Genomic DNA, 109,362 nt, shown 5'->3' on the forward strand with positions numbered 1-109,362 from the left:
TGGGCGCAGATCGCGTTCGCGTTCTGGTCGCGCACCTCGGAGCCGAGGAACACGATGCGCTCGCGCAGCAGCCGCTGGTAGATGTGGTCGTCGAGCACGTTGAGTCCTGCCCCGCCGTTCATCTGCGGGAGGCCCTCGCCAGGTCGGGTCTCGTAGTCGTTCACCCGGCCGACACTAGCCCGCGTCGGGCCCCGAACCACGGGTGGTCGGGCCCTGTTCGCCAACAGCGGACGCGGACGCCGCGGCGGCCATCCGCTCGACCGTGCGGGCCATGCCGGCCTCGAGCTCGTCGGCGTGGGCGTCGGTGCCGCCGAGCAGCAGCGGCGCCGCCAGCCGGCTGAGCCCGGTGAGCCCCCGGGGCACCGGCCGGCGGTGCACGACCCTGGTCCGCCCGTCGCCGGTCGGCTCCAGCTCCCAGATCCAGCGGGCGCCGCTGGTGCGCGTGTCCCACGACAGCAGCCGGCCGGGCTCGAGCTCGGCCACCACGGAGCGGGTGGGCCAGACCACGACCCCGCGCCGGTTGATCCCGAGGTACTGCTGCCCGACCCGCAGCCCGCCCGGCAGCAGCGGGCGCATGGTCACCAGCTCGGGGCTCCACTCCCCCATCCGCGCGACGTCGGCCAGCGTCGCCCAGACCGCGGCGGGCGGCGCGTCGACCACCTGCTCCGCGCGCAGCTCACGAGCGGCGGACGACGACGACGCGGACGACGCTGGAGAGGGGTCTCGGTCGGAGGTCACCGCGCGATCATCCCCGCCCGACCTCGGCGGCGTCGAGCCACCGGCCCAGGGCGGCGTGGACGTCGGGGTGGTTGAGCAGGCCGAAGTGGTCGGTGCCGCCGACGTGGAGCACGTCCGCGCCCGGGAACAGCTCGGCCCCGCGACGGTCCCGGCCGTACGCCGAGCGCGGCCGGACCAGGACGTCGCCGACCAGGTCCCCCACCGGGTGCCGCTGCTCGCGGGTCAGGGTGGCCGCCACCAGGTGGTACCGGGCGTGCGGCCACGGCGGCACGTCGGAGGTCAGCCCGGCCACCAGGTCGTGCACGCCCTGGGAGCGCCAGTCGAGGATGCGGCCGAACGCCGCGGTCTCCGGCAGCAGCCCGAGGCCGCGCGAGCCGTGCCCGACCCCCCAGGCCACCGGGGCGCCCAGGTGGGGCGTGCCGAGGGTGACGACGTCGCTGACCAGCTCCGCCCAGGCCCGCCCGGAGTCCGGGGGTGCGGGGGCCACGGCGCCGGCGGCGCGCACCACCAGGCCGCCCATGGAGTGGCCGACCAGGACGACCCGGCGCACCGGGACCGGCCAGGCGTCGACGACCCGCTGCATCAGGGCGGCGAGCGCGACGCCGTTCTCGCGCAGCGGCAGCCCCGAGTTGAGCCGGAGGAAGACCGGGGTCCAGCCGCGGGCGGTCACCGCCTCGCCGTAGGTCGTGCCCACGCTGGCGCGGTGCAGGCCCCAGGCCTCCTCGCTCTCGCAGAGCCCGTGCAGGAAGAACACGAGGTCGCCGGTGGCCTCCGGGAACGCCGCGGCCAGCGGCACCGGGTCGGGCTCGACGTCGCGGTGGTGCACGCGCACCGCCAGCGGGATCGCCAGCTGCGGGCGCTCCTGCAGCAGCCGGTCCCCGATCAGGCCGTTGACGGCCGAGGACACGAAGCGGCCCCGGGGGTGGTCCTCCAGCCGCGGCCCGGCGCCCGTGGCCGCGAGCCGGTCCAGGCCGACCGAGGTCGCCCGGAGACCGGCCCCGAGGCCGGCGTACACCGCGGAGGCGATGCCGCGGTGGGCCACCTCGGGCACGGCGGAGACGCCGAAGGTCGCCCTGCGGGTCACCCGGTGCGCCCGGTCGGCGATCGCCAGGTGCGTGTCCCGGGCGCTGCGCACGACCAGCTCGTCGGCGACCTGCGCCAGCAGCGACAGCGCATCCAGCACGGACGCGCCGGGGGCGGGGGCGACGGAGGTCATCCCCCCACGCTAACCGATCCGGTGCACAGGCGTGCACCGGATCGGCCGGGCGTCACTCCTTGGTGGTGTCGTCCTCGGCGGTCTCGCCCTCGGCGCCCTCGGCGCCCTGGACGTCCTCGGCGGACCCGTCCGCGTCGTCCTCGACCGACTCGTCCCCGGCGTCGGCAGCCTCGGCCGCAGCGACCTCCTCGGCGGAGGCGATGCTGCCGTCGGGGCGCAGGTTGCGCATCTCGACCACGTTGCCGGACGCGTCGGTGACGGTGGCGGACTCGACGATGGAGGCCAGCGCCTTGCCCCGCAGGATCTCCTGGACCAGGTCGGGGATGTGGTTGTGCGCGAACATGTGGTTCGCGAACTCCTGCGGGTCCTGGCCGGACTGCTGGGCGCGACGCACGAGGTGCTGGGAGAGCTCGTTCTGGTCGACGCCGAGCTCCTCCTTCTTGGCGATCTCGTCCAGGATGAACTGGGCGGCGACCGCGTCGCGGACCCGCTTCTCCAGGTCGGCCTCGAACTCGTCGACCGTCTGGCCCTCGTCGTCGAGGTAGGCCTGCATGGTCATCCCGGCCTGCGCGAGCTGCTGCTCGACGCTCTGGCGACGGGCGGTGAGCTCCTCGGCCACGACCGACTCCGGCAGCGGCACGTCGACCTTCTCGAGGAGGACCTCGAGGACGGCGTCGCGGGCGGCGGCGGCCTGCTCGAGGCGCTTGCCGTTGCGCAGCCGGTCGCGCACGTCCTCGGTGAGCTCCTCGTAGGTGTCGAACTCCGAGGCCTCCTGGGCGAAGTCGTCGTCGAGCTCGGGCAGCTCCTGCTCCTGCACCTGGCTGACGCGCACGCTGACCTCGACGTCCTCGCCGACCAGGTCGCCACCGACGAGCTGGGTGGTGAAGACCTTGTCCTCGCCGGCCGACAGGCCGAGCAGGGCCTCGTCGAGGCCCTCGATCATCCCGCCGCGGCCGACCTGGTAGCTCATCTGGCTGACCTCGGCGCCCTCGACGGGCTCGCCGCCCTGGGTGGCGAGGAGGTCGATGACCACGAAGTCGCCGTCGGCGGCGGGGCGCTCGACGTCGGAGAGGGTGCCGAAGCGCTCGCGCAGCGCGGCGACCTGCTCCTCGACGTCGGCGTCGGTGACCTCGAGGTCGTCGACGCCGGCCTCGATGCCGTCGTACTCCGGCAGCTCGATGGTCGGCTTGACGTCGACCTCGGCGGTGAACTCGAGCTGCTCGTCCGGGGCGAGGTTGGTGACCTCGATCTCGGGCTGGGCGAGCGGCTGCAGGTCGTTCTCCTGGAGCGCCTCCATGTACTTCTGCGGCACGAGGTCCTGCACGGCCTCCTGGAGGACGACCTCGCGGCCGACCTGCCGGTCGATGATCGCGGCGGGGACCTTGCCGCGGCGGAAGCCGGGGACGTTGATCTGCTGGGCGATCTTCTTGTAGGCCGCGTCGAGGCTCGGCTTGAGCTCCTCGAAGGGCACCTCGACGGTCAGCTTGGCCCGGGTCGGGGTCAAGGTCTCGACGGCGCTCTTCACAGGTTGTCTCCTCGGTGTTCAGGTGTGCTCGGGTGGGTGGTGCTGGGACGGTGGTCGGGGCGACAGGACTCGAACCTGCGGTCTCCTGCTCCCAAAGCAGGCGCGCTAGCCACTACGCTACGCCCCGCCAAGAGGCCCTGGCCGCCCGCGCGATCACCCGCGCAGGACGTCCGGCGGCTCCTTGGAGCGGATGACGGGAATCGAACCCGCGTAGCCAGTTTGGAAGACTGGGGCTCTACCATTGAGCTACATCCGCCGGCGCGGGATCGGGCCCCGTACACCCCGGGAATCCTCGCACAACGCCCGGACGGCGCCCAATCGGGCCCGGCTCGGCCCGGCCCGGATCGGGGCTCAGGTGCGGTGGACCACGATCATCGCGCGGTCGTCGTCCGGGGAGCCCAGCGCGGTCACCAGCCGGGTCGCGGCCCCGCCCACGCTGCCCCGCAGCAGCTGCTCCGCGGCGCCCAGCAGCCGGTCGATCCCCAGGTCGATGTCGCGCCGGGGCTCCTCGACCATGCCGTCGGTGTAGAGCAGCAGGGTGTCGCCGTGGCCGACCACGCCGCGCGCCGCGACGAAGTCGGGCCCCTCGATCAGCCCGAGCACGGGCCCCTCGCTGTCCAGCACGCGCCACCGGCCGGAGCCGGCCGAGCGGTGCAGGGCCGGCGGGTGACCGGCCGAGCGGACCTCGTAGGCCCCCGTGCCGAGGTCGACGGAGAGGTGCACGGCGGTCGCGAAGCCCTCGTCCCAGTCCTGGCGCACCATGTAGTCGTTGGCCGCGGGCAGGAAGCCGTCGGGACGCGTGGCCCCCAGCAGGCCGCCGAAGGCGCCGGAGAGCAGCAGCGCGCGGGTGCCGGCGTCCGCGCCCTTGCCCGACACGTCGACGACCACCACCTCCAGGCGGCCCGGGTCGTCGACCCGGGTGGCCACCACGAAGTCCCCCGCGAAGGGCGTGCCCCCCGCGGAGTGGATCGCGGAGTCGACCTGCCACCCCTCGGGCAGCGCGGGGATGCCGCCCTGGGTGAGGATCCGGTCGCGCAGGTCGACCAGCATCGACTCGCCCCGCAGCCCGCCGACGCCGAGCTGGGAGCGGCGGAACGAGGTGAAGAGCACGATCAGCCCCATCGTGAACTGCACCGTGGTCGGGCCGACGATGCGGCCTCCGGAGTCCCCGACGAGCGCCACCTGCGCGGTCAGCAGCAGCATCAGGTAGATCACGAACCACGGCAGCGTGCGCGGGCCGAGGAAGATGCTGCCGACCAGCAGCGGGACCATCAGGCTGGTGAACGGCATGATGCCGTCGAAGGCCACGACGAGCAGGGCCACCACGGTCGACACGGCACCGAGGCCGACCGAGAGGCGCGTCTCCGCGCTCACGCCGTGCCGGCGCAGCGACCGGAGTCCTCTCCGGGGCGCGAGCACGCGCTCCGGGCGCACGTCCCGGGTCGGGGTGCTCATCGCGGCACCGCCTCCGCTCGCTCGCTGGGAGCGCTCACCCTACGGCGCGGGAGCGGAACACGGGCTGGCAACGCGGGCACCAGAACAGGTTCCGGGCGGCCAGCTCCCTGGTCCGCACCGTCGCCCCGCAGACCAGGCACTCCTGCCCGTCGCGGCGGTAGACGTAGTGCTGGCCCGTACGCCGCCGCGCCGGCCGCTGGCGGGCCGCCGCGCGGTCCTCGGGGCGCAGCGTCTCGATCCTGCCGCTGCGCACGCCCGCCGCCATCAGCTCGACGAGGTCGTCCCACACCGCCTGCCACTGGCTGACCCGCAGGGTGCGTCCGGGACGCATCGGGTCGAGCCGCTGCCGGAAGAGCACCTCTGCCCGGTAGACATTGCCCACGCCGGCCAGCACGGACTGGTCCATCAGCAGCCCGCCGATCGGGGCCCGGCTGCGGCGGATCCGCTGCCAGGCCCGGTCCGGGTCGGCGTCGGGCTTCAGCGGGTCCGGCCCGATCCGGTCGAGCACGGCCTCGCGCTCGGCCGGGGTGACCAGGGCGCACTGCGTGGCGCCGCGCAGGTCTCCGTACGCCGTGCCGGCGCCGTGACCGTCGGCACCGTCGGCGACCAGCCGCATCCGGACCGCCCCGACCGGGGCCGGCACCGCGTCCACGCCGGGGAGGCCCGCGTGGACCGGCAGCTTGCCGTACAGCCCGAGGTGGACGTGCACGACGTCCTCCTGGTCGAAGTCGAGGAACAGGTGCTTGCCGGTGGCCTCGGCGGCGCGCAGCACCCGGCCGTCCAGGATCGCCGCGGACTCCTCGAAGCGGCCCTGCGGGCTGGTGACCCGGACGTGGCGCCCGCCGAAGGCGGCGTCGAGGTCGAGCGCGAGCCGCAGCAGGGTGTGGCCCTCGGGCACGTCCTCAGGCCTGCTCTGCGGCGGGACGCGCGGAGTCCGGCAGCGGCGGCAGCCCGCCCCCGGTCTCGTACGTCGACAGCTGCTCGATGCGGCGCACGTGGCGCTCGTCGCCGCTGAACGGCTCGGCGAGGAACACCTCCACGAAGCGGGTCATGTCCTCGAGCGGGTGCAGCCGCCCGCCCACGGAGACCACGGTCGCGTCGTTGTGCTGGCGGGCCAGGCGGGCGGTCTCCTCCGACCACGCCAGCGCGCACCGCACGCCGCGCACCTTGTTGGCGGCGATCTGCTCGCCGTTGCCCGAGCCCCCGACGACCACACCCAGGCTGTCGCGGCCCTCGGCGCGCTCGGCGGCGACGGCCTCGGCCGCCCGCAGGCAGAAGACCGGGTAGTCGTCGAGCGCGTCGTAGCGGAAGGGACCGTGGTCGACCGGCTCGTAGCCGTGCTCGCCGAGCCAGGCCAGCAGGTGGTCCTTGAGCTCGAGCCCGGCGTGGTCGGATCCGACGTGGACGCGCATGGCGCGATCCTCTCAGGCCCCCGGGTCCGGACGGGTGGTGGGCAGGTGGTGGGCCACGAAGGCGCCGACCTGCTGGATCGCGGTGCTCGCGGCGTCGTAGGCACCCGGGTGGCGCCAGAACCCGTGCAGCATGCCGAGGTAGCGGGTGCCGGTCACCTCGACGCCGGCCTCGGCCAGCAGCGCGACCAGGTGCTCGCCCTCGTCGAGCAGCGGGTCGTGCTCGGCGGTGAGCACCAGCGTCGGCGGCAGCGTCGCGAGGTGCTCCGAGAGCAGCGGCGCGAGGTCGGGGTCGGCGAGGTCGGCCGACGAGGCGGCGTACTGCTCCCAGTACCAGGTGGCGTCGCGGGGGTCGAAGCCGTGCGTCTCGCGCCGGAAGGAGGGGAAGGAGCCGGTGGGGTCGAGGAAGGGGTAGATCAGCACGGTCGCGGCGAAGCGGCCGGGGTGGCGCAGCGCGGCGACCAGGGCGAGGTTGGCGCCGGCGCTGTCGCCGTGTGCCACCACCGGCACGTCGAGCCCGCGCCCGGGTCCCTCGGCAGCCAGCCAGGCCAGCACCGTGTCGACGTCGTCGGGCGCGGCCGGGAACCGGTGCTCCGGCGGGCGGCGGTAGTCGACGCTGAGCACCGCGTGCCCGCTGGAGACCACGAGGCGGCGGCAGGCGGCGTCGTGGACCTCGACGTCGTTGAGCACGAAGCCCCCGCCGTGCAGGTGCAGCACCAGCCCGGTCACGGAAGCGTCCGCCGGGTCGACGGGCAGGTAGACCCGGCACGGCACCCCGTGCGCGTCGACGTCCTCGACGTGGGCGACGCGCTCCCGGGGCTCGGCCGCCGCGGCGACCCGGGACTCCGCCCGGGCCCGGGCGACGTCGAAGGCCGGGTCGCTGACCGGGACGTCGCCCGCGGCAGCCTCGAGGGCGGCGCGGGCCTGGGGGTGCAGGGCCATCGTGGTCCGCCCGCTCAGCGCGCCATCAGGGCGTCCAGCGCCACCGCGACCGCCGCGGCGACGCGGAAGTCGATCTCGGGGTGCGGCACCGTCACCGTGTACTTGTCGCGCACCGAGCCCTGGCGGGAGACCGAGAGCAGCGGAGCCCCGTCGGGGGCCACGAAGTCGAAGTGGATCGGCAGGAAGGGGATGTCGGCCACCCGGCGCACGATCGCGACCAGCTGGCTGCGCTCCCGCCCGGTCCCGGCGTACCCCGGGCCCTCGAGGTGGAAGGTCGAGCGGAGCAGGCTCGCGCCGAAGTCCTTGCGGAAGAAGCCCAGCGGTGCGCCGGCCTCGTCGGTGACGTCGTAGCCGGCGTTGAGGTCCATCCGCTGCCGGGCCTTGAAGGCGAAGACCGGGCGCGCCTTGGAGGAGTCCTCGAAGAAGGTGACCTGCTCCTTGAACGCCAGCCGCTTCTGCTCGGCCAGCCCCATCATCGCGCCGGTCGAGCCGTCCGGGTTCGCGGCGTAGAGCTCGTAGCGGTTGGTCGTCAGCGCGACCTTCTGCTTGACGAAGAACGAGGGCAGGTACATCGAGGCGGTCACGGCGGCGATCCTAGGCCGGTTCAGCCCTCGGGCGTGGCCAGACGCTCCCGCTCCTGCTCGACGACCGACGGGTCGAGCTTGGTGAAGACCGGCGTCGGCTTGGCCACCGGGGTCCCGGCCACGACCGGGCGGGACTCCCAGCGCGGCGTGCCGCGGTAGTCGCCCGTGATCACCGGGTACGGCCCGAGGCCGGCGCCGGCGCCGGGGTCGAGGTCCTCGACCTGCTCGATGCGCGGCATCGGCACCAGCTCGCCCTCGCCCCCGTAGACCGCCCACACCCGGTTGGCGGCGTGCGGCAGGAACGGGGCCAGCAGCAGGTTGCAGTCCAGGACGCACTGCGCGGCGACGTTGAGGACGGTGCCGAGCCGCTCGCGCTGCGCCTCGTCCTTCATCTTGTAGGGCTCGGTGACGGTGAGGTACTTGTTCACCTCGCCGACGCAGCGCATCGCCTCCGCGATCGCGGCGCGCTGGCGGTGCCGGGAGATCAGCCCGCCGACCGCGTCGAACCCGGCGCGCACGGTGGCGAGCACGTCCTCGTCGACCTGCTGCAGCGGGCCGCGGGGCGGGACCTCGCCGAAGCTCTTGGCGATCATCGTCGCCGTGCGGTTCACCAGGTTGCCCCAGCCGGCCACCAGCTCGGAGTTGGTGCGCTGCACGAACTCGGCCCAGGTGAAGTCGGAGTCGGAGGTCTCGGGGCCGGCCGCGCAGATGAAGTAGCGCAGCGCGTCGGGCTGGTAGCGCGTCAGCATGTCGCCGACCAGGATCACGTGACCGCGGCTGGTCGAGAACTGCTTGCTCTCCATGGTCATGAACTCCGAGGAGACGACCTCGGTGGGCAGCACGAGGTCCCCGTACGTCCCCGGCTCGCCGCCGCGGTCGCCGCGGCCGTCGTAGGCCAGCAGCTCCGCCGGCCAGATCTGGCTGTGGAAGACGATGTTGTCCTTGCCCATGAAGTAGTAGGCCAGGGTCTGCGGGTCGTTCCACCAGTCGCGCCAGGCCTCGGGCGTGCCCTGGCGGCGGGCCCACTCGATCGAGGCCGAGAGGTAGCCGATCACCGCGTCGAACCAGACGTAGAGGCGCTTGGTGGGCTGGTCCTCCCAGCCCGGCACGGGGATGCCCCAGTCGATGTCGCGCGTCATCGCGCGGGGGCGGATCTCCTTGAGGATGTTCTGGCTGAACCGGATCACGTTGGGCCGCCACAGCCCGGTGGCCTCGCGCTCGTCGAGCCACTCCCCCAGCGCACCGGCCAGCGCGGGGAGGTCCAGGAAGTAGTGCTGGGTGTCGACGAACGACGGGGTCTCGCCGTTGATCTTGGAGCGGGGCGCGACCAGGTCGGTGGCGTCCAGCTGGTTGCCGCAGTTGTCGCACTGGTCCCCGCGGGCCTCGGTGTAGCCGCAGATCGGGCAGGTGCCCTCGATGTAGCGGTCGGGCAGGGTGCGACCGGTCGAGGGGCTGATCGCCGACTGGGTGGTCTGCTCGACCAGGTAGCCGTTGCGGTGCACGGTGCGGAACATCTCTTGCACCGTGAGGTAGTGGTTGCCGGTCGTGGTGCGGGTGAACAGGTCGTAGGACAGCCCGAGGTCGTGCAGGTCCTGCACGATCACCGCGTTGTTGCGGTCGGCGAGGTCCCGGGCGCTGACGCCCTCGGCGTCGGCGGCGACCAGGATCGGCGTGCCGTGCTCGTCGGTGCCGGAGACCATGAGGACGTCGTGGCCGGCCATCCGCATGTAGCGGCTGAAGACGTCGGAGGGCACCCCGAAGCCCGCGACGTGGCCGATGTGGCGGGGGCCGTTGGCGTAGGGCCAGGCGACGGCGGACAGGACGTGGCTCATGCCCCGATCCTAGGGACCCGCCTGCTCACGCCAACCGTTGGATCCGCGCCGCCGCCCGCCGGCGCACCCAGGTGAGGCGGCCGTAGAGCCTGCTGCCCGGGCAGGCGGTCTCGTTGGTGTCGCGGTGACCGTCGATCACGCGCAGCCGGACGCGCTGCCCGGACCGGTACCGGTCGCTTCCCGAGGAGGTGACCCGGACGCTCGCCCGCGGCCGACGTCCGTGCTTGTGGAGCTTCCAGGCGGCGATCTTGGCCAGGCCCCGGATGATCCGGCGGTTCGCTGCCCCGGCCTCGAAGTTCCCGATCACCGCCACCCCGAAGGAGTTGCTGTTGAACCCCAGCGTGTGCGCGCCGCGCACCGGGCGCTCCACCCCTCCGGCCCGACCGGCCCAGATCCGGCCGAAGCGGTCCACCAGGAAGTTGTAGCCGATGTCGGACCAGCCGAGGTTCTGGGTGTGGTACCGGTACATGCCCCGGATCAGGCCGGGCACGTCGCCGCGCGCGTACCCGTTGGAGTTCACCGTGTGGTGGACGTGCATCTGCCGGATGGTGCTGTCGATGGTCGGCGACCCGGTGCGCAGCCGTTCGTCGGCCCCCCAGTCCCGACGGGAGCGGATGGCCGGTCGCAGCCCCTTGTCGCGCGTGGAGGAGCGGGGCAGCACGCGCGCGGGCAGCACCTCCGGCTCGATCAGGGCCAGGGCGGGATCGCCGGCCGCGCCGCTGGTGCGGACCTGGAGGGCGTCGCTCGGGCCGACCCACGTCAGCTCGGTCGAGCGCAGCGTGGGGTCGCCCTCGCCGCTGTCGAGGTCGGGCCCGTCGTGCTGGAAGCGCAGCGTGCTCCAGGGACGCCAGGTGCCGGAGCCGACCGGGCGGGTCCGCACCTCGACGGTGGTCTCACCGCCGCGCCAGGTCACCCCGACCATCGAGAACGGGTCGGTCTCGACCGTGCTGGTCTCGAGGCCGGCGGCGCCGGTGCTGCGTCGGGCCGACCCCGCGGCCAGCGACGCCAGCGGGACGTCGGCGGCGCGGACCCCGCCGGGCCGGGAGGCCAGGGCGACGCCGGTGCGCCCGCCGGACAGGCGGGCGCGGGTCACGCCGTCCCCGGTCCCGGGCTCGTCACCCCCGCCGGAGAGGGCGTCGATGACGGGCACGGCGACGACGGCACCCACGGCGGCCGTCGCGACCACGGTGACGGTGCGCCGACTGGGAGACGGGAGGCTCATGGACATTGATCATGCGTCACATCAGCAACATCCGTCCAACCCGTCACACCCCGGCGCGGCGCGCCGACGGGGTCAGCTGAAGTCCAGCGCCTCGTTGCGGGAGCGCTTGAGCTCGAAGAAGTGCGGGTAGGAGGCCATCGCCACCGCGCCGTCCCAGATCGCGCCGGCCTGCTCGCCGCGCGGGATCCGGGTCATCACCGGACCGAAGAACGCGACGCCGTCGATGGCGATCGTCGGCGTGCCGACGTCCTCACCGACCTGGTCCATGCCCTCGTGGTGGGAGGAGATGATCGCCTCGTCGTAGGAGGTGTCCTCGAAGGCCTCGGCCAGCTCGGCAGGGAGCCCGACCTCGGCCAGCGCCTCGGCCATGACCTGCTGGTCGCGGCCGCGGTCCTGGTCGTGGATGCGGGTGCCCATCGCGGTGTAGAGCGGCAGCAGGTGCTCGCGCCCGTGCTGCTGCTGCACCGCCATCGCCACGCGGACCGGGCCCCAGGCACCCTCGAGCGCCTTGCGGTACTCCTCGGGGATCTCCTTGTCCTGGTTGAGGTAGCCCAGGCTCATGATGTGCCAGGTGACGTCGACGTCACGGACCTTCTCCACCTCCAGCATCCAGCGCGAGGTGATCCAGGCGAACGGGCAGAGCGGGTCGAACCAGAAGTCGGCTTTCGTCATGCCGGTGCAGCGGTCGCCGGGCGCGCGCTATTCCCGCGCGCCCGGCGACCCGGGCCGCTCAGCCGGCCGGCAGCACCGTGACCGGCACCTCCACCGAGACCGGTGCGATCAGGTCCGAGCCGAGGAAGTCGACCCGGACCACGCGCTCGCCGGCCTTCAGCGGGGCCACGACGACACGGGCGACCCCGGCCTCCACGGTCACCGGCACCTCGCGGCCACGGATGGTGACCAGGGCCTGACCGGTCGGCACCTCCACCCCCGGGGCGCTCAGGGCCAGGGTGACGACGGCCTCGCGGGCCCTGCCGGTCGCGACCACCTCGAGCGAGGGCGTGGCGCGCACGGCGCGCTCGACCTCGACCAGCTGCGTGGTCGGGCGGTACCCCGCCCGCACCAGCTCGACCTCGACGGAGAGCCATGCCCCGACGTCGCGGGCCCGGACCGGGTAGGTCGCCGCCGCACCCCGGACACCCTTGATCCGGGCGCCGTCGCGCAGCCACCGGTAGCGCACCTCGGCCTGGGCCGGGGCGAACGACCCGGGATCGACCGCGAGCTCCTCGCCGACCTGCGGCGTGCCCTCGACGCGGGCCGGCTCGACGACCTCGACCGACGGCGCCGTCACCGGCGCCGTGGCGACGGACCGGGTGCGGGCGGGCACGTGGCCCCGACCGAACCCGTCCACCCCGGCGACCACGCGGGCGCCCTCCAGGTCCTCGGTCAGCACCAGGCGAGCACCAGTGGCGCCCTCCACGAGCTCGCCGTCGGCGAACCACGAGAACCGGGTGCTGCCGGGCTCCGGCGTCATCGTGCCGGGGGTCGAGGTCAGCACCTGGCCGACCTCGGGCGTCCCGGTGACGACCGGGGGTGTGGTGGTGAAGCGGCCGCGCCTGACCGCGGCGGTGCGCTGCGAGACGACCGTGGCGGCCTCGTAGCCCGCCTTGCGGGCCGTCACCTGCAGCGTGATGGTCTTGCCCACGTCGCGCGGGCGCGGGGTGAACCGGTTGCCGGTCGCACCCTCGACGGCCCGTCCCTCGACCAGCCACTGCCGCTCGGCACCCTCCACCCGGGGGGTCCAGCTGCCGCGGTCGCTGGTGAGCGCCCGGCCCACGGTGGCGGTGCCGCCGACCCGCGGCAGCGTCTTGTTCGCCAGCTCCGGGGTGCTGTCGACGAAGTGCACGAAGCCGTCGGGCCAGGTGCCGGCCGCCACGCTGTAGCGGCGCCAGTGGAAGTCGCCGCCCCAGCTGTCCTCGCTGACGATGATCTCCGTCGGGCTGACGACCCGCTCCACGTAGGCCACGTGACCGGCGGACCCGGAGACGCCGGACCGGTACGCCCGGAACCAGGCCACCGCCCCCACCTCGGGCGTGCGGTCGGTCTTCGAGGCGTTCGAGGTGCCCCAGAACATCGCGTTGCCGCTGCCGGACCACGGACGCACGTTGGGCATCCCCGCCTGCACCATCCGGTAGGCCACGTAGTTGGTGCAGTTGTGGCCGGAGTACATGTTCCAGTACATCGTCCCGCCGCGCTCCTTGTAGCCCGCGTGGCCGTAGCCGGCGCGGGCGCAGGCGTCGTACCCGGTGCAGAGGTAGGAGCTGCTGCTGCTGGTGACGGCCTCCTTCGCCGCGGCGGTGCCGGCGACCGGCAGCAGGGTCGAGGCACCGAGCGCGAGGGCGAGCGCGCCCGCGACGAGCAGCCGGAGCAGGGCGTCGGGACGGGTGCGAGAGGTGCTGGGCGCAGAGGTCACACCGGGGAGGCAACCACATGTCAAGCACCGACACGCCGACACGCGACAAATTTCTCAACTTTCCCACGCATCACACCGGCCCCATCCTCCCCGCGTCCGACGCCGCCCGGTCGACCACCCCGAACGGGTGGCAGGATCGCGGCCATGCCTGGAACCAACCTGACCCGGGACGAGGCCGCCACCCGCGCCGGCCTCCTCACCGTGGGGTCCTACCTCGTCGAGCTCGACCTCACGACCGGCGAGCACACGTTCGCCTCGACCACGACGATCGAGTTCACCTGCGCCTCACCCGGCGCCTCCACCTTCGCCGACCTGGTCGGCGCCGAGGTGCACGAGATCACCCTCAACGGCCGTGCGCTCGACCCCGCGACGGCCTACGTCGACAGCCGGATCGCGCTCGACGACCTCGCCGCGGCCAACACGCTCGTGGTCCGCGCCGACTGCACCTACTCCCGCTCCGGGGAGGGCCTGCACCGCTTCGTGGACCCGGTCGACGACCGCGTCTACCTCTACACGCAGTTCGAGGTGCCCGACGCCCGCCGCGTCTACACGACCTTCGAGCAGCCCGACCTCAAGTCGGTCTTCACCTTCCGGGTGACCGCGCCCGAGGACTGGAAGGTGGTCTCCAACTCCCCCAGCCCGGACCCCGTCCACCTCGGGGCCGGCCGCGCCCGCTGGGACTTCGCGCCGACCAAGCCGATGTCGACCTACATCACCGCCGTGGTCGCCGGGGAGTACCACGAGGTGCAGGACGTCTACGTCGGCGCGCACGGCGAGATCCCGCTCGGCCACTACTGCCGCCAGTCGCTGGTCGAGCACCTGGACGTCGAGGAGCTGCTCACGATCACCCGGCAGGGCTTCGAGTTCTTCGAGGAGGCCTTCGACTTCCCCTACCCCTTCGGCAAGTACGACCAGCTCTACGTGCCGGAGTACAACATGGGCGCGATGGAGAACGCCGGCTGCGTGACCCTGCGCGACGAGTACCTGCCGCGCAGCCGCCAGGACGGCGCCTTCTACGAGTTCCGCGCCTCCGTGGTCCTGCACGAGATGGCCCACATGTGGTTCGGCGACCTGGTGACCATGCGGTGGTGGGACGACCTGTGGCTGAACGAGTCCTTCGCGGAGTGGGCCTGCTACCACGCGGCGGTCGAGAACACCGCGTTCACCGAGTCCTGGACCGGCTTCACCAACGCCCGCAAGGTCACCGGCTACCGCCAGGACCAGATGCCCTCCACGCACCCGATCGCGGCCGACAACCACGACCTCGAGGCCGTCGAGGTCAACTTCGACATGATCACCTACGCCAAGGGCGCCTCGGTGCTCAAGCAGCTGGTGGCCTGGGTCGGGCTCGACCCCTTCCTGGTCGGCCTGCGGCAGTACTTCCGCGACCACGCCTACGGCAGCTCGGAGTTCGCCGACCTGCTCGCCGCCCTCGAGCGCTCCTCGGGCCGCGAGCTCCAGGGCTGGGCCCGGGAGTGGCTGCAGACCGCAGGCGTCAACACGCTGACCCCGGCCTCGGCCGTCGACGCCGAGGGCCGCTACACCTCGGTGACCGTGCAGCAGAGCGCGGTCCCGGAGTGGCCCACGCTGCGCCGCCACCGCCTCGGCGTCGGCCTCTACGACGAGGTCGACGGGCGCCTCGAGCTGCGCCGCCACCTCGAGATCGACGTCGAGGGTGCCACCACCGAGGTGCCCGAGCTGGTCGGCGAGCCCCGGCCCGACCTGCTGCTGCTCAACGACCACGACCTCGCCTACGCCAAGATCCGCCTCGACGAGCGGTCCCTGGCCACCGTCGTGCGGGGCCTGGCCACGCTGGACGACTCGCTGGCCCGCGCCCTGTGCTGGGGCGCCGCGTGGGACATGGTCCGCGACGGCGAGCTGGCCGCCACGGCGTACGTCGACCTCGTCCTCGGGGCGATCGGCTCGGAGACCGACGCCTTCGGCGGCAGCGTCATCCCGCGGTTCGCCGCCACGGCCGCGAACCTCTACGCCGCCCCGACCACCGCGCCGGCCTGGTCGCGCGCTGGGAGCAGGGCGTACGGCGGCTGCTGCACGAGGCCGCTCCCGGCAGCGACCTGCAGCTGACCTTCGCCCGCGCCCTGGCCGGCGCGGCGCGCAGCGACGACGCCCTCGACGAGCTCGAGGGCCTGCTGGCCGGCACGACGGGCGTACCGGGCCTCGAGGTCGACACGGACCTGCGCTGGGTCCTGGTCACCGCGCTCGCGGCACGCGGTCGCCTCGGCGAGGACCGGATCGCCGCGGAGGAGGCGCGCGACGCCACCATCTCGGGCCGCGAGCACGCCGCGGGCGCCCGGGCCGCGCTGCCGACGCCGGAGGCCAAGGAGGCGGCCTGGCAGCAGGCCTTCGTGGACCCGGAGACCCCGAACGAGACGCAGCGCTCGATCGTGACCTCGTTCTTCCAGCACGGCCAGGACGACGTCCTGGCGCCGTACGTCGGGCGCTTCCTGGACGTGGCCGGCACCGCCTACGAGCGGCTGGGCACCCAGCGTGCCTCGACGGCGCTGCGCTTCGGTTTCCCGACGGTGCTGGCCTCGCCGGGCCTGCTCGCCGACGTCGACGCGTGGCTGGCCACGACCCAGGCGAACGCCAACGCCGTCCGCTACGTCACCGAGGGCCGCTCCGAGGTCGCCCGGGCGCTGGCGGCGCGCACGGCGGACGCGGACGCGGCACGGTAGCGGCCGGCCGGGACGTCCCGGGTGCTCAGTCCTCGGTGGAGGAGTGCAGCGTCCGGGGCGCCCGGGCGTGCTCGCCCAGCATCGTGACGCCACGACGGAGGCCACCGACGAGGTCGCCCTCAGCGAAGGCGCTCTGCATCGTGAGGGCCACCAGCTCGACCTGCTTGTCGCTCAGGTGACGACGCACCCAGCCGCCGGTCACGATCTCCAGCGCGCGGGCGGTGGGGTCGACCATCACCAGGATGCTGCGGGACGGCGCGACCAGGGAGTTGTGCAACGACGTCGCGAAGGCGCGGGCACCGCCCTCGGCGGTCCCGACGAACACCGAGATCTCGGCCCGGCAGGCCTGCTCGGCGCGCCGGATGGTGTCGTCGAGCAGGGTCCGGTCGGCGCCGGTCAGGTGGGAGGAGCGGTCACCAGCGGGCACCGGCACCCCCGGCCTCGGAGCCTTCGCCGTCGGGGCCGGCGAGCTCGCCGGCCGCCTTGCGGGGACCGCCGATCCACTGGTTCTCGACGGCCGGGACACCCGGGTTGATCCGTTCGCCCCGGGCCAGCGCCGGGCCGACGGTGAGCACCGTGACGACGAGGATCACCGCGAGCGCCACCCCGCCGATCAGCAGCAGCGCGTCGAGCACGTTGACCGGCTCGTTCTGCGGCCAGCCCTGGGCGGGCACGTCGGCCGCGGCCGGGGCGGCCAGGGCCACCCCCAGGACGAGGGCGGCCGTCACCGCCGTCGTCGCGGTCAGCACCGCGGCGCGCACCGTCGGCACGGCGCGACGGCGCGGGGTCTCCCGGGGCGGGCGGGCGGCGGGGGTGGCGTGCTGCGTCACACCGCCAGGGTATCGGTCCCCACCCCGACCGCCTCCCCCGGAGGCCACCGGGACCCCCGGGCGTCGTCGCCTTGGTCACACCGGGCCCGTGCATCGGCGACAGGCCAGCCGTCGGGTCGAGATCGGGACCGGTCGGCTGCTACACACGGGGGATGCCTGCCGCTCTCCCCCTCGCCGTGGCCGTCCCCGGCCTCGACACCTTCCTCGACCTCGTCGTCGGTCCCCGCGGGACCGGCGCCGCCGACCCCTGCGCCGAGGGCCAGCAGGTCTGCACCACCGTGCTGGACTGGTCCGGCAACTCCCGCCTGGCCGCGGCCGCCGACCTGATCATCGGGACCCCGCTCCAGCTCGTGGGCTACCTCGTGCTGGCCCTGGTCGTCCGGTGGGTCGTCCACCGGCTCATCGGCCGGGTGGTGCTGCGGGCCGAGAAGGGCCCGGCCGCCGCGCCCGGCCACCAGCACCGCAGCACCCGCCGCACGCAGCGCGCACAGACCGTCGGCAGCCTGCTGAAGAGCGTCAGCACCGGGGTCATCACCGCCGTCGTGGGCACGATGATGCTGAGCGAGATCGGCGTCAACATCGCGCCGATCATCGCCTCCGCCGGGATCATCGGCGTCGCGGTCGGCTTCGGCGCCCAGTCCCTCGTGGCCGACTTCCTCTCGGGCATCTTCATGATCGTCGAGGACCAGTACGGCGTGGGCGACGTCGTCGACCTCGGGGAGGCCATCGGCACGGTCGAGGCGGTGACCCTGCGGATCACCCGGGTCCGCGACATCAACGGCACGGTCTGGTACGTCCCCAACGGCTCGATCACCCGGGTCGGCAACCAGAGCCAGAACTGGGCGCAGACCGTGCTCGACGTCGCGGTCGGCTACCACGAGGACCTCGGCCGCGTGCGCACCGTGCTGGAGTCGGTGGCCCACGACCTCTGGGAGGACGAGACCTTCGAGGGCAAGATCATCGAGGAGCCGTCCGTCTGGGGCGTGCAGAATCTCGGCCCCGACGGTGTCGACGTCCGGGTCGTGCTGAAGACCGCCCCGCTGGAGCAGTGGGCGGTCGCCCGCGAGATGCGCCAACGGATCAAGGCCCGCTTCGACGCCGAGGGCATCGAGATCCCGTTCCCCCAGCGCGTGATCTGGCACCGGGGTGACGAGGGCGACCAGCCGGCCGGGGCGCAGGCGCCCGCCGGTGGCGCCTGAGAGCGGCAGGCGATGATGGAGTCGTGAGCACCTACTACGACGAGATCGGCGGCGAGCCGGTCATCCGGGCCATCGTCCACCGCTTCTACGAGGGCGTGGCCGACGACGAGGTGCTGCGCCCGCTCTACCCCGAGCAGGACCTCGGCCCGGCCGAGGAGCGCTTCGCGACCTTCCTGATGCAGTACTGGGGCGGCCCCACGACGTACTCCGACGCCCGCGGCCACCCGCGGCTGCGGATGCGGCACGCGCCGTTCAAGGTCGACCCGGTCGCCAAGGACCACTGGCTGCTGCACTTCCGCGCCGGCCTGGACTCGGTCGACCTGACCCCCGAGCAGGACGAGAAGTTCTGGGACTACGTCACCCACGCCGCGCAGTTCATGGTCAACACCTTCGACCAGCAGGATCAGTAGGCGCGTCCCCTCGCCAGGGCCTCCTCCAGGCGTGCGCGCAGCCGGGCCGACGGCTCGACGGAGCGGCCGTGCTCGCGGTCGAAGAAGACCATCACCACCCGCCCCCGGGCGCAGACCTCGTCGCCGTCGCGGATCTCCGAGGACAGGTCCATCGACCTCGTCCCGAGCCGGGAGACGGTGGTCAGCACGGTGTAGTGCTCGGGACGCAGCACCATCGGGCGGTGGTAGTCGACCTCGGCGCGGCCGACGACCACCCCGGTGGCGTCGGTGTCGGGGTCGCGCCACAGCGCGTCGCCGATCGCGATCCGCGCCTCCTGGAGGTACTCGACGTACTTGACGTTGTTCACGTGGCGGTAGACGTCGACGTCGGAGAAGCGCACCCGCAGCTCGTAGGCCGTGGCCCGCTCGGCGTCGACGGCGCCGGGTCGCGGCCCCGCCGGTCGGTCGTCGGGCTCGAGGAACCCGGCGAGCACCTCGCGCTCGGCCGGGGTCAGCCGGCGCGGTCGCCCGCTGGCGAAGACGTACGGCGTGAGCAGGGTCGTCGCCCGGGCGTAGACGCGCCGCGCCCCGTCCGCCCCGTCCGGCTCGGGGTGGAACAGCTCGTAGCGCAGCGTGAAGCTGGCCGCGCGCACCTCGCTCACCCAGACCTCGATGTGCAGCGGGCCGCGGTCGAGGACGAGCGGGGTGAGGTAGTCGATGTCGTGGCGGACCACCAGCGCGGCCTCGCCCTGCGCCGCCTCGTCGGGAGAGCCCGGCACGACACCGGGACGCAGCAGGCGGAGCAGCTCGACCCGGGCCTCCTGGAGGTAGTCGACGTAGACGACGTTGTTGACGTGACCGAGCTCGTCGAGGTCGGCCCATCGCAGAGGGCACAAGTACGTGTGGCGCACGGACCGATGCTGTCAGAAGGCGGCTCCTCTAGGGTGGCCGGAGGCGTCGGAGCCGACGCCGCCCCCGGCAGATCGGAGCCTCACCCATGCCCGAAGCAGTCATCGTCGCCGCGACGCGCTCGCCCATCGGACGCGCCAACAAGGGCTCGCTGAAGGACCTGCGCCCCGACGACCTGGCGGCGACGATCGTCCGGGCCGCCCTGGACAAGGTGCCCGGGCTGGACCCGGCCAGCGTCGACGACCTCTACCTCGGCTGCGGCCTCCCCGGCGGGGAGTCCGGCAGCAACATGGGACGGGTGGTGAACGTGCTCAACGGCATGGACAGCGTCCCCGGCGCCACCGTGACCCGCTACTGCGCCTCGTCGGTGCAGACCACCCGGATGGCCTTCCACGCCATCAAGGCCGGCGAGGGCGACGTGTTCGTCTCCGCCGGCGTCGAGATGGTCTCCCGCTTCTTCAAGGGCACCTCCGACCACCTGCCCGACACCGTGAACCACGCCTTCGACGACGCGCAGTCGCGGACGAAGGCCACCGCGGAGAGCAACGCCGCGTGGCACGACCCCCGCCAGGACGGGGCGCTGCCCGACGTCTACATCGCGATGGGTCAGACCGCGGAGAACCTCGCCACCAGCCGGGGTCTGAGCCGGCAGGAGCTCGACGAGTTCGGCGTCCGGTCGCAGAACCTCGCCGAGAAGGCGATCGCCAACGGCTTCTGGCAGCGCGAGATCACCCCGGTGACGACTCCCGACGGCACGGTCGTGACCGCCGACGACGGCCCCCGGGCCGGCGTCACCTACGACGCGATCAAGGACCTCAAGCCGGTCTTCCGCGCCGACGGCGTCGTCACCGCCGCCAACTGCTGCCCGCTCAACGACGGCGCCGCGGCCGTGGTGATCATGTCCGACACGAAGGCCGCCGAGCTCGGCCTGACCCCGCTGGCACGGATCGTGTCCACCGGCGTGTCCGGCCTCTCGCCCGAGATCATGGGCCTCGGCCCGGTCGAGGCGACCCAGCGCGCCCTGGCCCTGGCCGGGATGAGCATCGGCGACATCGACCTCGTCGAGATCAACGAGGCGTTCGCGGCCCAGGTGGTCCCGTCCTACCAGGACCTCGGCATCGACCTCGACCGGCTCAACGTCAACGGCGGTGCGATCGCCGTGGGCCACCCGTTCGGGATGACCGGCGCCCGCCTGCAGAACACGATGCTGAACTCGCTGGACTTCCACGACAAGTCGACCGGCCTGATCACCATGTGCGTCGGCGGCGGCCAGGGCATGGCCCTCATCCTGGAGCGGGTCTGACCACCGGGCCCGGGGTCGGGGACGAGGTGCCCGGCGACGCCGGTGACGCCGGTCGTGCCCCGACCCCGTGGCTCGACGACGACGAGCAGCACGCCTGGCGCGCGCTGGTCCTCGGCTCCGAGCTCCTCTTCGGCCGCCTCAACGACGAGCTGGAGCGTCGGCACGGGCTGACCTTCACCGAGTACTCCATCCTGGTCCGGCTCTCCGAGCGGGACGGCCGGATGCGGATGGCGCAGCTCGCCGACGCGCTGGCGCACAGCCGGAGCCGCGTCACCCACACCATCAAGCGGATGGAGGGGCGGCGCCTGGTCCGCCGGGAGGACTCCCCCGAGGACGGTCGCGGCGTCGACGCGGTGATGACCGACGAGGGGCTGGCCGTGCTCGAGAAGACCGCGCCCACCCACGTGCTCGGGGTGCGCCGCCACCTGCTCGACCTCGCCGGGCCCGGCGAGGTGGCGGCGCTCGGCCGCGTCATGGACGCGGTCTGCGACCACCTGATCGCCGGGCACCCGGAGATGGAGATCCGGGAGGCCTGAGCCGCCTCAGTCGCGGGTCAGGCGCCGGTGGGTGACCCGGTGCGGGCGGGCGGCGTCGGCGCCGAGGCGCTCGATCTTGTTCTCCTCGTACGACGCGAAGTTGCCCTCGAACCAGAACCAGCGGCCGGGCTCGTCCCCCTCGCCCTCCCACGCCAGGATGTGGGTGGCGACGCGGTCCAGGAACCACCGGTCGTGCGAGGTGACGACGGCGCAGCCGGGGAACTCCAGCAGGGCGTCCTCCAGCGACGAGAGCGTCTCGACGTCGAGGTCGTTGGTGGGCTCGTCGAGCAGCAGCAGGTTGCCGCCCATCTTCAGGGTGAGCGCCAGGTTGAGCCGGTTGCGCTCCCCGCCGGAGAGCACCCCGGACTTCTTCTGCTGGTCGGGGCCCTTGAAGCCGAACGAGGCCACGTAGGCACGTGAGTTCATCTCGAAGTTCGCGACCTTGATGTAGTCCAGGCCGTCCGAGACGACCTCCCACACGTTCTTGGTGCCGTCGAGGCCACCGCGACTCTGGTCGACGTAGGAGATCTTGACGGTCTGGCCGACGTCGAGGCTGCCCGCGTCGGGCTGCTCCTGGTCGGTGATCATCCGGAACAGCGTCGTCTTGCCGACGCCGTTGGGCCCGATCACGCCGACGATCCCGGCGCGGGGCAGGGAGAAGGACAGGTCGCCGATCAGCACCCGGTCGTCGAAGCCCTTGGTGAGGTCGCGCGCCTCGAGCACCACGTCGCCCAGGCGGGGCCCGGCGGGGATGTTGATCTCGGAGGTGTCGATCTTGCGCGCCCGGTCGGCCTCGGCGGCCATCTCCTCGTAGCGCGCGAGGCGCGAGCGGCTCTTGGTCTGGCGGGCCTTGGCGTTCGAGCGCACCCACTCCAGCTCGCGCTCGAGCATCCGGGCGCGCTTGACGTCCTTCTGGCCCTCGATCTTGAGCCGGTCCTTCTTGGTCTCCAGGTAGGTGGAGTAGTTGCCCTCGTAGCCGTGGATCTGACCTCGGTCGACCTCGGCGATCCACTCGGCGACGTTGTCGAGGAAGTACCGGTCGTGGGTCACGGCCAGCACGGCGCCCGGGTAGTTCTTCAGGTGCCCCTCCAGCCACTGCACCGACTCGGCGTCGAGGTGGTTGGTGGGCTCGTCGAGCAGCAGCAGGTCGGGCTGCTGGAGCAGCAGCTTGCACAGCGCGACGCGGCGGCGCTCACCACCGGAGAGGTGGTCCACCAGGCTGTCGGCCGGGGGGCAGCGCAGGGCGTCCATGGCCTGGTCCAGGCGGGAGTCGAGGTCCCAGGCGCCGGCGTTGTCGAGGTCGGTCTGCAGGTCGCCCATCTCGGCGAGGAGCTTGTCGAAGTCGGCCTCCGGGTCGGCCATCGCCTCGGAGATCTCGTTGTAGCGGTCCAGCTTGCCCTTGACCTCGCCGACGGCCTCCTGGACGTTCTCCAGCACCGTGCGACCCTCGGTCAGGGGCGGCTCCTGCTGCAGCATGCCCACCGTGGCGTCGGGGTCCTTGACGGCCTCGCCGTTGTTGGCGTGGTCCAGCCCGGCCATGATCTTCAGCAGGGTCGACTTGCCGGCCCCGTTGGGTCCGACGACGCCGATCTTCGCTCCGTGCAGGAACGACATCGTGACGTTGTCGAGGACGACCTTCTCGCCGTGGGCCTTCCGCACCTTGTGCAGGGTGAACACATACTCCGCCATGCTCACGAGCCTACGCAGCGACGTGCTCCCCCGGCTCCGCGGGGGTGGCCGCCGCGGTCCGGGTGAAGACGGTGCTGCCGCGGGCCAGGTCGTGGCCCACGAGGACCGCCTCCACCTCGTGGGTGGTGACCGCCACGCCGTCCTTGCCCGTCCAGGTGCGGGCCGCCAGCCGACCGTGGACCACGACCGGCTGACCCTTGTGGAGCGAGGCGGCGCAGTTCTCGGCCAGGCCGCGCCAGGCGTTCACCGTGTACCACTGCGTCTCGGCGTCGCCCCAGGTCTCGGTGCGTCGGTTCCAGCGGCGCGGGGTGCAGCCCACCCGGAAGCTGGTCACCGGGACGTCGCCGGCCAGGCGCAGCGCGACCTCCCCGCCGATCCAGCCCTGCAGCGTCACCAGGGTCTCGTTGCTCATCGGTCCGTCCTCCCCGCCCGCCGGCGACGGGCACGGCACCAGCCTGCGGCCGGTGCCCGCGCCGGGGCGACCGGCGCGGCGGCGCTGGTGGACGGGCGTGCCGCCCGGGCCGCTGTGGAGGGTTCCCGACCCCACCCGACCCCACCCGACCCGGGCCGGGGGCGGGACGGTGAGGTCAGCCGCGCCGGATCGTCGCGAGCGCCTCGCGCACCTGGGCGTGCGCGGCCAGCTCGGCGGAGACCGGTGCCACCACCAGCTCGGTGGCCACCTCGGCCACCGCTCTGCGCAGCCGCTTGTCCGCCGTCCTGGCCCGCGAGCGGGCGGTGGCCCGGACCAGGACGCGACCGGCCAGGCCGAGCAGGATGCCCAGCAGCACCCCGCCGAGCAGCATCACCGTGGGCGCCGGGAGGCCACCGGCCGACGGCGTGGCCACCTCGGGGAGACCGAGGAACCCGAGCACGGCGAGGACCAGCAGCCAGGCCAGCCCGGCGGCGCCGGTCACCAGCAGCAGCCACTGCAGTCCCCGGACGGCGCGGGTCCACCACGGCAGGCGGTCGACCTGCAGGTCGGTCGAGGCCATCGCCGCGTCGAGCCGGTCGCCGAGGTCGTCGAGCCGTGAGGTCGAGGCGCGCCGCACCGAGGCCGCCCAGGGCCGGCCGAGACCGGCGGCGGCCTCGTCGGCCAGGGCCCGCACCTCGGTGTCGACCCGCGCCCGCTGGACCGGGGTCGTGGCCGGCAGGGAGGTGCGGGAGAGCCCGGTGAGCTGGCGCCCGGCGTCACCGAGGTCGAGGTGGAGCCGCTTGAGCGGGTCCGGGCGGAGCCGGGCGACCCAGCTGACGACCGGCCAGCCGGTGGCCTGACCCCCGCGCACCCGGGTGGACCGCTCGACCGCCTCGACCACCGTGGGGACGCCGGCCGCGTCGGCCAGGGCGCCCTCCAGCTCGCGCACCCGCTGCTCGGACAGGCTGCGGGCCTGCCCCTCGCCGCTCTGCTCGGCCATCCGTTCGGCCACCGCGCGCAGGTCGGCCTCGAGCCGCAGCCGGGTGGAGGCCTTGTCGCGCACCCGTCCGGCGATCTCGCCGCGCAGGTCCTCGATGCCGATCCCGTGCCGGGCGCTGACGGCGTAGACCGGCACGGCGGACAGCCCGTCGGCCGCGAGCAGCCGGCGGACGTCGGCGACCATCGCCTCGCGCTGGTCCTCGGGCACGGTGTCGATGTGGTTGAGCACCACCACCATCACGTCGCGGTGCGACTGCAGCGGAGCGAGGTAGCGGTCGTGGATCGCGGCGTCGGCGTACTTCTGGGGGTCGAGGACCCAGACGAGCAGGTCGGTGAGCTGCACGAGCCGGTCGACCTCGAGGTGGTGGCTGACCTCGGTCGAGTCGTGGTCCGGGAGGTCCAGCAGGACGACCCCGTCGAGCTGGCGGTCGTCACGGCGCTCGTCGAGCATCGAGTCGCGGGCGGTCCGGTGGCGCGGCGGGATGCCGAGCCACTCCAGCAGCTCCTCGGCGTCCTCGTGCCCCCACACGCAGGCCGAGGCCCACGAGGTGGTCGGGCGGCGGACCCCGACGGCGGAGAGCTCGAGGCCGGTCAGCGCGTTGTAGGTCGAGGACTTGCCCGACCCCGTCGCGCCGGCGATCCCGACCACGGTGTGCCGGGCGGAGAGCCGCATCCGCGACGCCGCGCGGTGCGCGGCGGCGGCGGCCTCGTCGACGACGCCGTCGTCGAGCCGTCCGCGCGCGCCCTGCGCGGCGAGCTCCAGCGCCTCGATGCGGGTCCCGAGCTCGGTGCCCCGGGTGACCAGCTTGCGGGCCCCCTCCAGCAGCGTCGTCACGTGGTCCTCTCCTGGGTGGTCTGCGGGGGCGCGGCCACGCCGCCGTGGCGGCGGGCCGCGAAGCGCTGGTCGTCGACCTTGCGGGCGGCCTCGCGCAGCCGCTCGGCCGCGCCGGGCGCGAGCCCCTGCTCGTCGAGCAGGTCGGTGAAGCGGGCGCGCTCGCCCTCGAGCAGCGCACGCAGCCGCTGGTCCAGCGAGCGCTTGGCGCGCTCGGCGAGGCGGCGTACGGCCTGGTCGCCGAAGACGGCCTCGAGCAGCTTCTGGCCGAGCACCGCCGAGCCGCCGGCGATGCCGACCTCGGTCCCGGTGACCCCGGCGGTGCTGGCGAAGACGACCACCATCAGCGCGACCGAGAGGCCGTTGACGCCGAAGGCCAGGAAACGGGCCGTGCTGCGCTTGTCGGCGCCCTCGGTGCGGACCATCTCGAGCACGTCGGACTGCCACTCGCGCACCGCTCGCTCGGTCTGGCGGCGCAGGTCGCGGGAGGCGCGGCCGAGGTCGCGGTCGCCGCGCTCGAGCAGCGCGCGGCCGGCCGGGCTCTGCCGCCACGCGGACTCGGCCCGCTCGGCGGCGGCCTCGGCGTGCTCGAGGATGAGGGTCTCCAGGCCGGACTCGACGGCCACCGTGACCTGCTCGGCCTGCCGGGGCTTGCCCTTGACCGCGCTGACCACGCGGTCGCGCAGCCAGCCGACCTTGGTCTCCAGCGAGCGCAGCAGGTCGCCGGTGCCCACGAACTCCTGCCAGCGGGCGAGCACCTCGCCCCGCAGCAGGGTGCCGTCGGCGCAGGCGCGGTTGACGGCGTCGACGGCCTCGTCGTGAGCACGGTCCACGTCGTCGTGCAGCGTCCCGGTGGCGCGTGCCTGCTCGGCCACCGCGTCGGCGACGGGGTGGGACCGTCGGGCGACGTCGCGCACGGCGCCCTCGAGCGTCTGCTGGACCACCGCGGCGCGCGCGGCCGTGTCCCCGGCGAGGTTCTCCAGCCACGCCCGCACCGGTGCGACGTGGGCCGGCGGCAGCAGGCCCTCCTCGTCGACGGGGCCCTCGGCCACGGTGAAGAGCGGGGAGTCCTTGAGCCCGCGGCTGGCGAGCATCCGGGCGAGGTGGGAGGAGACGGTGGCGACGGCGTCCTCGGGCGTGCGGTCGAGGACCACGGCCACGGCCGTCGAGCGCTCCGCGGCCTGCTTGAGGAAGCCCCACGGCACCTGGTCGGCGTAGCGGGCCGCCGAGGTGACGAAGAGCCAGAGGTCGGCGGCGGCGAGCAGCTGGGCGGCCAGCTGGCGGTTGCGCTCCTCGACCGAGTCGACGTCGGGGGCGTCGAGCACGGCCAGGCCGGCGGGGACGGCCGTGGTCGCGACCAGCTGGAGCGCGGCCGGGTCGTTCGTCGAGTGGGTCACGCGGGCCAGGTCCGGCAGCAGCCGGTCCTGGCCGAACCACGCCGCGTCGTCGGGGTGGTGCACCAGCACCGGCGAGCGGGTGGTCGGGCGGAGCACGCCCGGCGTGGTCACCCGGTGCCCGACCAGGGAGTTGACCAGCGTGGACTTGCCGGCGCCGGTGGAGCCGCCGACCACGGTGAGCAGCGGTGCGTCGAGCGTCATCAGGCGGGGGATGACGTAGTCCTCGAGCTGGTCGATCATGGCGCGCCGGGAGTCGCGCGCCGCCTCGACCCCGGCGAGGTCGAGGGGCAGCTCGGCCGCCTGGAGCGCGCTGCGGAGCCGCACGAGCGCGGTCACCATCTGGGTCATCGGGTCGGTACCACCTGTCCGGGGAAGGCTACGGCAGGTCGCACCGCTCGGATGCGGAGGACGTGGGCCTGCCCCCGAGCCTGCCAGTCGTCGGGTGCGGTGCCACGCAGCAGGCGGTGGTGGAGGAAGCCGAGCTCGATCACGGCCTGCTGGTAGTCGCGCATCGCCCGCTCCGCCGCGCGGCCCCCGGTCTCGCGGGCGTGGAGTCGTGCGGCGCGACGCGCCGGCAGGTCGACGACCCACCCGATGTCGGTCGCGGGCACCAGGCCGCGCTGGGCGGCGTCACCCAGCGCGGCGAGCAGCATCACCCGCTCGGAGCGACGCGCCCAGACCGCCAGGGCGACGATCCCGGCCAGCGCGGGCAGCATCAGCACGACGTAGACGCCGACGAAGCCCCCCAGCCCGGCCACCGTCGAGCCGTTCCACAGCCCGTGGGCCAGCACCGCGGCGAGGTAGCCGAGCAGCGGCGCGCCGACGCGCACCGACCGAGACCGGCTGGACACGGCGAGCCCGACGCCGATGCCGATGAAGGCGGTGAACAGCGGGTGGGCGAAGGGGCTGAGCACGCAGCGCACCACGAACAGCGTGGTCAGCCCGGCCACTCCCCCGGGGCCGGCGCCGTCGGTGCCGTTGTAGGCGGCGGCGAGGTAGAGGATGTTCTCGGTGAAGGCGAACCCGATGCCGACCATGCCCGCGTAGACGAGGCCGTCGAGCAGCCCGTCGAGCTCGGCGCGGCGCCACCACAGCAGCAGGAGCAGGAAGACGCCCTTGCTGGCCTCCTCGGTCACCGGGGCCACCACGGCCAGCGAGGCGGTCTCGTCGTAGCCGATCACCAGCCCGCCGATCCCGCCGAGCACCACGGCCGCGACGGTGGCCACGAAGGCGCCCCAGGCCAGGCCGGCCAGCAGCAGCCCGCGAGGCTCCGGCTCGTAGCGGTCGAGCCACAGGTAGCAGGCCACGAGCGGGACCACCGGCACCGCGGCGGCCACCGCGGCGACCAGGGTGATCCGGGGTGCGCCCGAGAGCGCGAGGAGCAGCAGGACAGCGAGGGCCCCGAGCGCCACCAGGACGGCGACGGTGACCGTGAAGGCGACGCTGTCGCGGCGGGGGGCCGGCATGGGCGAAGCGTAACGAAGGCCGACCCCGGCCCCGCCCGTCGTGACCGGTCGTAGGCTGCCGGGGTGAGCAAGGACGAGCACGACATCGCTGACCCCACCGCCCCGACCGCCGCCGAGCCCGAGGTCGGCACCGAGTCGCACGACCCGGCCGTCCCGCGGGCCTACCGCGACTTCATGCGCACCGGCTGGGGCGAGCGCGAGCTCGACCTGCCCGCCCACCCGGTCGCGCCGTACGCCGCCGCGCGTCGCCGACGCCTGGCCGAGGCGTTCCCCGGCGAGCGGCTGGTGCTGCCGGCGGGCACCTTCAAGGTGCGCTCGAACGACACCGACTACCGGTTCCGTCCCGACACCGCGCACACGTACTTCTCCGGGAACCAGACCACCGACGCGGTCCTGGTCGTGGAGGACGGCGCCGAGGTCCTCTACGCGCGCCCGCGCTCCTCGCGCGACACCGACGAGTTCTTCCGCGACCGGCAGTACGGCGAGCTGTGGGCGGGGCGCCGGCCCTCGATCCACGAGATGTCGTCGTCCCTCGGTCTCGAGGTGCGCCACCTGGACACCCTCGAGGACGACCTGCAGCGTCGCGGCGCCGCCAAGACCCGGGTGCTGCGCGGGCTCTCGTCGGCGGTCGACCGGATCGTGGCCCCCGACGCCGGGCTCGACGACGAGCTCGGGCGGGTGGCCTCGGAGATGCGTCTGGTGAAGGACGACTGGGAGGTCGGCGAGCTGCGGGAGGCCTGCGACGTCACCGCGCTCGGGTTCGAGGACTCGGTCCGGGAGTGGGACCGCGTGCTGGAGCACGGCGAGCGCTGGATCGAGGGCACCTTCTTCCGCCGGGCCCGGGCGATGGGCAACGACATCGGCTACGACTCGATCGTGGGCGGCGGCAAGCACGCCACGACGCTGCACTGGATCGAGAACTCCGGGTCGATCACGCCCGGGGAGCTGGTCCTGCTCGACATGGGCGTCGAGGGCCGCAACCTCTACACCGCCGACGTGACCCGCACCCTGCCGGTCGACGGCCGGTGGACCGCGCGCCAGCGCGAGCTGTACGACGTCGTCCTCGCCGCCCAGCAGGCCGGCATCGACGCCGTACGGCCCGGGGCGCGGTTCGCGTCGGTCCACGAGGCCTCGATGGAGGTGCTGGCGCACGCGCTGGCCGACCTGGGTCTGCTGCCGGTCAGCGCCGAGGAGGCGCTGGACCCCGAGTCCAAGGTGTACGCGCGCTGGACCCTGCACGGCACGAGCCACATGCTCGGGATGGACGTCCACGACTGCGGCCGGGCGGCACCGGAGGCGTACGCCAAGGGTGTGCTCGCCGAGGGCATGGTGCTCACGGTCGAGCCGGGGCTGTACTTCCAGGAGGACGACCTGCTGGTGCCCGAGGAGCTGCGCGGCACCGGGATCAGGATCGAGGACGACGTGCTGGTGACGGCCGACGGCAGCGAGAACCTGTCGGCGTCGCTGCCCCGCGGCGCCGACGAGGTCGAGGCCTGGATGGCGCGCCTGCGGGGCTGAGGCCTGCGGGGTCCTAGTGCTCCTCGGCCCGCTCGGGCGTGGCCGCGGCCGGCATCAGGCGGGACAGCAGGTCGGCCAGCGTCACCACGGTCGACCCGCCGTCCGCGCGGTGCACGACCGCGATCTGGGTGCCGGCGGCGCGCAGGGTGGACATCGCGTCCAGCACGGTCGTGGCGCCGTCCAGCTCGTGCAGGTCGCGCACGTAGGCCGCGACCGGCTCCTGTGCGGCGGCGGTGAGGGTGTCGCGCACGTGCACGACCCCGGACGGCTCCTCGGCCGGACCGACCAGGATCCTCAGGTGCCCGGACTCGCGGGCCTGCTGCTGCGCGTCCCCGACGGTCGCCCCGACCGGCACGCCGACCAACCGGGAGCTGCTGGTCAGGTCGTCCAGGGTGGCCTGCGACATCTCGAGCGCGCCGGAGAGCTGCGCGGACGACCGGGCGTCCAGGTCCCCCGTCTCGACGGAGTGCTGGACCAGCTGGCGCAGGTCGTCGGGGTTCTGCTCGATGGCCACCTCGTCGACCGGCTCGACCCCGACCCGGCGGACGAGGCCGTTCGCGGCGTTGTTGAGCAGGGCCAGCACGGGACGGAAGAGCCACATGAAGCCGCGCATCGGGATCGCGAACAACGTGGCCGACCTCTCGGGGTGGCTGATCGCCCAGGACTTCGGGGCCATCTCCCCGACGACGAGGTGCAGGAACGTGGTGACCACCAGCGCGAGGCCGAAGGCGACCGCGTAGGACAGCCACCCCGGGAGCCCGACCTGCTCGAGCAGCGGCTCGAGGGCGTGCTCGATGGCCGGTTCGGTGATGGCGCCGAGCGCCAGGGTGCAGGCGGTGATGCCCAGCTGGCAGCCGGCCAGGAGGACGGAGACCTCCGAGGCGCTGCGCAGGGCGGCGCGCGAGGCCTTGCTGTGGGTGGCGGCCTCCTCGAGCCGGGTGCGGCGCGAGGCGATGCTGGCGAACTCGACGGAGACGAAGAAGGCGCTCAGCACGATGATCGCGACGGTCGCGGGGATGGCGGCGAACCCGGTCATCGGCTGACCTCCTCGGTCTGGTCGGTGTGGTTCTGGTCGGTGTGGTCCTGGTCGGTGTCGTCCTCGCCCGGCAGCGGCGCGCCGACCAGCTCCAGGCGCAGGTGGGTGGGCACGTGGTGCTCGACCTCGAGGACCTCCGCACGCAGCGTGCGCTCGGGCGGGTGCTCGGAGTGGGCGAGCTCGAGCGGGTCCGGTGGCAGGTGGACCTCGACGGTGTCGCCCTCGGCCGGCAGCGCGCCGTGCTCGGCGATGACCATGCCGGCGACGGTCTCGAAGTCACCGCGCGGGAGCACCGCGCCGACCTCGCGCTCGACCTCGTCGAGGGGGGCGTCGCCGCGCACGGTCCAGGCCCGGGCGGAGGCGTCGGGCACCAGGTGCGGCTCCTCGTCGCCGTCGTGCTCGTCGGTGATCTCCCCGACGACCTCCTCGACGAGGTCCTCGAGGGTGATGATGCCGGCGAACCCGCCGTACTCGTCGACGACGCAGGCCAGCTGGTCGCCGGCCTCGGTCATCGCGGCCAGGGCGTCGGGCAGGCGCATCAGGGTCGGCAGCACGGTCGCCTCGCGGCTGACCTCGCCCACGGTCACCGTCGGGCCCTCGGGGGCGTGGTCCTCGCACGGCCGCAGCGCCTCGATGACGTCGACGAGGTGGACCACCCCGACGACCTCGCCGTGGGCGTCGAGCACGGGGTAGCGGGAGTGGCCGCCCTCCATCACCTGCAGCACCTCGCGCAGGTCGGTGCCGGCGTCGAAGACGTCGACGCGGGAGCGCGGGACGAGTGCGTGGTCGACGTCGCGCTCGGGGAAGTCGATCATCCGGTCCAGGACCAGGCTGAGCTCGGGCGGCAGCTCGCCGGCGTCCTTCGACGCGCTGACGATGCGCTGGAGGTCGTGCAGGTTGGCCGAGTGGGCGACGTCGTGGACGGGCTCGATCCGCAGCAGCCGGAGCAGGCCGTTGGAGGCCGCGTCGAAGAAGCGGATCACCCACCCGAAGGCACGCATGTAGACCAGGGTCGAGCCGGAGAGCCGCTGGGCCACGGCGTACGGCCGGGCGATCGAGAGGTTCTTGGGGAACAGCTCCCCGAAGAGCATCTGCGCGAACGTCGCCACCACCAGCGTGCCGACGGTGCCGATCGCGATGCCGGTCCCGGTCGGCACCCCGACCCCGCCCAGCAGCTCGCCGACGGCAGAGCCGATCAGCGGCTCGGCGGCGTACCCGACCATCAGGCCCGTGACGGTGATGCCGAGCTGAGCCCCGGAGAGCATGAAGGACGTGCGGTCGGTGATCTGCAGGGTCCGCTTGGCCGACCTGTCGCCCTGGGCCGCCAGCGCGTTGAGGCGCGAGCGGTCGACGGCCATGTAGGAGAACTCCTGGGCCACGAAGTAGCCGTTGGCCGCGATGATCAGGCCGATCAGGAGCACACCACCGACCAGGGACAACGCGATGCTCATGGTCGTCATGGTGTCAGTGACGTGGGCGGTCCCCAGGGGTGTGCGACGCCGACCTGCGGCGGGCCCGACGCTTCTGCAGGGTGTGGGTCCAGGCCAGGGCGCCCGGCACGCCTGCCAGCAGCGTGAACACAGGGAACGCGACGAACCCGGCCTTGGTGTCGTCCGGACCGGGCACCTGGATCCCCTCGCCCGGGTCGTAGTGGACGAGAGCGTTCTCCTCCAGGCCCCCGCAGGTGCCGAACCGCCCGCCGCTGGCCTCCTGGACGGTCTCGACCGGCGGCCCGTCAGGACGGTCGGCGATGACCAGCACGCACTCCGGCGAGCTCGACACGACGTAGCCGGAGGGATCGTCCGCGGTGAGGCGCTCGTGCATGATGAAGCCGCCGGAGACGCCGATCACGACGGCGCAGACCGGGCACAGCCACAGCAGCACGAACCTGCGCCACGCGGTGCTGTCCCAGGGCTTGCCACCCGTGCCGAACCCCTTGTCGAGCATCGTCTCGATGGTGGGCATCCCTGGTCACCCGCCGTTCGCGGCAGGCCGGCGGCGGGCCCGGCGCTTCTGCACCGTGGCGGTCCAGGCGAGGGCACCCGGCACCGCGCCCAACAACGCCATGACCGGGAACACCACGAACCCCACCTCGGTGTCGTCGTCGCCGAAGACCTGGATCCCGCGGCCCGGGTCGTAGAAGACCTCCTGGTCGACGTCCAGTCCTCCGCACGTGCCCAGGCGCCCGCCACTGTTCTGCTCGACGGTCTCGACCGGGGGGCCGCCCGGCGTCGCGGCGACGACCAGCGTGCAGTCGGCGTCGTTCGACACGACGTAGCCGAGCGAGTAGTCCGCGGCCAGCCTGTCGCGGACGAGGAACGCACCGGACACACCGATGACCAGGGCGCCGATCGGGCACGCCCAGAGCAGGAGCGCCTTCCGCCACCACGTGCGGTCCCACGGCTGCCCGTTGCTGAAGCCCCGGTCGAGGAGGTCCTCGGCGGTCGCCACGACAGTCAGGAGGCCGGCAGGGTCGGCACGTCGGCACCGACGCGGTCGGCCAGCCAGGCCCGGACCTGGGCCGGGTCGGGGCTGACGGTGTCGCTGATGACGTGCGGGACCACCCGGCTGTAGTAGTCGGTGACGAGGCCGTCGGACTCGCGCACGAGCATGCCGGCGGCCTCACCGCCGACGACCCAGGACCCGATGACGACGCGGTTGCCCTCGTAGCTCGGCAGCTCGGCGTACCCCTGGTAGACGAAGCCCTCGGCGCCGTACGCACCCGGCATCTGCACGTCCTCGCTGCCGTCCGCGAGGTGGACGCGGACGTTGTCGCCCTCCCGGCCGTGGAGCGGCTTGGCCACCCACTGCAGCAGGTCGCGCGGCTCGTCGAAGTACGCCGGCAGGAGGTGCCGGTGGCCCGGGTTCCGCTCCCACAGCACCGGGAGGATCGCCTTGGTCGACAGCAGGGCCTTCCAGGCCGGCTCGAACCAGGTGACCGGCCTGGCCTCGCGACCCTCCAGGATCATCTGCCCGAACCTCTCCCCCAGCATGTCCTCCCACGGGTACAGCTTGAAGACGTTGCGCAGGGGGAGGTCGTGGGCGTCGCGGAACTCGCGGTGGTCGGGGTTCCAGCCGACCTCGGACACGGGGTGCGCCATCACCGTCAGACCGGCCTGGATGGCGGTGTCCATCATGTAGTGGATGGTCATCTCGAGCTCGCCGTCGTCGTACTCCGCGCCGCCGCCGAGGTGGTAGACGAAGTGGACGTGGTCGCCCTCGATGGCCCCGGAGGTCCGCAGCTCGGCCCACCGGGCGACCAGCCGGTCGTGCACGGAGTTCCACTGGTCGGCGTCGGGGAGGACGTCCTCGAGCCAGCGCCACTGGGCGACCGCGGTCTCGACGAGCCCGGTGGGGGTGTCACCGTTGATCTCGAGCATCTTGAGGGAGCCGTCGGCGCCGTAGACGAGGTCGAAACGGGCGTAGACGGACTTGTGCCCGGCCTCGACCGACCGGCGGACCAGGTCCAGGCTGCCGGCCGGCAGGCCGAGCCGGGCGTCGGTCATCCCGGACCCGGGCGAGACCATGTGGGCGACGGCATCGATGCACAACGCCCACAGCTCCTCCGTGGCCGACTCCAGGCGCTCGACCTCGTCCATGGTGACCTCGTACCAGGCCGACTCGTTCCAGTAGGGCACGGTGGTGCCGTCGTCCTTCGTGGTGACGGGGAAGATCAGGCCCTGCTCGGTGACGATCCGTTCCCAGTCCTTGCGGGGCCGGATCCGGTGGCGCCACATCAGGCGATGCTCGCGCTCACGATGGCCGCCACCGAGACCGCCGTCGCCGCGGCGACGTAGGCGAGGGGCCGGACCGGGCCCGGCTCGCACACGATCTTGCGCAGGTTGCCCGGGGTGATCGCCTCGATGGCGAAGAACATCACCGTGTTCAGCAGGATGCCGAGCGCACCGAACGACACGGTCCAGAGCAGCGCCCACCCGAGGTCCGTCTCCCCGTTGGTCCAGATGGCGGTGAAGAGGACCAGCGCGTTCGAGACCAGCCAGGCCGAGGTGACCAGGCCCGCGGAGCGGGACTGGGCGTGCACGGACTCGGTGCCGGTCTCGTCGACGCCGCGCAGGTGCGAACCCAGGTGGCCGGGGGTGACCAGGTCGAGCACGTAGTAGGACACCACGAGCATCGCGCCGGCGATAACGGCGTACACGACGGCGTGGTAGAGCGCGACGAAGAGGTCGAGGAAGGTCATCTTGGTTCGGTCCTTTGTCGGTGCGGGCTGGTCAGGAGGAGATGCCGCGACTGATGCCGCCGAACCCGCCCTTGGTCGTCGATGACTTCACGGTGCTGCCGCCCGTAGTGGGCAGCCCGCCGCGCTGGACGGTCCCGGACAGCGAGGACCCGTTGAACGTGCCTCCCGAGACCCCGGAGCCGAGCGCGGGCACCGTCCGGCTCGCCGCCAGGTAGTACCAGAAGAAGCCGGACCCGGTGCCGTTGTAGTCGTCCTGCTCGTCGTCGCAGGAGTCGTCGTCGACGCGCTCCTCGGTCTCGGGGTCGACGCAGACCGCGGCGTAGTCGGCGGAGGACGAGCAGCCGGTCAGGCCGCTGGCCATCACGGCGGTCACGCCGATCGCGACGGTGGTCGATCGCATCCTGCGACGGGTGGGGGTGTCCATGGTCGTCCTCTGTCGGTCCTCGGTGGTGCCGTGGACGCTACTGCCCCGCCCGGGTCCCGACGGGCACGACGTCCCGCGGGTCGGCCCGGTCGCCTGTCGTCAGGCGGCTGATCGCCCGCGCGCGCGCCGCTTCTGCAGCGTGTGCGTCCACGCGAGGGCCCCGGGCACCGCGACGAGCAGGACCACGACGGGCAGGACGACCATCCCGACCACGTTGTTGTCGGGGCCGAACGCCTGGACCCCGCGCCCGAGGTCGTAGTAGACCTCCTGGTTCTCGTCCAGCCCGCCGCACGTCCCCAGGCGACCACCGCTGCTCTGCTGGACGGTGGCGACCGGTGGTCCGTCGGGGCGCTCGGCGACGACGAGCGTGCAGTCCTCCGAGCTCGACACGACATAGCCCACGGGGTAGTCCGCCGTGACGTCGTCGTAGATGATCGCGGCACCTGCCACGGCGATGACCAGTGCGGCCAGGGGCAGGACCAGCAGCATCACCGCCTTGCGCAGCGGCGTCCGGTCCCAGGGCTGCCCGTTGCTGAAGCCCCGGTTCATGATCGTCTCGACCGTCGGCACCGTCAGCCGCCCGCCCCGCCCGGCCGCCGCCGGGCCTCGCGCTTCTGCAACGTGGCGGTCCACGCCAGGGCGCCCGGGACACCGGCCAGCGCTGCGGCGACGAGGGACGCGACGATACCGACGACGTTGCTCTCGGTACCGAAGGTCTGCTGCCCTGTGCCGGGGTCGTAGTAGACCGCCTGGTTCTCGTCCAGGCCGCCGCACGAGCCGAGCCTGCCCCCACTGTTCTGCCGCACGGTCTCCACCGGGGGTCCGTCCGGGCGCTCGGCGAGGACGAGGGTGCAGTCGCTGTCGTTGGATACGACGTAGCCCACCGGGTAGTCGGCCACGGCCTCGCCACGGTAGTAGGTGTAACCGGCCACGGCGATGACGACCGCACAGACCGGGAGCAACCAGAGCATCATGGCCCTCCGGACCGCCGTGCGGTCCCAGGGTTGGCCGTTGCTGAAACCCTTGTTCAGGATCGTCTCGACCGTCGGCACCGTCAGTTCAACCCCATCGCGGCGTTCTCCTGGATGTCGATCCACTGCTGCTGCCGCCGTGCAGGTCCATGTCTCGTCCTCAGCATCCGGGCCCGGTGTCACCGCCGCGGAGCGTAACCCGTCGCGGTCACACCTGATGGTCCAACGTTCCAGGTGGGAAGGTCCATCTCGCGGCAACCTCGCGGCCGTCGGCTGCGTCCAGGTGCGCGGAAGACCGCGCCCGTGCTGACCCTCCTGACCCGGGTCGACCGCCGCGACGAGCCCCGCGAGTCGCTGACCCTCACCGACCTCCACGGGACCCCGGATCAGGCATGATGACGATGCCCGCCCCCGTAGCTCAGCTGGATAGAGCAGCGGCCTTCTAATCCGCCGGTCGCAGGTTCGAGTCCTGCCGGGGGCGCCACCTGGTCACCGATGCGTCAGTGCCGCGGATCGCTGCGAACAGTTCGCAGCGATCCGCGGCATTCCTGCCTCGCGCCGCGATCAGTGCCGGAACGCGCGCCCCGCGTCCTCGCCCGTGCCGTCGCAGCGGCCCACGGCCCGGCCGAGCTCCATCAGGAACATCTGCGCCAGGTCGCGGCTGAAGGCGTTGCGGACCACGATCCGGATGATCTCCAGGTTCTCCCGGTCGGCGCAGAAGTTGTACGCCGGGACGGCCCAGCCGCCCTGCTTCATCCAGTCGGCGACGTCGTTCAGCGTGTACTGCACGTTCGCGGCGTAGCTGTCCTTCTTCGGCTTCCCGGACGTGGTGTTGGCGCCCTTGAAGCAGAACGCGACCACCGGCAGGTCGCTGCCGTCGGCGATCACCTCGAACTCGTCCATGCCGTCGATGGCCGCGGCCATCATCTGGGCGATGTCGCGGCTGTGCTGGTGGACCCGCTTGAAGCCCTCGTAGCCCAGGCGCACGAACTGGTAGTACTGCGCGACGACGCCGGAGCCGGGCTTGGTGAAGTTCAGCGACATCGTGGGGTGGTCGCCGCCGAGGTAGTCGACGCGGAACACCAGGCCCTCGGGCCGGGCCTCCTCGTTGCGCCACAGCACCCAGCCGACGCCGGGGTAGACCAGTCCGTACTTGTGGCCGGAGGCGTTGATCGACTGCACGCGCTCGATGCGGAAGTCCCACACCAGCTCGGGGTCGACGAAGGGGGCGAAGAGCCCGCCGGACGCGGCGTCGACGTGGATCGGGACGTACGTTCCGGTCTCGATCTCGAGCTTGTCGAGCGCCTTGGCCATCCCGGCGATGTCCTCGTAGGCACCGTCGAAGGTGGAACCGAGGATGCCGATGACGCCGATCGTGTCCTCGTCGCACGCAGCGGCGACGTCCTCGGGGTGCAGGGTGGTCTCGCCCGGGCGGATCGGCACCTCGACCGGCTCGACCTCCCAGTAGCGGCAGAACTTGTGCCAGCAGACCTGCACGTTCGCGCCGACGATCAGCTTCGGGTTGGCGGTGGACTTCCCGGCCTTCTCCTGGCGCTCCTTCCAGCGCCACTTCAGCGCCATGCCCGCGAGCATGCAGCCCTCGGAGGAGCCGATGGTCGAGCAGCCGATGGGGTTGTCGGGCTCGGGGGCGTTCCAGAAGTCGGCGATGATGTCGAGGCAGCGGTCCTCGAGCTGCGCGGTCTGCGGGTACTCGTCGCGGTCGACCAGGTTCTTGTCCGCGGCCTCGGCCATCAGCTTCTCGGCCTGCGGCTCCATCCAGGTCGTGCCGAACGTCGCCACGTTGAGGCGGGCGTGGCCGTCGAGCATCAGCTCGTCCGCGATCACGTGGTAGGCCGTCTCGGGGTCGACCGAGCTCTCCGCCATCCGTCGGCGCGGGATGTCGACGACCGCGCCGTCCCGGCTGAACTGGGGTCGGACGTCCAGGCCGTCCTGCAGGCTCTGGGCGGACGAGTACTTCGGCATGGGCGGGCCTCCGAGATGGCGCGACGGCCCTCGCGAGCCGGCCGGTGATCGACCGACCGCCCATAGATACCGGAGTTGCCGACCGCCGTCCACCGCCCCCTGGACCCCCCTCCACCCCCGAACTTGACCGTACGTACGGTATAGTTTGATTCATGAGGCCCAGCCATCGCACCGCCGTGCTCGACGCCGCCCTGCGGCTGCTCGACCGGGAGGGCGGCGCCGAGATCTCGTACGACGCCACCGCCCGGGAGGCCGGCCTGACCAAGGCCGGCGTGATGTACCACTTCGCCACCCGCGAGGAGCTCGTCCTCGGGGTGGTCGGCCACGCCGCCCGTCGGTGCGTGGCCGCGATGCGCGCCGTGGCCGGCGGCGGTCCGGAGGGCCTCTCCCCCGCGGAGCGCACCCGGGCCTACGTCGAGGTCGCCGTCGGCGGGGACCTCAGCACCGCCGACGTGTCCGTCTTCGCCGACGCGCTCTACCGACCGCACCACGCCGGTCCCTGGCGCGAGGTGTTCGCGCCCTGGTTCGACCTGTCCGACTGCCCCGACCCGGACCTGCGCGCGCGGCTCTGCGCGGCCCGCCTCGCAGCCGACGGCCTCTGGCTGGCCCGCGCCACCGGCCTCTTCGCCCCGGGCGCCGACGGCCAGCCCGGGATGGACGACGTCGTCGCCGAGGTCCGCCGCCTGTTGGAGCCGGCCCCGTGACCCGCCACCACCACCGCCGGGGCCCGGGCCGCCTGGCCGGACCCCGGCTGCCGCTGGCCGCAGCCATCGTCAGCGAGGTCACCGCGACCCTCGCGCTCCGGGCCGCCGTCGACCAGCCGGCCTGGTACGCCCTGACGGTCGTCGGCTACCTCACCGCCTTCGGCCTGCTGGCCCGCACCCTCGAGGCCGGGATGCCGGTCGGGGTGGCCTACGCCGTGTGGGCCGCCACCGGCGTCGCCGCCACCGCGGTGCTCGCCGCGCCGCTCTTCGGCGAGGCGCTGACCCCCCTCGTGGGCATCGGCATCGCGCTGATCGTCGTCGGCGTCGTCGTGGTCGAGCTCGGCGCGCACCGCGCCACGATCGCCCGGGCCGCCTCGCACCAGGACGGGGCCGACCGGTGACCGCGGCGCTGCTGGTGCTCGCCGTGGTCGCCGAGGTCTCCGGCACGCTGTCCCTGCGCCAGTCCCGCGGGCTGCGCCGGCCGGCCTGGGTGGCGGCGACCGCGACCGCGTACCTGCTGGCCCTCGGACTGCTCGCCGTGGTGCTGCAGCGCGGCATGCCGGTGGGGGTGGCCTACGGCGTCTGGGCCGCGCTCGGCATCGTGCTCACCGCGGTCGCCGGTCGCGTGCTGTTCCGCGACCCGCTCACCCCGCAGATGGTCGCCGGGATGGCGGTCGTGCTGGCCGGGGTCGCCCTCGTCGAGCTGGGCTGAGGCCGCCGGCGCCGATCCACCCGGCGGGAGGTTTCCTCCCGCGCCCGAGGGGCCTAAAGTCCCGGGGATGAGCGCGGAGCAGGTGGGGGACTCCAGGACCACCCCCGGTGGGGGCGGCTCCCCGACCTCGGCCTCGACGACCGGTACGACCGGCTCGTCGTGGTCGCGGCCCACCCCGACGACGAGAGCATCGGCGCGGGAGGGCTCATCGCCCGGGCGCACGACCGCGGCATGCAGGTCTACGTCGCCCTGCTCACCGCGGGCGAGGCCGCCGACCCCGCCGTCACCGACGGCAGCCGCCACGCCCTGGCCCGGATGCGCCTGGCCGAGATGGAGGCGGCCGTCGACCTGCTCGCCCCCGGCGCCCCCGTGGTCTTCCTCGGCGCCCAGGACGGTCACCTCGACGAGTGCGAGCCCCAGATCTCGGCCTACCTCACCGAGACCCTCGGGCAGGGCGGACGCACGCTGGTCGCCGCGCCCTGGCGCGAGGACCCGCACCCGGACCACCGCTCCGCGGGCCGTGCCGCCGCTACCGCCGCGGCCGCCGCCGGCGCCCGTCTCGTCGAGTTCCCCGTCCGGCTCTGGCTGGACGCCGACCCCGGCGAGGCGCCGTGGGACCGGATGGTGCAGCTCTCCCTGAGCGACGCCGAGCGCGACCGCAAGGTCGCGGCGATCGGCGCGCACGCCAGCCAGGTCCGCTCCCCCGACGTGCTGCGCTCCCGGCTCGCGCACCTGGCCGGGACGGTGGAGCACCACGTCCTGGAGCCGGCGCCCGTTCCGGACCCGGTCTCGGACCCGGTCTCGGCGCCGGTGTCGGACCCGGTCTCGGCGGAGTCCTAGCTGTGATGCCCAGGCACGTTGGTCGAGATCCTGCGACGACACGATCTGACCTGTAGATGGACGAAGGCCTCCCCGGTGTGGAGTGGAGCTGTCTAGGAACCGCTCCGCCACCGAAGGAGGCCTTCGTGTCCCACGCTACCCATGCAAACGCTGCCCTGACCCCCGCGCACGACTACGACTCGCGCGACTGATCGTCGACCAGGGATGGCCGCCCGTTCGTGCTGCTGAGCGCTACGACGTTTCCTGGCGCACGGCGAAGAAGTGGGCCGACCGCTACCGCGACGAGGGACCCGACGGCATGCACGACCGGTCCTCGGCACCACACCGCCAACCGAACCGGACGCCGGCACCGGTGGTCCGCAAGATCGTGCACCTGCGCTGGAAGCAACGCCTCGGACCAGTCGAGATCGCTGACCGACTCGGCATGGCGTCCTCGACCGTCCACGCCGTCCTGGTCCGCTGCCGCCTCAATCGGCTCACCCACATCGACCGTGCCACCGGGGAGCCGATCCGTCGCTACGAGCACGAGCAGCCCGGAGACCTGCTCCACGTCGACGTCAAGAAGCTCGGCAAGGTCCCCGACGGCGGCGGATGGCGCTACGTCGGCCGCCAGCAAGGCCAGAAGAACCGGTCAACAACTGTGGCGCGCACCGGCACACCACGCAGCAAGCACCGCGACCCAGTCATCGGGACCTGCTACCTGCACACCGTGATCGACGACCACTCCCGCGTCGCCTACGTCGAGGCCCACGACGACGAGACCAAGGAAACCGCGGTCCTGGTGCTGCGCAACGCGGTCGCCTGGTTCGCCCAGCGCGGCGTCACCGTCCAACGGGTCCTCAGCGACAACGGCAGCTGCTACAGGTCCCACTTGTGGCGCGAGACCTGCGCCGAACTCAGCATCACACCGAAGAAGACCCGGCCCTACCGACCTCAAACCAACGGCAAGATCGAGCGCTTCCACCGCACCCTGGCCGAGGACTGGGCATTCAAGAAGTTCTACAACTCCGAGTCAGCCCGGCTCGCCGCTCTGCCAGCATGGGTCCACCAGTACAACCACCACCGACCCCACTCAGCAATCGGGAAGGCCGCACCCATCACCAGGTTGAACAACCTGGCTGGGCATCACACCTAGCCCGACGTCGGTCGGTGGGTCCGCTCGTAGGCGTCGATCTCGCCGAGCACGCGCCGGCGCACGTCCTCCGGCGCGAAGGACGCACGGACGCCCTCGCGCGCCAGCTCGGCGAGGCCGGCCTGGTCCAGGCCCAGGAGGTCGGCCGCGATCTCGTGCTCGCGGTTCAGGGTGGTGGCGAACATCGGCGGGTCGTCGGAGCCGATCGTGACCCGGACGCCCGCCGCGACGAACGCCGGCAGGGGGTGCTCGGCCAGGGACGCGACCGCGCGGGTCGCCACGTTCGAGGACGGGCACACCTCCAGGGCGATCCCCCGCTCGGCCAGGTGGGCCAGCAGCGCCGGGTCCTGCGCGGCCGACGTGCCGTGGCCGATCCGCTCCGCCCCGAGGTGCTCCAGGGCGTCCCACACCGTCTGCGGGCCGGTGGTCTCCCCGGCGTGCGGGACGCTGCGCAGCCCGGCCGCGCGGGCGCGGTCGAAGTGGGGCGCGAACTGGGGCCGCGGCACGCCCACCTCCGGGCCGCCCAGCCCGAAGCCGATCAGGCCCTCGGGGCGGTGGCGCAGGGCGTACTCGAGGGTGGCGTCGGCCGCCGGGATCCCGGACTCGCCCGGGATGTCGTAGACGAACCGCAGCACGACGCCGAGCTCGCGCTCGGCCGCGAGGCGGGCGTCCTCCAGGGCCTCGGTGTAGCCCTCGATCGGCACGCCGACCGCCACCGAGGTGAAGGGCGTGCAGGTCAGCTCGGCGTAGCGCACCTGCTGCCCGGCCAGGTCGCGGGCGACCTCGTAGGTCAGCGTGCGGACGTCCTCGGGCGTGCGGACGAGGTCGACGACGCTGAGGTAGACCTCGATGAAGTGTGCGAAGTCGCGGAAGTCGAAGAACGCGCGCAGCTCGTCGAGGTCCGCCGGCACCCGGCCCGGGTGCCGCGCCGCCAGCTCGGCGACGATCCGCGGCGAGGCCGACCCGACGTGGTGGACGTGGAGCTCGGCCTTGGGGAGCCCGGCGACGAACCCCGCGAGGTCCGCTGCTGCGGCGGGCGTCGCGCCCACCGGCTCAGCCCTGCTCGATGGTGCTGATCAGGTTGGCGGAGAGCTCCTCGACGGTCTGGCCGTCGGTGAAGGGCTCGCCGTCGACCAGGATCGTCGGCGTCGCAGAGACGCCGGCCTCGGAGGCCTCCTGGGTGGCCTGGTCGACCCAGTCCTCGAACGCGAGGTCCTCGATCGCGGGGCGTACGGACTCCTCGTCCGCGCCGGACTCCACCGCGAGCTGGACGAGCGCGTCGTCGTCGGGGAACGGGCCGGACTCGCTCGGCTGGTTGGCGAACAGCGCGTCGTGGAAGGTCTTCGCGACCTCCGGTCCCTCGGAGTCCAGCACGGCGGCGAAGGCGTTGGTGGCGCGCTCGGAGTAGTCGCCGATGCGGGACAGGAAGTTCAGCGGGCGGTACTCGACGTAGACCTGGCCGTCGTCGGCGAGACGCTGCAGCTCGTCGCCGCTGGCGGCCTCGAACTGGCCGCAGAACGGGCAGAGGAAGTCCTCGTAGACCACGACCTCGGTCGGGGCCTCGGGGTCGCCCACGCCCAGGGAGTACTCGCTGGCGCCGGCCGGCGCGGCGTCCACGTCGCTGCTGTCGTTGCTGGGCCAGAAGACGTAGAGCGCACCCACGACCAGCACCACCACGAGGACCACGGCCCCCACCGAGGCCAGCTGGCGGTTGCGGTTGCGGCGGCGCTCGGCCTCCAGCGCGGCGGCGGTGCGCTGGGTGCGCGCGGCCCGGGACTCCTGATCAGAACTCTTCGACACGGGCACCACCGTAGTGAGCGGTGCTGAACGCGTCCTGAGAAGGGCCACCCCGCCCTCGCGCGTAGGGTGCCCGCCATGAGTGAGCGACTGGTGTGGATCGACTGCGAGATGACCGGGCTGGACCTGGAGAAGGACGCCCTGATCGAGGTCGCCGCGCTGGTCACGGACTCCGACCTGAACGTGCTGGGCGAGGGCGTCGACGTGGTCGTGAAGCCGCCGCCGGGCGCGCTGGAGCAGATGATCCCGCTGGTGCGCGAGATGCACGAGAAGTCCGGGCTGCTCGAGGAGCTGGACGCCGGGACGACCCTGGCCGACGCCGAGAAGCAGGTCCTGGACTACATCACCGCGCAGTGCCCCTCGGGCTCGCGCCCGCCCCTGGCCGGCAACACCGTCTCCACCGACCGGATGTTCCTGGCCCGCGACATGGCCGACCTCGACGGCTACCTGCACTACCGGATCGTCGACGTCTCCTCGATCAAGGAGCTGGCCAAGCGCTGGTTCCCGAAGTCCTACTACGCCGCCCCGGCCAAGCGCGGCAACCACCGGGCGCTGGCCGACATCCAGGAGAGCATCGAGGAGCTGCGCTACTACCGCGAGGCCGTCTTCGTGCCGGCCCCCGGGCCCGACTCGAGCACGGCCCAGGAGGTCGCCGCCCGCCACGGCGGCGCCGTGACCGGCCTCGGCCGCGACGAGGCGGCGCCGTCCCCCGATGCGGCCGAGCCGGCCTGAATGTCCTATAGTCGCCTCCGGTCTGCGGTGCACCCGCGGACCGCGCGGTGGGTATAGCTCAGCTGGTAGAGCGCCGCCTTGTGGTGGCGGATGTCGCGGGTTCAAGTCCCGTTACTCACCCCAGTCGTCAGAGCCCCCGACCCGGTCCCGGGTCGGGGGCTCGACGCGTCTCAGCGGGTGCGGTAGATCGCGACCTCGGAGGCCTTGACCACGAAGTAGCCCCGCGTGCCCGGGGCGAGGTCGAGCTCGCTGACGGCCCGGACGGAGACGTCGGCGCTCAGGGTGCCGGCGCGCACCCGCACCTGGCCGCCGTGCGGCTCGAGGTCGGACAGGGTGACCTCGACCGCGTTCCGGGGGCTGCCGTGGGGCGCCTCGAGGAAGACCGAGACCGCCGACGGGCCGAAGACCGCCACCGCCTCCTCCCCCTCGCCCGGCACGGGGTCGGCCGCGATCCCCTCGACCCGCATCGAGCGACCGCCGTACGCGACCTCGACCGCCCCGTCGCGCCAGGCGCCGCGCAGCATGTTGAGCCCGGCGATCCGGGCCGCGAAGGAGCTGCGGGGGCGGGAGAGCACCTCGGCGCACGGGCCATGCTCGACGACGGCACCGTCCTCGAGCACCACGACCCGGTCGGCGAGCAGCAGCGCGTCGAGCACGTCGTGGGTGACCAGCAGGACGGTGCGGTCGGCCAGCACCCGGCGCAGGGTCTGCCGCAGCTGGGGCGCAACGTCGACGTCGAGGGCCGCCATCGGCTCGTCGAGGAGCATCAACGACGGCGTCGCGGCCAGGGCACGAGCGACCGCCGCCCGCTGGGCCTGCCCGCCGGAGATCTCGGCGGGTCGGCGCCCGGCGAGGTCGGCGACCCCCACCTCTTCCAGCCACTGCCGGGCCGTCTCCCGCGCCGCCGCGCGGCCGGCGCCGGTGCTGCGCGGACCGAACGCCACGTTGTCGAGGACGCTGAGGTGCGGGAAGAGCAGCGGCTCCTGCGCGAGCAGGGAGACGCGCCGGTCGTGCGGCGGTATCTGCGTCCGACGCTCGCCCGGGCGTCCCTGGGAGGTCAGGACGCGGCCGTCGAGGACCACCCGACCTCGGTCGGGGACGAGGTGGCCGGCCAGCACCGACAGCACGGTGGACTTGCCGGCGCCGTTCGGGCCGAGCAGGGCGACGGTCTCGCCCTTCGCCACCTCGAGGGCGACCTCGACGCCGCGCTCGTCGACGGAGGCCTCGACGATCAGGCTCACACCGCGCTCCTGCTCTGCCGGGCGAACCCGATCACGACGACCGCGACGACCACCAGCACCAGCGACAGCGCCACGGCGGCCTCGGCGTCGGTCTCGCGGCGCAGGTAGATCTCCAGGGGAAGGGTCCGCGTGATGCCCTGCAGGCTGCCGGCGAAGGTGATGGTCGCGCCGAACTCACCCAGGGAGCGGGCGAAGGCCAGCACGGCGCCCGAGGCGAGCCCGGGCAGCACCAGCGGCAGGGTGACCCGACGGAACACCGTGGTCGGTCGGGCTCCCAGGGAGGCCGCCACGGCCTCGTACCGTCGTCCGGCGCTGCGCAGCGCGCCCTCGAGGCTGACCACGAGGAACGGCATCGCCACGAAGGTCTGGGCCAGCACGACCGCGGTGGTGGAGAAGGCGACCTGGATCCCCAGCACGTCGAAGGTCTCACCGAGCAGGCCGCGGCGGCCGAAGGTGTAGAGCAGCGCGATCCCGCCGACGACCGGGGGCAGCACCAGGGGCAGCAGGACCAGCGAGCGCAGGATCCCCTGGCCGCGGAAGCTGGTCCGGGCCAGGACGACGGCCATCGGGACGCCGAGCAGCACGCAGATCGCCGTGCTGGTCGCCGACGTCCGCAGGCTGAGGGCCAGCGCCTGCTGCGACGACTCGGAGGTGATCAGCTCGAGGAACCTGCTCCACGGCGTGCGGGCGACGATCGCCACCAGCGGCAGCAGGACGAAGGCCGCGCCCAGCAGGGCGGGGACGAAGAGCCAGCGGGGTACGCCCACCTGGTCCCGCTGGGGACGGGGTCGTGCCACGTCAGGGCGCCGGGGCGAACCCGGCGTCGGCGAGCACGTCCTGACCGGTCCGGGCGAGCACCAGGTCGACGAACCCCTGGGCGAGCTCGGCCTCCTCGCTGTCGGCGACCGTCGCGATCGGGTAGAGGTTGACGGCGTTCACGTCCTCGGGGATCTCGACGCCCTCGACGTCGTCACCGGCGGCGATGACGTCGGTGACGTAGACCAGCCCCGCGTCGGCCTCCCCGGTGCTGACCTTGGCCAGGACGTCGGTCACCGACTGCTCCTCGCTGACCGGGGAGAGGTCGAGGTCGGCGGCCTCGGCGACGGCCTCGGCGGCCGCGCCGCACGGGACCTCGGGGGCGCAGAGGACGAGGTTGAGCCCGTCGGCGGCCAGGTCGTCGACCGACGTGACGCCGGCGGGGTTGCCCGGCGGCACGGCGATCGCGAGCGTGTTGGAGGCGAACAGGGCCGGGGCGTCCACCAGGTCGTCGGCGGTCGCCTTGTCCATGTTGGCCTCGTCGGCGGACGCGAACACGTCGGCGGGGGCGCCCTCCTGGATCTGGGCGACGAGGTCGGAGGACCCGGCGAAGTTGAGCTGCACGTCGACGCCGTCGTTCTCGGCCTCGAAGTCCGCGGCGACCTGCTCGAAGGACGAGGTCAGCGAGGCCGCGGCGAACACGGTGATCGTCGCGGTCCCGCCGTCCCCGGCCCCGGCCTCCTCGCCGCCGCCGGTCCCGCAGGCGCCGGCCGCCAGGGCGACCAGGGTGGTGACGACGAGGGCGCTGGCCTTCTTCACGACTGTCCTTGAGGGGTCTCGACGATGACGGTGGTGGACTTGATGACGGCGACCGCGACGGACCCGAGCTCGATCCCGAGGTCACGCACCGCCTCGCTGCTCATCAACGACACCACGCGGAACGGACCGCACTGCAGCTCGACCTGGGCCATCACGGCGTCGACCTCGATGTTCGTGACCAGGCCGACGAAGCGGTTGCGGGCCGAGCTGATCACCCCGTCCGGCGGTCCGGGCGGCGAGGAGTGCTGGCGGGCGACGAGGGCCACGTCGTAGCCGTCGACGACCTTGCGACCGGACTCGTCGGTGGTGGCGGCGAGCAGGCCGCGGTCGACCCAGCGGCGGACGGTGTCGTCGCTGACGCCGAGGTAGGCGGCGGCGTCGCGGATCCTCATGTGCGGCATCGCTGCGGACACTACCCCGTAGATGCGTCCTTGCCCCGCGTCTTCATTCTCGTCCGCGGAACGCGAACGCGGCCAGGGCCGTGGTCAGCGGGACCGCTGCCACCAGGCCCAGCGTGGCGACCACGCTCCGGACGATCTCCTGGGCGATCACCTGGTCGGTCAGCACGCCACCGAGGGAGTCGTCGTTCGCGACGATCAGGATGAGCAGCGGCAGGGCCGAGCCGGCGTAGGCCAGGACGATCGTGTTGACCACCGACGCGATGTGGGAGCGCCCGACCCGGCTGCCGGCCCGGTAGAGCTGGCCGACGCCGTACGCCGGGTTGGCCCTCGCGAGCTCGGTCACGGTCGCGGACTGGGTCACGGTGACGTCGTCCAGCACCCCGAGCGAGCCGATCACGATGCCCGCGAGCAGCAGGCCCTGGGTGTTGATCCCCTGGGAGGTGCCGACGGAGGCCGAGAGGTCGTCGGTGACGCCGGTCAGGTGCAGCGCCCCCACCGCGAGGGACGACAGCAGGCCGGTGAGCGTCAGGCTGGCCAGGGTGCCGAGCACGGCCACGGTGGTCGAGAGACCGAACCCGTGGGTCAGGTAGAGCACCGTCAGCATGATCGCGGCGGAGCCCACGATCGCGACCAGCAGCGGCGGCTCCCCGGCCAGGATGGCCGGCACGACGAAGAGCAGCAGCAGCGCGAACGTCACCCCCAGCCCCGCGAGGGCGGCCAGTCCGCGCCACCGGCCGAAGGCGACCAGGGCCAGGGCGAAGGCGGCCACGAGCACGACCAGGCCGGTGCCGCGCTGCTGGTCCACGATCGAGTACGTCTCGCCGTCCGGGCCGGTCCGGACCAGCACCACGTCGTCGCCCTCGGCGACCTCGGGGGCGCCGGTGCCGTTCGGCAGCGGCACCTCGAGGTCGTCGCCGTCCTCGGCACCCCCGGCCACGCGCACCGTCGCGGTGCCGCACCCGTTGACGTCGTCGGGGAGCTCCTCGACGCACTCCTCGGACTGGATCGCGGTCACCTGACCGGCGAGCTCCTCGGCACCGCCCTGCTGCTCCGGGGCCGGGACCCCCTCGGTCGGCCACAGCCAGACCATGGCGGCCAGGGTCAGGACCGCGATCGGCACGATCACCGCCAGGACCAGCCGGCGCATCCGGCCGGTCTCCGGCGCGTCGTGCCGCGGGTGGTGCGCGTCCATCGTCGAGGCTCCTCAGCGGGTTCGGGTACGGGGTCCGCGGCTGCGGACCATCGGGCGTCGATGCTACGGCGCCGCGTCCTTGTGAAAACATTCACAAGAATGCCGGAAGGCCCCTCCCCGGTCGTACCGTCCGAGGTGTGGAACCCGTGCTGACCACCCTCGCCCCCTTCCTCACGACGCTGGCTGCCGACGTCGCCGAGCCCGCCGGCCTGCTGCCCGCCCGGCAACAGATGGCCCTCTCGCTGGGCTGGCACATCGTGCTCGCCTGCTTCGGCGTCGCCCTGCCCACGATCATCGCGGTCGTCCACTGGCGCGGCGCCTTCCGGGGCGACCAGGGTGCGCTGCTGCTGGCCAAGCGGTGGGGCAAGGTATCGGCCGTCCTGTTCGCGATCGGCGCGGTCTCCGGCACGGTGCTGGGCTTCGAGATGGGGCTGCTCTGGCCCGGGCTGATGGGCACCTTCGGCGACGTGGTCGGCCTGGCGTTCGCCTTCGAGGGCCTCTCCTTCTTCGTCGAGGCGATCTTCCTCGGCATGTACCTCTACGCCTGGGGGCGGATGGACCCCCGGCACCAGTTCTGGATGCTCGTGCCGATGGCCGTCTCGGGCATCTCCGGCACGTTCTTCATCCTCAGCGTGAACGCCTGGATGAACGCACCCGTCGGCTTCGACATCGTCGACGGCGAGGTCGTCAACATCGACCCGTGGGCGGTCTTCACCAACGACCAGGTGTGGATGCAGTTCCTGCACATGTGGCTGGCGGCCTTCATGGTCGCCGGGTTCGCCGTGGCCGCGGTGTACGCCGCCGGGATGCTCAAGGGCCGCCGCGACCGCCACCACCGGCTCGGGTTCATGGTCCCCTTCGCCTTCGCCACCGTCGCCGCCCTGATGCAGCCCTTCGTCGGGCACCTGCTCGGCCTGCGGGTCGCCGAGACGCAGCCGGCCAAGCTCGCCGCCTTCGAGCTGGCGCTGGAGACCGAGAGCCCCTCACCGCTGCGTCTCGGTGGCATCGTCGTGGACGGGGAGGTCGTCGGGTCGATCGACATACCGGTGCTCGGCTCGGTGATCGCCCGCAACTCCTTCACCGAGCCGGTGCAGGGCCTGGACACCATCCCGGTCGAGGACCAGCCGCCGGTGAACGTGGTGCACCTCGCCTTCCAGACGATGATCGGGATCGGCAGCCTCTTCGTGCTGGTCGTGCTCGCCTACTGGGGTGCCCGCTGGCGCGGCCGCGACCTGCTGGAGAACCGGTGGTTCCTGCGAGCGGTCGTGGCCTGCGCACCGCTGTCCGTCGTCGCGCTGCAGGCCGGGTGGATCGCCACCGAGGTCGGACGCCAGCCCTGGGTCGTCTACGGGGTGATGCGGACGAACGAGGCCGCGGGCGACAACCCCGGGCTGTGGTGGCTGCTGGGTGCGACCACCGTGGTCTACACCGGACTGACCATCGGTGCGGTCCTGGTGCTCCGCTCGATGGCGCGCCGGTGGCGCGACGGCGAGGAGGACCTGCCCAGCCCGTACGGCCCCGAGCCCGGTGACGCCGAGGTCGAGCCGGCCGGTACGGGGGCCGCCCGATGAGCCTCGAGCTCGTGGTCGCGGCGGTGATGTTCACCGGCGTGCTGGCCTACGCCGTGCTCGGCGGCGCCGACTTCGGCTCCGGGTTCTTCGACCTCACCGCCGGCGGCGACCGGGAGGGGGCGGCGTTGCGCACCCGGATCGACCACAGCATCGGGCCGGTCTGGGAGGCCAACCACGTGTGGCTGATCTTCGTGCTGGTGACCTGGTGGTCGGCCTTCCCCAGGGCCTTCGCCGCCGCGATGGACACCCTGATCCTGCCGCTGCTGCTGGCCCTGCTCGGCATCGTGCTCCGCGGCTCGGCGTTCGCCTTCCGCAAGTACGCCGCCACGCTCGGCCAGGCGCGCTTCTTCGGTGTCGTCTTCGCCGGGTCGTCGCTGGTCACCCCGTTCTTCCTCGGCGCCACCGCGGGGGCGATCGCGTCCGGGCGGGTGCCGCTCGACGGCCGGGACGGCGTGTGGTCGTCGTGGCTGACGCCCACCTCGGTCATCGGTGGGCTCGTCGCGGTCGGGACGTGCATCTTCCTGGCCGGCTGCTTCCTGGTCGCCGACGCCCGTCGAGGGGGTGAGGACGAGCTCGCGGAGACGCTGCGCCGACGCACGCTCGTCGTCGGCCTGGTCACCGGGCTGGTCGTGTTCGCCGGGCTGCTGCCGCTGAGGGCGGACGCCCCCACGCTGTGGGACGGCCTCACCGGCCGGGCGCTGCCGCTGGTGCTGGTCGCCTTCGTGGCCGGACTGGCCACCCTCGGGCTGCTGCTGGTGCGGCGCTACGCCCTGGCCCGCCTGACCGCCGTGGTCGCCGTGGCCTCCGTGGTCAGCGGCTGGGGCGTCGGCCAGCTGCCGTGGCTGCTGGTCGACGAGGTCACGGTCGCCGACGCCGCCGGCGCGACGGCCACCCTGCAGGGCCTGCTGGTCGCCTTCGGCCTCGCCGCCGTCCTGGTGCTGCCCCCGCTGGTCTACCTGCTCCGGCTGACCCAGACCGAGCAGTGGTCGCGCCCCTCCCACTGAACCCGTCGACCCGTCCGCGCGGCCCGGGCGTCCCCGGGCGGGCGGATAGCATCGGGCCCCGCCCACCCCGGAGGAGCCGCCGTGTCCCTGCCCGACGCCGTCAGGAGCGTGCTGCGCCAGTACGCCGGGTTCTCCGGCCGCGCGCCCCGCTCCGAGTTCTGGTGGTGGTTCCTCGTCACCCTCGTCCTCGGTCTGCTCGCCGGGACCGTCGACCTCGCCGTGGCCGCCGTGGTCGGCGTCTCGCCGTTCAACCTGCTGCTCGTCCTGGCGCTGTTCCTGCCGACCCTGGCCGTGACCGTGCGACGCCTGCACGACAGCGGGCTCAGCGGGTGGTGGGTGCTGCTGTTCTACGGCCTCGGGCTGGCCTCGGCCGTCGTGTCGGTCGTCGCCGTGGTGACCCTGGTCGTCGGCGCGGTGCAGGGCTCCGACCTGGCCCCGGACGGCTCGGACGGCGGGGCGGCGCTGACCGTCGGGCTGGTCCTGCTGGGCGTGGCCGCGGTGGCCGGTCTCGCCTCGGCGCTCACCTGGCTGGTGATGATGCTGCGGTCCTCGACGCCGGGCGTGAACCGGTACGGCCCCCCGCACGGTGCGCCGGTGCCGGCTCCGTGGGCCCCGCCGCAGGTCCCGCCGTACGGGATGGACGACACCCAGCCGTTCGGCCGGCCGTACGCGTGAGCGCGGGGCAGCCGCCCGCACGACGTGGTCGGCCGGGCTACGACCAGGAGACCGTCCTGCGGCGTGCGGTCGAGCTGTTCAACCGCCAGGGCTACGACGCGACCAGCATCGGCGACCTCGCCCGCGAGCTCGGGCTGAGCAAGTCGGCGATCTACCACCACGTCGACAGCAAGGAGCAGCTGCTCTCCGCGGCGCTCGACGAGGCGCTGGACGCGCTGACCTCGGCGGTCGACGCGGCCCTCGACCGGAGCAGCGGGGCGACGGCCGACGCGCGCCTCCAGCAGGTCGTGCAGCGCTCGGTACGGATCCTGGTCGAGCACCGGCCGGCGGTGACGCTGCTGCTGCGGGTGCACGGCAACAGCGAGGTCGAGGTCGCTGCGCTGCGCCGCCGACGGCGGCTCGACGAGCGGCTCGCGGGCCTGGTCGCCGAGGCGGCGGCCGAGGGCGCGGTGCGCTCCGACGTCGCGCCGGAGCTGATCAGCCGGCTGCTGTTCGGCCTCGTCAACTCCCTGGTCGAGTGGTACCGGCCCGAGGGGCCGGTGGACGTGGACACCCTGGCGAGGTCGATCGCCGTGCTGGCCTTCGACGGGCTGCGCGTCCCGCCGAGCGGCTAGCCCGGGCCGGGGAGGGCGGGCTCGGGGAGGGCGGGCTCGAGGAGGGCGGGGTTGCGCCGCCCGGTGCTGCGGCTGCGGCCCCGGAACTCCGCGATCGCCACCCCGTCGGTGGCGCGGGCGACGGTGACGTCGAAGATCCCGGACCTCCCGCGGAGCGCGACCTCGCGCGCGGTCGCGACCAGCTCGTCGCCGAGCCGTCCGGGCTCGAGGAACGAGACGTCGAACCCGGCCGCGACCGTCACGGTGCCGCGGGAGTTGCAGGCCACGGCGAAGGCGCTGTCGGCCAGGGTGGCCAGCAGGCCGCCGTGGCAGGTCCCCCACCCGTTGACCATGTCGTCGCGCACCGTCATCGTCACGCTCGCGGTGCCCGGCCCGACCGCGGCGACCTCCATGCCGAGCATCCGGCTGGCGGCGTCGCCGGCCCACATCGCCGCGGTGCTGGACCGTGCGACCTCGTGCTCCGTGCCGGTCCCGGGCGGCGGGCCGTCAGGCATCGAAGTCGACCGTGACCGTGTCGCCGACCGGGAAGCTCTGGCAGGTCAGGACGTAGCCGCGGGCGACCTCGTCGTCGTCGAGGGCGTAGTTGCGGCGCATGTCGACCTCGCCGGTCGGGACGTGCGCCCGGCAGGTGCCGCAGACCCCGCCCTTGCAGGCGAAGGGCAGGTCGTGGCGGGTCGCGGCGGCGCCGTCGAGGACGCTCTGCCCCCGGGGCATCGCGGCGGTGGTGGTCCGCCCGTCCAGGACGATCGTGACCTCGCTGGTCTCGCCCTCGACGACGGCCTCCTGGCGGACGACCTCCGGCGGCGGCTCGTCGACGTAGAACAGCTCGAAGTGGACCTTGTCCGGCGACACCCCCAGCTCGCCGAGCACCTCGCGGGCGTCGGAGATCAGGCCGAAGGGTCCGCAGAGCCAGACGTGGTCGACGGAGCCGAGCGGCACGAGCGCGCCGAGCAGGCGACGCAGGCGGTCGGCGTCGAGGCGCCCGGAGAAGAGGTCGACGTCGCGCGGCTCGCGGGAGAGCACGTGGATCAGGTCGAGGTGCGGGCCGTGGACGTCCTTGAGGTCGGCGAGCTCCTCGGCGAACATCACCGTGCTGGTGCGGCGGTTGCCGTAGACCAGGGTCACCCGGGAGTCCGGGTCGGTGAGCACCGTGCTCGCGATCGAGAGCATCGGGGTGATCCCGGACCCCGCGGCGATGCAGAGGTGGCGGGTCCGGCTGGTCGGCTCGGCCCGGAAGCTGCCGGTCGGGGTCTGCACCTCCACCACGTCGCCCACGGCGACGTCGTGCACCAGCCAGGAGGAGAAGAGGCCGCCCGGGATCTCGCGCACCCCGACCCGCGGCGGCGAGCCGGCGGGCGCGCAGATCGAGTACGAGCGCCGGTGCTCCTGCCCGTCGACGTGGCGGCGCAGGGTGAGCGCCTGACCGGCCCGGAAGTCGTAGGCGTCGGCGAGCTCGTCGGGGACCGCGAAGGTGATCGCGGCGGAGTCGTCGGTCAGCCGCTCGACGGCGGACACGGTCAGCTCGTGGAAGGTGGCCCGGGCGGCACGGGCGGCACGGGCGGCTTGCGCGGGCCGGTCGGGCTGGACGGCGGTCATCCTCAGATCTCCTTCACGTGCTCGAACGGCTCGAGGCAGTCCTCGCATCGGTACATCGCCTTGCAGGCGGTCGGGCCGAACTCCGAGGTCAGGGCGGTGGCGGGCGAGCCGCACCGCGGGCAGAGCAGCTCGCGACGGGTCGGCAGCAGGTTCAGCGGCACCGGCCCCCCGTGGGCCGGGGCCGGCCCGGGGGCCGACAGGCCGTGGTCGCGCAGGGCCTGACGGCCGCGCTCGCTGATCCAGTCGCTGGACCAGGCCGGCGTCAGGGCGACCCGGACCCGGACGTCCTTGAAGCCGTGGTCGCGCAGCCGGTGCACGAGGTCGTCGCGCATCGTGGCCATCGCCGGGCAGCCGGAGTAGGTCGGGGTGATCGTCACCGTGACGACGCCGTCGGAGGCCACCACGTCGCGGAGCACGCCGAGGTCGGCCAGGGTGAGCATCGGCATCTCGGGGTCGGTGACCTCGGCCGCGACCCGCCGCGCCCGCTCGGCGGACAGCGACACGGTGGCGGTCACCAGCGGCCCAGCGGGTGCGCCCGGGCCACGACCTGCATCTCGGCGAGCATCCGACCGAGCGCCTCGGTGTGCCGGCCGTCGCGCCCGGCGCCGCGTCCCAGCGGACCGGTCGGCCGCACGTCGGGCCGCTCGACCCCGCTCACCGACAGCACCTGCTCGAGCAGCACGTCGACCTCGTCGACCACCATCGCCGGGTCGACGCCGAAGCCCTGCCCGGCGGCGGCCGCCTCGACGGGGTGGGTGTCGAACAGCTCGGCGCGCAGCGGCCACACCAGGGCCAGCCCGGCCAGCAGCCGGCGGCGGGACTCCTCGGTGCCCTGCGCGAGGGTCAGGAACCAGCGGGCGGCGTAGTCGCGGTGGTAGGCGACCTCCTTGACGCCCTTCGCGGCGATCGCGGCCAGCACGGTGTCGTCGCTGGACCTCAACCGCTCCAGCAGCGCCAGGCGGTAGGTCGCGAAGACCAGCAGCCGGGCCACCGTCACGCCGAAGTCGGCGTCCTCGGGCTCGACGAGGCGGACGTTGCGGAACCCGGCGTCGTCGCGGAAGAACGCCAGCGCGTCCTCGGGCGGCACCGGGGAGCCCTCCGGCAGGACCGGCACGACCGAGGGGTCGGCCGCCGCGGCCCGCGCCAGCAGCAGCCGCGCCTGGCCCAGCAGGTCCAGGGCGATGTTGGCCAGCGCGATGTCGTCCTCGAGGTCGGGGGCGTTGCTGGTCCACTGGGACAGCCGGTGGGAGTAGACGAGCGCGTCGTCGCCGAGCATGAGGCAGTAGGTGGCCAGCGCGGCGGGGTCGACGCCGTCGGCGATCGTGGTGTCCACCCCGGCGAGGGGGTCCTCGAAGTCGGTCCCGAAGGCCCACTGCGAGTCGTCGCCGCCGAGGAGTCCGTCGTAGGCGCTGTCGTGGTCTGTCATGGCCCTGCCCTACATGTGGGGGACGTCGTCGGGGATGTCGTAGAAGGTGGGGTGGCGGTAGACCTTGTCACCGGCGGGGGCGAACAGCGGGTCCTTCTCGTCGGGGCTGCTGGCGGTGACGGCCGAGGAACGGACCACCCAGATGCTGACGCCCTCGTTGCGCCGGGTGTAGACGTCCCGGGCGTGGCGCACCGCCATCTGGTCGTCGGCGGCGTGCAGCGAGCCGACGTGGACGTGGTTCAGGCCGCGCTTGCCGCGGACGAACACCTCGTAGAGCGGCCACTCCCCCTGCGGCACCTCGCCGACCGCGGTCGGCACCCCCTCCAGCGGTACGGCGCCGTGGCCGCCGCCGGCGTTGAAGTCCTGCGCCTGCGGGGTCTCGTCGCTCACGACGCGGACCCCCGCTGCACCGTCTCCTGCTGGCGGCGGGCGAAGGCCGTGGCGGCGTCGCGGACCCAGGCGCCGTCCTCGTGGGCGCGACGACGGTGCGCGATGCGCTGGGCGTTGCACGGACCGGAGCCCTTGACCACGGCGTAGAACTCGTCCCAGTCGGGCTGGGAGAAGTCGTGGTGTCCGCGCTCGGCGTTCCAGACCAGGCCGTCGTCGGGCAGCGTCACGCCGAGCGCCTCGGCCTGCGGCACCGACATGTCGACGAACTTCTGGCGCAGCTCGTCGTTGGTGTCGCGCTTGATGCCCCACGCCATCGACTGCTCGGTGTTCGGCGAGTCGTCGTCCGGCGGGCCGAACATCATCAGCGCTGGCCACCAGAACCGGTCGACCGACTCCTGGACCATCGCGCGCTGCTCGTCGGTGCCGCGCATCATCGTCGACAGCAGCTCGAAGCCCTGGCGCTGGTGGAAGGACTCCTCCTTGCAGACCCGGATCATCGCCCGGCCGTACGGCCCGTACGAGGTGCGGCACAGCGGCACCTGGTTGCAGATCGCGGCGCCGTCGACCAGCCAGCCGATCGTGCCGACGTCGGCGTAGGACAGCGTCGGGTAGTTGAAGATGGAGGAGTACTTCTGCCTTCCCTCGACCAGCTTCAGCGTCAGCTCCTGCCGGCTGACCCCGAGCGTCTCGCAGGCGGAGTAGAGGTAGAGCCCGTGGCCGGCCTCGTCCTGCACCTTGGCCAGCAGGATCGCCTTGCGCCGCAGCGACGGCGCGCGGGTGATCCAGTTGCCCTCGGGCTGCATGCCGATGATCTCGGAGTGTGCGTGCTGGGCGATCTGGCGCACCAGCGTCGAGCGGTACTTCTCCGGCATCCAGTCCCGCGGCTCGATCCGGTCGTGACGTGCGATCGTGGCGTCGAAGGCGGCCAGGAGCTCCGCCTCGTCCGGGCCCTCGCCGTCGGGTCGGGTCTCCTGCGTCTGCGCGGTCATCGCCACCTCCGGGATCACGTCCGCCCGGTTAACAGACCGAACGGTCAGGAATCAGTTTCGCACGCGACCGACGGCGGCGCAACGCCTCACGCGTCCCGACGGGCGTCGTCGTCGACCAGGTGCCCGTCGGGCGTGACCGGGTGGTCCTCGTTGATCGCGACCACCGCCTGCGTGAGCCCGGGCGCGACGTCGTCGGGACGTCGGTCGAGGTGGATGCCGGCGATCATGCAGCGCACCGACCCTCCGGCGAGCTCGATGGTCGGGATGTCGACGGCGACGATCCGGCACGACTCCTCGATCACGGCGACCTGGTCGGGCCGCAGGCTGCGCCGGGCCCGCGCCGACATCACCATCAGGTAGCAGCGCCGACCCTCGGGCGTGCGCCCGCAGAGCTCGACGGCGTTGCCGGCGAACTCGCGGACCTGCTCCTCGGTCAGCTCCACGACGGACCGACCGTTCACGCTGAGCCGCTCGCGCACCTGCTCGCGGCGCCGCTCGTCGGGGATCATCCCCAGCGCCATCAGCGCGACCTCGGTGCCGACGCAGCCCATGACGTTGGTGTGGTAGACCGGCACGCCGTGCGCGTCGACGGCGTCGAAGGACATCGGCTCGTAGGTGAAGTCGGTGCAGAACCGTTCGAGGACCTGGGTGTCGGCGCGGTGGCTGCGCGCCGCGTAGGCGACCCGGGAGACGTGGTCGAGGACCATCGCCCCCGTCCCCTCGAGGAAGATCCCGTCCGGCTCGAGGCCGGAGTAGTCCACGATCGTCTGCACCCGGTACTGCGACTTCAGCATCTCCAGCACGTCGGCACGCCGCTCGTGGCGGCGGTTCGAGGCGTACATCGGGAAGACGGCCACCGCCCCGCCGGCGTGCGTGGAGACCCAGTTGTTGGGGAAGACGCTGTCGGGCCTGGTGTGGTCGTGGTCGTCGAAGACGTGCACCCGGACGCCGACGGCGCGCAGCGCGTCGGCCACCGCGTCCATCTCGCTCAGCGCACGGGCCGCGACCACCGCGTCCGACTCCCCCGGGGGCACGTCGGCCTGGAAGGCGTTGTCCGCTGCCGTGGCCGGGTTGGGCAGGAACCTGCTGGCGCGGACGAGGATGACGGCGGACGGGGCCTGGGCACTCACGTCGGGGCACGTTACGGCCCGCCGAGATGACGCTTGCGGCGCCTCGAGGTGACGCTCGCGGACACCCCGACCCCACCCTCCCGCGACTGTAGACGAACCTTTGTTCTACTGTTGCTCTGCCGTGGGTGGATAACCCCGTTTCAGCAGCACCGATGTCGGCGGCGAGTGCTTGAGTAGACCCATGACCACCACCACCGACGCCGAGACGGAGCTCGGGTGCGAGGCACCCTGGGAGCCGGGTCCGGCACGGGTACGTCCCGGGGTCCGCGTCACCGGTGCCCTCCTCGACGCCCGTGGCGCGGTCTCGGCTGCGGCGGGGGTGTCGACCGCGGCGTTGTCGAACACCGACCTGACCACCGCCGCCCACGAGATCACCGCCCTGGAGTCCCAGGTCGCTGCCTACAAGCTCGCGGTCCTCGCCGAAGCCCGCGACCGCGGCCAGCACGGCCCCGTCGGCGAGGAGGCCGACACCGACCCCGCAGCCTGGCTCGGCAAGCTCACCGGCGACCCCACCGAGGTCCTTCGCGGCGGGCTCTGGATCGCCCGACTTCTTCAGGAGAAGTACCACCACACGCGGCGTGCCCTGGAAGCCGGGACCCTGCGCCTGTCCCAGGCCAAGGTCCTCGTCCGCGCCGCCGAACGCGCCCCCAAGACACTCACCCGCGACCAGATCGCGTCCGCGGAGGAGTCGCTGGTGCTGACCGCGACCGGCGAATCCTCACCCACGAACGCCAAGGGCCGGCCGATGACCGCGGCACGGCTACGCGACGAGGCCCGCCGGGTGTACGCGAACATGCTCCCGTCGAAGGCCGAGGCCGATCAGGCCGAAGGCGACGACACCGCCGCCGAAGAACACGACGCGCACCGCGAGTGCTACCTGTCGCTGAACGACCGCGGTGACGGGACCTTCCGCGGGACGTTCGTGATCCCCACCCTGCACGGCAGGATCCTGCAAGCCGCCCTGGAGAAGCTCACCGCACCCAGACGCCACACCCGCGACACCGACGGGACGCCCCTGACCGACGAGTCCGCCCAGCACGGCACCTCCTACGGCGAGAAGATCGGTGCCGGGTTCTGCGAGCTCATCGAGCACCTGCCCACCCAGGGCTTCGACCACGGCAACACCATCGGACTCCTCATCACCGCAGCCCTCGACAAGATCGCCGCCGGCGTCGGGACCGGGACCCTGGCCACCGGCGAAGCGATCAGCATCCGCTCGATCCGGCGCCTGGCCTGCAACGCCGGCCACCTCCCCGTCGTCCTCGGCGGGGACTCCATGCCCCTCGATGTCGGGAAGTCCCGGCGCAAGTTCACCCGCCACCAGGGCTGCGCCCTGAACACCCTGCACGACACCTGCGGCATCGCCGGCTGCGAGAGACCCTTCGCCTGGTGCGAGCTCCACCACCTCCTGGAATGGTCCCGCGGCGGCCCCACCGACCTGCGCAACGCGTTGCCCCTGTGTGGGCACCACCACCGCAAAGCTCACGACCCCGCCTACGAGATGCGCAGGCACCGAGGACGCGAGTACGTCCTGAAGAAGATCAGACGGTAGGCCGGGCGTCGGCCCACCCCGGCGACGCCTACCGCGCCACCCGCCGATCCACGATCCGCCGCATCTTGCCCATCGAGCGCTCGACCGAGCCCGGGGCCACGGCCCGGACCTCGATGCTGACCCCGATCCGGTTCTTGACCAGGAGCTGCAGCTCGGCGCCGGCGCGGTCGGCCGTCGCCGGGTCCACGCCCTCGCGCCGCTCGACCACGACGACCATCGAGTCCAGCCTGCCGGTCCTCTCGAGCACGCACTGGAAGTGCGGCGAGAGCGCCGGCAGCGACAGGATCAGCTCCTCGATCTGGGTCGGGAACAGGTTCACCCCGCGCAGGATGATCATGTCGTCGGTGCGCCCGGTGATCTTCTCGATCCGGCGCATCGTGCGGGCGGTCCCCGGCAGCAGCCGGGTCAGGTCGCGGGTGCGGTAGCGCAGGACCGGCATCGCCTGCTTGGTCAGCGAGGTCAGCACCAGCTCGCCCTCCTCGCCGTCGGGCAGCACCTGCCCGGTCACCGGGTCCACGACCTCGGGGTAGAAGTGGTCCTCCCAGACCGTGAGCCCGTCCTTGGTCTCCACGCACTCGGCGGCCACGCCGGGCCCGATCACCTCTGACAGCCCGTAGATGTCGACGGCGTGCATGTCGAGACGCTGCTCCATCTCGCGGCGCATGTCGTTGGTCCACGGTTCGGCGCCGAAGATCCCGACCCGTAGCGACGTCCCGCGCGGGTCGACGCCCTGGCGCTCCATCTCGTCGACGATCGCGAGCATGTACGACGGCGTGACCATGATCAGGTCCGGCTCGAAGTCGACGATCAGCTGGACCTGCCGCTCGGTCATGCCACCCGACACCGGCACGACGGTGCAGCCGAGCCGCTCGGCGCCGTAGTGCGCCCCGAGCCCGCCGGTGAACAGGCCGTAGCCGTAGGCGTTGTGCAGCACGTGCCCGGCCCGGCCGCCGGCCGCCCGGATGCTGCGCGCCATCACGTGGGCCCACGTGTCGATGTCGTCGCGGGTGTAGCCGACCACCGTCGGCCGACCGGTCGTGCCGGACGACGCGTGCACCCGCACCACCTGCTCGCGCGGCACCGCGAACATCCCGTACGGGTAGTTCTCGCGCAGGTCGGCCTTGGCCGTGAACGGCAGCCGCGCCAGGTCCTCCAGCTCACGGACGTCGTCCGGGTGCACCCCGACCGCGTCCAGCGACGCACGGTAGTGCGGCACGTGCTCGTAGGCGTGCCGCACCGACCAGCGCAGCCGCTCGGTCTGCAGCGCGCGCAGCTCGTCGACCGACGCCGTCTCGATCGTCTCCAGGTCCCCTGGGCGGGGGCCGAGGTCCTCCATGGGCGTCTCCTCGCTGCACGACGTACCTGACCGATCGGTCGGCAAGCCTAGGTGACCGGGGTCACGGGCGGTAGGCCGTGCGCGCCGGCGGGGTGACGCTCCTAGGGTCGTTCCGTGACCAGCTCCCCCGCGCCCGCGGCGACGATCGCCGAGGTGGACCCCCGCGACCCGCTCGCCCGGCAGGCGCTCGACGCGTACCTCGCCGAGGTCGCCCAGCGCCTCGACGTCACCTTCGACCCGGGCCCGGTCTCCGACGCAGGGCGCTGGCTGCTCGGCCGCGACGCGGCGGACCCCTCCCGGCCCGTGGCGTACGGCGGTGTGGTCGCCGTGAGCTCCGGACCCCAGCGCGGTGCCGGCGAGGTCAAGCGGATGTGGGTCGACCCGGCCTGGCGCGGCACCGGTCTCGGCGGGCGGCTGCTGCGCGACCTCGAGGCGCTGGCCGGACGGCTGGGCCACCCGCGCGTCGTGCTGGACACCAACCTCGTGCTGACCGAGGCGGTCGGGCTCTACGAGCGGGCCGGGTACGCCCGCGTCGAGCCGTACAACGACAACCCGCACGCCCAGGCGTGGTTCGCCAAGGACGTGCTCACCCGCGGTCCCGCCGACCGCTGAGCGGCTCCTCGACGAGCCGGTCCCAGTCGGTCACCACCGGCAGCAGCCGCCCGGCCGCCCAGGCGTCGAGCTGGTCGTGGTGGTGGGGACTCCGGGGGTCCGCGGACGCCCCGGTCGGGACCACCCAGCCCGAGGCCTGCACGTCGGCGAGGTCCCAGGCGTAGCGCGCCACGGGCCCTCGCCCGCAGGCGTCGGTGAGTCCCGGGTAGGAGGCGCAGGCGCGCACGCAGTCGGTGTCGCCCGACAGCGGTACGGCCGGCACCGCCGCCGCGGCCGGGGCGGCGGCGCCGAGCGGGTGGACCGGGGCGAGGACGTGGGTGGCACCCCAGGTCGCGGGCAGCCGGCCGGCGCCGCGGTCGGCGAGCACCTCCTCGCGCGCGGCCACGGCATGGGCACGGAGGTCGATGCCCAGGGGCCGGTCGACGGCGGCCAGTGCGGGCAGCGCCCTGCCGACCCGGACCGTGAGGTCGAGCGAGGGCGCCAGCACGCTGCTGGGGGCCGGCGCGCGCAGCGCGTCCAGCACCGGCTCGGCCACCACCCGCCGGGTCAGCGCCGAGCGCCAGGCCGCGAAGAGCGCGGCGTCGGCCGAACCGGCCTCCATCCGTCCGTCCCAGCCCTCCAGCCAGCCGTCCCAGGCGTCGGTGAGGACGGTCAGCCGGGCGCGGGGGTCGAGCAGGGCGTCGTCGTGGAAGGTTGCGAGGTCGGCGACCGTCAGGTCGTCGCGCCCCTCGAGCAGCGCCCACAGCCGGTCCCGCCGGTAGGGCCCGGCGAACAGCGCACCCACGTCGTCGCTCTCCGGGCCGCGGCGGTCGTTGGCGGTGACCAGCGCGCCGCCCGGTCCGACGTCCGCGGGGCGCGGCGGGTCCAGCCAGCCGCGCCAGTCGGCGGCGGGGTCGGCGGGGTCCGCCAGCCGGCGCCGGTTGGCGTCGTCCCGCAGCGGCACCCGGCCGACGAGGCGGTAGCGGACCGCGCCGCCCCGGTCGGCCACGACCAGGTTGTTCACCGGCTCCACCCAACCGGCGAACGCGGCCTCGACGTCGTCGGCGCTGCGTGCGCGCAGCAGGCCGAGCAGCGTCCCGAGGCCGGTGTCGCCGAGCTCGGAGACGGCGGTCCGCAGGGCCAGCCCGCGCCCCTCGGCGAGCCCGCCCTCGATCACCTCGCCCCACGGCGTCCGGACGACCTCGACCTCGACCGGGTCCTGGCCCGCCACCTCGACCACCTCGACGTGGTGCTCCGTCACCGACGCCGTGTCGTCGGCGTCGAGGCGCACGGCGTACACGTCCTGGTAGTCGGCCATCGCGTTGGTGATCGCCCAGGCCACCTCGCCGGCGTGCGCGAAGTGGGGTGCGCCGGGCACCCCGGGGAAGGCGAAGCCGACCACGTCGAAGGCGTCGTCGGGGTCCTCGCAGGCCAGTCGGACCTGGAGGTACGCGCCGGGCGACTCGATGATGCGATGGGGGTCGCCGGCGACCAGGGGCCACCCGCTCGCGGTCCGTGCGCCGCCGACCACCCAGGCGTTGCTGCCGCCCTCCGGGCCCTCGGGGTCGAGCAGGTCGGCCCCCTCGCCCAGCGCGTCGTGGGCGCGCTGGCCCCAGAGCTTGCCGCCGAGGTTGGCGAACATCAGGTGCTGGGCCAGGAACACCGCCAGCGGCGTCCACTCCTCCCACGGCTGCGGCGTCGTCCCGAGCGCCGCGAGCTCCGGCACGGCGGCGTGGGCCGGGTCGTCCAAGCCGACGTTGACGCCGTCGACGTAGGCGGCGACGAAGGCGCGGGACTCCTCGTCCAGGGCGGCCCAGCCGCGGCGGGCGACGTCGACCAGCCGGGCCCGCCGGGCCAGCACGTCCCAGTCCAGCCCGGCCGGTCCGGCGACGGCCGCGGTCGTGCCGGTGGCCCGGCGGCGCAGCCACTCCAGCTGGAAGGCGCGGTCCCGCGCGGTCACCTCCCCCTGGCCGTGGGCGAGGTCGAGCACGTCACGGGCGCGGACGTGCGGGACGCCGTGCTGGTCGCGGAAGAGGCGGGCCATGCCCGCACGCTAGCCCCGGCCGCGCACCGCGCGCGGGGCCCGGCGGATCAGGCCCCGACGGGGTGCCCGAACGCGCCGCGCTGGAAGTCCTGGTACGCCGCGAGCACCTCGTCCTTGCTGTTCATCACGAACGGCCCGGCCCAGGCCAGCGGCTCGCGGATCGGCTGCCCGCCGATCACGACCACCTCGAGCGCGGGCGAGCGGCTCTCCTGGCTGCCGGCCGCGGCGAGGCCGAGGTAGTCACCGGCCCCCATCACGGCGGCCTGGCCCGCGGCGATCGGGCGGTCGTCGACGCCGACGGTCCCGCGCCCGCTGAGCGCGTAGACCAGGGCGTTGAACTCGACGGTCCAGGGCAGCTCGAGCCGCGCGCCCGGCTCGATGCTGGCGTGCACCATCGTCATCGGGGTGTACGTCGCGCCGGGGCCGTCGTGGCCGCCGACCGAGCCCGCGATGACCCGGACGAGCGCACCCGCGTCGGGCGTCGTGAGCAGGGCGACGTCGGTGCTGCGCAGGTCCTGGTAGCGCGGGGCGCTCATCTTGGCCGCCCGGGGCAGGTTGACCCACAGCTGCAGGCCGTGGAAGAGGCCGCCGGACTGCACCAACGACTCCGGCGGGGCCTCGATGTGCAGCAGCCCGGAGCCGGCGGTCATCCACTGCGTGTCGCCGTTGGTGATCGTGCCACCGCCGCCGTGGGAGTCCTGGTGGTCGAAGGTGCCGTCCATGATGTAGGTGACGGTCTCGAACCCACGGTGCGGGTGCCAGGAGGTGCCCTTGGGCTCGCCCGGCGCGTACTCCACCTCGCCCATCTGGTCCATCATGATGAACGGGTCGAGCTGGCGCAGGTCGATGCCGGCGAAGGCCCGACGGACCGGGAAGCCCTCCCCCTCGTAGCCCTGCGGCGCCGTGGTCACCGACCACACCGGGCGCGGCTGGTCGCCGAGGCCCGGCGAGGACAGGCGGGGCAGGACGGTCAGGTCGTCGACGGTGATCGCGGGCATGGCCACAGCGTACGACTCTTTCGTTGAACTTTCAAGCATCTTCGTCGGCGCTAGGTTGTCGCCGTGACCGACCCGAGCCCGACCCGCTCCCACTACGACGTCGTGGTCGTCGGCGGCGGCCACAACGGCCTCGTCGCGGCCGCCTACCTGGCCCGCGCCGGACGCTCCGTGCTCGTGGTCGAGCGTCTGGACCACACCGGCGGCGCCGCCGTCTCGGCGCCGGCCTTCCCCGGCGTGCCGACCCGGCTCTCGCGCTACTCCTACCTGGTCTCGCTGATGCCGACCCGGCTGATCACCGAGCTCGGCCTCGACCTGAGCCTGGTCTCGCGCGACACCGCCTCCTACTCCCCGGAGTCGCGCGACGGCCGCGACACCGGCCTGCTGGTCGAGTCGGTGGAGGGCGAAGCCACCCGACGCTCCTTCACCGACCTCCTCGGGGCCGAGCGGGGCCGGGCCGAGCACGAGGCCTGGCAGCGCTTCTACGCCGACGTCGCCGGGCTCGCCGCGGTCGTCGCCCCGACCCTGATGGAGCCGCTCCCCGCCGAGCAGGCCGTGCGCGACCAGGTCGACGCCGCCGTCTGGCGCGACCTGGTCCAGCGCCCGCTCGGGGAGACGATCGAGGCCCGCTTCTCCGACGACCTGGTCCGCGGCGTGGTCGGCACCGACGCCCTGATCGGCACCTTCGCCTCGATGCACGACCCGTCGCTGGCCCAGAACCGGTGCTTCCTCTACCACCTGATCGGCAACGGGACCGGCGAGTGGCGGGTGCCGGTGGGCGGGATGGGCGCGGTCACCGACGCGCTCGCGCGGGCCGCCGCGCAGGCCGGGGCCGAGGTGCTCACGGGCGCCGGCGTCAGCGCGATCCGTACTGGCCCCGCCGGCGAGGCCGGTGGCGGCGCGGAGGTGACCTGGCACGACGGCACCCGCGAACGCACCGTCGGCGCCACGCGGGTGCTGGCGAACGTCTCCCCGTGGGTGCTGTCGATCCTGCGGGGCGCGCCGGAGGAGCCGGGCCTCAAGCCCGAGGGCTCGCAGCTCAAGATCAACCTCCTGCTCGACCGCCTGCCGCGGCTGCGCTCCGGGGTGGACCCGGCGGTCGCGTTCGCCGGGACCCTGCACCTCGGGGAGTCGTGGAGCGCGCTCCAGGCGGCGTACGACGACGCCGCGGCGGGCCGGCTGCCCGCCCGACTGCCCGGCGAGGTCTACTGCCACTCCCTGTCGGACGGCTCGATCCTGGGGGACGTCCCGGCGGGCACGCACACGCTGACCTACTTCGGGCTGCACACGCCGGCCCGCCTCTTCGAGGGCGACGACGGCAGCCGCAAGCAGCTCGCCGTCGAGCGCGCGATCGCCTCGCTGGACGAGCACCTCGCCGAGCCCCTGATGGGCTGCGTGGCCCGCGACGCGCACGGCGACCCGTGCCTGGAGGCGAAGGTGCCGCAGGACGTCGAGCGCGACCTGGCCATGCCCGGCGGCCACATCTTCCACGGCGACCTGGACTGGCCCTGGGCGCCGGGACGCGCGCTGCTGGACACCCCGGCCCGCCGCTGGGGCGTGCAGACCGACCACGAGGCGGTGATGGTCTGCGGGTCCGGCTCGCGCCGTGGTGGCGCGGTCTCCGGCCTCGGCGGGCACAGCGCCGCGATGGCCGCCCTCGAGGAGCTCGACGGGGCCCCCGCGCGCTGAACCCCGGGTGAGCGCGGGATCACCTCCGGCTGATTTCACGCCTCGGCGGGGACGCTGGTAACGTCTGTCCTCGCCGCAGCGCAGCACCGCGGCATGCGCCATTAGCTCAATTGGTAGAGCAGCTGACTCTTAATCAGCGGGTTGTAGGTTCAAGTCCTACATGGCGTACCGACACCGCAGCAGGCAGGCCCTCCCAGGTAGACCCGGGGAGGGCCTTCGTCGTTCGTGGGGGTCGGTGCGCGCACCGGACACACCACGACGAGAGGCTCCTCCATGGCTCAGCGGCAGTACGGCCTGGTCAAGTTCGCGTTCGACGCCGTCCTGACCCTGCTCACCTCGGGGCTCTGGCTGATCTGGATCTTCGTCCGGGAGATGCGCCGCAGGTAGGAACGCCGCACGTCCCGCACCTCACCCCGGCTCGTATCTGACCGCGCCACCGGGCAGGGTCGCCTGCTGGTCCGGACGTCGGACGGCCGGGTGGTCCGCGACGGGTCTGCGGACGTGCGGCACCCCGGGGGTGGCCGCGGCCTCCACCCGGTGGATCGCATCCCGGGACCGGACCCAGCAACCCCGTCACCCGCTCGTGGGATACCTCAATTGGGAGACGCGGGAGAAGCACCGGAGTCCTAGGCTCTCGTGCAGGCACCGCCGACCGGCGGTCCTGACCCCGGGAGGGCGTCATGAGGACCACGCCACCGACGGGCACCCTCGCCCCGCCCTCGCGTCTGGTCGCCATGGCGGCAGTGGCCGCGGCCTGCATCCTGGCGGTCACGACACTGCAGATGCAGGGCCTCACCCCGGCGCACGCCGCGACCGGCTCGGTCGTGGTGGTGGTGAAGTCGCCGGGGGCGCCCTCGGCCGGGGAGTCGGCGGTCCGTGCGCGACTGGTGGCTGCCGGCCACGCCGTGACGCTGGCCGACGACAACGCCGTCGTCGCGGCCGACGTCGCCGCCGCCGACCTCGTCCTGATCAGCAGCACCGTGTCCGACAGCGTGCTCGGCTCCCGGCTGGCGGGCGTGTCCGTCCCGGTGTGGGTCGCCAAGCCCTACCTGCTGGACAACTACGGACTGGCCGGGGCGGGCGCCGGGACGGCGTACGGCACCCGCCCCGGCGGGGCGGTCGACGTCACCGATCCGGCGCACCCGGCCGCGGCCGGCCGCAGCGGGGCGGTCGCGTTCCAGGCTGCCGGCCAGCAGCTCTCCTTCGGTCGGGCACCGACCTCGGCCCACGTCGTCGCGACCGCCGGGGGCGAGGCCACCGTGTACGCCGTGGCGGCGGGCGACCCGCTCGCCGGAGGCTCGGCCGCGCCGGCCTGCCGGCTGACCTTCCCGCTGGTCAACGACGCCCCCACCACCTTCACCGCGGACGCGTGGGCGATGTTCGACGCCACCGCCGCCTGGGCCGTCGCGGGCTGCGAGAGCCTGCCACCCACCCCGAGCGGCACGAGCGTCGCGTACGTCGCTGGGGCGCCGGGTGCGTTGAGCGCCCAGGAGCAGTGGGTGATCGACCGGATCGCGGGAGCCGGCCACGACGTGGCCGTCCTCGACGACACCACGGTCACCCCGGCCACTGTCGGCGGGACCGACCTGGTCGTCATCGGCCACTCGGTCAACCCCGGGACCCTCGGCGACAAGCTGCTCGACACACCCGTCCCGGTGTGGATCGCCAAGCCCTACTCGTTGCCCCGGTTCCAGGTCACCGGCCCGACGGCCGGCACCGACTACGGCGACAAGCCGGGCCGGACCTGGGTCGTCACCGGCGGGCACCCGCTGGCGGCGGGCCGCAGCGGCACGCTCACCGCGTACTCGGAGACCCGGCGGGTGTCCTGGGGGCGGCCGGTCAGCGAGGCGACGGTGGTCGCGACCGCCGACGGGTCGCCGACCGTGTTCACCGTCCCCGCGGGCGTGACGCTGGCCAGCGGCACCGAGGCAGCGGGCTGCCGCTACACCTTCCCGCTCTTCGCGCTCGGCCCGACCTCGATGACCGCTGACGCGAGGGCGATGTTCGACGCGGCCGTGGAGTGGGGCGTCGGTGGCTGCGGCTCGTCGGAGCCGCCCGTCGGCGGGTCCAGCACGTCGTGGTGGTCTCCATCGACGGCCTGAACCCGCAGGCGCTGACGACCCTCGGCGCGGCCGGGGCACCGACGATCGTCCGGCTCGAGGGCGAGGGTGTCTCGACGCGCAACGCCCGCTCGACCTTCGACGAGACCGAGACGCTGCCCAACCACACCTCGATGGTGACCGGACGCCGCGTGGCACTGCCCGGCGGGCACGGCGTCACCTTCAACGAGGACGACCAGTCGACCGTCCACGACACCGCGGGTCAGTACGTCACCTCCGCCTTCGACGTCGTGCACGACCGGGGCGGCTCGACCGCGCTCTACGCCGGCAAGCCGAAGTTCGGCTTCCTCAACCGCAGCTGGAACGGGACCAACGGCGCGCCTGACGCGGTCGGCGCCGACAACGGGCGCGACAAGATCGACACCTACCTCCAGGTCACGTCCGGGGCGACCAGCACCGACGCGCTGGTCGCCGACATCGGCGCCGGCACCCTCGCCGACCTCACCGTTCTCCACCTCGCCGAGCCGGACCAGGCAGGCCACGCGTCCGGCTACCTGTCCCCGGCGTACCTCACGGCACTCACGCAGACCGATGCCCGCCTCGGCCAGGTGGTCGACGCGCTCGCGGGGTCCCCTGGCTACGCCGATGACACGGTGCTGGTCGTCACCAGCGACCACGGCGGCACCGGCACCGTCCACTCCGACGCCACGCAGGCGGTCAACTACACGATCCCGTTCCTCGTGTGGGGGCCCGGCGTGGCCGCGGGACAGGACCTCTACGCGCTGAACCCGGCCCGGCTCGACCCCGGTACCGGCCGGCCGGCCGACACCGCCACGAACCCGCCGGTGCGCAACGGCGACGTCGCCAACCTCGCGACCGACCTGCTCGGGCTGCCGAGCGTGCCGGGCTCGACGTACGGCCCCGGCCAGGACCTGCGCCTCGCGCCCTGAGGCCCGCTGGGTGTCTCCCCGAGGAGCAGCAGGCACCGACGCCACCCGTGGTCGCGCCGACGTCGTGCACCTCACCCCGCCGCGGATGTGACCGTCCGGCCGAGCCCGACCTAGGCTCGGACATCGTTGCCGTAGACAACCGTCTCGACAGCCGCCCCGCATCCCGACCCTCCCCAGGAGCCCCTCACCGTGTCCCCCGCCACGCGCCGCCGCCAGCGGGTGACCTTCGCCGTCCTCACCGTCGCGGTGGGCGCCTTCGCCCTCCTGCAGTCGATGGTGGTGCCGGTGCTGTCGCTGATCCAGGTCGAGTACGACACCGACCAGTCGACGGTGACGTGGGTGCTCACCGCGTACCTGCTCTCCGCCTCCGTCGCGACGCCGCTGCTCGGCCGGATCGGTGACGTGGTGGGCAAGAAGCGGATGCTGGTCGTCACGCTGCTCGCGCTCGCGGTGGGCTCGCTCCTGGCCGCGCTCGCGCCGAGCATCGGCTGGCTGATCGCGGCCCGCGTCGTCCAGGGCGCGGGGGGCGGCGTGCTGCCGCTGTCGTTCGGGATCATCCGGGACGAGTTCGGCGACAAGATGACCGGCGCGCTGTCGGTGCTGGCCTCCCTGACGGCCGTGGGCTTCGGCCTAGGCATCGTCGTCGCCGGCCCGGTCGTCGAGACCCTCGGCTACCACTGGCTGTTCTGGCTCCCGATGGGCGCCACCCTCCTGGCGGCCGCCGGCGCCGCCCGCTTCGTGCCGGAGTCCCCGCGCGGGGCGGCCACCCGCCTGCCGCTGGCCCCGGCCGTGCTGCTGGCCGGCTGGCTGGTGGCGCTGCTGCTCCCGGTCAGCCAGGGCAACACCTGGGGCTGGGGCTCGCCCCGCGTGATCGGGCTGCTGGCCCTCTCGGCGGTGCTCGCGGCGGCGTGGATCCGGCTCGAGACCCGCGTCCGCGTCCCGCTCATCGACATGCACATGATGCGTCGACGCGGGGTCTGGACGACCAACCTGGTGACGCTGTTCGTGGGCTTCGGCCTCTTCGCCTCCTTCGGCTTCCTGCCCCAGCTCCTGCAGACGCCGGAGTCCTCGGGGTACGGGTTCGGCGCGTCGGTGACCGTGTCCGGCCAGCTGCTGCTCCCCTCCGCGGTGGCAAGCTTCCTCGTCGGGTTCACCACCTCGCGGCTGATGGGGCGCTTCGGGGCCCGCGCGGTCATCCTCACCGGCGCCCTCATCTCCGGGTTGTCCTACCTGAGCCTCGCGCTCTTCCACGACACGGTGCTCCAGATCCTGGTCGGCATCACCGCCCAGGGCCTCGGCACCGGCCTGGTCATCTCCAGCAGCGCATCGGTGGTCATCGCCTCCGTGCCGGCCTCCCAGACCGGGGTGGCCAGCGGGATGAACGCCAACATCCGCACCATCGGCGGCTCGATCGGCTCGGCCGTCATGGCCGGCGTCGTCACCGCCCGTACGGGCCCGGGCGGCTTCCCCGCCGAGAGCGGCTACACCGTCGGCTTCGGCCTGCTGGCGTTCTTCCTGCTGGTCGCGACCCTGGCCGCCACCCGGGTGCCGGACCTCCACCGCACCGGCGCCGTGGCCCCTCAGGACGACGAGGTCAGCGAGCCGGCGCCAGCGGGAGCGTGACGACGAAGGTGGTGCCCTTCCCGACCTCGGACTCCACCTCGATCGTCCCGTCGTGGCGCTGCACGACCCCCTGGACGATCGCCAGGCCGAGACCGCTGCCGGGGATGGAGGAGTCCCGCACCGTGGAGGAGCGGAAGAAGCGGGTGAAGAGCAGCTCGAGCTCCTCGGACGGGATGCCGATGCCGGTGTCGCGCACGCACAGGCGGACCCGCTCGGCGTCGCCGTGCTCGATCTCGACGACCACCTCGCCCCCGACGGCGTGAACTTCACCGCGTTCCCGACCAGGTTGATCACCACGCCTTCCAGCGCCTGACGGTCCCCGGTGACGAGCGGACCCGGCCCGTGCGGTGCGGGCAGGCGGAGGGAGACACCGGCCTGGTCGGCCTGCGGCGCCACCACCGCGCACCCGGACCTCACCACCTCGAGCAGCGGCACCGGATCACCGGTGCCCACCGGGTCCGGCGCGTCGTTCATCCGGGCGAGCGTCAGCAGGTCGTCGACCAGGGCCAGCAGCCGGCCGCTGTTGGCCTCCACCCGCGCCACGGCGCCACGCTGGTTGCGCGAGAGCTCGCCGAACTGGCCGTCCCCGAGCATCTCGAGGTAGCCCACGATGCTGGTCACGGGCGTGCGCAGCTCGTGGCTGACGGTGGAGATGAAGGAGTCCTTCAGCGCGTCGACCTCCTTCATCCGGGTCAGGGCGCGCTCCGTGGCCCGCTGGGCCTCCAGCTGCTCGGTGACGTCCTCCGAGGTGCTGACCCAGCCGGTGACCGAGCCCCGGTCGTCGACGATCTCGGCCAGGGTGGTCAGGTGCACGCGCTCCTCGTCGTCGCTGCGCCGGTACGCCAGCAGGGTGCGGTCGTGGGCGCGGTCCACGAGGGCGCCGAGCACGGTGGCGTACTCGGCGGCGACCCCGATCTCCGCGGCCTTCACCCGGATCGCCTCGTCCGAGTGCAGGAAGTGGCCGGTACGGCCCAGGACGTCCTCGGAGCGGTAACCCAGCAGGCGCTCGGCGCCGGGGTTGAACAGGGTGATCCGGCCCTGCTCGTCGGTGCCGATGATCGCGACCCCCCGGGCGGCGTCGACCACGCTGGCCAGCTTGTCGCGCTCGCTGGCGGCCTCCCGGTCGGAGGTGCGTCGCAGGCTCACCATCAGCACCAGCGGGATCACCACGAGCGCGCAGCCCACGACGTAGAGCTGCAGCAGCACCGCGACGACCTCGGGCGCCGTCCCCGGCGGCAGCCACGCGACGGGGCCGCGGCCGAGCGTGTAGAGGGTGCACGAGATGCCGGCGACGACGAGCACCTGGGCCAGGGCCTGCCAGGTCCCCAACCGCAGCGCGCCCCACACCAGCAGCGGCATCACGAGGAACCCGAGCGCCGGGACGTCGTCGACCACGAACACCATCGGGGAGACCAGCAGCACCGCCAGCCAGGCCAGCACCTGCTCGCGACGCTCGGCGCCGGGTGGCTCGACCCTCGGTGCGAGGAAGAACGGCAGCACGACCAGCTGCGAGGACAGGTGCGTGGCCCCGACTGCCAGCGCCACCAGGGCCGGGTCGCCGAACCCGGTCGCTGTCGTCGTGGCCAGCGCCACCAGGGCGGCGGTGGACGCCCCGAGCACGGAGGCGGTGGCGTACCGGTCGAGGTCGGCGAAGCTGTGCAGCCGGGGTCGCTCGCGGCCGCTGGCGGTGAGGACCAGCCAGACGACGGTGACCTCGGCGGCGATCCCGAGTGCCGAGGCCGCGGCGGCGTCGACCGGCCGACCGCCGGCCCAGGTCCCGAGGAACGCGACGACCGCGAGCGGCGGCAGCCACGCCCAGGCCCGGCGCCCGGCCAGCAGCAGGACGCCCGAGGCGACGCCGACCGGCCACAGGTCGCCGCCGTGCAGGCCTGCGGGCGCGGCGAGGACCGCGCACCAGCCGACGACACCGACGAGGAGCAGGAGGCCGGCTGTCCACCAGTCCCGCATGACCCTCCCGGACGCTCGGCTCGCGGGGACCCCTGCCCCGAGGCTCCGATCCTCGCACCCGGTCGGGACCCCCGCGCGCGGACCGTCAGGATCGGGCCGGATCCGAGGACGGTGGTACGGACACCGCCCCGGGCAGGCGTACCTCCACGGTGGTGTCGCCGGGCGCGCTGCGCAGCCGGACCGTGCCGCCGTGCGCGGTGACGACCGCCTCGACCAGCGACAGGCCCAAGCCGACCCCGCCCGGCCCGGGACCGCCGCCCGCGCCGCGGTGGCGTGCCGGGTCGCCCCGGACGAAGCGCTCGAAGGCGTGCGCGGCCACGGCCGGGTCGAACCCGGGGCCGTCGTCGTGGACCGCGAACCCGCCGGCGTCGCCGACGACGGAGACCTCGGTGCCCCCCGGGGTGTACTTGCGGGCGTTGGTGAGCAGGTTCGTCACCACCTGGTGCAGCCGCAGCGCGTCCCCGGGAACCTCCACCGGCTCCGCCGGGAGCTCCAGGCGCCAGCGGTGGCCCGGGGCCAGGACCTGGGCGTCGGCCACGGCCTCGACCAGGAGCCGGCTGAGGTCGACCGGGGCCTGCTCCAGCGGCCGGCCGGAGTCGAGCCGTGCCAGCAGGAGCAGGTCCTCCACGAGCGCGGTCATCCGGTGGGACTCCTCCTCCACCTTGGCCAGCGCGGTCCGTGCTGCGGCGGCGTCGTCGGGCCGCCGCCGGGCCAGCTCGCTGTAGCCGGCGATGGTGGCCAACGGCGTGCGCAGCTCGTGCGAGGCGTCGGCCACGAACTGGCGCACCTGCAGCTCCGAGCGCTGCCGCGCCGCGAGCGCCGCCCCGACGTGGTCCAGCAGCATGTCGAGCGCGGCGCCCACCTGGCCCACCTCGGTCCGGTCGTCGACGAGGTGGGCGGGCACCCGCTCCCCGAGGTCCACCTCGCCGGAGTCGAGCCGCAGCCCGGCGACGCCACGCGCCGTCGCGGCGACCTCGCGCAGCGGCCGGAGCTGACGTCGGACCAGCCAGCCGCCGGCCGTGAGGGCGAGCAGGGCCACCGCACCCCCCACGCCGGCCTGCACGAGGACCAGCCGGGTCACCACCTCGGTGACCTGCTCCTCGGGCAGCGCGCTCACCACCACACCGCCCGTCGTGGCCTCCGCGGCCGCCCGGTACGAGCCGAGCCCGGGCAGGTCGACCTGGCGGACCTCACCGTCCGACGGCACCTCGGTCAGCACCGCCAGCGCGTCGTCGGGGAGCTCCTCGTCGCCGTCGGTGCCCAGGATCCTGCCGCCGACCCCGCCCTGGTCGGTCCGCACGGCGGTCACCGCCCCGAGCGGCACCCCCGGGGGCAGGTCTCCCTGCGGCGGGGGGCTGCCGAGGACCTCGCCCGGGCCGGGGATCCGCTCGAGCGATTGGGTGACGTCGCGGTCCAGCCGCTCGAGCAGGTAGGACCGGGTCGCGAGGGTCGCCACCGCCGCCACCACCAGGGTGGTCAGCACCGTCAGCAGGACCACGGTCGCGACCAGCCGGGCGGTGAGCGTGCGCGGGTGCCTCACGCGGCCGGCTTCAGGACGTAGCCCGCGCCGCGCATCGTGTGGATCATCGGCTCGCGCCCGGCGTCGAGCTTCTTGCGCAGGTAGGAGATGTAGAGCTCGACGACGTTGGCCTGCCCGCCGAAGTCGTAGTGCCAGACCCGGTCCAGGATGTGCGCCTTGCTGAGCACCCGGCGGGGGTTCAGCATCAGGAACCGCAGCAGCTCGAACTCGGTGGCCGTCAGGGTGATCTCCTCCCCCGCCCGGGTCACCTCCCGGCTGTCCTCGTCGAGCTGCAGGTCGCCGACCGTCAGCACCGACGAGGTGCTGGCCTGCGCCGCGCCCGCCCGACGCACCAGCGCCCGCAGCCGAGCGACGACCTCCTCGAGCGAGAAGGGCTTGGTGACGTAGTCGTCCCCGCCGGCGGTCAGCCCGGCCACCCGGTCCTCGACGGCGTCCCGGGCGGTCAGGAACAGCACCGGGACCGCGTCGTCCTGCGCACGCAGGCGCCGCAGCACCTCCAGTCCGTCGATGTCGGGCAGCATCATGTCCAGCACCACCACGTCCGGACGCAGGTCGCGCCCCGTGGCCACGGCCGCGGTCCCGGTGTGCGCGGTCGCGACCCGCCAGCCCTCGTAGCGCAGCGCCATCGCGACCAGCTCGGCCAGGTTCTCCTCGTCGTCGACGACGAGGACCCGCAGCGGCGTCCCGTCGACCCGGGTCAGCTCCATGGAGGTCATGCTGCCTGCTCGGCCTGTGAGTCGGCTGTGGACGCGCTGCGGTCCTCAGGTCCGCGGCAGGACCTCGGCCGTCGCGTCCGGCACGTCCGGCACGCCACCGGTGGGTCCACCACCAGGCGGTCCGGGCGGCACCTGGTCGGGTCCGGCGTCCTCGACCTGCTCGACGGCCGGCACCCGCTCGCCGCCGTCCGTCGAGCTGCCGGCGGCGTACCCGGCCCCGCCGCCGGCCAGCAGCAGCCCGGCGGCGATGCCCCCGGCGAGGCCGTGGCGGCGCCAGCGCAGCCCGGTCGGCCGGGTCCTCCAGGGTGGTCGGGTCTGCTCGTCGTCGCTCACGCCGGCTCCTCGGGTCGCGGCCGGCGGGGTCGCCGGGCTCGTACGACCGAGCGTGGCGCGCGCCGCTGGGCGGGTGCTGCGGACCGCCTGTGCCGGGCCTGTGCGTCCGGGCTAGAGGTAGAGGCCGGTGCTCTCGGGCTCGAGCCGCTCGGCGGCGACGGCGTGCACGTCGCGCTCGCGCAGCACGACGTAGGTCTCGCCCTGCACCTCGACCTCGGCCTTCTCGGCCGGGTCGAACAGGACCCGGTCGCCCGCCTCCACCGCACGCGCGTGCGGTCCCACCGCGACGACCCGGGACCAGGCCAGGCGCTGGGCGCCCATCGCCGCGGTCGCCGGGATGACGATCCCACCGGACGAGCGCCGCTCGCCCTCCTCCGGGTCCACCTCGACCAGCACGCGGTCGTGGAGCATCCGGATGGGGGTCAGGACGCGACCTTGCGCACCACGACGAAGAGCAGGACGACGCCGGCGACGGCCCCGACGGTCTTCAGGATGTTGTCGGTGCGCGGCTCGCCGGTGGCGGCGTCGACGTAGTGGCCCTTCACGGCCGCCACCTCGCGCTGGACGATGGTCTTGGGGTGGGACCGGTAGAGCAGCTGGTCGATCGTCGTCGCCAGGCGCTCCCGGGTCTCCTCGATCTCGCGCTCGAGGTCCGACATCTGGTTGCTCACCGGGGCAGGCTACCAATGCGCCGGGGGTCGAAGCCCCACGGGAGCTCCAGTCGGTGCGTGGCCATCAGCTCGTCGTCGGTGAGCACCTCGAGAGTGGGGGCGTCGGCGACCACCTGGCCGTCGCTCAGCACCACCGCGCGCGAGCAGAGCTCGAGGGCGTACGGCAGGTCGTGGGTGACCATCAGGACGGTCACGTCGAGCGAGCGCAGGATGTCGGCCAGCTCGCGGCGCGAGGCCGGGTCGAGGTTCGAGGACGGCTCGTCGAGCACCAGGATCTCGGGCTCCATGGCCAGCACGGTGGCGACGGCGACACGGCGACGCTGGCCGAAGGAGAGGTGGTGCGGCGGGCGGTCGGCGTACTCCGCCATCCCGACCTGCTCCAGGGCCGCGGCGACGCGGCGGTCCAGCTCAGCGCCCTTGAGCCCGAGGTTGGCCGGACCGAAGCCGACGTCGGCGCGGACCGAGCCCATGAAGAGCTGGTCGTCGGGGTCCTGGAAGACGATGCCGACCCGGCGGCGGACCTCTTGCAGGTTCTTCTTCTCGACCGGCAGCCCGCTGACGTGGACGCTGCCGGCCCCGCCGCCGAGGATGCCGTTGAGGTGCAGCACCAGGGTGGTCTTGCCCGCACCGTTGGGCCCGAGCAGCGCGACCCGCTCGCCCTGGTGGACGTGCAGGTCGACCCCGAACAGGGCCTGGTGCCCGTCGGGGTAGGCGAAGGCGAGCCCCCGGACGTCCAGCACGGGCGTGGTCACGCGGGTCGTCTCCTCGGGTCGGTCATCGGGGCAGCTCCCCGTCGTAGCCGCGGCTGAGCATGGCCAGGTGGACCCGCTCGCCGCGCTCGTAGGAGCGGATGAACAAGGCTCCCATGGAGCGCGCCAGCGTCGGCCAGTGCCGCGGCGAGCGCGGGTCGCAGCCGCGGGAGCGCATCGAGGTGGTCATCCGGGCGAGGTCGGCGGTGACGACGTCGAGGTAGCGCAGCATGAACGACATGATCTGGACCAGCAGGTCGGGCATCCGCAGCCGACGCAGCCCGCCCAGCACGTCGGCCGGCTCGGTGGTGGCCGCCATGGTCAGCGAGGCCAGCACGCCGAGGGTGCCCTTGGCGGCGAGGCCGCCGGCGGCGACCAGGCCGGGCTCGGAGACCGACAGGAACCCGATCTCGACCCGCGGCCCGGTGGCCACGAACGGCAGCAGCACCGCGAAGACCAGGAACGGGACCTCGATCCACATCCGGCGAGCCAGGTAGCCGAGCGGCACCTGGGCGAGCAGGACGACGCCGAGCAGCACGGCGAGCAGCACCGGGTACGCCGCCCACCACCCGGGCGGGACCGCGACGGCCAGCAGCACGAAGCCCAGCAGCGCGAGGAGCTTGAGGTGCGCCGGTGCCCGGTGGACCCGGCTGTGGCCGTGGTAGTGGAGCCGGTGGCCGTGCCCGGCGCCCATCAGCGCCCGGCGTCGACGGAGGTAGAACGTCGCCCGGGGCTGTCCGGGTCCTCGGCCCGGTCGCCGCGCCGGCGGATCGCCCAGAACAGGCCGCCGGACAGCCCGAGCACGGCGGTGACGCCGATCAGGCCGGCCAGGCCCCCGGAGACGCGCTCGTCGTCCACGCCGCGGGTCTGGTAGTCGGCCAGCGGCGAGTCGGCGGTGGCGGAGTCCTCGGCGCTGTCCAGGAAGCCGGTCGTCTCGGCCACGTACTCCAGCCCGTCGGGGTGGCTGCTGGCGTAGAAGCTCAGGCCCCCGGCCAGCACCAGCGTGACCAGCAGGGCCACGACGGCCAGGCGGCGCCCGCTCATGCCACCTCCTCCGTCCGGGCCTGGCCGGCGACCGCGGACGGACGCACCTCGAGGGTGCGCGCCGAGACGAGCCGCCGCGCGCCGTGGACCAGGTCGGGGCGGACCGCGACGACGGACCCGACGACCAGCCCGGTCACCACCGCCTCGCCGACCCCGATCACCACGTGCCAGCCGACCATCGCGGCGAGCACGGCGCCGGTGTCGATCGGGGCGTTGCCACCGACGACGAAGAGCAGGGTGAAGACGGTCGCGGCGGCCGGCACCGAGACCAGCGCGCCGACGGCGGCGGCCGGCGCCACCGAACCGAGCCGGCGGGGCAGCACGAGCAGGGCGAGCCGGAACACCGCGTACCCGACGAAGCAGCCCACGACCCCCATCAGCGTGATGTTGGTGCCCAGCGCGGTGACGCCTCCGTCGGCCATGAAGAGGGCTTGGACCAGGAGCACCACGCTCAGGCAGAGCATCCCTGTCCACGGCCCGACCAGGACCGCGGCGAGCGCACCGCCGATGAGGTGGCCGCTGGTGCCGGCGCCGACGGGGAAGTTGATCATCTGGCCGGCGAAGACGAAGGCCGCGACCAGGCCGGCCATCGGCGCGGTCCGGTCGTCGAGCTCGCCGCGCGCCTTGCGCAGGGCCACGGCGATGCCCGCCGCGGCGACGACGCCGGTGGCCACCGAGGTGGGGGCGTCGAGGAAACCGTCTGGGACGTGCACGTCGGACCTCCGCGGGGTCGGTGTCAGCTGCTCGGTAGGTTGAGAGGGTCGGGCACGCCCAACGTACGCTATTGCGACTCGCTCGCAGCAACTCTCCGACCGGACAGGACCCTCCCCGTGACGCAGCCAGCGCAGCCCTCCCGCCTCTCCCCCGGCGACGTGGCGCCCGACTTCACCCTGCCCAGCGACACCGGCGAGCAGGTCACGCTGTCCTCGCTTCGCGGGCGCAAGGTGGTCGTCTACTTCTACCCGGCCGCGATGACCCCGGGCTGCACCACGCAGGCCTGTGACTTCTCGGAGTCCCTGGGCTCGTTGGAGGCACAGGGCTACACCGTGCTCGGGGTCTCCCCCGACGCCCCCGAGAAGCTCGCCCGCTTCCGGGAGCGGGACGGGCTCTCGATCACGCTCCTGTCCGACGCCGACAAGCAGGTGATGAGCGCCTGGGGCGCCTTCGGGGAGAAGAAGAACTACGGCAAGGTCGTCCAGGGCGTCATCCGCTCCACCCTGGTGCTCGACGAGGACGGCGTGGTGACGCTGGCGCAGTACAACGTGCGGGCCACCGGGCACGTCGCGAAGCTGCGCCGCGACCTCGCCCTGGCCTGAGCCACCGGCGGGCGTCCCGGCGGCCGTCTCCTAGGATCGGGCCGCTCACGCCGGAGTGGTGGAACTGGCAGACACGCAGGATTTAGGTTCCTGTGCCTTCGGGCGTGCGGGTTCGAGTCCCGTCTCCGGCACGGTGGGCACGCGCGTCAGGCGCGGTCCTCCTCCTTGAGCCGCGGCGGCGTGGTCAGCTCGGGGTGGATGCCGGTCTTGTCGGCGTAGAACTCCCGGATCCGGTCCATGTCGGCGCGGACGTCGCCGGACAGCTCGAAGGTCGGGCCCCAGCCGACCCGGCGCGTCGGGCGGTCGATGTAGGCCAGCGTCACCGGCAGGCCGGTCTGCTGCGCGATCCGGTAGAAGCCGGACTTCCAGTGCTCGGCCTTGCTGCGGGTGCCCTCGGCGGCCAGCCCGAGCAGGAACGAGTCCTCGGTGCGCGCGTCGGCGACGAGGCGACGGATCGTCCCGCCCGGGTCCTTGCGGTCCAGCGGCACCGCGCCGGTGGCGCGCAGCAGCGGGCCGAGCGGGCCGACGAACAGCTCCTTCTTCACCAGGAGCCGGATCACGATCTTGCTCTCCCAGGCCAGCAGGAGGGTGAGCACCCAGTCCCAGTTTGAGGTGTGCGGCGCCCCCACGAGCACGCCCCGGCGGGGCACCTCGCCGACGGCGCGCCAGCGCACGGCGCCGAGCAGGAGGCGGGACAGGGAGCGTCGGACGAGGAAGGGTCGGGCCACGCAGGGACTGTAGTGGGCCCGGGGCGACGGTCCTGCGGGCTAGCAGTCGCCGTCGCCGCCCTGGAGCGCGCCCAGGATGATCGGCAGGATCTCCGGATGCGCCAGACCCAGGCCCGCGAGGTCACCTGCCGCGCACCAGCGGAGCTCGTCGTGCTCGTCAGGTGCGGCATTGACCACCTCGCCCTCCCACCGGGTGACGAGGAACCCGTCCATCTCGAGGTGGGGGTCGTCCACCGAGATCGGGATGGGCGACGGGTCGATGATGTGCACGCCGAGCTCCTCGAGGCACTCTCGGACGACGGCTCGGTGGGGCGACTCGCCTCCGTCGACGTGTCCGCCGACGAGGTCCCAGCAGTCGGGGTACCACCGACGCGAGGGGTGACGATGCCCCAGGAGCACGAGCCCGTCGTGCACCAGTGCGGCGACGGCGATCCGGGTCCGAGCCGGGGCCACCGTGCCGGCAGCGCAGTCATGGGCCTCATCACGGCCTGCAGACCGTACGCAGGCACACGACCCACGGGACGGGCGCTGCCCCACCTACGCCGTCAACGCCTCGCGGGCCAGCGGGGCCAGCAGGCGGAGCGCCTCACCGCGGTGCGAGATGGCGTCCTTCTCCTCCGGGGACAGCTCGGCGGTCGTCCGACCCGGGGCCGAGTCGGCCTCGAAGAGCACGTCGTAGCCGAAGCCGCCGCTGCCGGCGACCTCGCGGCGTACGGACCCCGGCATGACGCCCTCGGTGATCAGCTCGCGCCCTCCGGGCAGGCACAGGGCGACCGCGCAGGCGAAGTGGCCACGACGGCGGGCGTCGGGCACGTCGACGAGCTGCGCCAGGAGCAGGGCGTTGTTGCGCTCGTCGCTCTTCGGCGGGCCCGCCCAGCGGGCCGAGAGCACGCCGGGCATCCCGTTCAGGGCGTCCACGCACAGGCCGCTGTCGTCGGCCAGGGTCGGCAGGCCGGTGGCCACGAAGCCGGCCCGGGCCTTGACCAGCGCGTTGCCGGCGAAGGTGGGGGCGTCCTCGACCGGCTCGTCGTAGGCGTCGACCGCGTCCAGCCCGACGACCTCGAGATCCGGCACGACGTCACCGAGGATGCGCTGCATCTCCGCGATCTTCTTGGCGTTGCGCGAGGCCAGGTGGACCGTGGTGGTCACGTCCGCGACTCCGTCTGCAGACGGGTGAGGTCGGCGCAGCCCTTCTCGGCCAGGCCGAGCAGCGCGTCCAGCTCGGCGCGGTCGAAGGGAGCGCCCTCGGCGGTTCCCTGCACCTCGACGAACGAGCCGGTGCCGGTCATCACGACGTTCATGTCGGTCTCGGCGCGGACGTCCTCCTCGTACGGGAGGTCGAGCCGGGCCACGCCGTCGATGATCCCGACGCTGATCGCGGCCACCGACCCGGTCAGCGGCTCGCCCTTGAGGGACCCCGCCGCGCGCAGGTGGTCCACGGCGTCGGCCAGCGCGACCCAGGCACCGGTGATGGCGGCGGTCCGGGTGCCGCCGTCGGCCTGCAGCACGTCGCAGTCGAGCTGGATCGTGTTCTCCCCGAGCGCCTTGTAGTCGACGACCGCGCGCAGCGACCGGCCGACCAGGCGGCTGATCTCGTGGGTGCGTCCCCCGATCCGGCCCTTGACCGACTCGCGGTCCGACCGGGTGTGGGTGGCGGCCGGGAGCATGGCGTACTCGGCGGTCACCCAGCCGAGCCCGGAGCCCTTGCGCCAGCGCGGGACGCCCTCGGAGGCCGAGGCCGCGCAGAGCACCTTGGTGCCCCCGAACTCGACCAGGACGGACCCGGCCGCGTGGTCAAGCCAGTTCCGGGTGATCCTCACCTGGCGGAGCTCGTCGTCGGCCCGACCGTCTGCGCGCTTCGTCGTCATACGAGCACGCTACTGGTCGCTGCGGTCGGGCCGACGGCGGCTTACTTCGGCTCTGCCCGGAGCAGGCGGAGCAGCCCGATCACGAAGGGGACGACCAGCCAGATCGTGCCGGAGACGAGCAGCTGGGCGAGGAGCTCCCCGCTCGGGGCGCCCTCGTCGACGAACATCAGCTGCTGGGCGGTGTTGAACTCGATCCACGGCGCCAGGTCGGCGAACCACTCCTGGAACGCCGACAGGATGCCGACCGCCAGCGGCAGCACCAGCGTGTAGATGAAGTAGGTGACGATCGCCGCGGCGCTGTTCATCAGCAGCATGCCGATCGCGAACCCGGTCAGGATGCCGATCAGGTTGGCCACCAGGAAGCCCTTGACGAGCAGCTCGGCGGTCAACGACCAGTCGCCCCCGCCGATCAGCGTGCCGAGCGCGGCGACCAGGGCCGCGACGGCGATCAGCGCCGCCCCCAGGATCAGCCCGGCGACGAACTTGGCGCCGACCACCCGCCCGCGGTGCGGCTCGAGGGTGAAGGTGGTCAGGCCGGTGCGCTGGCTCCACTCGCTGGTGACCATCAGGATCAGCAGCACCGGCAGGAAGTAGCCCAGGACCGCCCCCGAGACGCCGACGACGTCGCCGAAGTCGGTGGACCCCTCGGGTGCCGCGAAGGCGTAGATCACCACCACGACGAGGCACAGCGCCACGATGGCGGCGGTGAACCAGCGGCCGGCGCGGGTGTCGAGCGCCTTGCGGAGCTCGACCGAGACCAGGCGGGTGAACGGGACGGCGGGGGTGCCGCTGACGTCGAGGACGCCGGTGGGCGTCGGTGCGGTGGTGCCGGACGTGCCGGTCATGTCGGTGCTCATGCGGTGGCTCCCTGCTGGGTCGCGGCGACGGGGTGGCCCTCGCGCTGGGTGTCCTCGGTCAGCTCCAGGAAGAGGTCCTCGAGGCCGCCGGAGCCGGAGCGGAGGTCGGTGAGGACCACGCCGGCCTGCAGGGCGGCCCGGCCGACCTCGGCGGGGGCGCACGGCACGCGCAGGCCCTCGCCGGCCGGGGTCGGCTCGTACCCGGCCCGGGCGAGCGCGGCGCCGAGCGCCGCGTCGTCCTCGGAGGAGACCAGCGTGGCGCTGGCCCGGCCGGCGAGCAGCGACCTCTTGTCGCCCTGGGCGACGATCCTGCCGCGCCCGATCAGGATCATCTCGTCGGCGATCATCTCGACCTCGTGCAGCAGGTGGCTGGAGAGCAGCACCGTGCCGCCGCGGTCGGCGTAGCCCCCGAGCAGCCCGCGCATCCACCGGATGCCCGCGGGGTCCAGGCCGTTGGCCGGCTCGTCGAGGATCAGCACCGACGGGTCGCCCAGCAGCGCGTGGGCGATGCCGAGCCGCTGCCGCATCCCGAGCGAGTAGTTGCGCACCCGCCGCTTGGACTCGGTGCCGCTCAGCGAGACCAGCTCGAGCATCTCGTCGACCCGCGAGTCGGGCAGGCCCATGGTGCGGGCGCCGATGGTGAGGACCTCGCGGCCGGTCCGCCCGGCGTGCTGGGCCGAGGCGTCCAGCAGGACACCCACGTGCCGCCCCGGGTTGGGGATGTCGGCGTAGGGCAGGCCGCCGATGCGCACGCTGCCCGAGGTGGCCGGGGTGAGCCCGACCATGATCCGCATCGACGTGGTCTTCCCCGCACCGTTCGGCCCGAGGAAGCCGGTGACCCGACCCGGGCGTGCGGTGAAGCTGACGTCGTCGACGGCGGCGAACCCGCCGTACTTCTTGGTGAGGTGCTCGACCGTGATCATGGCCCCAGCCTGGCCTGCGGGGACCCGCCGCGCATCGGTCCGGCGTCCCGACACACCCCCGACCTAAGTAGGGGTCTCCTCGCGCCCGGGGCCCCGGGCGCCGACCGCCCGGAGTCCCTAGCCTGGGTACGTGGCCCCGGACCGACCCGAGCAGCAGCTGCAGCCCCCGCTGACCGCGTGGGGCCAGGCGTGGCGGCTCGTGCTGTGCGTCGCGATCAGCGCGATGGCCTGGACGCCCTACGCCGAGGCGCAGTGGGACACCCGTCCCGGGTTGTTCTGGCTCGACGGCCTCGTCGGCGTCGCCGCCCTCGTCGCCGTGCTCTGGCGGCGACGATGGCCGTTGCCGGTCGCGCTGGCGCTCAACGCCGCCACGGTCGTCTCGGGCGCCGCCGCCGGGCCGGCCACCCTGGCGCTGGTCTCGCTGGCCACCCGGCGGCGGGCGCTGCCGGTCGCCGCGGTCGCGGTCGTCGCCTTCGCCGGCGGGATGGTCTACATCCAGACCACGCCGAGCACCGAGGCGCGCGAGCCGTGGCTGGACGCGACCGTGACCGTGATCGCACTGGTGGCCACCGTCGTCCTCGGCCTCTACCTCGGGGCGCGGCGCGAGCTGCTGTGGACGCTGCGCCAGCGGGCGGAGAGGGCCGAGGCCGAGCAGGAGCTGCGCGCCACCCGGGCCCGGGAGAACGAACGGGCCCGGATCGCGCGGGAGATGCACGACGTGCTGGCCCACCGGATCTCGCAGATCTCGATGCACGCCGGCGCCCTGGCCTACCGCTCCGACCTCGGCCCCGACCAGCTGCGGGGGCAGGCGGAGGTCATCCAGAGCGCGGCCAACGAGGCGCTGGCCGACCTGCGCGGGGTCCTGGGGGTGCTGCGCGACTCCGAGACCGGGGTGCCGCTCGAGCGGCCCCAGCCGACCTGGGACGACCTGAGGGACCTGGTCGCCGAGGCGCGCGCCGCGGGGCAGCACGTCGAGGTCGTCGACCGCGTCGACGACGCGCACCCGGTGCCCGACCCGGTCGCCCGCACCGTCTACCGGATCGTCCAGGAGGGCCTGACGAACGCCGGCCGCCACGCCCCTGGGGCCCTGCTCACCGTCGACCTGGCGGGCTGTCCCGCGGAGGGGATGACGGTCCGGCTCCGCAACCCGCGCGGCTTCGGCCAGCGTGACACCAGCGGTGCCGGGCTCGGCCTGGTCGGGCTGAGCGAGCGGGCCGTGCTGCGCGGCGGGTGGCTCGAGTCGGGGACGTCGGGGCGCGACTTCGAGCTGCACGCGTGGCTGCCGTGGGCGGCGGCATGAGCGGCGGCACGGGAGGGGTGGCCCCGCCGACCCGGGTGCTCGTGGTCGACGACGACGCGCTGGTCCGCTCGGCGCTGGTGCTGATGCTCGGCGGCGAGCCCGACCTCGAGGTCGTCGGCGAGGCGGCCGACGGCAGGCAGGCCGTGGACCGGGCAGCCGCGACCCGCGCGCACGTCGTGCTGATGGACATCCGGATGCCGGTGATGGGCGGGCTGGAGGCGACCCGCGTCCTGTGCGCCACCCCCGGCGCCCCCCGGGTGATCGTGCTGACGACCTTCGACGCCGACGACTACGTGGTGGAGGCGGTCGGCGCCGGCGCCGACGGCTTCCTGCTCAAGGACACCCCGCCGGCCGAGATCGTCGCCGCCGTGCGCGCGGTGGCCGCGGGCGAGCCGATGCTGTCGCCGTCGGCCACCCGCGCCCTGGTCGCCGCCGCCCGACGGCGACCGGCCGACGACCGCGGCCAGGCGGCCCGGGCACGCCTGGACCGGCTGACCGAGCGCGAGGCCGAGGTCGCCGACGCGGTGGCCCGTGGGCTGAGCAACTCCGAGGTGGCCGCCGAGCTGTGCCTCTCGGTGGCCACGGTCAAGGCCCACGTCTCTCGGCTCTTCGACAAGCTCGGTGCCGTCAACCGGGTGCAGATCGCGATCTGCGTCCACGACGCCCGGGCCGGCTGAGGTGGCCGAGGTGGCCGAGGTGGTTCAGCCGAGCAGGTAGGTCGCGCCGGGGTGCGCCAGCTCGACGGAGCCGTGGTGCACCGCGCGCGCCTCGGCGAGGATCTCCTCGCGGTCGAACCACGGCGGCACGTGGGTCAGCACCAGGCGGTCCAGGCCCACCCGGGCGGCGACGTCGCCGCAGTCGGCGCCGGTCAGGTGCACCCCGGGCGGGTTGTCGTCACCGGTGCGGAACGACGCCTCGGCCAGGAGCAGGTCGACGTCGGCGGCCACCGCGTCCAGGCCGTCGCACGGGGCGGTGTCGCCGGAGTAGCCCAGGACGTGCCCGTCGGCGGTGACCCGCAGGCCGTATGCCTCGACGGGGTGCTCGACGCGGATGGGCTCGACCAGGAACGGGCCCAGGGTGAACGCACCGTCGTAGGGCCGGAAGTCGAACTCCTCGGTCATCCCGGGGTCCTCGGGCAGGTCGTAGGCGCGCGCCATCCGCCCGGCGGTGTCGGAGGGGCCGTAGACCGGTATCCGCGGCTGGGGTCCGCGCGGGTGGTACTTGCGCATGACGTAGTAGCCGCAGAGGTCCAGGCAGTGGTCGGCGTGGAGGTGCGAGACCAGGACGGCGTCGATGGTGAGCGGGTCGACGTAGCGCGCCAGCGCGCCGAGCGCGCCGTTGCCGAGGTCCACCAGCACCCGCCAGGGCCGGGGTCCTGCGTCCGGGTCGGCGGGGTCGATGCCGTCCGCCTCCAGCAGGTAGCAGCTCGCCGGGCTGTCGGGCCCGGGGTAGGACCCCGAGCAGCCGATCACCGTCAGCCTCATCCTGGTCTCCCCCCGACCGGTGTGCGTCCGCCGGCGTACTGCGCCGCCGTGACCATCTCGGGACCCAGGAAGCGCCGCCCGATCGTCTCGAACTGCTCGGGCGAGCCGGTGGTCCAGAAACGGTACGCGGGGTCGCCCCCGCGCGCATCAGCCCCGTGTCGGCCAGCACCCGGTAGACGTCCTTGGCGCACTCCTCGGCGCTCGAGACCAGGCTGACCTCCTCGCCCATCACGTAGGAGATGACCGCGGTCAGCAGCGGGTAGTGCGTGCAGCCGAGGACGAGGGTGTCCACGCCCGCGGCGGTCAACGGGTCGAGGTACTCGTGGGCGGCGGCCAGCAGCTCGTCGCCGCCGGTCACCCCGGCCTCCACGAAGTCCACGAACGACGGGCACGCGCGGGTGTGCAGGTCGACCTGCGGGGCGGCGGCGAACGCGTCGTCGTAGGCCATCGAGGCCGCCGTGGCCTCGGTGCAGATCACGCCGATCCGGCCGCTGCGGCTGGCCGCGACCGCGCGGCGGGTGGCGGGGTAGATCACCTCGACCACGGGCACGTCGTAGCGCTCGCGGGCGTCACGCAGCATCGCGGCGCTGGCGGAGTTGCAGGCGATCACCAGCGCCTTGACGCCCTGGCCGACGAGGTGGTCCAGGCACTCCAGGGCGTACTCGCGCACCTCGGCGATCGGCTTGGGCCCGTACGGCTGGCGCGCGGTGTCACCGAGGTAGACCAGCGACTCGTGCGGCAGCTGGTCGATCACGGACCGGGCCACGGTCAGCCCGCCGAAGCCCGAGTCGAAGATGCCGATCGGCGCCTCGCGCCGCACGGCGAGGTCGGCCTCGGTCGTTCGCGGGCGAGGGGACACGGAAGACCACGTTAGGTCCTCCGACCCGCCGCCCGCACGTCCCGGGCCCACGGGGCGACGCACATCACGCCACGGCCGCCCCGGAACGGGACTAGCCTCCGCCCATGAAGTCGTCGTCACCGGCACGCCGCGCCCTCCTGCCCGTCGCCGTGACCGTCGCCGCGCTTGCTGCCTGCACCTCCACCGCGCCGCCCACGGCGGGCGCCGAGGCCGCGGCTCCTCCCCCGGCCGTCGCAGCGGCCGCGGCGGCCGCGGCCCCGCAGCCGGTCGCGCGCGTGCTGGCGATCTCGATCGACGGCCTCAACCCGGACGCGCTGACGCAGCTGGGCCGCGCCGGAGCCCCGGCGATCTGGCATCTGGTCGACCAGGGCGTCCACACCTTCGAGGCACGCACCGCGGTCGAGCTGACCGACACGCTGCCGAACCACACGACCATGGTCACCGGCCGCGCGATCGCGCGCGACCGCAACGGTCACGGCGTGACCTGGAACGACGACCGCACGGACCCTGCGACGGTGCAGGCGGCCGCCGGCGAGGACGTCGGCTCGGTGTTCACCGAGGTCAGCGACGCGGGCCGCTCCTCGGCGCTCTTCACCACCAAGGAGAAGCTGCGGCTCTTCGACCGGTCGTGGCCCGACGGGGTCGACGAGGTCACCGTCCTGGGGCAGGACGACGCGCTCGCGACCGCCGCCCGCGACGACCTGGTCGCCCACCACCGGGCGTTCACCTTCGTCCACCTCGGTGGGGCCGACGTCTCCGGCCACCTCCACGGGTTCATGTCGCCTGCGTACCTCGACACGGTCAGCCGCCTGGACGGCCTCGTCGGCCGGCTCGAGCGCGCGGTCCGCCGCCAGCCGCAGCTCGCGGGGACTGCGATCGTGCTCACCGCCGACCACGGCGGGCGGGGCGAGAGCCACCGCGACCCGGCCCAGCGGGTCAACTACCGCGTCCCGTTCGTCGTGTGGGGCCGCAGGTCGGCACCGGGGACCTCTACGACCTGCAGGGCAGGACGTACGCCGACCCGGGCCGCGCGCAGGTCGGCTACGGCGCCCGGACTCAGCCCGTGCGCAACGGCGACGTCGCCAACCTGAGCCTGGACCTGCTGGGGCTCGGTCCGGTCCCGGACAGCCGCTTCGACGCGAGGCAGCGGCTGCGCGTGGGCTGAGCGGGGTGGGCTGAGCGGGGGTGGGCTAAGCGGGGGTGGGCTGGCTCACGCCCAGAGCTGGCCCTCGAGGCGGTCCTCGGCCTCCTCGATGGTGCCCTCGTAGGCACCGGTCGAGAGGTACTTCCAACCACCGTCGCAGACGATGAAGGCGATGTCGGCGCTCTCACCGGCCTTGACGGCCTTGGCGGCCTGGGCGAGCGCGGCGTGCAGGATCGCGCCGGTCGAGATGCCGGCGAAGATGCCCTCGAGCTCGAGCAGCTCCCGCACCCGGCGGACCGCGTCGCGCGGGCCGACCGAGAAGCGGCCGTCGATCATCGCCGGGTCGTAGAGCTCGGGCACGAAGCCCTCGTCGAGGTTGCGCAGGCCGTACACGAGCTCGCCGTAGCGGGGCTCGGCGGCCACGATGCGCACCTCGGGCTTGACCCGGCGGAAGAACCGGCCGGTGCCCATCAGGGTCCCGGTGGTCCCGAGGCCGGCCACGAAGTGCGTGATGGAGGGCAGGTCGCGCAGCAGCTCCGGGCCGGTGCCGTCCTCGTGCGCCAGGGCGTTGGCCGGGTTGCCGTACTGGTAGAGCATCACCCAGTCCGGGTGCTCCTGCGCGACCAGCTTGGCGACCCGGACGGCCTCGTTGGAGCCGCCCGCGGCCGGGGAGGAGATGATCTCGGCGCCCCACATCCGCAGCAGCTGGCGACGCTCCTCGGAGGTGTTCTCCGGCATCACGCAGACGATCCGGTAGCCCTTGAGCTTGGCCGCCATGGCCAGCGAGATGCCGGTGTTGCCCGACGTCGGCTCGAGGATCGTGCAGCCCGGACGAAGGGTCCCGTCCTTCTCGGCCTCCTCGATCATCCGCAGGGCCGGCCGGTCCTTGACCGAGCCGGTCGGGTTGCGGTCCTCGAGCTTGGCCCACAGCCGTACGTCCGCCGACGGCGAGAGTCGCGGGAGCCCCACCAGCGGCGTGTCGCCGACGGAGGGCAGGAGGCTGTCGTAGCGCATGGGGGCGGGTCCGGTCCGGGGGTCGGGGGTCAGCCGCCGGCGACGGCCGGCAGCACGACGACCTGGTCGCCGTCGGAGAGCTCGGCGCCGAGGCCGCCGATGAAGCGGACGTCCTCGTCGTTGACGTATACGTTCACGAAGCGACGCAGCTCGTCGGAGCCGTTCTTGTCCTCGACGAGGCGGTCCTTGAGGCCGGGGTGGTTCGCCTCCAGGTCCTCGATCAGCGCGGTCAGGCTGGCGCCCTCGGCCTGGACGGCCTTCTCGCCACCGGTGTAGGTGCGCAGGATGGTCGGGATTCGGACCTCGATGGCCATGCTTCGGATCTCCTCGTGCGGATCGGGATCAGGGGGTGCGGGGCGGGAGCGCGTCGACGACGGCGACCTCTTCCTCGGTCACCGTGCCGTCCACGATCCTGTACGACCTGAACTCCACAGGGCCGTCGTTATTCCCGTGCTCACGCGTGCTGACCAGCACGTAGTGGGCGTTCGGCTCCTGCGCGAGACCGATGTCGGTGCGGCTCGGGTAGGCCTCCGTGGCCGTGTGGGAGTGGTAGACCACCACGGGCTCCTCGTCGCGGTCGTCCATCTCGCGGTAGAGCGTGAGCAGGTCGGTGGAGTCGAACTCGTAGAAGGTCGGGCTGCCCGCGGCGTTGACCATCTCGACCAGCCGCTCGGGCCTGTCGCTGCCCTCGGGCCCGGCGACCACGCCGCAGGCCTCGTCTGGGTGGTCGCGCCTGGCGTGGGCGATGATGCCGTCGTACGTCGTCCGGTCGATGGTCAGCACCCAGGGAGCCTAGCGAGGCCCGACCACCCCTGCGCCCGCCGGCTCAGGCGCGGAACCGGGCGGCGACCTCGTCGGAGAGCCCGACCTCGATCCGCTGACGCATCCGCTCGCTCAGCGGCGGTGCGGTGGCCAGGGTGAACCAGCCCACGTCGACCGACTCGTCGTCGGCGACGTGCGCCTCACCGCCGAGCCAGGTGCAGGCGAAGGTGTGGTCGAGGAAGACGTTGCGGTCGCCGTTGGGGTAGGCCACCTGCTCACCCGCGGTGACCTGGGCCAGCCGGTCGACGCGGATCTCGACGCCGGTCTCCTCCAGCGCCTCCCGCCGCGCCGCGACCCCGGGGTCCTCGCCGGGGTCGACGATGCCGGTGACCGGGGTCCAGGCGTGGTTGTCCGAGCGCTGCACCAGCAGCACCTCGGTGGTGCCGTCGGCGCCCTCACGGCGGATCACCGCGGTGACGCCCGGCAGCCAGAGCTCGGCGTGGCCGACCTTCTCGCGCAGGGACAGGATGAAGTCGGGGGTCGGCACGGGGCCAGGCTAGGAGACGAAGCGGGTGGCGACCTCGTCCGCCAGGGCTGCCCCGACCCTCTCCCGGAAGCGCGGCGCCATCGCGGGAAGGCCGTCGACGGGGAACCACACGACCTCGACCGACTCGTCGTCGGCGACGTGCGCCTCGCCGGACACCCAGCTGCAGGCGAAGGTATGGTCGAGCACGACGACGCGGTCGCCGTTCGGGAAGGTGTGGGGCGCGGCGGCGCCGACCGACGCGAGGCGGTCCACGGTGATCACCACGCCGGCCTCCTCCTCGGTCTCCCGACGCGCAGCGGCCGCGGGGTCCTCCCCCGGCTCCACGATGCCACCGGTCGGGGTCCACTCCCCGGTGTCGGCCCTGCGGACCAGGAGCACCTCGGGACCGTCGGTGCCCTCGCGGCGGACGACCGCGGTCGCCCCCGGCAGCCACAGCTCGGCGTGCCCGATCTTCTCGCGCAGGGCCAGGATGAAGCCGGGGGTCGGCATGGCAGCACGCTAACCCGGTCGACCGCTCAGACCCAGATCGGCGAGGACCAGGCGGCCTCGCCGTCGACCTGGACGACCCGGGCGTAGTAGAAGTGCTCGGCGCCGTCGTCCTCGGCGTCGTCCCAGACCAGGTCGACGGCCGTCGAGCCGAGCGAGGTGAGGCCGCCGTACGCGTGCTGGAGCCGGGCGTGGCCGAGCGGGGCGAGCAGGGCGTGGTCGCGACCGGCCGCCAGGGTGTCGGCGAGGTCGCCGAGGCGGACGGTGCCGGCCTCGGCGTCACCGAAGCAGACCTGCACCTCGGCGTCGTCGGGGCCGAGGAGGGTCACCTCCACACCGCCGCGCTGGGCGCCGTACGGCTCGCCGAAGCTGTGCGTGGTGGCCTCCCAGGCCAGGCTGCGGTCGTCGGCGGCGATCACCTCCGGGCTCCAGAAGTCGGTCCGCAGGACCCGGCCGCCGAGCACCTGCAGGCTGCCGTCCCAGCGGGTCGTGGACTCGGCCTCGCCCCACTCGACGCGCAGCGGCACGCGTCGCCAGCCGGCCGGCAGGTCGAGGGCGGCGTGCAGGTCGGGCACCAGCTCGTGGACGACCTCGCCGTCGCGGAGCAGGTCGACGCGGGCGAGGTCGGCGTACCCCTCGGCGTGGACCGTGAGCCGGCGGCGGGTGCCGGCCGGCGCCTCCTGGCCCATGAAGACCTCGCCGTGCTCGCCGGCGCGCAGGTCGACGACGACGCCGCGGGTGGTGGCGGCGAAGGTGCGGCGCGACTGCAGGGCGTCGAAGACGTCGCCGCGGTCGAGGGTCTCGGCGAAGGCACCGACGTAGGACGCGCCGTGCCCGTGGTCGGAGGAGGCGATCATGCCGACCTTGTGACCGGCCTTCAGCCCGTCGACGACGAACGTGCCCTTGCGGGTGCCGTCGGCGTACTGGCGGAACGCGCGGTCGTTCTCGTAGCTGCCGCGGCAGGCCTGGAAGACCTCGACGAGCCGGCCGTACCGCTCGTCGTGGAAGCCCCAGTCGTGGTGCACCATCGCGGCGCCGGGGTGGTGCGGGATGGTGACGGCGGGGTACGCCGGGTGCTCGGCCAGGGCGTCCCACAGCCCGCGCGGGGTGGTGGTGCCCTCGGCGAAGGCGGAGAAGATCGGGGCGCCGCGCTCGACGTCGCCGTAGATGACGTTCTGGTGCCCGGTGTCGGCCGAGGTCCACTCGAACCCGTAGAGCGGGACGAAGCGTCCCGGCACGTGGAACAGGTCCGCGATCTTCTGCAGCGACCACCACTGGTGGTCCGAGGAGTTCTCGGCGTGGTCGGTGACGGCCCAGAAGTCGTACTCGCAGACGTCCCAGGCGTAGCGGTAGAAGTCCTCGAGGCTGGGCTCGTCGCCGGCGGTGCAGCGGCTGACCAGCGAGTGGCGGTGCAGGTCGCCCCAGTACAGCGTCCAGCGGCGGTCGCCGACCTCGGCGACGTAGCGCTCCGGCTCGTCGGTCCCCCGTGCCGCCGCCCAGCGGCGCGCCTCGCGCCGGTCGTCGGCCAGCACGGTGCGGGCCAGCGGGGAGGTCTCGGCCAGGGCGGTCGCGGTCGGCACCGGCCCGGCCGACGGCACGTGGGCCACCGCGACGGTGCCGAGGCCGTGGATGCCGTGCCAGACGACGGACCCGTGGTGCTCGAGCAGGGTCGGGCACTCGCGTCCGCCGAAGCCCTCGGTCCACTGCAGGGCCCGGGCCAGCCGGGCGTCGGTCTGCACCGCGACGCGGACGCCGCCGGCCTCGGCGGCCACCGCCGCTTCCTCCAGCGTCCCGTCGCTGCCGCGCAGGGTGGTCGGCGGCTCCCAGCCGTCGGCGCCGAGCGCCTGGACGGCGACCTCCCAGTAGTAGGTCATCAGCGGCAGCCGTCGGTGCACCCGGTAGGCCACCACCAGCCCGCCGTCGTCGGTCGCGACCAGCTGCGGCATCGCCGAGGGCACGACGTCGAGACGGGGGCCAGCTCGCCGGGGGGCGTGCGTACGCCGTCCTCCTCGACGGCGACCACGCGCAGCGACGCGCTGACCTCGGGCAGCAGCTCGGGCGGCACGGCCTCGCCTGCCTCGCCCGCACCGGAGCCGCCGGCGCCGTCGGGGCCGTCGGGGCCTCCGGTCAGCGCCGAGGCCGGCTGCAGGCGGGTCGGCCCGCTGCCGCCGTGGCCGACGACGGTGATCACGTCGAAGGCGCACCACAGCTGTCCGTCGGTCGTCGCCGCCAGGCTCGGGTGCAGGGCGTAGTCGCGCCCGGCGGTGACCTCCACCGGGTCGGCGAGCGCGCCGTGGGCGTCCCGGCGGCGGACGACCACGCGGTAGGTGGCGTCGCGGTACTCCGACCAGGCGTAGGCCGCCGCGCCACCGGGCAGGGCGGCGACGGTCGGGTCCCAGACGTTGGCCTCGACGCCCTCGGTGACGAGCGTGGCCGGGCCCCACCCGGCGGCGGTGCGTCGACGGGCGTGGACGCCGAACCGTCCCTCCACCCGGCCCTGCCAGACCAGCTCGAGCGACCCGTCGTCGTGCGCGGCGAGCTCGGCGTTGAAGGCCGGCGCGTCGCCGAGGCTGACCACCTCGGGGGCGGTCCAGGCGCCGTCGACGTGGGCGCTGGCCAGGACCAGGGCGCCGCCGCCGGGCTCGGTGGGACCGATCGGGCGGGAGCCCCAGACCACCCAGGGCGTGCCGTCGGCGGTGACCGCGGCGCGGGGGCGGACGACGTCGGCGACGCCGGGGGTCAGCGTGTCGGGCTCCTGGTGCTCCCCCTCCTGGCCCTCCGGCTGCACCGCCGCGTCGCCCAGGAGGGCGCGGACGACCTCGCCCTCCCCCGGGACCCACTCGATCCAGGCGGTGACGTGGACGGAGCCGTCCCGACCGCCGCGGGCCAGGGCCGGCCGGGAGGCCTGGGTGGAGCCGGGGACCGGGGCGGCGGTGACGCGGTGGTGCCCGTCGAGCGCCGGGGCGTGCGCGAGGACCCGGTTGGCGGCGGTGACCGTGTCGGCCACGCGGCCCTTGCCCTCGTCGACCCACATGTAGCGCAGCGGGTCGGGGTCGAGCAGGTCCAGCACGTCGGTGAGGTCGCGGCCCTGGTCGACGGCGGTGGCCAGCCGGTCGTTCAGGCCGAGGACGAGGTCGAGGTCGGCGCGCTGCTGGGGCGTGTAGTCCCCGGTGTGGTGGTCGAGGCCGCCGCACATCGGGTGCCCGTGCCCGTGGCCGTGCCCGTGGCCGTGCCCGTGGTCCTCGTCCGGACCCGTTCCCAGCACGTTGCCCTGGTGGTCGTGGTCGTGGTCGCGCACCGGTCCCCCTCTGTTGCCGGAGGCAGTCTGCCCCCACCCTTAGAGGCTAGGTCGATCACAAGGCCGACCACGACCGTTCCTCAGTCGCGTTGGCTGGTGCGCCCATAGTTTGTGGCTATGTCCCGCGCCAGGGCCCGGTCGTCGGCGTGGAGCGAGCGCGCGACCTCGAGGAAGTGCGCGGCCAGCTCGGGCAGCCCGTCGCGGCGCCAGACGAGGTGCACCGGGGTCCGCGGCGCGCCGGCCAGCGGCAGGATCTCGACGCCGGCGTCCGGCCCGCCCGGCGCGCCCGCGGTCAGCCCGGCGGCCAGACCGACCGGCAGCAGCGCCGCGCCCGCCCCGGCCGCCACCAGCGGGATGACCGCGGCGAGGTGGGCGGTCTCCACCGCCGCCTCCTCGGGCAGCCCGGCTGCGGCGAGCAGCTCGTCGACGTACTCGCGCAGGGCGGTCCCGGTCGGGGTGGTCACCAGCCCGAGCGGCACCAGGTCGGCCACCCCGAGCGGGGACGGCAGGCCCGACCGGGCCCGGGGCACCACGGCCACCAGGTCCTGGTCGCCGAGCCACTGGGAGGCCAGCGGGCCCGCCGGCGGGGTGCCGCCGACCAGCCCGAGGTCGGCCTCGCCGGAGCGGACCGCCTCGAGGACGTCGCTGCGGTGGACCGGGTCGACCACCACGATCCGCGCGCCGGGCCGTACCTGCCGGAAGGCGCCGACCACGCGCACGAGCGGGTCCATCGCCCACAGCGTGTTGGTGATGACGCGGACCCGGCCGTAACCGGTGTCGCTCGCGCCGCGGACCGCGCCGGCGGCCAGGGTGAAGGAGCGCAGCGTGCGTCGGGCCGGGGCGACCAGGGCCTCGCCGGCCGGGGTCAGGCGTACGCCGCGACCGCCGCGCTCGAACAGGTCGGCGCCGAGCTCGCGCTCGAGCAGGCGCACCGCGTGCGAGAGCGAGGGCTGCGCGATGGTCAGCCGGGCCGCGGCGCGGGTGAAGCTGCCGGCCTCGGCGACGGCGAGGAAGTACTCGAGGTGGCGACGGTCCACGGCGGCGGCTCAGCCGTCGGTGAGGGCCTGGACCAGGGTCTCCTGGAGGTAGCCGACCCACTCGAAGATGTCGTGCGCCTGGGCGCGCGGGTCGTCGTCGGGCATCGAGAACCAGACCTCCTCGTCGCCCTCCTCGACCCCGAGGCGGACGGCCAGGGCCAGGCGGACGTCGGTGAAGGAGCGCAGCCAGGTCTGGGCGGCCTGCTCGTCGAGCTCGACGTCGATCATCAGCCCGTCCTCCTCGAGCTGCGGGGGCAGCCCGGCCTCCTCGAGGGTGTCGATGACCTGGGCCGCGGCGCGCGCCTTGCCGTCGCGCAGACCGCCCTCGGTGAAGCGGCGGAACTCCGAGGCGGCCTCGTCGTCCTCGGCGTAGGCCGTCGGGAAGAGCCGGGCCAGCACGGGGTCCTCGGGGGCGTCGGTGGGCCCGGAGAAGTCCAGCATCGCCTCCAGCGGGTCGCGTCCGTCGTCGGGCACGGCGGCCTCGTTGCGCAGCAGCTCGACCAGCTGCCCGGCCAGCGAACGGAGCAGGTCGGCCTCGAAGCCGGAGAAGGTCGCGATCACGCGCCGGCTGCGGCGGTGGCGGGTGAAGCCGGTCATGGGGCGGTCCTCGGGGTGGGGGGTCAGTCCTGCTGCGAGAGGGTCGCCCACAGGCCGTACTCGTGCATCGCCTGCACGTCGCGCTCCATCTCCTCGCGCGAGCCGTTGCTGACCACGGAGCGGCCGTCCTCGTGGACCTCCATCATCAGCTTCTCGGCCTTCTTCTTGCTGTAGCCGAAGTAGGTGCGGAAGACGTAGGTCACGTAGGACATGAGGTTGACCGGGTCGTTCCAGACGATGGTCACCCACGGCTTCGCGGGGACGACCAGCTCGTCGGGGACGCGGGTCGGCTCGACCTCGACCGGGCTCGGGGCTGACACCTCGTCATGGTGGCACACTCCCGGCCATGGCCCACGACGGCTCCGAGCCCGCCACCGACCTGCTCGTCTCCTGCGCCGACGGCGTCCTCCGGCTCACCATGGACCGGCCCGCGTCGCTCAACGCGATGACCGACGCGATGAACGACGCGCTCGCCGCCGAGCTCGAGGGCGCGGTCGCCCGGGACGACGTACGGGTGGTCCTGCTGGCCGGCTCCGGCGGCGCGTTCTGCGCGGGCGCCGACATCGGCGGCACCGACGCCCACGAACGGCTCGACCACCGCGCGCTCGACCGCGCGAACCGGTTGGTCCGGGCCGTGGTGGCCCTGGACAAGCCGGTCGTGGCCGCGGTGGGCGGGGTGGCTGCCGGCGTCGGCTGCTCGCTGGCCCTGGCCTGCGACCTCGTCGTGGCGGCCCGCTCGGCGCGGTTCCTGCTGGCGTTCGCCCGGATCGGGCTGATGCCCGACGGCGGCGCCAGCGCGACCGTCGCCGCCGCGGTCGGCCGGGCCCGCGCGATGCGGATGGCGCTGCTGGCCGAGCCGCTGTCCGGCGAGGAGGCCCACGCCGCCGGGCTTGTCAGCCACCTCGTCGACGACGAGGCGCTCGCGGAGACGGCCGAGGACGTCGTACGCCGCCTCGCCGCCGGTCCCCCGCTGGCGCTGGCCGCGACGAAGCGCGCGGTCAACGCCGCGACGCTGGTCGAGCTCGAGCCCGCCCTGGAGCGCGAGCGCAGCGGCCAGTCCCTGCTGCTGCGCACCGACGACGCGGCCGAGGGGATGCGGGCGTTCTCCGCGCGCCGGCGCCCGGAGTTCCGCGGACGCTGAGGAGCTGGTCCGGACCGGTCACGCGGGCGGGGCAACCATCCGTCGGGTCCCGGTCGTCGTGACGGGCATGAGCAGCACGTTGACCGCCGACGCCGACGGCGTCGGCACCCCTGGGAGCACCGTGGCGACGCAGACCGACTTCGACGGCTTCGTCGCGGCGCGCTCCAGCCGGCTGCTGCGCACCGCCTACCTGCTCACCCACGACCACGCGCTGGCCGAGGACCTGCTGCAGACCGCGCTGACCAAGGCGTGGGGCGCGTGGGACCGGGTCGAGGGACAGCAGGAGGCGTACGTCCGTCGGATCCTGGTCACCACCTACGCCACCTGGTGGCGCCGCCGGTGGCGGGGCGAGCACCCGACCGAGCACCTGCCCGAGCGGCCTGCGACCCGCGACGCGACCGCCACCGTCGATGCCCAGCACGACCTGTGGCAGGCGATGGAGCGACTGCCGCGCCGCCAGCGGGCCACCGTGGTCCTGCGCTACTTCGAGGACCTGACCGAGGCCCAGACCGCCGACGTCCTCGGGTGCAGCGTCGGGACGGTCAAGAGCCAGACGAGCAAGGCGCTGGCCACGCTGCGCCTCGACCCCCAGCTGAGCGACCCGGACGCCCCGCGCCCGGAGGAGGAGACCCGATGAACGGCACGGAGGACCTGCGCAGCACGCTCGCCCGGCACGCCGAGGGCGTCGAGGACACGGGACTGGCCGACCGCGCCACCGCGGTGCGGGGACGGGTCGCCGCAGCACGGCGGCGCCGGCGCACCGCTGCCGCGGCGGGGGCCGTCGGGGTCGCCGCAGCGGTCGCCGCGGTGGCGGTGCTGCCCACCGTCCTGACCGGCGCGGACCCGGACCGGCCCCGCTTCCTCGCCGGCGCCGAGGTCCCGACGGCGATGACGTCGCTGGGGTTCACCTACGAGCTGGCCGACGGGGTCGAGGCAGAGGACCGGCTCCGGCTGGACCTGTCGGACTACGACGGTCCCGTGCTGGTGTCGTGGGCCACCGCCGGTGACGACGACCGGGTCGTCCTGCGGTCCTCCTTCGACCGTCGGGCCGAGGTCGAGCGCGCCGCGGACTTCAGCACCTATCGCCTGGTCCCCCGCGAGGAGCTGGGCAGCCCCCTCCTGCTGCGGAGCGACGGCCAGATCGCGGCGGCGGTCTACACGATGACCGACGCCGCACCCGCCGGGCTGACCGTCGACGGGTCGACCTGGCGGCAGGAGGTCGCCGACGGCACCCTGGTGGAGGCCTCCGTGTCCGGGCCCGGCGAGAGCAGCAGCATCTCGGCGACCCTCCGCGACCCGGCCGAGGGTGGCCTCGTCCAGCACGTCGCCTGCGCGGGCGTGCCGGCGGACCACGTCGTGGTCCAGGCCGTCGACGACGTCCCGGCGTCCTGGGGGCCGTGCGCGGGCGGCGCCGCCCTCCCGCGCGACCTCGTCGAGGGCGCGGAGTCCGTCACCGACCTGCCTCCCGGTCTGGACGGGCTGCTGCCGGCCGCCCGGGCCGGCGACCAGGTCGACCTCGACCTCTACGTCGCGAAGGACCCAGGACTGGACGACCCGGTGGAGGTCGACGTCCCCGGGGTCCGCCTGGCGCAGGCGGTGTACGAGGTGCCGGCGCCGGTGGCACGGGTCGCCGGCTTCGACGTCCCCCGGGTGGTCGAGCAGGACGGCCACCTGTGGCGCTACCGGGACCGGGTCGTGAGCACCGGCGAGGCCCGCGTCGCGGCCACCGCGCCCGCCACCGACGGCCCGGTGCTGGTGGAGGGCTACCGCGGCCGTACGGGGGGCGCACTGGTGGCGCTGCGCCGTGACGGCGTCACCGAGGTGTCGGCCTCCGGGGCAGGTCTCGGGGGTCGCTTCGGCGCGGTGGCCGAGTACGACCCGGACGCGCGGTGGAGCCTCGTCCTGCGCGGCGCACCTCCGCGCGACGACACCGAGCTCGGCCTGGTCTTCTACGAGCGGCTGGACTGACGGCGCCGGGGCCGGGGCCGGGCCGGGCGCGGGGCCGGGCCGGGTGCGGGGCTGGGCGGGACCCGCACCGGCGAGCTGTAACGCTGTGTTACTTCGTCTGGTGGGCCGTCGTGACGCCGCACCAGATGGAGTAACACAGCGTTACAGCTCGCCCCGGCTCGCGCCGGCCGGCGCCCGAATCGCCAGCACCGCTCCGCAGGCTCAGGCGACCCGCGGGCGGGCCTCCGGGAGCAGCCGGTACGCCGCGAGGTCCTCGACCGAGTCGCCGTACGCCGCCCGGGTGGCCGCGTGCTCGCGGACCAGCCGGACCCCGGTCGCCTGCCAGTGGTCCGGCCGCAGGTCGACCCAGGTCACCCGCGACATCCCCAGCCGGAACCCGGTGAACCACGCGTGCCGCTTCTTCTCCTTCCACAGCACCTGGTCGGGGTCCTCCCGGGCCACACCGCCCTCGTCGGGGCGGCGGTACTTGAGGTGCCCGTCGAACTCGAACAGGTGCCGCCCCACCCTCAGGTCGGCCCAGCCCGACCTCGTCGCGTCGCCGAGCCCGAACTGGAGGTCGACCTCCCCCAGCCCGAGCTCCACCACGAGGAGCCGCAGCAACGACTCGCCGATGGTGTCCGCGCGCGCGTCGGCGAGAGCGACGCACCGCCGGGCGGCGGTGACCCCGGGCCACGAGGTCATCGGCACGAGCGCCGCCTCCAGCGCCGCGCGACTCACGCCGGACCGCAGGGCCGAGTCGCAGGCCGGCAGTCCCTGGCGCATGCCGGCGTACCGGGCGATGTCGACCGCCGTCCGCGCCGGGTCGAGCACCCGGACCCCGTCGACCAGGCAGACCTGGCGCTCCTCGTACGGCGCCAGGTGGTGGGTGACCCCGGTCGCGCCGCGCCCCCCGACCACGCGGGTGCGGGTCACGTGCACCGTCTCCGGCTCACCGAGGAGCACGGGCAGGCCGAGCAGCAGCGCCGCCGAGTCGTGGCTCATCACGTGCGGGAGCGCCATCGCCAGGCTCGCCGCGAGCACGCGGGCGCGGGGCCGGCCGACGTACGGCTCGAGCGCCTCCCACCGCGCCCGCGCGGTGTACACGCCCTGCCGGACCGCCACCCACTCCCCCGTGCGGCGCCGTCGGTCGATCTCGGGCCCGGTCATCCCGGCCGCGACGGCCTGCCGCCGGAGGACGAGCCCGTGCTGGCGGCCCATCAGGGCCGCGAGCTGGTCGAGGGTGGGCGTCGTCACACCCCCAGGGTTCCCCTGCCCGGACCCCACCGCACCCGGCCCGGCGCCGCCTGTGGAGAACCCGGACCGCGCCGCGCGCCCACCGCGCGCTGTAACGCTGTGTTACACCATCTGGTGACGCGTCACGGCGCTGCACCGGACGAAGTAACACAGCGTTACAGCGCGGGGTGTCCGGGCGCCGATCCACCAGCCCCGGACGCGGCGCTCAGCACCACTTCGTGACGACCTGCTCCAGCACCGTCAGCGCCCGGTTGGTCGACACCCCGAGCTGCCGCTCGACCGCCACGTTGGTCATCCGCGAGGTGCCGTAGCCGCGCACCATCAGGTGGGCCACCCGGCCGCGGACGACCGCCAGCTCGTCCTCGGTGCTGCACGCCTCCAGCGCGGCGACGCCCTCGGGCGTCGGCTCGTCGCGCATCAGCGAGGCGTACGCCCGCCCGTCCCAGCCCTCCGGCATCGTCGCGGCCAGCGCGTGGCCGTCGACGACGGCCTGCCGGAGCTCCTCGGGCGTGAGCACCGCCACCGGCACCGCGAAACCGCGGTCGGCGAGGTACGCCGCCTCCAGCACGTCGCGCACCCGCTCGCGGGACCGCAGCCGGGTCGTCACCCGGACGTTGCCGGTGTTGATGTGGGTGGCGACGCCGGTGAACCTGGCGCCCTCGGTGGCCGCCACGATCGCGGCCTTGTCGAACTTCCGCGTCGCACCGAGGTTGATCGCCCGGAGGAAGGCCACGTAGTCCGCCACGCCGCCATCCAAGCCAGGCCGGGTCCCGCCGTCCAGCCCTACAGGTTGCCGCGGAGCTCCTGCTCGCGCTCGATGGCCTGGAAAAGCGCCTTGAAGTTGCCCTTGCCGAAGCCGAGCGAGCCGTGTCGCTCGATCAGCTCGAAGAAGACCGTCGGGCGGTCGCCGACCGGCTTGGTGAAGATCTGCAGCAGGTAGCCGTCCTCGTCGCGGTCGACCAGGATCCCGCGCGAGCGGAGCTCCTCGATCGGCACCCGGACCTTCCCGATCCGGGCCCGCAGCTCCGGGTCGTCGTAGTAGGAGTCGGGGGTGTCCAGGAACTCCACGCCGGCGGCGCGCATCGCGTCGACCGTGGCCAGGATGTCGCCGGTGGCCAGCGCGAGGTGCTGGCACCCGGCGCCGTCGTAGAACTCCAGGTACTCGTCGATCTGCGACTTCTTGCGGGCCACGGCCGGCTCGTTCAGCGGGAACTTCACGCGGTGGTTGCCGCTGGCCACGACCTTGCTCATCAGGGCGGAGTAGTCGGTGGCGATGTCGTCGCCGATGAACTCGGCCATGTTGGTGAACCCCATGACGCGGCGGTAGAACTCCACCCACTCGTCCATCCGGCCGAGCTCGACGTTGCCCACGCAGTGGTCGACGGCCTGGAACAGCCGCTTCGGGGCGCCCGCAGGGCGCACCAGCGTGCTGCTGCGCGCGACGTAGCCGGGCAGGTACGGGCCGTCGTAGGCGCTGCGGTCGACCAGCGTGTGCCGGGTCTCGCCGTACGTCGCGATCGCCGCGGTGCGCACGGTGCCGTGCTCGTCGGTCTCGTCGTGCGGCTCGACCAGCACGGTCGCGCCGACCGAGCGGGCGTGCGCCACGCAGCGGTCCACGTCGGGCACCTCGAGGGCGAGGTCGACGACGCCGTCACCGTGGCGGCGGTGGTGGTCGAGCAGCGGGCTGTCCGGGGTGACGCCGCCGGTGACGACGAACCGGGCGCTGCCCGAGCGCAGGACGTAGGACTTCTCGCTGCGGTGCCCGGTCTCGGGGCCGCGGTAGGCGACCAGCTCCATGCCGAGGGCCAGCTGGTAGTAGGACGCGGCCTGCGTGGCGTTGCCGACCACGAACCCGATCGCGTCCATCGCGGTCACCGGGAACGGGTCGCGGCTGGCGTCGTACTCCACCAGCCCGACCAGGTCGCGCAGCTGGTCCAGGGTCAGGTCGGCCTTGAGCTCGTCGTGGGTCAGCGTCATGAGCCCAGGGTGGCGCCGTTCGGCAACCTGTGCCACCGTTCGCCGACACACTGGACAGATTGACCACTGGAGGTGCGGATGCTCGACGACCTGGACCGCAACCTGATCGACCTGTTCGCCGCCGAGCCCCGGGTCGGGGTGCTCGAGGCCTCCCGCCGGCTCGGCGTCGCCCGCGGCACGGTCCAGGCCCGGCTGGACAAGCTGGAGTCCCGGGGCGTGGTCACCGGGTGGGGCCCGGACCTCTCCCCCGCGGCGCTCGGCTTCGGCGTGACCGCGTTCCTGACCCTCGAGATCAGCCAGGCCGGCGGGCACGACGCGGTGGCGGCCCGGCTGGCCGAGATCCCCGAGGTGCTCGAGGTGTGCACGATCACCGGGGTGGGCGACCTGTGGTGCCGGGTGGTCGCACGCGGCAACGCCGACCTGCAGCGCGTCATCGACCGGGTGGTCTCGCTCGACGGCGTGGTCCGCTCCGCGACGGTGGTCGCCCTGGCCACGCTGGTCCCCCACCGGGTACGCCCGCTGGTGCGCGCGCCCTGAGCCCGGGCCGGCTCAGGCCATGATCAGGCAGCTGGACGTGGCGTGGGCGACCACCCGGCCCGCCCCGTCGGTCAGCGAGGCCTCGGCCAGGGCCGTGCGCCGCCCGCGGTGCAGCACCCGCCCGACCGCGACGACCCGCCCGGTGTCCTCGGTGACGGCGCGCAGGAACTTCACGGTCAGGTCCAGCGAGGTGTAGCGCTCCCCGACCGCCAGCGTGGAGTGCACCGAGCAGGCCGCCGCGGTGTCGAGCAGGGTCGAGAGCACGCCGCCGTGCACCGTCCCGAGCGGGTTGTAGTGGCGACGCTCGGGCACCAGCGCGACCGAGATCGAGCCCTGCTCGCCGCCGAACTCCACCAGGCCGAGGGTGTCGGCGATCGGGGCGTGCGGCAGCCGGCCGTCGATCATCGCCTGCAGCTGCTCCATCCCGGTCATGGTGGCGAGGACGGGCGGCGGCGGCGAGGGCTCGGTCTGGTCCATGGTCCCAGCCTGCCGCACCCCCGCGGCGCGGCGACGGTCAGGACGTACGACGGGCCGCCCAGTCGCGCACGCGGTCGATCCGGGCCCGCAGCTGCTCCGCGTTGGCCACCGCCGCCGCCGGGCCCCCGCACTCCTTGCGCAGCGCGGCGTGGGTGATCCCGTGGGCCTGACCGGTGCGGTGGTGCCAGGCGCCGACCAGGCCGTTCAGCTCGCGCCGCAGCAGCGCCAGCTGCTCGTGGGTCGACACCGACCGCACGGTCTCGGCGGCGTCGGGGTCGGGCCGGGCCGCGCGCTGGGCGCTCCGGGTGCGCTGCCGCTCGCTCTGCCGGTGCTGGAGCAGCTCGCGCATCTGGCCGGGCTCGAGCAGTCCCGGGATGCCGAGGAAGTCCATCTCCTCCTCGGAGCCGACCTGCACCTCGCCCTCGTGCCCGAACGCCGCACCCTCGTACAGCGCGTGGTCGAAGCTGGCCTGGGACCCGAGCGCCTCGAACGGCAGCCCGTCGTCGGCCAACGCGTCGGAGGCCTTCTCGGAGGCGTTCGCCTGGGCGAGCAGGTCGTCCTCGGCGGCGTAGAGGTCGTCCTCGTCGGTGACTTTGCGCCCCAGGACGTGGTCGCGCTCGACCTCCATCTGCGAGGCGAAGGACAGCAGCCCCGGCACCGACGGCAGGAAGACCGACGCGCTCTCGCCGCGCGTCCGGGCGCGCACGAACCGGCCGACGGCCTGGGCGAAGAACAGCGGCGTGGCCGTCGTCGTGGCCCACACACCCACCGCGAGCCGGGGCACGTCGACACCCTCGGAGACCATCCGGACCGCCACCATCCACCGGGAGCCGTCGTCGGTGAACGCGCGGATCTTCTTCGACGACGCCTTCTCGTCGGAGAGCACCACCGTCGGCGCCTCCCCCGAGATCGCCCGGAGGGTCTTGGCGTACGCCCGGGCCGACTCCTGGTCGGTGGCGATCACCAGGCCGCCGGCGTCCGGGACGTGCCGGCGCACCTCCGAGAGGCGACGGTCGGCGGCCTCGAGCACCGACGGCACCCACGACCCGGCGGGGTCGAGCGCGGTGCGCAGCGCCTGGTTGGTCAGGTCCTTGGTCATCGGCTCGCCGAGGCGGGCCGCGATCTCGTCACCGGCCCGGGTACGCCAGCTCATCTCGCCCGAGTAGGCCAGGAACAGCACCGGGCGCACGACGTGGTCGGCCAGCGCGTGGGCGTAGCCGTAGGTGTAGTCGGCCACCGAGCGCGGCACGCCGTCCTCGCCCGGGGCGTAGGTGACGAACGGGATCGGGTTCACGTCGGAGCGGAACGGGGTGCCGGTCAGGGCCAGCCGGCGCGCGGCCGGCTGGAAGGCCTCCTGCACGCCCTCGCCCCACGACAGCGCGTCGGCGGCGTGGTGCACCTCGTCGAGGATGACCAGCGTCTTGAAGCGCTCGGTACGGATGCGCAGCGCGAGCGGGTTCACCGCGACCCCGGCGTAGGTCACCGCGACCCCGAGGTAGTCGCTGGCGATCTTGCCCTTGCCCGCGGAGTAGGCCGGGTCGATCGGGATGCCGGCCCGGGCGGCGGCCTCGGCCCACTGGTTCTTCAGGTGCTCGGTCGGGGCGACCACGATGATCCGGTCGACGATGCGCCGCCCGATCAGCTCCGAGGCCACCGACAGCGCGAAGGTCGTCTTCCCGGCGCCCGGGGTCGCCACGGCCAGGAAGTCCTGGGGCTGGCGGTCCAGGTAGTCGCGCAGCGCGGCCGACTGCCAGGCCCGCAGCGAGGGCGCGGTGCCCCAGGCGGCCCGCTCGGGCCAGGCCGGGGTGAGGGCGTCCGCGACCGGGGCGGAAGGCCCCGGCGCAGGGGTGGAGAAGAGGTCGTCGTGGTCGGTGCGGGCAGGTTCGCCCCCGCTCACGCCTCGGGACCCTGGTCGTCCTTCATCGAGTCCCAGATCTCCTGGCACTCCGGGCACGTCGGGTACTTCTGGGGGTCCCGGCTGGGGACCCACACCTTGCCGCAGAGCGCGACGACCGGGGTGCCCATCACCATGGCCTCGGTCAGCTTGTCCTTCTCCACGAAGTGCGAGAAGCGCTCGTGGTCACCCTCGTCCGTCGGGACCGTGCGGCGGTCCTCGCGGACGTCCTGGTCTGTCGAGAATCCGATGGTGGTCACGGGCCCCAGTCTAGGTCAGGTCCGGATCAGTTCAGGCCGGGGTCGGCGGGACGGGTGGAGGTCCAGGCCAGCTCGTCGGGCTGGCGGCGCAGCACCTCGCGCCACAACCCGCCGGTGTCGGGGTGGAAGGCGTCGTGCGGCTCGCCGGGGACGACGTACCAGCTGCCCTCGGCGATCTCCTCGTCGAGCTGACCCGCGCCCCACCCGGCGTACCCCGCGAAGACCCGCAGGGCCGCCAGCCCCTCGGCGACCAGCTCGATGGGGGTGTCGAGGTCGACCAGGCCCACGCCGTCGGCGACCTCGCGGAAGCCGACCCGGCCGGCCGGGTCGTCCGAGGGTCCGCCGACCAGCACCACCGCGAGCGCGCCGTCGGGACCCACCGGTCCGCCCCGGAAGAGCACCTCGGGCTCGCTGGCGACCGGGCCCCACTCGGGCAGCACCTCCGCGACCGGCACCGGTGAGGGCCGGTTCAGGACGACCCCGAGCGCCCCCTCGTCGTTGACGTCGAGCAGCAGCACCACGGTGTCGGCGAAGTTCGGGTCGAGCAGGGCGGGGGCGGCCACCAGCAGCATCCCGGCGCCGGGCGCCGTCCCCCCGCGGCGCGGGGAGACGGGCGGCTCGGACATGTCGACAGTCTGACGGCTCAGGCCGCCACGAGCGACCGGAGCCGGCCCAGCAGCCCCCGGCGCGGGCGGTACGAGGCCAGCGCGACCGCGGCACCGTCGTCGGCCGCACGGGCGGCCAGCGTGGTGAGCCCGGCCAGGCGGCGGGCCCGGGCGGCCTGCTCGACCGCGGCGCCGGCGCCCGCCGCCCGCGGGTCGCCGACCTCGGCACGCCCGGCGGCGACCGCCAGCAGGGCGTGCTCGGTGGCGGTGGCCCGGACCGTCGCCTCGGCGGTCCGGTCGTCACGAGGGTGCGCGCGGTGGTGGTCGAGCAGGGCCCGCAGCCCGGGCATCTCGTCGGCGGCGCGGGCCCAGGCGCGCTCGGTGGCACCGACCGGGTCGCGCGGGGTGCGCTGCTGCTCCCGCTCCACGAGGCCGGCCAGCCGGGTGTGCCACCGCAGGGTCAGGGCTCCGAGCAGCGCGAGCTCGTCGCCGACGGTGGCGGCGACGCCGGGCAGGTCGGTCGGGACGCGGGTGTCGCGGCGCTCCTCGACCGCGGCGAGCGCGGCGCGGAGCACCTGGGCACGGCGGTGCGGGGTCTGCTGCTTCATGGCGGGCTCCTCGGGGGTCGTCTTCGCATACTGCGAGTACGTACTCAGAGTATGCGGCGGTCCCGGGACGAGACCCACCCCGACGGCCGTACCGGGCGTGATCCCGCCGACAACGGGCCGTGATCCGCGCCACGCCGGCGTCCTAGACTGGAGCGATGCCTCGGTCACCGGTCTCCAAGCTCACCCCCACGCTGCCCGGCGTGCCGAGGGTCCCGGGCACCCGGCGTCAGCAGTACTCCGCCTCGACCAAGCTGAAGCTCGTCGACGTGGCCGAGGGTCTCTTCTCGGTGCAGGGCTTCGCCGCGACGTCGCTGGACCAGGTGGTGGCCGGGGCCGCGGTCACCAAGGGGGCGCTCTACCACCACTTCGACGGCAAGGTCGCGCTGTTCGAGGCCGTCTTCGAGCGGGTCGCCGACGACGCCAGCGCCCGCGTCCGCGCGGCCGTGGCCGCCCACGAGGACCCGTGGGAGGCCGCCCAGGCGGGGCTGCGGGTGTTCCTCGACGTCGTGCAGGAGGAGCGCTACCGCAGGGTGGTGATCCTCGAGGGCCCGGCCGTCCTGGGTCGCGAGCGCTACCGCGAGCAGGAGGAGCGCTCGACCTTCGCCACGGTGGTCGACCTCGTCGCCGCGATGGTCGGCGCCGGCGCCTGGCAGCTCGACGAGGAGACGGTCCAGACCTTCGCCCGGATCTTCTTCGGCGCGGTGGTCTCGGCGGGCGAGGAGGTCGCCGGGGCCGGCGACAAGGAGGCCGCGGCCGCCCGGGTCGAGGGCGCCATCGGCTTCATCCTGGCAGGGTTCCGGATCCTCGCCGAGACCGACGTCCCCGTGCCCGAGGTGCTGACCCGGCTGCGCCTGGTCGACCCGGCCGACCCGGGCTGACCCGGGCTGACCCGGGCCGACCCCGGCCGTCCGGTCAGCCGCCGACCCTCAGGTCGCCGCCCTGCTGCGGCACCAGCTCGATCCAGGTGTGGCCGGCCGGGACCTCGAGGGTCTCCTCGGCCTTGCCGGTCCCGGTGGTGAGCTCGACGGGCGCGTCCAGGGCGGACTTGCTCCAGGTGCCCTCGACCATCCTGCCGTCGTGGAACAGGGCGGCCGGGCCGGTCCCGGTCAGGTCGGACTCCGGCACGGGGTTGCCGGCGGGGTCGGTGTAGCCGGCGTCGCCGACCTCCACCCGCAGGACCAGCACGTTCTGCGCCGGGAACTCGTCGCCGTCGGCGGCGAAGGTGTTGTCGTTGACGTAGCCGTCCGGCGTGGAACGCCAGTCGGTGGTGTGGCCGGCGGAGAAGACCGCCGAGAAGGCGGCCGCCGGGCGCCCCTGCGGCAGGTCGTCGGCGCTGCCCCAGTCGAGGTAGTCGTCGGGGCGGGCGGTCTTCCCCTCGACCTCCTTAGCGGTCACCGTCAGGTCGTCGAAGAGGTTGTACGGCGCGGAGCGGGCGGTGTCGCGCGACATCCCGGGCGCACCCTCGTTGAAGAAGGTCACCCCGGCGTCCACCATCCGTGCGACGGTCTGCGAGGCGGCACCGCTGGTCACGACGGCCGCCCCGACCGGCTGCACGATCCCGATGTCGGTGGCGCGCATCGACCGCACCGGCCCGACCTTGTCGGGCAGCGCCTCGTAGAAGAACGCCGCCAGCCGGGTGCTGCCGCCCTCGACGAGCTCCTCCACCACCAGGTCGGCCTTCGAGAGGCCGAGCTGCGGGGCGGCGGAGGAGGTGTTGTCCATCTTCACCACGAGCACGGGCCGGTCCTTCTCGGCGGTGCCCTCGCCTCCGACGCGCTCGCCGGTGAGCGGCCAGGTCTGCAGCTGCTCCAGCGAGGTGCCCTCGGCGACGTCGGCCGGCGAGGCCTCCTCCGAGGGCTCGTCACCACCTCCGCAGCCCGAGAGCAGCAGGCTCCCGGACACGGCGGCGGTCAGCAGGAGACGGGTGGGGCGCACGGGGGGCTCCGATCGGTGGGGCGTGACGGCCCCACCAGTGTCGCCCGGCCCCGCCCGGGCGCGCGCAGGCGCGCCCGGGCCGGTGCCAGGTGCCGCCGGGACGCCCGCCCGGCGGGGCCGCTCGCCGACCGGGGTCAGCTGACGAGCTTGGCGCCACCGTCGACGTAGATCGTCTGACCGGTGATGTAGGACGACTCGTCGCTGCACAGGAACGCGACCGCCGCGGCGATGTCCTCGGGGAACCCGACGCGCTTGACCGGGTTGCGGTCGGCGGCGGCGGCGCGGAAGTCCTCCACGCTCATCCCCACCCGGGTGGCGGTGGCGTCGGTCATCTCCGAGGCGATGAAGCCCGGGGCGACCGCGTTGGCGTTCACGCCGTAGCGGCCGAGCTCGATGCCGAGGGTGCGCACGAAGCCCTGGATGCCCATCTTGGCCGCCGAGTAGTTCGCCTGGCCGCGGTTGCCGAGCGCCGAGACGCTGGACAGGCACACGACCTTGCCGTACTTCTGCTCCACGAAGTGGGCCTGGGCGGCCTTGGTCATCAGGAACGCGCCCTTGAGGTGCACGTTCATCACGAGGTCCCAGTCGAGCTCGGACATCTTGAACAGCAGGTTGTCGCGGGTGATCCCGGCGTTGTTGACCAGGATGTGCAGCCCGCCGAGCTCGGCGACCGTGCGCGCCACGGCGGCGTCGACGGCGGCGGCGTCGCTGACGTCGCAGCCGATCCCGACGGCCCTGGCGCCCTCGACCAGCGGCAGCCGGCCGGCCGCGTCGACGGCGGCGGCCTCGTCGAGGTCGA

116 protein-coding genes, 6 tRNA genes and 3 pseudogenes (2 of these 125 cut by a window edge) are annotated in these 109,362 nt (G+C 73.8%); 36 read left to right on the forward strand and 89 right to left on the reverse strand.

The window, feature by feature from the left end:
• The 15 genes from ENKNEFLB_RS16775 to ENKNEFLB_RS16845 form a co-directional block, all read right to left on the reverse strand.
• Positions 1-122: the beginning of an ATP-dependent Clp protease proteolytic subunit gene (locus ENKNEFLB_RS16775; protein WP_214059550.1), read on the reverse strand. It extends 484 nt beyond the left edge of the window; 122 of the gene's 606 nt are visible here — the first part of the coding sequence; the start codon lies at positions 120-122; its stop codon lies beyond the left edge, outside the window.
• A gap of 52 nt (positions 123-174) precedes the next feature.
• Positions 175-738, reverse strand: a complete 564-nt coding sequence (locus ENKNEFLB_RS16780; RefSeq protein ID WP_214056430.1) for an SRPBCC family protein — start codon at positions 736-738, stop codon at positions 175-177.
• A gap of 7 nt (positions 739-745) precedes the next feature.
• A complete protein-coding gene (locus ENKNEFLB_RS16785) occupies positions 746-1,954 on the reverse strand; it encodes an esterase/lipase family protein (RefSeq protein WP_214056431.1) in 1,209 nt (402 codons plus the stop codon).
• A gap of 52 nt (positions 1,955-2,006) precedes the next feature.
• Entirely contained in the window at positions 2,007-3,479 is a 1,473-nt protein-coding gene (gene tig / locus ENKNEFLB_RS16790; protein WP_214056432.1) for a trigger factor, read from the reverse strand.
• A gap of 51 nt (positions 3,480-3,530) precedes the next feature.
• A tRNA-Pro gene (locus ENKNEFLB_RS16795) sits at positions 3,531-3,606 on the reverse strand.
• Between the two features lie 55 nt (positions 3,607-3,661).
• Positions 3,662-3,735: transfer RNA gene (locus tag ENKNEFLB_RS16800), tRNA-Gly, on the reverse strand.
• 95 nt (positions 3,736-3,830) lie between these two features.
• Positions 3,831-4,934, reverse strand: coding sequence for a PP2C family protein-serine/threonine phosphatase (locus tag ENKNEFLB_RS16805; RefSeq protein WP_214056433.1), 1,104 nt, complete (start codon positions 4,932-4,934; stop codon positions 3,831-3,833).
• A gap of 34 nt (positions 4,935-4,968) precedes the next feature.
• The gene (locus ENKNEFLB_RS16810) at positions 4,969-5,832 is read right to left on the reverse strand and encodes an Fpg/Nei family DNA glycosylase (RefSeq protein WP_214056434.1); all 864 of its coding nucleotides are present in this window, start codon (positions 5,830-5,832) and stop codon (positions 4,969-4,971) included.
• Positions 5,833-5,836: 4 nt separating this feature from the next.
• Positions 5,837-6,346 (reverse strand): ribose-5-phosphate isomerase, encoded by a 510-nt coding sequence (locus ENKNEFLB_RS16815; RefSeq protein WP_214056435.1) that lies wholly within the window; start codon positions 6,344-6,346, stop codon positions 5,837-5,839.
• 12 nt (positions 6,347-6,358) lie between these two features.
• Positions 6,359-7,285, reverse strand: a complete 927-nt coding sequence (locus ENKNEFLB_RS16820) for an alpha/beta hydrolase (RefSeq protein WP_214056436.1) — start codon at positions 7,283-7,285, stop codon at positions 6,359-6,361.
• Positions 7,286-7,299: 14 nt separating this feature from the next.
• Entirely contained in the window at positions 7,300-7,869 is a 570-nt protein-coding gene (locus tag ENKNEFLB_RS16825; protein ID WP_246535622.1) for an LURP-one-related family protein, read from the reverse strand.
• Between the two features lie 20 nt (positions 7,870-7,889).
• Complete coding sequence (gene metG, locus ENKNEFLB_RS16830; RefSeq protein WP_214056437.1) at positions 7,890-9,701, reverse strand: methionine--tRNA ligase; 1,812 nt, start codon at positions 9,699-9,701, stop codon at positions 7,890-7,892.
• 25 nt (positions 9,702-9,726) lie between these two features.
• Positions 9,727-10,923 carry an N-acetylmuramoyl-L-alanine amidase gene (locus ENKNEFLB_RS16835; protein WP_214056438.1) on the reverse strand — a complete coding sequence of 399 codons (1,197 nt, stop codon included), beginning with the start codon at positions 10,921-10,923 and terminating at the stop codon, positions 9,727-9,729.
• A 72-nt stretch (positions 10,924-10,995) separates the two neighbouring features.
• Positions 10,996-11,595 (reverse strand): mycothiol-dependent nitroreductase Rv2466c family protein, encoded by a 600-nt coding sequence (locus tag ENKNEFLB_RS16840; RefSeq protein ID WP_214056439.1) that lies wholly within the window; start codon positions 11,593-11,595, stop codon positions 10,996-10,998.
• Between the two features lie 58 nt (positions 11,596-11,653).
• The gene (locus ENKNEFLB_RS16845; RefSeq protein ID WP_214056440.1) at positions 11,654-13,336 is read right to left on the reverse strand and encodes a CHAP domain-containing protein; all 1,683 of its coding nucleotides are present in this window, start codon (positions 13,334-13,336) and stop codon (positions 11,654-11,656) included.
• Between the two features lie 144 nt (positions 13,337-13,480).
• Between ENKNEFLB_RS16845 and pepN the strand changes: the two genes are divergently transcribed.
• Together pepN and ENKNEFLB_RS23240 are read left to right on the forward strand one after the other, a co-directional pair.
• The gene (pepN, locus tag ENKNEFLB_RS16850) at positions 13,481-15,421 is read left to right on the forward strand and encodes an aminopeptidase N (RefSeq protein ID WP_420830511.1); all 1,941 of its coding nucleotides are present in this window, start codon (positions 13,481-13,483) and stop codon (positions 15,419-15,421) included.
• A 14-nt stretch (positions 15,422-15,435) separates the two neighbouring features.
• Positions 15,436-16,032, forward strand: coding sequence for an ERAP1-like C-terminal domain-containing protein (locus ENKNEFLB_RS23240; protein ID WP_420830557.1), 597 nt, complete (start codon positions 15,436-15,438; stop codon positions 16,030-16,032).
• 25 nt (positions 16,033-16,057) lie between these two features.
• Here ENKNEFLB_RS23240 and ENKNEFLB_RS16855 read toward each other — a convergent pair whose 3' ends face one another.
• A complete protein-coding gene (locus ENKNEFLB_RS16855; RefSeq protein ID WP_214056441.1) occupies positions 16,058-16,459 on the reverse strand; it encodes a DUF5130 family protein in 402 nt (133 codons plus the stop codon).
• Positions 16,446-16,862 (reverse strand): hypothetical protein, encoded by a 417-nt coding sequence (locus ENKNEFLB_RS16860; protein ID WP_214056442.1) that lies wholly within the window; start codon positions 16,860-16,862, stop codon positions 16,446-16,448. Before ENKNEFLB_RS16860 ends, ENKNEFLB_RS16855 begins: the two co-directional genes overlap by 14 nt.
• Before the next feature lie 152 nt (positions 16,863-17,014).
• On the opposite strand from ENKNEFLB_RS16860, the gene ENKNEFLB_RS16865 reads away from it, so the two are divergent.
• Together ENKNEFLB_RS16865 and ENKNEFLB_RS16870 are read left to right on the forward strand one after the other, a co-directional pair.
• A complete protein-coding gene (locus tag ENKNEFLB_RS16865; protein WP_214056443.1) occupies positions 17,015-18,061 on the forward strand; it encodes a mechanosensitive ion channel family protein in 1,047 nt (348 codons plus the stop codon).
• Positions 18,062-18,084: 23 nt separating this feature from the next.
• Positions 18,085-18,471 (forward strand): globin, encoded by a 387-nt coding sequence (locus ENKNEFLB_RS16870; protein WP_214056444.1) that lies wholly within the window; start codon positions 18,085-18,087, stop codon positions 18,469-18,471.
• Here the strand turns inward: ENKNEFLB_RS16870 and ENKNEFLB_RS16875 are convergent.
• Entirely contained in the window at positions 18,465-19,361 is an 897-nt protein-coding gene (locus ENKNEFLB_RS16875) for an acyl-CoA thioesterase (RefSeq protein ID WP_246535623.1), read from the reverse strand. The genes ENKNEFLB_RS16870 and ENKNEFLB_RS16875 overlap by 7 nt on opposite strands.
• Before the next feature lie 86 nt (positions 19,362-19,447).
• Here ENKNEFLB_RS16875 and ENKNEFLB_RS16880 point away from each other — a divergent pair, with 86 nt between their 5' ends.
• Together ENKNEFLB_RS16880 and ENKNEFLB_RS16885 are read left to right on the forward strand one after the other, a co-directional pair.
• Positions 19,448-20,662 carry an acetyl-CoA C-acetyltransferase gene (locus ENKNEFLB_RS16880; protein WP_214056445.1) on the forward strand — a complete coding sequence of 405 codons (1,215 nt, stop codon included), beginning with the start codon at positions 19,448-19,450 and terminating at the stop codon, positions 20,660-20,662.
• 26 nt (positions 20,663-20,688) lie between these two features.
• Positions 20,689-21,198, forward strand: a complete 510-nt coding sequence (locus tag ENKNEFLB_RS16885) for a MarR family winged helix-turn-helix transcriptional regulator (protein WP_214056446.1) — start codon at positions 20,689-20,691, stop codon at positions 21,196-21,198.
• 6 nt (positions 21,199-21,204) lie between these two features.
• Here ENKNEFLB_RS16885 and ettA read toward each other — a convergent pair whose 3' ends face one another.
• From ettA to ENKNEFLB_RS16910, 5 genes are all read right to left on the reverse strand, one after another.
• Positions 21,205-22,887 carry an energy-dependent translational throttle protein EttA gene (gene ettA, locus ENKNEFLB_RS16890; RefSeq protein WP_214056447.1) on the reverse strand — a complete coding sequence of 561 codons (1,683 nt, stop codon included), beginning with the start codon at positions 22,885-22,887 and terminating at the stop codon, positions 21,205-21,207.
• Positions 22,888-22,897: 10 nt separating this feature from the next.
• Entirely contained in the window at positions 22,898-23,299 is a 402-nt protein-coding gene (locus ENKNEFLB_RS16895; protein ID WP_214056448.1) for a single-stranded DNA-binding protein, read from the reverse strand.
• Between the two features lie 175 nt (positions 23,300-23,474).
• Positions 23,475-25,133: a GTPase gene (locus ENKNEFLB_RS16900; RefSeq protein ID WP_214056449.1), complete on the reverse strand. Its 1,659-nt coding sequence runs from the start codon at positions 25,131-25,133 to the stop codon at positions 23,475-23,477.
• On the reverse strand, positions 25,130-26,875 hold the full coding sequence (locus ENKNEFLB_RS16905) for a GTPase domain-containing protein (protein ID WP_246535624.1): 1,746 nt from the start codon (positions 26,873-26,875) through the stop codon (positions 25,130-25,132). Before ENKNEFLB_RS16905 ends, ENKNEFLB_RS16900 begins: the two co-directional genes overlap by 4 nt.
• A complete protein-coding gene (locus tag ENKNEFLB_RS16910; protein ID WP_214056450.1) occupies positions 26,872-27,993 on the reverse strand; it encodes a PrsW family intramembrane metalloprotease in 1,122 nt (373 codons plus the stop codon). Before ENKNEFLB_RS16910 ends, ENKNEFLB_RS16905 begins: the two co-directional genes overlap by 4 nt.
• Before the next feature lie 63 nt (positions 27,994-28,056).
• Here ENKNEFLB_RS16910 and ENKNEFLB_RS16915 point away from each other — a divergent pair, with 63 nt between their 5' ends.
• Positions 28,057-29,511, forward strand: a complete 1,455-nt coding sequence (locus ENKNEFLB_RS16915; RefSeq protein ID WP_246535625.1) for an aminopeptidase P family protein — start codon at positions 28,057-28,059, stop codon at positions 29,509-29,511.
• Between the two features lie 13 nt (positions 29,512-29,524).
• Here ENKNEFLB_RS16915 and ENKNEFLB_RS16920 read toward each other — a convergent pair whose 3' ends face one another.
• The 9 genes from ENKNEFLB_RS16920 to ENKNEFLB_RS16960 all read right to left on the reverse strand — a co-directional run bounded on the left by ENKNEFLB_RS16920 (position 29,525) and on the right by ENKNEFLB_RS16960 (position 36,326).
• Positions 29,525-30,547 carry a hemolysin family protein gene (locus ENKNEFLB_RS16920; protein ID WP_214056451.1) on the reverse strand — a complete coding sequence of 341 codons (1,023 nt, stop codon included), beginning with the start codon at positions 30,545-30,547 and terminating at the stop codon, positions 29,525-29,527.
• The gene (locus ENKNEFLB_RS16925; RefSeq protein ID WP_214056452.1) at positions 30,544-31,998 is read right to left on the reverse strand and encodes a hemolysin family protein; all 1,455 of its coding nucleotides are present in this window, start codon (positions 31,996-31,998) and stop codon (positions 30,544-30,546) included. The genes ENKNEFLB_RS16920 and ENKNEFLB_RS16925 overlap by 4 nt, the downstream gene beginning before the upstream one ends.
• A gap of 13 nt (positions 31,999-32,011) precedes the next feature.
• The gene (locus ENKNEFLB_RS16930; protein ID WP_214056453.1) at positions 32,012-32,512 is read right to left on the reverse strand and encodes a hypothetical protein; all 501 of its coding nucleotides are present in this window, start codon (positions 32,510-32,512) and stop codon (positions 32,012-32,014) included.
• Positions 32,513-32,518: 6 nt separating this feature from the next.
• The gene (locus tag ENKNEFLB_RS16935; protein ID WP_214056454.1) at positions 32,519-32,998 is read right to left on the reverse strand and encodes a hypothetical protein; all 480 of its coding nucleotides are present in this window, start codon (positions 32,996-32,998) and stop codon (positions 32,519-32,521) included.
• 5 nt (positions 32,999-33,003) lie between these two features.
• Positions 33,004-34,284 (reverse strand): glutathionylspermidine synthase family protein, encoded by a 1,281-nt coding sequence (locus tag ENKNEFLB_RS16940; protein WP_214056455.1) that lies wholly within the window; start codon positions 34,282-34,284, stop codon positions 33,004-33,006.
• Complete coding sequence (locus ENKNEFLB_RS16945) at positions 34,284-34,748, reverse strand: DUF350 domain-containing protein (protein ID WP_214056456.1); 465 nt, start codon at positions 34,746-34,748, stop codon at positions 34,284-34,286. Before ENKNEFLB_RS16945 ends, ENKNEFLB_RS16940 begins: the two co-directional genes overlap by 1 nt.
• Before the next feature lie 31 nt (positions 34,749-34,779).
• Positions 34,780-35,172 carry a hypothetical protein gene (locus ENKNEFLB_RS16950; protein ID WP_246535626.1) on the reverse strand — a complete coding sequence of 131 codons (393 nt, stop codon included), beginning with the start codon at positions 35,170-35,172 and terminating at the stop codon, positions 34,780-34,782.
• 99 nt (positions 35,173-35,271) lie between these two features.
• Complete coding sequence (locus ENKNEFLB_RS16955) at positions 35,272-35,742, reverse strand: hypothetical protein (RefSeq protein ID WP_214056457.1); 471 nt, start codon at positions 35,740-35,742, stop codon at positions 35,272-35,274.
• A 2-nt stretch (positions 35,743-35,744) separates the two neighbouring features.
• A complete protein-coding gene (locus ENKNEFLB_RS16960; protein ID WP_214056458.1) occupies positions 35,745-36,326 on the reverse strand; it encodes a hypothetical protein in 582 nt (193 codons plus the stop codon).
• A gap of 224 nt (positions 36,327-36,550) precedes the next feature.
• Between ENKNEFLB_RS16960 and ENKNEFLB_RS16965 the strand changes: the two genes are divergently transcribed.
• A tRNA-Arg gene (locus ENKNEFLB_RS16965) sits at positions 36,551-36,627 on the forward strand.
• 80 nt (positions 36,628-36,707) lie between these two features.
• Here ENKNEFLB_RS16965 and gad read toward each other — a convergent pair.
• Complete coding sequence (gad, locus tag ENKNEFLB_RS16970; RefSeq protein WP_214056459.1) at positions 36,708-38,126, reverse strand: glutamate decarboxylase; 1,419 nt, start codon at positions 38,124-38,126, stop codon at positions 36,708-36,710.
• A gap of 152 nt (positions 38,127-38,278) precedes the next feature.
• Here gad and ENKNEFLB_RS16975 point away from each other — a divergent pair, with 152 nt between their 5' ends.
• From ENKNEFLB_RS16975 to ENKNEFLB_RS16995, 5 genes and pseudogenes are all read left to right on the forward strand, one after another.
• On the forward strand, positions 38,279-38,830 hold the full coding sequence (locus ENKNEFLB_RS16975) for a TetR/AcrR family transcriptional regulator (protein WP_214056460.1): 552 nt from the start codon (positions 38,279-38,281) through the stop codon (positions 38,828-38,830).
• Positions 38,827-39,231: a DMT family transporter gene (locus ENKNEFLB_RS16980; RefSeq protein ID WP_246535627.1), complete on the forward strand. Its 405-nt coding sequence runs from the start codon at positions 38,827-38,829 to the stop codon at positions 39,229-39,231. Before ENKNEFLB_RS16975 ends, ENKNEFLB_RS16980 begins: the two co-directional genes overlap by 4 nt.
• On the forward strand, positions 39,228-39,542 hold the full coding sequence (locus tag ENKNEFLB_RS16985) for a DMT family transporter (RefSeq protein WP_214056461.1): 315 nt from the start codon (positions 39,228-39,230) through the stop codon (positions 39,540-39,542). The genes ENKNEFLB_RS16980 and ENKNEFLB_RS16985 overlap by 4 nt, the downstream gene beginning before the upstream one ends.
• 159 nt (positions 39,543-39,701) lie before the next feature.
• Complete coding sequence (locus ENKNEFLB_RS16990; RefSeq protein ID WP_214056462.1) at positions 39,702-40,382, forward strand: PIG-L deacetylase family protein; 681 nt, start codon at positions 39,702-39,704, stop codon at positions 40,380-40,382.
• 125 nt (positions 40,383-40,507) lie between these two features.
• Positions 40,508-41,517: pseudogene (locus ENKNEFLB_RS16995) on the forward strand (IS481 family transposase).
• Here ENKNEFLB_RS16995 and ENKNEFLB_RS17000 read toward each other — a convergent pair.
• Positions 41,514-42,563 (reverse strand): adenosine deaminase, encoded by a 1,050-nt coding sequence (locus tag ENKNEFLB_RS17000; protein WP_214056463.1) that lies wholly within the window; start codon positions 42,561-42,563, stop codon positions 41,514-41,516. The pseudogene ENKNEFLB_RS16995 and the gene ENKNEFLB_RS17000 overlap by 4 nt on opposite strands.
• A gap of 4 nt (positions 42,564-42,567) precedes the next feature.
• The gene (locus tag ENKNEFLB_RS17005) at positions 42,568-43,314 is read right to left on the reverse strand and encodes a DsbA family protein (RefSeq protein WP_214056464.1); all 747 of its coding nucleotides are present in this window, start codon (positions 43,312-43,314) and stop codon (positions 42,568-42,570) included.
• 75 nt (positions 43,315-43,389) lie between these two features.
• Here ENKNEFLB_RS17005 and orn point away from each other — a divergent pair, with 75 nt between their 5' ends.
• Together orn and ENKNEFLB_RS17015 are read left to right on the forward strand one after the other, a co-directional pair.
• Positions 43,390-44,043, forward strand: a complete 654-nt coding sequence (gene orn, locus ENKNEFLB_RS17010; RefSeq protein WP_214056465.1) for an oligoribonuclease — start codon at positions 43,390-43,392, stop codon at positions 44,041-44,043.
• Between the two features lie 47 nt (positions 44,044-44,090).
• Positions 44,091-44,166, forward strand: a tRNA-His gene (locus tag ENKNEFLB_RS17015).
• Positions 44,167-44,213: 47 nt separating this feature from the next.
• Here ENKNEFLB_RS17015 and ENKNEFLB_RS17020 read toward each other — a convergent pair.
• The 5 genes from ENKNEFLB_RS17020 to ENKNEFLB_RS17040 are packed head-to-tail and all read right to left on the reverse strand — an operon-like array spanning position 44,214 to position 48,452.
• Positions 44,214-45,284 (reverse strand): sulfate/molybdate ABC transporter ATP-binding protein, encoded by a 1,071-nt coding sequence (locus tag ENKNEFLB_RS17020; RefSeq protein WP_214056466.1) that lies wholly within the window; start codon positions 45,282-45,284, stop codon positions 44,214-44,216.
• Entirely contained in the window at positions 45,281-46,051 is a 771-nt protein-coding gene (locus ENKNEFLB_RS17025; protein WP_214056467.1) for an ABC transporter permease, read from the reverse strand. Before ENKNEFLB_RS17025 ends, ENKNEFLB_RS17020 begins: the two co-directional genes overlap by 4 nt.
• Positions 46,052-46,082: 31 nt before the next feature.
• A complete protein-coding gene (gene modA, locus ENKNEFLB_RS17030) occupies positions 46,083-46,859 on the reverse strand; it encodes a molybdate ABC transporter substrate-binding protein (protein ID WP_246535628.1) in 777 nt (258 codons plus the stop codon).
• Positions 46,856-47,260 carry a TOBE domain-containing protein gene (locus ENKNEFLB_RS17035; protein ID WP_214056468.1) on the reverse strand — a complete coding sequence of 135 codons (405 nt, stop codon included), beginning with the start codon at positions 47,258-47,260 and terminating at the stop codon, positions 46,856-46,858. Before ENKNEFLB_RS17035 ends, modA begins: the two co-directional genes overlap by 4 nt.
• A 43-nt stretch (positions 47,261-47,303) precedes the next feature.
• Positions 47,304-48,452: a YibE/F family protein gene (locus ENKNEFLB_RS17040; RefSeq protein WP_214056469.1), complete on the reverse strand. Its 1,149-nt coding sequence runs from the start codon at positions 48,450-48,452 to the stop codon at positions 47,304-47,306.
• Between the two features lie 137 nt (positions 48,453-48,589).
• Between ENKNEFLB_RS17040 and ENKNEFLB_RS17045 the strand changes: the two genes are divergently transcribed.
• From ENKNEFLB_RS17045 to ENKNEFLB_RS17060, 4 genes are all read left to right on the forward strand, one after another.
• Positions 48,590-50,023 (forward strand): cytochrome ubiquinol oxidase subunit I, encoded by a 1,434-nt coding sequence (locus ENKNEFLB_RS17045; RefSeq protein WP_246535629.1) that lies wholly within the window; start codon positions 48,590-48,592, stop codon positions 50,021-50,023.
• Positions 50,020-51,027: a cytochrome d ubiquinol oxidase subunit II gene (locus ENKNEFLB_RS17050; RefSeq protein WP_214056470.1), complete on the forward strand. Its 1,008-nt coding sequence runs from the start codon at positions 50,020-50,022 to the stop codon at positions 51,025-51,027. The genes ENKNEFLB_RS17045 and ENKNEFLB_RS17050 overlap by 4 nt, the downstream gene beginning before the upstream one ends.
• An 81-nt stretch (positions 51,028-51,108) precedes the next feature.
• Positions 51,109-51,702, forward strand: coding sequence for a DUF805 domain-containing protein (locus ENKNEFLB_RS17055; RefSeq protein WP_214056471.1), 594 nt, complete (start codon positions 51,109-51,111; stop codon positions 51,700-51,702).
• Positions 51,699-52,316: a TetR/AcrR family transcriptional regulator gene (locus ENKNEFLB_RS17060; protein WP_214056472.1), complete on the forward strand. Its 618-nt coding sequence runs from the start codon at positions 51,699-51,701 to the stop codon at positions 52,314-52,316. Before ENKNEFLB_RS17055 ends, ENKNEFLB_RS17060 begins: the two co-directional genes overlap by 4 nt.
• Here the strand turns inward: ENKNEFLB_RS17060 and paaI are convergent.
• From paaI to ctlX, 7 genes are all read right to left on the reverse strand, one after another.
• Entirely contained in the window at positions 52,313-52,810 is a 498-nt protein-coding gene (gene paaI / locus ENKNEFLB_RS17065) for a hydroxyphenylacetyl-CoA thioesterase PaaI (protein WP_214056473.1), read from the reverse strand. The two genes, ENKNEFLB_RS17060 and paaI, sit on opposite strands and share 4 nt — an antisense overlap.
• Positions 52,803-53,912 carry a 1,2-phenylacetyl-CoA epoxidase subunit PaaE gene (gene paaE, locus ENKNEFLB_RS17070; RefSeq protein ID WP_214056474.1) on the reverse strand — a complete coding sequence of 370 codons (1,110 nt, stop codon included), beginning with the start codon at positions 53,910-53,912 and terminating at the stop codon, positions 52,803-52,805. Before paaE ends, paaI begins: the two co-directional genes overlap by 8 nt.
• Before the next feature lie 2 nt (positions 53,913-53,914).
• The gene (gene paaD / locus ENKNEFLB_RS17075; RefSeq protein ID WP_246535630.1) at positions 53,915-54,427 is read right to left on the reverse strand and encodes a 1,2-phenylacetyl-CoA epoxidase subunit PaaD; all 513 of its coding nucleotides are present in this window, start codon (positions 54,425-54,427) and stop codon (positions 53,915-53,917) included.
• Positions 54,424-55,338: a 1,2-phenylacetyl-CoA epoxidase subunit PaaC gene (paaC, locus tag ENKNEFLB_RS17080; protein ID WP_214056475.1), complete on the reverse strand. Its 915-nt coding sequence runs from the start codon at positions 55,336-55,338 to the stop codon at positions 54,424-54,426. The genes paaD and paaC overlap by 4 nt, the downstream gene beginning before the upstream one ends.
• Positions 55,339-55,347: 9 nt before the next feature.
• Positions 55,348-55,728 carry a 1,2-phenylacetyl-CoA epoxidase subunit PaaB gene (gene paaB, locus ENKNEFLB_RS17085; protein ID WP_425543675.1) on the reverse strand — a complete coding sequence of 127 codons (381 nt, stop codon included), beginning with the start codon at positions 55,726-55,728 and terminating at the stop codon, positions 55,348-55,350.
• Positions 55,725-56,717 (reverse strand): 1,2-phenylacetyl-CoA epoxidase subunit PaaA, encoded by a 993-nt coding sequence (gene paaA / locus ENKNEFLB_RS17090; protein ID WP_214056476.1) that lies wholly within the window; start codon positions 56,715-56,717, stop codon positions 55,725-55,727. The genes paaB and paaA overlap by 4 nt, the downstream gene beginning before the upstream one ends.
• A gap of 86 nt (positions 56,718-56,803) precedes the next feature.
• Entirely contained in the window at positions 56,804-57,847 is a 1,044-nt protein-coding gene (gene ctlX / locus ENKNEFLB_RS17095; protein WP_214056477.1) for a citrulline utilization hydrolase CtlX, read from the reverse strand.
• A 181-nt stretch (positions 57,848-58,028) separates the two neighbouring features.
• Here ctlX and ENKNEFLB_RS17100 point away from each other — a divergent pair, with 181 nt between their 5' ends.
• Positions 58,029-59,399 carry an HNH endonuclease signature motif containing protein gene (locus tag ENKNEFLB_RS17100; protein WP_214056478.1) on the forward strand — a complete coding sequence of 457 codons (1,371 nt, stop codon included), beginning with the start codon at positions 58,029-58,031 and terminating at the stop codon, positions 59,397-59,399.
• A gap of 28 nt (positions 59,400-59,427) precedes the next feature.
• Here the strand turns inward: ENKNEFLB_RS17100 and paaK are convergent, their stop codons facing one another.
• Positions 59,428-60,735, reverse strand: a complete 1,308-nt coding sequence (gene paaK / locus ENKNEFLB_RS17105) for a phenylacetate--CoA ligase PaaK (protein ID WP_214056479.1) — start codon at positions 60,733-60,735, stop codon at positions 59,428-59,430.
• Between the two features lie 114 nt (positions 60,736-60,849).
• On the opposite strand from paaK, the gene ENKNEFLB_RS17110 reads away from it, so the two are divergent.
• Positions 60,850-61,347 carry a GNAT family N-acetyltransferase gene (locus ENKNEFLB_RS17110; RefSeq protein WP_214056480.1) on the forward strand — a complete coding sequence of 166 codons (498 nt, stop codon included), beginning with the start codon at positions 60,850-60,852 and terminating at the stop codon, positions 61,345-61,347.
• Here the strand turns inward: ENKNEFLB_RS17110 and ENKNEFLB_RS17115 are convergent.
• Both ENKNEFLB_RS17115 and ENKNEFLB_RS17120 read right to left on the reverse strand, forming a co-directional pair.
• The gene (locus tag ENKNEFLB_RS17115) at positions 61,322-63,370 is read right to left on the reverse strand and encodes a penicillin acylase family protein (protein WP_214056481.1); all 2,049 of its coding nucleotides are present in this window, start codon (positions 63,368-63,370) and stop codon (positions 61,322-61,324) included. The two genes, ENKNEFLB_RS17110 and ENKNEFLB_RS17115, sit on opposite strands and share 26 nt — an antisense overlap.
• Positions 63,371-63,417: 47 nt before the next feature.
• Entirely contained in the window at positions 63,418-64,368 is a 951-nt protein-coding gene (locus ENKNEFLB_RS17120) for a pirin family protein (protein ID WP_214056482.1), read from the reverse strand.
• A 63-nt stretch (positions 64,369-64,431) separates the two neighbouring features.
• On the opposite strand from ENKNEFLB_RS17120, the gene ENKNEFLB_RS17125 reads away from it, so the two are divergent.
• The 5 genes from ENKNEFLB_RS17125 to ENKNEFLB_RS17145 all read left to right on the forward strand — a co-directional run bounded on the left by ENKNEFLB_RS17125 (position 64,432) and on the right by ENKNEFLB_RS17145 (position 70,687).
• On the forward strand, positions 64,432-66,054 hold the full coding sequence (locus tag ENKNEFLB_RS17125) for a phytoene desaturase family protein (protein ID WP_214056483.1): 1,623 nt from the start codon (positions 64,432-64,434) through the stop codon (positions 66,052-66,054).
• Between the two features lie 95 nt (positions 66,055-66,149).
• Positions 66,150-66,222 (forward strand) — tRNA-Lys (locus ENKNEFLB_RS17130).
• Positions 66,223-66,734: 512 nt separating this feature from the next.
• Positions 66,735-68,156 carry a hypothetical protein gene (locus ENKNEFLB_RS17135; protein WP_214056484.1) on the forward strand — a complete coding sequence of 474 codons (1,422 nt, stop codon included), beginning with the start codon at positions 66,735-66,737 and terminating at the stop codon, positions 68,154-68,156.
• Entirely contained in the window at positions 68,135-69,064 is a 930-nt protein-coding gene (locus ENKNEFLB_RS17140) for an alkaline phosphatase family protein (RefSeq protein WP_214056485.1), read from the forward strand. The genes ENKNEFLB_RS17135 and ENKNEFLB_RS17140 overlap by 22 nt, the downstream gene beginning before the upstream one ends.
• A 189-nt stretch (positions 69,065-69,253) precedes the next feature.
• Positions 69,254-70,687, forward strand: coding sequence for an MFS transporter (locus ENKNEFLB_RS17145; RefSeq protein ID WP_214056486.1), 1,434 nt, complete (start codon positions 69,254-69,256; stop codon positions 70,685-70,687).
• On the opposite strand, the gene ENKNEFLB_RS17150 is transcribed toward ENKNEFLB_RS17145, so the two are convergent.
• The 11 genes and pseudogenes from ENKNEFLB_RS17150 to ENKNEFLB_RS17210 all read right to left on the reverse strand — a co-directional run bounded on the left by ENKNEFLB_RS17150 (position 70,659) and on the right by ENKNEFLB_RS17210 (position 78,421).
• A complete protein-coding gene (locus tag ENKNEFLB_RS17150) occupies positions 70,659-70,931 on the reverse strand; it encodes a sensor histidine kinase (RefSeq protein WP_214056487.1) in 273 nt (90 codons plus the stop codon). The genes ENKNEFLB_RS17145 and ENKNEFLB_RS17150 overlap by 29 nt on opposite strands.
• 284 nt (positions 70,932-71,215) lie before the next feature.
• Positions 71,216-72,655, reverse strand: a pseudogene (locus ENKNEFLB_RS23245) (PAS domain S-box protein); the annotation flags it as partial.
• An 85-nt stretch (positions 72,656-72,740) separates the two neighbouring features.
• Positions 72,741-74,195 (reverse strand): sensor histidine kinase, encoded by a 1,455-nt coding sequence (locus tag ENKNEFLB_RS17170; RefSeq protein WP_214056488.1) that lies wholly within the window; start codon positions 74,193-74,195, stop codon positions 72,741-72,743.
• Positions 74,192-74,911 (reverse strand): response regulator transcription factor, encoded by a 720-nt coding sequence (locus ENKNEFLB_RS17175; protein WP_275955901.1) that lies wholly within the window; start codon positions 74,909-74,911, stop codon positions 74,192-74,194. The genes ENKNEFLB_RS17170 and ENKNEFLB_RS17175 overlap by 4 nt, the downstream gene beginning before the upstream one ends.
• Positions 74,912-74,956: 45 nt before the next feature.
• Complete coding sequence (locus tag ENKNEFLB_RS17180) at positions 74,957-75,244, reverse strand: hypothetical protein (RefSeq protein ID WP_214056489.1); 288 nt, start codon at positions 75,242-75,244, stop codon at positions 74,957-74,959.
• Between the two features lie 111 nt (positions 75,245-75,355).
• Positions 75,356-75,655: a GroES family chaperonin gene (locus tag ENKNEFLB_RS17185; RefSeq protein WP_214056490.1), complete on the reverse strand. Its 300-nt coding sequence runs from the start codon at positions 75,653-75,655 to the stop codon at positions 75,356-75,358.
• A gap of 11 nt (positions 75,656-75,666) precedes the next feature.
• Positions 75,667-75,915, reverse strand: a complete 249-nt coding sequence (locus ENKNEFLB_RS17190) for a DUF3618 domain-containing protein (protein WP_246535632.1) — start codon at positions 75,913-75,915, stop codon at positions 75,667-75,669.
• The gene (locus tag ENKNEFLB_RS17195) at positions 75,912-76,667 is read right to left on the reverse strand and encodes an energy-coupling factor ABC transporter ATP-binding protein (RefSeq protein ID WP_214056491.1); all 756 of its coding nucleotides are present in this window, start codon (positions 76,665-76,667) and stop codon (positions 75,912-75,914) included. The genes ENKNEFLB_RS17190 and ENKNEFLB_RS17195 overlap by 4 nt, the downstream gene beginning before the upstream one ends.
• 22 nt (positions 76,668-76,689) lie before the next feature.
• Complete coding sequence (cbiQ, locus tag ENKNEFLB_RS17200) at positions 76,690-77,358, reverse strand: cobalt ECF transporter T component CbiQ (protein ID WP_214056492.1); 669 nt, start codon at positions 77,356-77,358, stop codon at positions 76,690-76,692.
• The gene (locus ENKNEFLB_RS17205; protein WP_214056493.1) at positions 77,358-77,708 is read right to left on the reverse strand and encodes a PDGLE domain-containing protein; all 351 of its coding nucleotides are present in this window, start codon (positions 77,706-77,708) and stop codon (positions 77,358-77,360) included. Before ENKNEFLB_RS17205 ends, cbiQ begins: the two co-directional genes overlap by 1 nt.
• Positions 77,705-78,421: an energy-coupling factor ABC transporter permease gene (locus ENKNEFLB_RS17210; protein WP_214056494.1), complete on the reverse strand. Its 717-nt coding sequence runs from the start codon at positions 78,419-78,421 to the stop codon at positions 77,705-77,707. Before ENKNEFLB_RS17210 ends, ENKNEFLB_RS17205 begins: the two co-directional genes overlap by 4 nt.
• A gap of 117 nt (positions 78,422-78,538) precedes the next feature.
• On the opposite strand from ENKNEFLB_RS17210, the gene bcp reads away from it, so the two are divergent.
• Together bcp and ENKNEFLB_RS17220 are read left to right on the forward strand one after the other, a co-directional pair.
• Entirely contained in the window at positions 78,539-79,024 is a 486-nt protein-coding gene (gene bcp / locus ENKNEFLB_RS17215; protein WP_214056495.1) for a thioredoxin-dependent thiol peroxidase, read from the forward strand.
• A 49-nt stretch (positions 79,025-79,073) separates the two neighbouring features.
• Positions 79,074-79,155: transfer RNA gene (locus ENKNEFLB_RS17220), tRNA-Leu, on the forward strand.
• A gap of 15 nt (positions 79,156-79,170) precedes the next feature.
• Here ENKNEFLB_RS17220 and ENKNEFLB_RS17225 read toward each other — a convergent pair.
• From ENKNEFLB_RS17225 to ENKNEFLB_RS17250, 6 genes are read right to left on the reverse strand one after another with little or no spacing between them, the layout of a single operon-like run.
• Entirely contained in the window at positions 79,171-79,752 is a 582-nt protein-coding gene (locus ENKNEFLB_RS17225; protein ID WP_214056496.1) for a 1-acyl-sn-glycerol-3-phosphate acyltransferase, read from the reverse strand.
• A gap of 39 nt (positions 79,753-79,791) precedes the next feature.
• Entirely contained in the window at positions 79,792-80,289 is a 498-nt protein-coding gene (locus ENKNEFLB_RS17230; protein ID WP_338040920.1) for an NUDIX domain-containing protein, read from the reverse strand.
• Positions 80,290-80,901 (reverse strand): non-canonical purine NTP pyrophosphatase, encoded by a 612-nt coding sequence (locus ENKNEFLB_RS17235; RefSeq protein WP_214056498.1) that lies wholly within the window; start codon positions 80,899-80,901, stop codon positions 80,290-80,292.
• Positions 80,898-81,620 carry a ribonuclease PH gene (gene rph, locus ENKNEFLB_RS17240; RefSeq protein ID WP_214056499.1) on the reverse strand — a complete coding sequence of 241 codons (723 nt, stop codon included), beginning with the start codon at positions 81,618-81,620 and terminating at the stop codon, positions 80,898-80,900. The genes ENKNEFLB_RS17235 and rph overlap by 4 nt, the downstream gene beginning before the upstream one ends.
• A 41-nt stretch (positions 81,621-81,661) precedes the next feature.
• Positions 81,662-82,477, reverse strand: a complete 816-nt coding sequence (locus ENKNEFLB_RS17245; RefSeq protein ID WP_214056500.1) for an ABC transporter permease — start codon at positions 82,475-82,477, stop codon at positions 81,662-81,664.
• Positions 82,474-83,400 (reverse strand): ABC transporter ATP-binding protein, encoded by a 927-nt coding sequence (locus ENKNEFLB_RS17250; protein WP_214056501.1) that lies wholly within the window; start codon positions 83,398-83,400, stop codon positions 82,474-82,476. Before ENKNEFLB_RS17250 ends, ENKNEFLB_RS17245 begins: the two co-directional genes overlap by 4 nt.
• A gap of 130 nt (positions 83,401-83,530) precedes the next feature.
• On the opposite strand from ENKNEFLB_RS17250, the gene ENKNEFLB_RS17255 reads away from it, so the two are divergent.
• Together ENKNEFLB_RS17255 and ENKNEFLB_RS17260 are read left to right on the forward strand one after the other, a co-directional pair.
• Positions 83,531-84,700 carry a sensor histidine kinase gene (locus ENKNEFLB_RS17255; protein ID WP_246535633.1) on the forward strand — a complete coding sequence of 390 codons (1,170 nt, stop codon included), beginning with the start codon at positions 83,531-83,533 and terminating at the stop codon, positions 84,698-84,700.
• Complete coding sequence (locus tag ENKNEFLB_RS17260) at positions 84,697-85,377, forward strand: response regulator transcription factor (protein ID WP_214056502.1); 681 nt, start codon at positions 84,697-84,699, stop codon at positions 85,375-85,377. The genes ENKNEFLB_RS17255 and ENKNEFLB_RS17260 overlap by 4 nt, the downstream gene beginning before the upstream one ends.
• Before the next feature lie 24 nt (positions 85,378-85,401).
• On the opposite strand, the gene ENKNEFLB_RS17265 is transcribed toward ENKNEFLB_RS17260, so the two are convergent.
• Positions 85,402-86,184 carry an MBL fold metallo-hydrolase gene (locus ENKNEFLB_RS17265; protein WP_214056503.1) on the reverse strand — a complete coding sequence of 261 codons (783 nt, stop codon included), beginning with the start codon at positions 86,182-86,184 and terminating at the stop codon, positions 85,402-85,404.
• Positions 86,181-87,043 (reverse strand): annotated as a pseudogene (gene murI / locus ENKNEFLB_RS17270) (glutamate racemase). Before murI ends, ENKNEFLB_RS17265 begins: the two are co-directional and overlap by 4 nt.
• A gap of 104 nt (positions 87,044-87,147) precedes the next feature.
• Between murI and ENKNEFLB_RS17275 the strand changes: the two are divergent.
• Entirely contained in the window at positions 87,148-88,134 is a 987-nt protein-coding gene (locus ENKNEFLB_RS17275) for an alkaline phosphatase family protein (RefSeq protein ID WP_214056504.1), read from the forward strand.
• 119 nt (positions 88,135-88,253) lie between these two features.
• Here the strand turns inward: ENKNEFLB_RS17275 and ENKNEFLB_RS17280 are convergent, their stop codons facing one another.
• The 10 genes from ENKNEFLB_RS17280 to clpS form a co-directional block, all read right to left on the reverse strand.
• Positions 88,254-89,201, reverse strand: a complete 948-nt coding sequence (locus tag ENKNEFLB_RS17280; RefSeq protein ID WP_214056505.1) for a PLP-dependent cysteine synthase family protein — start codon at positions 89,199-89,201, stop codon at positions 88,254-88,256.
• Between the two features lie 29 nt (positions 89,202-89,230).
• Entirely contained in the window at positions 89,231-89,515 is a 285-nt protein-coding gene (locus ENKNEFLB_RS17285; protein WP_214056506.1) for a MoaD/ThiS family protein, read from the reverse strand.
• A 28-nt stretch (positions 89,516-89,543) separates the two neighbouring features.
• Positions 89,544-89,984 carry a M67 family metallopeptidase gene (locus ENKNEFLB_RS17290; protein WP_214056507.1) on the reverse strand — a complete coding sequence of 147 codons (441 nt, stop codon included), beginning with the start codon at positions 89,982-89,984 and terminating at the stop codon, positions 89,544-89,546.
• A gap of 43 nt (positions 89,985-90,027) precedes the next feature.
• Positions 90,028-90,510 carry an NUDIX hydrolase gene (locus tag ENKNEFLB_RS17295; protein WP_246535634.1) on the reverse strand — a complete coding sequence of 161 codons (483 nt, stop codon included), beginning with the start codon at positions 90,508-90,510 and terminating at the stop codon, positions 90,028-90,030.
• Positions 90,511-90,519: 9 nt separating this feature from the next.
• Positions 90,520-90,999 carry an NUDIX hydrolase gene (locus ENKNEFLB_RS17300; RefSeq protein WP_214056508.1) on the reverse strand — a complete coding sequence of 160 codons (480 nt, stop codon included), beginning with the start codon at positions 90,997-90,999 and terminating at the stop codon, positions 90,520-90,522.
• Between the two features lie 26 nt (positions 91,000-91,025).
• A complete protein-coding gene (locus ENKNEFLB_RS17305; RefSeq protein WP_214056509.1) occupies positions 91,026-92,942 on the reverse strand; it encodes a DUF3604 domain-containing protein in 1,917 nt (638 codons plus the stop codon).
• Positions 92,870-94,294, reverse strand: a complete 1,425-nt coding sequence (locus ENKNEFLB_RS17310) for a hypothetical protein (protein WP_214056510.1) — start codon at positions 94,292-94,294, stop codon at positions 92,870-92,872. Before ENKNEFLB_RS17310 ends, ENKNEFLB_RS17305 begins: the two co-directional genes overlap by 73 nt.
• An 80-nt stretch (positions 94,295-94,374) precedes the next feature.
• Entirely contained in the window at positions 94,375-95,331 is a 957-nt protein-coding gene (locus tag ENKNEFLB_RS17315) for a LysR family transcriptional regulator (protein ID WP_214056511.1), read from the reverse strand.
• 9 nt (positions 95,332-95,340) lie between these two features.
• Positions 95,341-95,928, reverse strand: a complete 588-nt coding sequence (locus tag ENKNEFLB_RS17320) for a DUF2017 domain-containing protein (protein ID WP_214056512.1) — start codon at positions 95,926-95,928, stop codon at positions 95,341-95,343.
• Positions 95,929-95,951: 23 nt separating this feature from the next.
• Positions 95,952-96,248, reverse strand: a complete 297-nt coding sequence (clpS, locus tag ENKNEFLB_RS17325; protein ID WP_160008831.1) for an ATP-dependent Clp protease adapter ClpS — start codon at positions 96,246-96,248, stop codon at positions 95,952-95,954.
• Between the two features lie 26 nt (positions 96,249-96,274).
• Here clpS and ENKNEFLB_RS17330 point away from each other — a divergent pair, with 26 nt between their 5' ends.
• From ENKNEFLB_RS17330 to ENKNEFLB_RS17340, 3 genes are all read left to right on the forward strand, one after another.
• Positions 96,275-97,069 (forward strand): enoyl-CoA hydratase-related protein, encoded by a 795-nt coding sequence (locus tag ENKNEFLB_RS17330; protein ID WP_214056513.1) that lies wholly within the window; start codon positions 96,275-96,277, stop codon positions 97,067-97,069.
• 67 nt (positions 97,070-97,136) lie between these two features.
• The gene (locus tag ENKNEFLB_RS17335) at positions 97,137-97,706 is read left to right on the forward strand and encodes a SigE family RNA polymerase sigma factor (RefSeq protein ID WP_214056514.1); all 570 of its coding nucleotides are present in this window, start codon (positions 97,137-97,139) and stop codon (positions 97,704-97,706) included.
• Complete coding sequence (locus ENKNEFLB_RS17340; RefSeq protein WP_214056515.1) at positions 97,703-99,037, forward strand: hypothetical protein; 1,335 nt, start codon at positions 97,703-97,705, stop codon at positions 99,035-99,037. The genes ENKNEFLB_RS17335 and ENKNEFLB_RS17340 overlap by 4 nt, the downstream gene beginning before the upstream one ends.
• 201 nt (positions 99,038-99,238) lie before the next feature.
• Here the strand turns inward: ENKNEFLB_RS17340 and ENKNEFLB_RS17345 are convergent, their stop codons facing one another.
• The 3 genes from ENKNEFLB_RS17345 to hppD all read right to left on the reverse strand — a co-directional run bounded on the left by ENKNEFLB_RS17345 (position 99,239) and on the right by hppD (position 102,247).
• Complete coding sequence (locus ENKNEFLB_RS17345) at positions 99,239-100,270, reverse strand: type IV toxin-antitoxin system AbiEi family antitoxin domain-containing protein (protein ID WP_214056516.1); 1,032 nt, start codon at positions 100,268-100,270, stop codon at positions 99,239-99,241.
• A gap of 205 nt (positions 100,271-100,475) precedes the next feature.
• Entirely contained in the window at positions 100,476-101,015 is a 540-nt protein-coding gene (locus ENKNEFLB_RS17350) for a DUF1697 domain-containing protein (RefSeq protein WP_214056517.1), read from the reverse strand.
• A 38-nt stretch (positions 101,016-101,053) separates the two neighbouring features.
• Entirely contained in the window at positions 101,054-102,247 is a 1,194-nt protein-coding gene (hppD, locus tag ENKNEFLB_RS17355) for a 4-hydroxyphenylpyruvate dioxygenase (RefSeq protein ID WP_214056518.1), read from the reverse strand.
• A 78-nt stretch (positions 102,248-102,325) separates the two neighbouring features.
• On the opposite strand from hppD, the gene ENKNEFLB_RS17360 reads away from it, so the two are divergent.
• Complete coding sequence (locus ENKNEFLB_RS17360; RefSeq protein ID WP_214056519.1) at positions 102,326-102,784, forward strand: Lrp/AsnC family transcriptional regulator; 459 nt, start codon at positions 102,326-102,328, stop codon at positions 102,782-102,784.
• 12 nt (positions 102,785-102,796) lie between these two features.
• On the opposite strand, the gene ENKNEFLB_RS17365 is transcribed toward ENKNEFLB_RS17360, so the two are convergent.
• The 5 genes from ENKNEFLB_RS17365 to ENKNEFLB_RS17385 all read right to left on the reverse strand — a co-directional run bounded on the left by ENKNEFLB_RS17365 (position 102,797) and on the right by ENKNEFLB_RS17385 (position 106,628).
• On the reverse strand, positions 102,797-103,261 hold the full coding sequence (locus ENKNEFLB_RS17365; RefSeq protein ID WP_214056520.1) for a PaaI family thioesterase: 465 nt from the start codon (positions 103,259-103,261) through the stop codon (positions 102,797-102,799).
• Between the two features lie 37 nt (positions 103,262-103,298).
• Entirely contained in the window at positions 103,299-105,023 is a 1,725-nt protein-coding gene (locus ENKNEFLB_RS17370; protein WP_246536037.1) for a DEAD/DEAH box helicase, read from the reverse strand.
• A gap of 131 nt (positions 105,024-105,154) precedes the next feature.
• A complete protein-coding gene (locus ENKNEFLB_RS17375) occupies positions 105,155-105,406 on the reverse strand; it encodes a DUF3039 domain-containing protein (protein WP_246536038.1) in 252 nt (83 codons plus the stop codon).
• A 35-nt stretch (positions 105,407-105,441) separates the two neighbouring features.
• Positions 105,442-106,041, reverse strand: a complete 600-nt coding sequence (locus ENKNEFLB_RS17380) for a YqgE/AlgH family protein (RefSeq protein ID WP_214056523.1) — start codon at positions 106,039-106,041, stop codon at positions 105,442-105,444.
• Between the two features lie 17 nt (positions 106,042-106,058).
• Complete coding sequence (locus ENKNEFLB_RS17385; protein ID WP_214056524.1) at positions 106,059-106,628, reverse strand: hypothetical protein; 570 nt, start codon at positions 106,626-106,628, stop codon at positions 106,059-106,061.
• Between the two features lie 155 nt (positions 106,629-106,783).
• On the opposite strand from ENKNEFLB_RS17385, the gene ENKNEFLB_RS17390 reads away from it, so the two are divergent.
• Positions 106,784-107,506, forward strand: a complete 723-nt coding sequence (locus tag ENKNEFLB_RS17390) for a TetR/AcrR family transcriptional regulator (RefSeq protein ID WP_214056525.1) — start codon at positions 106,784-106,786, stop codon at positions 107,504-107,506.
• A 34-nt stretch (positions 107,507-107,540) separates the two neighbouring features.
• Here the strand turns inward: ENKNEFLB_RS17390 and ENKNEFLB_RS17395 are convergent, their stop codons facing one another.
• Positions 107,541-108,563 carry a DUF3048 domain-containing protein gene (locus ENKNEFLB_RS17395; protein ID WP_214056526.1) on the reverse strand — a complete coding sequence of 341 codons (1,023 nt, stop codon included), beginning with the start codon at positions 108,561-108,563 and terminating at the stop codon, positions 107,541-107,543.
• A 134-nt stretch (positions 108,564-108,697) separates the two neighbouring features.
• Positions 108,698-109,362, reverse strand: partial view of an SDR family NAD(P)-dependent oxidoreductase gene (locus ENKNEFLB_RS17400; RefSeq protein WP_214056527.1) — the 3' portion only. Its footprint extends 106 nt past the window's final position; only the last 665 of its 771 coding nucleotides appear in the window; its start codon lies off the right edge, out of view — the gene reads right to left on this strand; its stop codon occupies positions 108,698-108,700.

Origin of the sequence: Nocardioides aquaticus, assembly GCF_018459925.1 — a bacterium.
GTDB classification, from domain to species: Bacteria; Actinomycetota; Actinomycetes; order Propionibacteriales; family Nocardioidaceae; genus Nocardioides; species Nocardioides aquaticus.

Bases quoted from the DNA above. Each gene is read 5' to 3' on its own strand.
- ENKNEFLB_RS16785 (WP_214056431.1), bottom strand. From the start codon at position 1,954: ATGACCTCCGTCGCCCCCGCCCCCGGCGCGTCCGTGCTGGATGCGCTG.
- ENKNEFLB_RS16805 (WP_214056433.1), bottom strand. From the start codon at position 4,934: ATGAGCACCCCGACCCGGGACGTGCGCCCGGAGCGCGTGCTCGCGCCC.
- ENKNEFLB_RS16815 (WP_214056435.1), bottom strand. From the start codon at position 6,346: ATGCGCGTCCACGTCGGATCCGACCACGCCGGGCTCGAGCTCAAGGAC.
- ENKNEFLB_RS16820 (WP_214056436.1), bottom strand. From the start codon at position 7,285: ATGGCCCTGCACCCCCAGGCCCGCGCCGCCCTCGAGGCTGCCGCGGGC.
- metG (WP_214056437.1), bottom strand. From the start codon at position 9,701: ATGAGCCACGTCCTGTCCGCCGTCGCCTGGCCCTACGCCAACGGCCCC.
- ENKNEFLB_RS16835 (WP_214056438.1), bottom strand. From the start codon at position 10,923: ATGAGCCTCCCGTCTCCCAGTCGGCGCACCGTCACCGTGGTCGCGACG.
- ENKNEFLB_RS16840 (WP_214056439.1), bottom strand. From the start codon at position 11,595: ATGACGAAAGCCGACTTCTGGTTCGACCCGCTCTGCCCGTTCGCCTGG.
- pepN (WP_420830511.1), top strand. From the start codon at position 13,481: ATGCCTGGAACCAACCTGACCCGGGACGAGGCCGCCACCCGCGCCGGC.
- ENKNEFLB_RS16865 (WP_214056443.1), top strand. From the start codon at position 17,015: ATGCCTGCCGCTCTCCCCCTCGCCGTGGCCGTCCCCGGCCTCGACACC.
- ENKNEFLB_RS16880 (WP_214056445.1), top strand. From the start codon at position 19,448: ATGCCCGAAGCAGTCATCGTCGCCGCGACGCGCTCGCCCATCGGACGC.
- ettA (WP_214056447.1), bottom strand. From the start codon at position 22,887: ATGGCGGAGTATGTGTTCACCCTGCACAAGGTGCGGAAGGCCCACGGC.
- ENKNEFLB_RS16895 (WP_214056448.1), bottom strand. From the start codon at position 23,299: ATGAGCAACGAGACCCTGGTGACGCTGCAGGGCTGGATCGGCGGGGAG.
- ENKNEFLB_RS16905 (WP_246535624.1), bottom strand. From the start codon at position 26,875: ATGACCCAGATGGTGACCGCGCTCGTGCGGCTCCGCAGCGCGCTCCAG.
- ENKNEFLB_RS16910 (WP_214056450.1), bottom strand. From the start codon at position 27,993: ATGCCGGCCCCCCGCCGCGACAGCGTCGCCTTCACGGTCACCGTCGCC.
- ENKNEFLB_RS16920 (WP_214056451.1), bottom strand. From the start codon at position 30,547: ATGACCGGGTTCGCCGCCATCCCCGCGACCGTCGCGATCATCGTGCTG.
- ENKNEFLB_RS16925 (WP_214056452.1), bottom strand. From the start codon at position 31,998: ATGAGCATCGCGTTGTCCCTGGTCGGTGGTGTGCTCCTGATCGGCCTG.
- ENKNEFLB_RS16930 (WP_214056453.1), bottom strand. From the start codon at position 32,512: ATGCCCACCATCGAGACGATGCTCGACAAGGGGTTCGGCACGGGTGGC.
- ENKNEFLB_RS16940 (WP_214056455.1), bottom strand. From the start codon at position 34,284: ATGTGGCGCCACCGGATCCGGCCCCGCAAGGACTGGGAACGGATCGTC.
- ENKNEFLB_RS16945 (WP_214056456.1), bottom strand. From the start codon at position 34,748: ATGACCTTCCTCGACCTCTTCGTCGCGCTCTACCACGCCGTCGTGTAC.
- ENKNEFLB_RS16950 (WP_246535626.1), bottom strand. From the start codon at position 35,172: ATGGACACCCCCACCCGTCGCAGGATGCGATCGACCACCGTCGCGATC.
- gad (WP_214056459.1), bottom strand. From the start codon at position 38,126: ATGCCGAAGTACTCGTCCGCCCAGAGCCTGCAGGACGGCCTGGACGTC.
- ENKNEFLB_RS16975 (WP_214056460.1), top strand. From the start codon at position 38,279: ATGAGGCCCAGCCATCGCACCGCCGTGCTCGACGCCGCCCTGCGGCTG.
- orn (WP_214056465.1), top strand. From the start codon at position 43,390: ATGAGTGAGCGACTGGTGTGGATCGACTGCGAGATGACCGGGCTGGAC.
- ENKNEFLB_RS17035 (WP_214056468.1), bottom strand. From the start codon at position 47,260: ATGCCGCACATGAGGATCCGCGACGCCGCCGCCTACCTCGGCGTCAGC.
- ENKNEFLB_RS17040 (WP_214056469.1), bottom strand. From the start codon at position 48,452: ATGGACGCGCACCACCCGCGGCACGACGCGCCGGAGACCGGCCGGATG.
- ENKNEFLB_RS17050 (WP_214056470.1), top strand. From the start codon at position 50,020: ATGAGCCTCGAGCTCGTGGTCGCGGCGGTGATGTTCACCGGCGTGCTG.
- paaI (WP_214056473.1), bottom strand. From the start codon at position 52,810: ATGCCTGACGGCCCGCCGCCCGGGACCGGCACGGAGCACGAGGTCGCA.
- paaE (WP_214056474.1), bottom strand. From the start codon at position 53,912: ATGACCGCCGTCCAGCCCGACCGGCCCGCGCAAGCCGCCCGTGCCGCC.
- paaC (WP_214056475.1), bottom strand. From the start codon at position 55,338: ATGACAGACCACGACAGCGCCTACGACGGACTCCTCGGCGGCGACGAC.
- paaA (WP_214056476.1), bottom strand. From the start codon at position 56,717: ATGACCGCGCAGACGCAGGAGACCCGACCCGACGGCGAGGGCCCGGAC.
- ENKNEFLB_RS17100 (WP_214056478.1), top strand. From the start codon at position 58,029: ATGACCACCACCACCGACGCCGAGACGGAGCTCGGGTGCGAGGCACCC.
- paaK (WP_214056479.1), bottom strand. From the start codon at position 60,735: ATGGAGGACCTCGGCCCCCGCCCAGGGGACCTGGAGACGATCGAGACG.
- ENKNEFLB_RS17115 (WP_214056481.1), bottom strand. From the start codon at position 63,370: ATGGCCCGCCTCTTCCGCGACCAGCACGGCGTCCCGCACGTCCGCGCC.
- ENKNEFLB_RS17120 (WP_214056482.1), bottom strand. From the start codon at position 64,368: ATGCCCGCGATCACCGTCGACGACCTGACCGTCCTGCCCCGCCTGTCC.
- ENKNEFLB_RS17135 (WP_214056484.1), top strand. From the start codon at position 66,735: ATGAGGACCACGCCACCGACGGGCACCCTCGCCCCGCCCTCGCGTCTG.
- ENKNEFLB_RS17175 (WP_275955901.1), bottom strand. From the start codon at position 74,911: ATGACCTCCATGGAGCTGACCCGGGTCGACGGGACGCCGCTGCGGGTC.
- ENKNEFLB_RS17185 (WP_214056490.1), bottom strand. From the start codon at position 75,655: ATGCTCCACGACCGCGTGCTGGTCGAGGTGGACCCGGAGGAGGGCGAG.
- cbiQ (WP_214056492.1), bottom strand. From the start codon at position 77,358: ATGGGCGCCGGGCACGGCCACCGGCTCCACTACCACGGCCACAGCCGG.
- ENKNEFLB_RS17205 (WP_214056493.1), bottom strand. From the start codon at position 77,708: ATGAGCGGGCGCCGCCTGGCCGTCGTGGCCCTGCTGGTCACGCTGGTG.
- rph (WP_214056499.1), bottom strand. From the start codon at position 81,620: ATGACGACGAAGCGCGCAGACGGTCGGGCCGACGACGAGCTCCGCCAG.
- ENKNEFLB_RS17245 (WP_214056500.1), bottom strand. From the start codon at position 82,477: ATGAGCACCGACATGACCGGCACGTCCGGCACCACCGCACCGACGCCC.
- ENKNEFLB_RS17250 (WP_214056501.1), bottom strand. From the start codon at position 83,400: ATGATCACGGTCGAGCACCTCACCAAGAAGTACGGCGGGTTCGCCGCC.
- ENKNEFLB_RS17260 (WP_214056502.1), top strand. From the start codon at position 84,697: ATGAGCGGCGGCACGGGAGGGGTGGCCCCGCCGACCCGGGTGCTCGTG.
- ENKNEFLB_RS17265 (WP_214056503.1), bottom strand. From the start codon at position 86,184: ATGAGGCTGACGGTGATCGGCTGCTCGGGGTCCTACCCCGGGCCCGAC.
- ENKNEFLB_RS17275 (WP_214056504.1), top strand. From the start codon at position 87,148: ATGAAGTCGTCGTCACCGGCACGCCGCGCCCTCCTGCCCGTCGCCGTG.
- ENKNEFLB_RS17280 (WP_214056505.1), bottom strand. From the start codon at position 89,201: ATGCGCTACGACAGCCTCCTGCCCTCCGTCGGCGACACGCCGCTGGTG.
- ENKNEFLB_RS17285 (WP_214056506.1), bottom strand. From the start codon at position 89,515: ATGGCCATCGAGGTCCGAATCCCGACCATCCTGCGCACCTACACCGGT.
- ENKNEFLB_RS17300 (WP_214056508.1), bottom strand. From the start codon at position 90,999: ATGCCGACCCCCGGCTTCATCCTGGCCCTGCGCGAGAAGATCGGGCAC.
- ENKNEFLB_RS17305 (WP_214056509.1), bottom strand. From the start codon at position 92,942: ATGCCGCAGCTGGTCGCGACCGACGACGGCGGGCTGGTGGTGGCCTAC.
- ENKNEFLB_RS17320 (WP_214056512.1), bottom strand. From the start codon at position 95,928: ATGACCGGCTTCACCCGCCACCGCCGCAGCCGGCGCGTGATCGCGACC.
- ENKNEFLB_RS17330 (WP_214056513.1), top strand. From the start codon at position 96,275: ATGGCCCACGACGGCTCCGAGCCCGCCACCGACCTGCTCGTCTCCTGC.
- ENKNEFLB_RS17335 (WP_214056514.1), top strand. From the start codon at position 97,137: ATGAGCAGCACGTTGACCGCCGACGCCGACGGCGTCGGCACCCCTGGG.
- ENKNEFLB_RS17340 (WP_214056515.1), top strand. From the start codon at position 97,703: ATGAACGGCACGGAGGACCTGCGCAGCACGCTCGCCCGGCACGCCGAG.
- hppD (WP_214056518.1), bottom strand. From the start codon at position 102,247: ATGACGCTGACCCACGACGAGCTCAAGGCCGACCTGACCCTGGACCAG.
- ENKNEFLB_RS17360 (WP_214056519.1), top strand. From the start codon at position 102,326: ATGCTCGACGACCTGGACCGCAACCTGATCGACCTGTTCGCCGCCGAG.
- ENKNEFLB_RS17365 (WP_214056520.1), bottom strand. From the start codon at position 103,261: ATGGACCAGACCGAGCCCTCGCCGCCGCCGCCCGTCCTCGCCACCATG.
- ENKNEFLB_RS17380 (WP_214056523.1), bottom strand. From the start codon at position 106,041: ATGTCCGAGCCGCCCGTCTCCCCGCGCCGCGGGGGGACGGCGCCCGGC.
- ENKNEFLB_RS17385 (WP_214056524.1), bottom strand. From the start codon at position 106,628: ATGAAGCAGCAGACCCCGCACCGCCGTGCCCAGGTGCTCCGCGCCGCG.
- ENKNEFLB_RS17390 (WP_214056525.1), top strand. From the start codon at position 106,784: ATGCCTCGGTCACCGGTCTCCAAGCTCACCCCCACGCTGCCCGGCGTG.